The organism is Spongiimicrobium sp. 3-5 (assembly GCF_046557915.1).
Classification (GTDB): domain Bacteria; phylum Bacteroidota; class Bacteroidia; order Flavobacteriales; family Flavobacteriaceae; genus JBHEBG01.
On sequence record NZ_JBHEBG010000001.1, the window covers coordinates 1,320,664 to 1,436,006 of the forward strand.

Annotated in this window: 89 protein-coding genes and 1 tRNA gene (1 of these 90 running past the window's edge); 48 read left to right on the top strand and 42 right to left on the bottom strand. The window is 40.1% G+C overall.

Features of this window, described 5'->3' with window-relative positions:
- Window positions 1-165: 165 nt before the first annotated feature.
- Window positions 166-666 carry an RrF2 family transcriptional regulator gene (locus ACEQ81_RS05750; RefSeq protein ID WP_411029893.1) on the bottom strand — a complete coding sequence of 167 codons (501 nt, stop codon included), beginning with the start codon at window positions 664-666 and terminating at the stop codon, window positions 166-168.
- Between the two features lie 54 nt (window positions 667-720).
- On the opposite strand from ACEQ81_RS05750, the gene ACEQ81_RS05755 reads away from it, so the two are divergent.
- From ACEQ81_RS05755 to ACEQ81_RS05795, 9 genes are all read left to right on the top strand, one after another.
- On the top strand, window positions 721-1,239 hold the full coding sequence (locus ACEQ81_RS05755; protein ID WP_411029894.1) for a c-type cytochrome: 519 nt from the start codon (window positions 721-723) through the stop codon (window positions 1,237-1,239).
- A gap of 12 nt (window positions 1,240-1,251) precedes the next feature.
- Window positions 1,252-1,821 carry a fasciclin domain-containing protein gene (locus ACEQ81_RS05760; protein ID WP_411029895.1) on the top strand — a complete coding sequence of 190 codons (570 nt, stop codon included), beginning with the start codon at window positions 1,252-1,254 and terminating at the stop codon, window positions 1,819-1,821.
- A 22-nt stretch (window positions 1,822-1,843) separates the two neighbouring features.
- Window positions 1,844-3,799, top strand: a complete 1,956-nt coding sequence (gene nosZ / locus ACEQ81_RS05765; protein WP_411029896.1) for a Sec-dependent nitrous-oxide reductase — start codon at window positions 1,844-1,846, stop codon at window positions 3,797-3,799.
- Window positions 3,800-3,895: 96 nt separating this feature from the next.
- A complete protein-coding gene (locus ACEQ81_RS05770; protein ID WP_411029897.1) occupies window positions 3,896-4,495 on the top strand; it encodes a hypothetical protein in 600 nt (199 codons plus the stop codon).
- A gap of 4 nt (window positions 4,496-4,499) precedes the next feature.
- Entirely contained in the window at window positions 4,500-4,997 is a 498-nt protein-coding gene (locus tag ACEQ81_RS05775) for a nitrous oxide reductase accessory protein NosL (protein ID WP_411029898.1), read from the top strand.
- The gene (locus ACEQ81_RS05780; protein ID WP_411029899.1) at window positions 4,954-5,247 is read left to right on the top strand and encodes a cupin domain-containing protein; all 294 of its coding nucleotides are present in this window, start codon (window positions 4,954-4,956) and stop codon (window positions 5,245-5,247) included. Before ACEQ81_RS05775 ends, ACEQ81_RS05780 begins: the two co-directional genes overlap by 44 nt.
- A gap of 44 nt (window positions 5,248-5,291) precedes the next feature.
- Window positions 5,292-6,488 carry a nitrous oxide reductase family maturation protein NosD gene (locus tag ACEQ81_RS05785; protein ID WP_411029900.1) on the top strand — a complete coding sequence of 399 codons (1,197 nt, stop codon included), beginning with the start codon at window positions 5,292-5,294 and terminating at the stop codon, window positions 6,486-6,488.
- On the top strand, window positions 6,485-7,192 hold the full coding sequence (locus ACEQ81_RS05790; RefSeq protein WP_411029901.1) for an ABC transporter ATP-binding protein: 708 nt from the start codon (window positions 6,485-6,487) through the stop codon (window positions 7,190-7,192). Before ACEQ81_RS05785 ends, ACEQ81_RS05790 begins: the two co-directional genes overlap by 4 nt.
- A complete protein-coding gene (locus tag ACEQ81_RS05795; RefSeq protein WP_411029902.1) occupies window positions 7,185-7,967 on the top strand; it encodes an ABC transporter permease in 783 nt (260 codons plus the stop codon). The genes ACEQ81_RS05790 and ACEQ81_RS05795 overlap by 8 nt, the downstream gene beginning before the upstream one ends.
- Before the next feature lie 4 nt (window positions 7,968-7,971).
- Here ACEQ81_RS05795 and ACEQ81_RS05800 read toward each other — a convergent pair whose 3' ends face one another.
- The 11 genes from ACEQ81_RS05800 to ACEQ81_RS05850 all read right to left on the bottom strand — a co-directional run bounded on the left by ACEQ81_RS05800 (window position 7,972) and on the right by ACEQ81_RS05850 (window position 18,449).
- Complete coding sequence (locus ACEQ81_RS05800) at window positions 7,972-8,364, bottom strand: group III truncated hemoglobin (RefSeq protein WP_411029903.1); 393 nt, start codon at window positions 8,362-8,364, stop codon at window positions 7,972-7,974.
- Between the two features lie 4 nt (window positions 8,365-8,368).
- Window positions 8,369-9,070, bottom strand: a complete 702-nt coding sequence (deoD, locus tag ACEQ81_RS05805) for a purine-nucleoside phosphorylase (RefSeq protein WP_411029904.1) — start codon at window positions 9,068-9,070, stop codon at window positions 8,369-8,371.
- Window positions 9,071-9,072: 2 nt separating this feature from the next.
- Window positions 9,073-9,726, bottom strand: coding sequence for a deoxyribose-phosphate aldolase (gene deoC, locus ACEQ81_RS05810; RefSeq protein WP_411029905.1), 654 nt, complete (start codon window positions 9,724-9,726; stop codon window positions 9,073-9,075).
- A gap of 32 nt (window positions 9,727-9,758) precedes the next feature.
- Complete coding sequence (locus tag ACEQ81_RS05815) at window positions 9,759-10,460, bottom strand: sulfite exporter TauE/SafE family protein (protein ID WP_411029906.1); 702 nt, start codon at window positions 10,458-10,460, stop codon at window positions 9,759-9,761.
- Between the two features lies 1 nt (window position 10,461).
- Window positions 10,462-10,908, bottom strand: coding sequence for a FixH family protein (locus tag ACEQ81_RS05820; protein ID WP_411029907.1), 447 nt, complete (start codon window positions 10,906-10,908; stop codon window positions 10,462-10,464).
- A gap of 22 nt (window positions 10,909-10,930) precedes the next feature.
- Window positions 10,931-12,346 (bottom strand): cytochrome c oxidase accessory protein CcoG, encoded by a 1,416-nt coding sequence (gene ccoG / locus ACEQ81_RS05825; RefSeq protein WP_411029908.1) that lies wholly within the window; start codon window positions 12,344-12,346, stop codon window positions 10,931-10,933.
- 93 nt (window positions 12,347-12,439) lie between these two features.
- On the bottom strand, window positions 12,440-13,390 hold the full coding sequence (locus ACEQ81_RS05830) for a cbb3-type cytochrome c oxidase N-terminal domain-containing protein (protein ID WP_411029909.1): 951 nt from the start codon (window positions 13,388-13,390) through the stop codon (window positions 12,440-12,442).
- A complete protein-coding gene (locus tag ACEQ81_RS05835) occupies window positions 13,387-13,581 on the bottom strand; it encodes a CcoQ/FixQ family Cbb3-type cytochrome c oxidase assembly chaperone (RefSeq protein WP_411029910.1) in 195 nt (64 codons plus the stop codon). The genes ACEQ81_RS05830 and ACEQ81_RS05835 overlap by 4 nt, the downstream gene beginning before the upstream one ends.
- A gap of 3 nt (window positions 13,582-13,584) precedes the next feature.
- Window positions 13,585-15,786, bottom strand: coding sequence for a cytochrome-c oxidase, cbb3-type subunit I (gene ccoN, locus ACEQ81_RS05840; protein WP_411029911.1), 2,202 nt, complete (start codon window positions 15,784-15,786; stop codon window positions 13,585-13,587).
- A gap of 2 nt (window positions 15,787-15,788) precedes the next feature.
- Complete coding sequence (gene ccoS, locus ACEQ81_RS05845; protein WP_411029912.1) at window positions 15,789-16,004, bottom strand: cbb3-type cytochrome oxidase assembly protein CcoS; 216 nt, start codon at window positions 16,002-16,004, stop codon at window positions 15,789-15,791.
- Between the two features lie 69 nt (window positions 16,005-16,073).
- Window positions 16,074-18,449, bottom strand: coding sequence for a heavy metal translocating P-type ATPase (locus tag ACEQ81_RS05850; protein WP_411029913.1), 2,376 nt, complete (start codon window positions 18,447-18,449; stop codon window positions 16,074-16,076).
- 121 nt (window positions 18,450-18,570) lie between these two features.
- On the opposite strand from ACEQ81_RS05850, the gene ACEQ81_RS05855 reads away from it, so the two are divergent.
- Window positions 18,571-19,257 (top strand): Crp/Fnr family transcriptional regulator, encoded by a 687-nt coding sequence (locus ACEQ81_RS05855; RefSeq protein ID WP_411029914.1) that lies wholly within the window; start codon window positions 18,571-18,573, stop codon window positions 19,255-19,257.
- Between the two features lie 134 nt (window positions 19,258-19,391).
- Window positions 19,392-20,243 carry a universal stress protein gene (locus tag ACEQ81_RS05860; RefSeq protein ID WP_411029915.1) on the top strand — a complete coding sequence of 284 codons (852 nt, stop codon included), beginning with the start codon at window positions 19,392-19,394 and terminating at the stop codon, window positions 20,241-20,243.
- 13 nt (window positions 20,244-20,256) lie between these two features.
- Here the strand turns inward: ACEQ81_RS05860 and ACEQ81_RS05865 are convergent, their stop codons facing one another.
- Window positions 20,257-21,456, bottom strand: a complete 1,200-nt coding sequence (locus ACEQ81_RS05865; protein WP_411029916.1) for a hypothetical protein — start codon at window positions 21,454-21,456, stop codon at window positions 20,257-20,259.
- Between the two features lie 221 nt (window positions 21,457-21,677).
- Between ACEQ81_RS05865 and ACEQ81_RS05870 the strand changes: the two genes are divergently transcribed.
- Together ACEQ81_RS05870 and ACEQ81_RS05875 are read left to right on the top strand one after the other, a co-directional pair.
- Window positions 21,678-22,955, top strand: a complete 1,278-nt coding sequence (locus ACEQ81_RS05870; protein WP_411029917.1) for an NAD(P)/FAD-dependent oxidoreductase — start codon at window positions 21,678-21,680, stop codon at window positions 22,953-22,955.
- Between the two features lie 337 nt (window positions 22,956-23,292).
- Complete coding sequence (locus ACEQ81_RS05875; protein ID WP_411029918.1) at window positions 23,293-24,450, top strand: homogentisate 1,2-dioxygenase; 1,158 nt, start codon at window positions 23,293-23,295, stop codon at window positions 24,448-24,450.
- Between the two features lie 10 nt (window positions 24,451-24,460).
- Here ACEQ81_RS05875 and hutF read toward each other — a convergent pair whose 3' ends face one another.
- From hutF to hutH, 5 genes are read right to left on the bottom strand one after another with little or no spacing between them, the layout of a single operon-like run.
- Window positions 24,461-25,840 carry a formimidoylglutamate deiminase gene (hutF, locus tag ACEQ81_RS05880; RefSeq protein WP_411029919.1) on the bottom strand — a complete coding sequence of 460 codons (1,380 nt, stop codon included), beginning with the start codon at window positions 25,838-25,840 and terminating at the stop codon, window positions 24,461-24,463.
- Window positions 25,837-26,646 (bottom strand): N-formylglutamate amidohydrolase, encoded by an 810-nt coding sequence (locus ACEQ81_RS05885; protein WP_411029920.1) that lies wholly within the window; start codon window positions 26,644-26,646, stop codon window positions 25,837-25,839. Before ACEQ81_RS05885 ends, hutF begins: the two co-directional genes overlap by 4 nt.
- A 19-nt stretch (window positions 26,647-26,665) precedes the next feature.
- Window positions 26,666-28,687 (bottom strand): urocanate hydratase, encoded by a 2,022-nt coding sequence (locus ACEQ81_RS05890; protein ID WP_411029921.1) that lies wholly within the window; start codon window positions 28,685-28,687, stop codon window positions 26,666-26,668.
- A gap of 5 nt (window positions 28,688-28,692) precedes the next feature.
- Window positions 28,693-29,949: an imidazolonepropionase gene (gene hutI / locus ACEQ81_RS05895; RefSeq protein ID WP_411029922.1), complete on the bottom strand. Its 1,257-nt coding sequence runs from the start codon at window positions 29,947-29,949 to the stop codon at window positions 28,693-28,695.
- A gap of 4 nt (window positions 29,950-29,953) precedes the next feature.
- Window positions 29,954-31,531, bottom strand: coding sequence for a histidine ammonia-lyase (gene hutH / locus ACEQ81_RS05900; protein ID WP_411029923.1), 1,578 nt, complete (start codon window positions 31,529-31,531; stop codon window positions 29,954-29,956).
- 81 nt (window positions 31,532-31,612) lie between these two features.
- Here hutH and ACEQ81_RS05905 point away from each other — a divergent pair, with 81 nt between their 5' ends.
- Both ACEQ81_RS05905 and ACEQ81_RS05910 read left to right on the top strand, forming a co-directional pair.
- Entirely contained in the window at window positions 31,613-32,500 is an 888-nt protein-coding gene (locus ACEQ81_RS05905; RefSeq protein ID WP_411029924.1) for a LysR family transcriptional regulator, read from the top strand.
- Window positions 32,501-32,563: 63 nt separating this feature from the next.
- Window positions 32,564-33,118 (top strand): nitroreductase, encoded by a 555-nt coding sequence (locus ACEQ81_RS05910; RefSeq protein ID WP_411029925.1) that lies wholly within the window; start codon window positions 32,564-32,566, stop codon window positions 33,116-33,118.
- A gap of 4 nt (window positions 33,119-33,122) precedes the next feature.
- Here ACEQ81_RS05910 and ACEQ81_RS05915 read toward each other — a convergent pair whose 3' ends face one another.
- Window positions 33,123-33,638, bottom strand: a complete 516-nt coding sequence (locus ACEQ81_RS05915) for a DUF456 domain-containing protein (protein WP_411029926.1) — start codon at window positions 33,636-33,638, stop codon at window positions 33,123-33,125.
- 128 nt (window positions 33,639-33,766) lie between these two features.
- Here ACEQ81_RS05915 and ACEQ81_RS05920 point away from each other — a divergent pair, with 128 nt between their 5' ends.
- The 18 genes from ACEQ81_RS05920 to ACEQ81_RS06005 all read left to right on the top strand — a co-directional run bounded on the left by ACEQ81_RS05920 (window position 33,767) and on the right by ACEQ81_RS06005 (window position 48,696).
- Window positions 33,767-34,243 (top strand): hypothetical protein, encoded by a 477-nt coding sequence (locus ACEQ81_RS05920; protein WP_411029927.1) that lies wholly within the window; start codon window positions 33,767-33,769, stop codon window positions 34,241-34,243.
- A gap of 7 nt (window positions 34,244-34,250) precedes the next feature.
- Entirely contained in the window at window positions 34,251-34,808 is a 558-nt protein-coding gene (gene ruvC / locus ACEQ81_RS05925; RefSeq protein WP_411029928.1) for a crossover junction endodeoxyribonuclease RuvC, read from the top strand.
- A gap of 52 nt (window positions 34,809-34,860) precedes the next feature.
- Window positions 34,861-35,289 (top strand): four helix bundle protein, encoded by a 429-nt coding sequence (locus ACEQ81_RS05930; RefSeq protein WP_411029929.1) that lies wholly within the window; start codon window positions 34,861-34,863, stop codon window positions 35,287-35,289.
- A 92-nt stretch (window positions 35,290-35,381) separates the two neighbouring features.
- The gene (gene hemW / locus ACEQ81_RS05935; RefSeq protein ID WP_411029930.1) at window positions 35,382-36,518 is read left to right on the top strand and encodes a radical SAM family heme chaperone HemW; all 1,137 of its coding nucleotides are present in this window, start codon (window positions 35,382-35,384) and stop codon (window positions 36,516-36,518) included.
- Between the two features lie 31 nt (window positions 36,519-36,549).
- Window positions 36,550-37,302 carry a cyclase family protein gene (locus ACEQ81_RS05940; RefSeq protein WP_411029931.1) on the top strand — a complete coding sequence of 251 codons (753 nt, stop codon included), beginning with the start codon at window positions 36,550-36,552 and terminating at the stop codon, window positions 37,300-37,302.
- A complete protein-coding gene (locus tag ACEQ81_RS05945) occupies window positions 37,299-37,655 on the top strand; it encodes a DUF4260 domain-containing protein (protein WP_411029932.1) in 357 nt (118 codons plus the stop codon). The genes ACEQ81_RS05940 and ACEQ81_RS05945 overlap by 4 nt, the downstream gene beginning before the upstream one ends.
- Window positions 37,648-38,268, top strand: a complete 621-nt coding sequence (locus ACEQ81_RS05950; protein ID WP_411029933.1) for a DUF4230 domain-containing protein — start codon at window positions 37,648-37,650, stop codon at window positions 38,266-38,268. Before ACEQ81_RS05945 ends, ACEQ81_RS05950 begins: the two co-directional genes overlap by 8 nt.
- Before the next feature lie 8 nt (window positions 38,269-38,276).
- Entirely contained in the window at window positions 38,277-38,678 is a 402-nt protein-coding gene (locus ACEQ81_RS05955; protein ID WP_411029934.1) for a Dabb family protein, read from the top strand.
- A 13-nt stretch (window positions 38,679-38,691) separates the two neighbouring features.
- A complete protein-coding gene (locus ACEQ81_RS05960) occupies window positions 38,692-39,051 on the top strand; it encodes an MmcQ/YjbR family DNA-binding protein (protein WP_411029935.1) in 360 nt (119 codons plus the stop codon).
- A 48-nt stretch (window positions 39,052-39,099) separates the two neighbouring features.
- Complete coding sequence (locus tag ACEQ81_RS05965) at window positions 39,100-40,869, top strand: MutS-related protein (protein WP_411029936.1); 1,770 nt, start codon at window positions 39,100-39,102, stop codon at window positions 40,867-40,869.
- A gap of 10 nt (window positions 40,870-40,879) precedes the next feature.
- Window positions 40,880-41,881 (top strand): metal-dependent hydrolase, encoded by a 1,002-nt coding sequence (locus tag ACEQ81_RS05970; protein ID WP_411029937.1) that lies wholly within the window; start codon window positions 40,880-40,882, stop codon window positions 41,879-41,881.
- Window positions 41,882-41,946: 65 nt separating this feature from the next.
- Window positions 41,947-42,306, top strand: a complete 360-nt coding sequence (locus ACEQ81_RS05975) for a VOC family protein (RefSeq protein WP_411029938.1) — start codon at window positions 41,947-41,949, stop codon at window positions 42,304-42,306.
- Window positions 42,307-42,443: 137 nt separating this feature from the next.
- Window positions 42,444-42,845, top strand: a complete 402-nt coding sequence (locus ACEQ81_RS05980) for a response regulator (RefSeq protein WP_411029939.1) — start codon at window positions 42,444-42,446, stop codon at window positions 42,843-42,845.
- Between the two features lie 78 nt (window positions 42,846-42,923).
- Complete coding sequence (locus ACEQ81_RS05985) at window positions 42,924-43,466, top strand: heme NO-binding domain-containing protein (RefSeq protein WP_411029940.1); 543 nt, start codon at window positions 42,924-42,926, stop codon at window positions 43,464-43,466.
- Entirely contained in the window at window positions 43,459-45,057 is a 1,599-nt protein-coding gene (locus tag ACEQ81_RS05990; protein WP_411029941.1) for a PAS domain S-box protein, read from the top strand. Before ACEQ81_RS05985 ends, ACEQ81_RS05990 begins: the two co-directional genes overlap by 8 nt.
- The gene (locus ACEQ81_RS05995; protein ID WP_411029942.1) at window positions 45,054-45,377 is read left to right on the top strand and encodes an Hpt domain-containing protein; all 324 of its coding nucleotides are present in this window, start codon (window positions 45,054-45,056) and stop codon (window positions 45,375-45,377) included. The genes ACEQ81_RS05990 and ACEQ81_RS05995 overlap by 4 nt, the downstream gene beginning before the upstream one ends.
- 2 nt (window positions 45,378-45,379) lie before the next feature.
- Window positions 45,380-46,090: a LytR/AlgR family response regulator transcription factor gene (locus ACEQ81_RS06000; protein WP_411029943.1), complete on the top strand. Its 711-nt coding sequence runs from the start codon at window positions 45,380-45,382 to the stop codon at window positions 46,088-46,090.
- Window positions 46,091-46,206: 116 nt separating this feature from the next.
- Window positions 46,207-48,696, top strand: a complete 2,490-nt coding sequence (locus ACEQ81_RS06005) for a DUF4114 domain-containing protein (RefSeq protein WP_411029944.1) — start codon at window positions 46,207-46,209, stop codon at window positions 48,694-48,696.
- Between the two features lie 182 nt (window positions 48,697-48,878).
- Here the strand turns inward: ACEQ81_RS06005 and ACEQ81_RS06010 are convergent, their stop codons facing one another.
- Window positions 48,879-50,939, bottom strand: a complete 2,061-nt coding sequence (locus tag ACEQ81_RS06010; protein ID WP_411029945.1) for a tetratricopeptide repeat protein — start codon at window positions 50,937-50,939, stop codon at window positions 48,879-48,881.
- 211 nt (window positions 50,940-51,150) lie between these two features.
- Between ACEQ81_RS06010 and ACEQ81_RS06015 the strand changes: the two genes are divergently transcribed.
- Together ACEQ81_RS06015 and ACEQ81_RS06020 are read left to right on the top strand one after the other, a co-directional pair.
- On the top strand, window positions 51,151-52,386 hold the full coding sequence (locus tag ACEQ81_RS06015; protein ID WP_411029946.1) for an oligosaccharide flippase family protein: 1,236 nt from the start codon (window positions 51,151-51,153) through the stop codon (window positions 52,384-52,386).
- Window positions 52,387-52,524: 138 nt separating this feature from the next.
- On the top strand, window positions 52,525-53,760 hold the full coding sequence (locus ACEQ81_RS06020; protein WP_411029947.1) for a glycosyltransferase: 1,236 nt from the start codon (window positions 52,525-52,527) through the stop codon (window positions 53,758-53,760).
- 72 nt (window positions 53,761-53,832) lie between these two features.
- Here the strand turns inward: ACEQ81_RS06020 and ACEQ81_RS06025 are convergent, their stop codons facing one another.
- The 3 genes from ACEQ81_RS06025 to ACEQ81_RS06035 are packed head-to-tail and all read right to left on the bottom strand — an operon-like array spanning window position 53,833 to window position 59,674.
- Window positions 53,833-55,371: a glycoside hydrolase family 2 TIM barrel-domain containing protein gene (locus tag ACEQ81_RS06025; protein WP_411029948.1), complete on the bottom strand. Its 1,539-nt coding sequence runs from the start codon at window positions 55,369-55,371 to the stop codon at window positions 53,833-53,835.
- Window positions 55,364-56,587 carry a hypothetical protein gene (locus ACEQ81_RS06030; RefSeq protein ID WP_411029949.1) on the bottom strand — a complete coding sequence of 408 codons (1,224 nt, stop codon included), beginning with the start codon at window positions 56,585-56,587 and terminating at the stop codon, window positions 55,364-55,366. The genes ACEQ81_RS06025 and ACEQ81_RS06030 overlap by 8 nt, the downstream gene beginning before the upstream one ends.
- The gene (locus ACEQ81_RS06035; protein ID WP_411029950.1) at window positions 56,588-59,674 is read right to left on the bottom strand and encodes a hypothetical protein; all 3,087 of its coding nucleotides are present in this window, start codon (window positions 59,672-59,674) and stop codon (window positions 56,588-56,590) included.
- 222 nt (window positions 59,675-59,896) lie between these two features.
- Here ACEQ81_RS06035 and ACEQ81_RS06040 point away from each other — a divergent pair, with 222 nt between their 5' ends.
- Window positions 59,897-61,039, top strand: coding sequence for a response regulator (locus ACEQ81_RS06040; protein WP_411029951.1), 1,143 nt, complete (start codon window positions 59,897-59,899; stop codon window positions 61,037-61,039).
- A gap of 73 nt (window positions 61,040-61,112) precedes the next feature.
- On the opposite strand, the gene ACEQ81_RS06045 is transcribed toward ACEQ81_RS06040, so the two are convergent.
- The 5 genes from ACEQ81_RS06045 to ACEQ81_RS06065 all read right to left on the bottom strand — a co-directional run bounded on the left by ACEQ81_RS06045 (window position 61,113) and on the right by ACEQ81_RS06065 (window position 66,237).
- Entirely contained in the window at window positions 61,113-62,213 is a 1,101-nt protein-coding gene (locus ACEQ81_RS06045) for a DUF4407 domain-containing protein (RefSeq protein ID WP_411029952.1), read from the bottom strand.
- Window positions 62,214-62,332: 119 nt separating this feature from the next.
- A complete protein-coding gene (locus ACEQ81_RS06050; RefSeq protein ID WP_411029953.1) occupies window positions 62,333-62,881 on the bottom strand; it encodes a nuclear transport factor 2 family protein in 549 nt (182 codons plus the stop codon).
- An 11-nt stretch (window positions 62,882-62,892) separates the two neighbouring features.
- Window positions 62,893-64,287 (bottom strand): M56 family metallopeptidase, encoded by a 1,395-nt coding sequence (locus tag ACEQ81_RS06055; protein ID WP_411029954.1) that lies wholly within the window; start codon window positions 64,285-64,287, stop codon window positions 62,893-62,895.
- A 34-nt stretch (window positions 64,288-64,321) separates the two neighbouring features.
- Window positions 64,322-64,687, bottom strand: coding sequence for a BlaI/MecI/CopY family transcriptional regulator (locus tag ACEQ81_RS06060; RefSeq protein ID WP_411029955.1), 366 nt, complete (start codon window positions 64,685-64,687; stop codon window positions 64,322-64,324).
- Window positions 64,688-64,848: 161 nt separating this feature from the next.
- Window positions 64,849-66,237 (bottom strand): dipeptidase, encoded by a 1,389-nt coding sequence (locus ACEQ81_RS06065; protein WP_411029956.1) that lies wholly within the window; start codon window positions 66,235-66,237, stop codon window positions 64,849-64,851.
- Between the two features lie 346 nt (window positions 66,238-66,583).
- Here ACEQ81_RS06065 and ACEQ81_RS06070 point away from each other — a divergent pair.
- A tRNA-Leu gene (locus ACEQ81_RS06070) sits at window positions 66,584-66,665 on the top strand.
- A 432-nt stretch (window positions 66,666-67,097) separates the two neighbouring features.
- On the opposite strand, the gene ACEQ81_RS06075 is transcribed toward ACEQ81_RS06070, so the two are convergent.
- From ACEQ81_RS06075 to ACEQ81_RS06125, 11 genes are all read right to left on the bottom strand, one after another.
- Complete coding sequence (locus tag ACEQ81_RS06075; protein WP_411029957.1) at window positions 67,098-67,550, bottom strand: nuclear transport factor 2 family protein; 453 nt, start codon at window positions 67,548-67,550, stop codon at window positions 67,098-67,100.
- 331 nt (window positions 67,551-67,881) lie between these two features.
- On the bottom strand, window positions 67,882-70,440 hold the full coding sequence (locus tag ACEQ81_RS06080) for a hypothetical protein (RefSeq protein ID WP_411029958.1): 2,559 nt from the start codon (window positions 70,438-70,440) through the stop codon (window positions 67,882-67,884).
- A gap of 13 nt (window positions 70,441-70,453) precedes the next feature.
- Entirely contained in the window at window positions 70,454-72,400 is a 1,947-nt protein-coding gene (locus ACEQ81_RS06085; RefSeq protein ID WP_411029959.1) for a sialate O-acetylesterase, read from the bottom strand.
- A 62-nt stretch (window positions 72,401-72,462) separates the two neighbouring features.
- Window positions 72,463-75,435 carry a glycosyl hydrolase gene (locus ACEQ81_RS06090; RefSeq protein WP_411029960.1) on the bottom strand — a complete coding sequence of 991 codons (2,973 nt, stop codon included), beginning with the start codon at window positions 75,433-75,435 and terminating at the stop codon, window positions 72,463-72,465.
- 56 nt (window positions 75,436-75,491) lie between these two features.
- Window positions 75,492-77,024 (bottom strand): sulfatase, encoded by a 1,533-nt coding sequence (locus ACEQ81_RS06095; protein WP_411029961.1) that lies wholly within the window; start codon window positions 77,022-77,024, stop codon window positions 75,492-75,494.
- A gap of 65 nt (window positions 77,025-77,089) precedes the next feature.
- The gene (locus tag ACEQ81_RS06100) at window positions 77,090-77,419 is read right to left on the bottom strand and encodes an L-rhamnose mutarotase (protein WP_411029962.1); all 330 of its coding nucleotides are present in this window, start codon (window positions 77,417-77,419) and stop codon (window positions 77,090-77,092) included.
- A 19-nt stretch (window positions 77,420-77,438) separates the two neighbouring features.
- Window positions 77,439-80,444: a glycosyl hydrolase gene (locus tag ACEQ81_RS06105; protein WP_411029963.1), complete on the bottom strand. Its 3,006-nt coding sequence runs from the start codon at window positions 80,442-80,444 to the stop codon at window positions 77,439-77,441.
- Window positions 80,445-80,546: 102 nt separating this feature from the next.
- Window positions 80,547-81,980: a RagB/SusD family nutrient uptake outer membrane protein gene (locus tag ACEQ81_RS06110; RefSeq protein WP_411029964.1), complete on the bottom strand. Its 1,434-nt coding sequence runs from the start codon at window positions 81,978-81,980 to the stop codon at window positions 80,547-80,549.
- 21 nt (window positions 81,981-82,001) lie between these two features.
- Window positions 82,002-85,145 (bottom strand): SusC/RagA family TonB-linked outer membrane protein, encoded by a 3,144-nt coding sequence (locus ACEQ81_RS06115; RefSeq protein WP_411029965.1) that lies wholly within the window; start codon window positions 85,143-85,145, stop codon window positions 82,002-82,004.
- A 113-nt stretch (window positions 85,146-85,258) separates the two neighbouring features.
- Window positions 85,259-86,710, bottom strand: coding sequence for a hypothetical protein (locus ACEQ81_RS06120; RefSeq protein ID WP_411029966.1), 1,452 nt, complete (start codon window positions 86,708-86,710; stop codon window positions 85,259-85,261).
- 68 nt (window positions 86,711-86,778) lie between these two features.
- Window positions 86,779-88,023, bottom strand: a complete 1,245-nt coding sequence (locus ACEQ81_RS06125) for an MFS transporter (protein ID WP_411029967.1) — start codon at window positions 88,021-88,023, stop codon at window positions 86,779-86,781.
- Between the two features lie 97 nt (window positions 88,024-88,120).
- Here ACEQ81_RS06125 and ACEQ81_RS06130 point away from each other — a divergent pair, with 97 nt between their 5' ends.
- Complete coding sequence (locus ACEQ81_RS06130) at window positions 88,121-88,894, top strand: GntR family transcriptional regulator (protein WP_411029968.1); 774 nt, start codon at window positions 88,121-88,123, stop codon at window positions 88,892-88,894.
- A 225-nt stretch (window positions 88,895-89,119) separates the two neighbouring features.
- On the opposite strand, the gene ACEQ81_RS06135 is transcribed toward ACEQ81_RS06130, so the two are convergent.
- The gene (locus tag ACEQ81_RS06135) at window positions 89,120-90,160 is read right to left on the bottom strand and encodes a GntR family transcriptional regulator (protein WP_411029969.1); all 1,041 of its coding nucleotides are present in this window, start codon (window positions 90,158-90,160) and stop codon (window positions 89,120-89,122) included.
- 184 nt (window positions 90,161-90,344) lie between these two features.
- Here ACEQ81_RS06135 and ACEQ81_RS06140 point away from each other — a divergent pair, with 184 nt between their 5' ends.
- The 5 genes from ACEQ81_RS06140 (at window position 90,345) to ACEQ81_RS06160 (ending at window position 97,780) form a co-directional block, all read left to right on the top strand.
- The gene (locus ACEQ81_RS06140) at window positions 90,345-92,450 is read left to right on the top strand and encodes a bifunctional aldolase/short-chain dehydrogenase (protein WP_411029970.1); all 2,106 of its coding nucleotides are present in this window, start codon (window positions 90,345-90,347) and stop codon (window positions 92,448-92,450) included.
- Window positions 92,451-92,531: 81 nt separating this feature from the next.
- A complete protein-coding gene (locus ACEQ81_RS06145; protein ID WP_411029971.1) occupies window positions 92,532-93,812 on the top strand; it encodes a sugar isomerase in 1,281 nt (426 codons plus the stop codon).
- Window positions 93,813-93,822: 10 nt separating this feature from the next.
- Entirely contained in the window at window positions 93,823-95,193 is a 1,371-nt protein-coding gene (locus ACEQ81_RS06150) for an FGGY-family carbohydrate kinase (RefSeq protein ID WP_411029972.1), read from the top strand.
- A 13-nt stretch (window positions 95,194-95,206) separates the two neighbouring features.
- Window positions 95,207-96,358, top strand: coding sequence for an alpha-hydroxy-acid oxidizing protein (locus ACEQ81_RS06155; RefSeq protein ID WP_411029973.1), 1,152 nt, complete (start codon window positions 95,207-95,209; stop codon window positions 96,356-96,358).
- Window positions 96,359-96,370: 12 nt separating this feature from the next.
- Complete coding sequence (locus tag ACEQ81_RS06160) at window positions 96,371-97,780, top strand: hypothetical protein (RefSeq protein WP_411029974.1); 1,410 nt, start codon at window positions 96,371-96,373, stop codon at window positions 97,778-97,780.
- Window positions 97,781-98,078: 298 nt separating this feature from the next.
- Here ACEQ81_RS06160 and ACEQ81_RS06165 read toward each other — a convergent pair whose 3' ends face one another.
- A complete protein-coding gene (locus ACEQ81_RS06165) occupies window positions 98,079-99,563 on the bottom strand; it encodes a mannitol dehydrogenase family protein (protein WP_411029975.1) in 1,485 nt (494 codons plus the stop codon).
- Window positions 99,563-101,284 carry a purine-cytosine permease family protein gene (locus ACEQ81_RS06170; protein ID WP_411029976.1) on the bottom strand — a complete coding sequence of 574 codons (1,722 nt, stop codon included), beginning with the start codon at window positions 101,282-101,284 and terminating at the stop codon, window positions 99,563-99,565. Before ACEQ81_RS06170 ends, ACEQ81_RS06165 begins: the two co-directional genes overlap by 1 nt.
- A 738-nt stretch (window positions 101,285-102,022) precedes the next feature.
- On the opposite strand from ACEQ81_RS06170, the gene ACEQ81_RS06175 reads away from it, so the two are divergent.
- The 5 genes from ACEQ81_RS06175 to ACEQ81_RS06195 all read left to right on the top strand — a co-directional run.
- Entirely contained in the window at window positions 102,023-105,970 is a 3,948-nt protein-coding gene (locus ACEQ81_RS06175) for a response regulator (RefSeq protein ID WP_411029977.1), read from the top strand.
- A 375-nt stretch (window positions 105,971-106,345) separates the two neighbouring features.
- Window positions 106,346-109,558 (top strand): SusC/RagA family TonB-linked outer membrane protein, encoded by a 3,213-nt coding sequence (locus ACEQ81_RS06180; protein ID WP_411029978.1) that lies wholly within the window; start codon window positions 106,346-106,348, stop codon window positions 109,556-109,558.
- 27 nt (window positions 109,559-109,585) lie between these two features.
- Complete coding sequence (locus ACEQ81_RS06185; protein WP_411029979.1) at window positions 109,586-111,256, top strand: RagB/SusD family nutrient uptake outer membrane protein; 1,671 nt, start codon at window positions 109,586-109,588, stop codon at window positions 111,254-111,256.
- 165 nt (window positions 111,257-111,421) lie between these two features.
- Entirely contained in the window at window positions 111,422-112,831 is a 1,410-nt protein-coding gene (locus ACEQ81_RS06190) for a Gfo/Idh/MocA family protein (protein WP_411029980.1), read from the top strand.
- Window positions 112,832-112,915: 84 nt separating this feature from the next.
- A protein-coding gene (locus ACEQ81_RS06195; protein WP_411029981.1) for a VCBS repeat-containing protein crosses the window boundary here: on the top strand, window positions 112,916-115,343 show its 5' portion. The gene runs 992 nt beyond the window's last position; 2,428 of the gene's 3,420 nt are visible here — the first part of the coding sequence; it begins with the start codon at window positions 112,916-112,918; its stop codon lies beyond the right edge, outside the window.

Consider the following 115,343-nt stretch of genomic DNA (forward strand, 5'->3'; position numbering starts at 1 on the left):
GTTAAAAAAGATTGCCCTTTTTCCAATTCTGTAGACAAACTGTCTATGGTACGGGTTTCCAATTTTTCAACTAGTTCCTGCTTTTGTGCAAGTATTTGATAGATGGGCTGGGACCATATACTACAAGATTGACCTTAGAAACCGGTGTCTGTTTTGCTAAAATTGTCAGAGAGGTAAAAAAGATTGCCCTTTTTCCAATTCTGTAGACAAACTGTCTATGGTACGGGTTTCCAATTTTTCAACTAGTTCCTGTCTAGAAGCCGCTACCAGTGCATGCAATGGGCACGGTTTTTGCGCATTGCAATTTTCAAAACCCAGCAAGCAAGAAGTTATTCGGGCACCACCATCAATTACTTCTATGACGTTTATCAATGGTAGGTTCCTATTTGCCTCACTAAGATAAAACCCACCCTTAGGCCCCTTTGTTGAGGAAATTACACCTTGTCTGGCAAGCGCTTGTAAGAGTTTGGCAAGATAAGCAGGCGGCACATTAATAGGTTTGCCAATGTCCTTTACCTTTATTTTATTCTCGTAATCTGAATGGAGTGCCAACCATAGCACTGCTTTAATAGCATATTTTGAAGAAGTAGAAAGCATGGGCGCAAGGTACGAAATAAGTATAAAAAGATAAAAAGATAGTTTTATCTTAAATATGATATATGTCATGTTTTGAGAGGCTTACCCTTACTAAATTTGACCATAATTTCTAAACCACATCCAATGCATATCGGAATCAGATTCGTTAGCCTCTTGTCACTTTCACTTCTATTGAGTTGTGGGGGCAAGGAAGAAAAAAAAGAAGGATTTGTCATCAAATCCAAAAAAACGGAAGAAGTTTCAGCAAAAACTTCTGAAACACCATCAAATGTAGTTCCGGCGTCTAAACGGGTAGATCTTACCAACAAGGGCGTAGGGGCCGTTAAGGAGTTGAAATTGCCAGAAACCATAGACGAAACTATGGCAGCTACCGGGGCAGAACTTTTTAAAACAAATTGTACTGCATGCCACAGAACACATAAGAAGTTTATTGGCCCACCCCCTTTGGATATCCTAAAAAGACGTACCCCAGAATGGGTAATGAATATGATTTTGGATCCGGAGCTAATGGTAAAAGAAGATCCATTGGCCAAAGAACTTTTGGTAGAACACAACGGATCCCCTATGGCCAACCAGAGTCTTAATGAAGATGAGGCCCGTGCAATTCTGGAGTACTTCAGAACCATAAAAGCAGAAAATTAAAAACCACCTAATATGAAAACAATTGTGCGTTCGTTCTCTGTGCTATTGCTTGTGATCATGATCACAAGTTGTAAGACGGAGACAAAGCAAGCAGAACCCGTGTCCAATTCAGAAAATACCGTAGCCTCTAAAAAGCAGGGACAGGCGTTCGTAGAAGACGATGAGGCAAGACCCACCGTATTGCATATTGCAATTGGTTCACCAGATCATACCACCTTGGTAACTGCCGTTCAAACTGCAGAACTGGAAAATGCATTGGTAAACGCCGGCCCCTTAATGGTATTTGCACCTACCGATGAAGCTTTTGGGGCCCTTCCTGAAGGAACCGTGGAAGGTTTGCTGAAACCAGAGAACAGAAATGCTTTGGCAAATATTCTAAAGTACCATGTTACTCCGGGAAACTACTCGAAAGACTTTCTTAAAAAGTTCAAAAAATTAGGGCAATCCAATGGAGTAGACGTCTTGGTTTCTGTTAAGGGAGAGGATGTTTATATAGGAGATGCCAAAATTGTGGCTAGTGTTCCTGCCGGAAATGGTATCGTACACGTCATAGATAAAGTTTTATTACCACCATCAGAATAAATTCAAATAAAAAATCGAGACAATGAAAAAAATAATTAAATCTACCCTACTTATTGGCTTGGCATTGGTCTTGGCCAATTGTAACGGTGTTGACAAATCCAACAAAGGTGCAATTGCCTCCAATGTGGCCGAAAAAGTATATGTTGCCCCCGGAGAGCACGATGAATTCTATGCGTTCATTTCTGGAGGGTTTAGTGGCCAACTTTCTGTTTACGGACTTCCTTCCGGACGTTTGTTTAAAGTAATTCCCGTCTTTTCCCAAGATGCTGAAAAGGCTTATGGGTACAATGAGGAAACCAAGCCCATGTTGAACACTTCACATGGTTTTGTTCCTTGGGACGACTCCCACCATCCAGATATATCGCAGACCAATGGGGAACTAGACGGACGCTGGGTCTTTATCAACGGTAATAATACACCCAGAATTGCCAAGATAGACCTTACCACTTTTGAAACTACTGAAATTATAGAAGTACCCAATAGTGCTGGTAATCACAGTTCTTCTTTTGTGACCGAAAATACGGAATATGTTGTAGCGGGTACTAGGTTTTCTGTTCCAATTCCCCAGCGAGACATCTCAATAAAGGAATACAAAGGAAATTTTAAGGGATCCCTGTCCTTTATTAGTGTTGACCCCGAAGAAGGACATATGGATTTGGCTTTCCAGGTCCTTATGCCTGGGTTTGACTACGATTTAGCGCACCCTGGTAGGGGAGCCTCTCACGGATGGATGTTTTTCTCTACCTATAATTCTGAAGAGTCCCATACGCTTATGGAGGTGAATGCCTCTCAGAACGACAAGGATTTTATTGCTGCGGTAAACTGGAAAAAAGCAGAAGAGTATATTAAAGAAGGCAAGTTTAAAACCATGCCCGCCAATTATGCCCATAACGTTTATGATGAGAAGACCCATACTGCCACCTCTACCATGAAAAAAGAGGTTAGGGTGCTGGATGCCTCGGAGCTTCCCGGCTTGGTATATCTTTTGCCAACGCCAAAATCCCCTCACGGATGCGATGTTGACCCCACCGGAGAATATATTGTTGGAAACGGAAAACTTTCTGCGGATTTAACAGTACACTCCTTTAGTAAAATGTTGCAGGCCATAGAAAATAAAAAGTTTGATGGGGACGCTTATGGTATTCCAATCTTAAAGTTTGAAGATGTACTTGCCGGTTCTGTTGCCCAAGCTGGTCTTGGACCCTTACACACGGAATTTGATGCCAATGGATATGGGTATACCACATTTTTTATCTCCTCGGAAGTAGTAAAATGGAAGTTGGGTACCTGGGAGGTCATAGACCGCAAGCCCACCTATTATTCCGTGGGTCATATAATGATACCAGGCGGAAACTCTAGGAAACCCTTTGGTAAATATGCGGTAGCCATGAACAAGATTACCAAAGACCGTTATTTGCCTACAGGACCAGAGGTTACACAATCCGCACAGCTCTACGATATTACGGGAGAAAAGATGGAACTTTTACTCGATTTCCCCACTATTGGAGAACCCCATTATGCTGCAGGTATAGCTGCGGATATTGTAAAAGCCAATTCCAAAAAGATATTTAAGCTAGAGGAGAACAAACACAAATATGGAGTTCAGTCCGATGCCGGTGTACGAATAGAACGAAACGGCAAAGAGGTACATGTGTATATGACCATGATCCGAAGTCACTTTAACCCAGATAATATTGAAGGGATAAAAGTAGGCGATAAGGTATATTTCCACGTTACCAACCTAGAACAGGATTATGACGTACCTCATGGTATTAGTATGATAGGTGCCAACACTTCAGAATTGCTGATTATGCCCGGACAAACGGAAACTTTCGTTTGGGAGCCAAAACAAGTGGGTGTTTGGCCATTTTATTGTACAGATTTTTGCTCTGCCTTGCACCAAGAAATGCAAGGTTATGTGCGGGTATCCCCAGCATCCTCTGATTTGGACCTTTCTTGGTCCTTGGGAGAGGATTAAGGGAACCAATAGCGAAGAATATCTTAGTATCTATTTGCCTTGTAAAGCCGGGAGGTCATCTCCTCCCGGTTTTCTCTAAATCTCTCATTGTATATCATGAAAAAAAAGTCTAGAATTTTAATGCTGGTAGGCGCATTGTTGCCTTTGTTTCTCTTTGTGTTTCCGTTGTGGAACATTACCTTGGAAGCACCTCAATATCCCACACCCCTAGGGATGGATATTTATATCAATGATTTTGCCGATGCCAATCCGCACGACATTAAGAACATTAACTTAATGAACCACTATGTTGGGATGAAATACATTCCCGATGCCATCCCGGAATTTAAAATATTTCCGGCTGGGATTATAATCACCACCATTATCGGCCTTATTATTGCTTTCAAAGGCAACTATAAATGGTTTTTGGGTTGGTTTATTTTTATGGTATTGCTCAGTAGTGCCGGGATATACGATTTTTATCTGTGGGAGCACGATTATGGGCATAATCTTGATCCTAAGGCCATTATGAAGTTCACCAATCCCGATGGCTCTGTCATGGGATTTCAACCCCCACTGTTTGGATCCAAGGATATTCTAAATTTTAAAGCGCATTCCTACCCACAGTTGGGTGCTTATTTTCTTGGGTTGGGCATGGCCTTGCAGTTAGCCGCTTATTTTTTCGGCAAACGCGAAAACAAAAAAAATAAAGCCTAGAGCAATGAAAAACATAAAGGTAATCCAGACCATATTGTTCGTTATTATCATGCTACCCTTCAATTCTTGCAAAGTGGAAGCAGAGAAAATAGTTTATGGCGAGGATGGTTGCCATTTTTGTAGTATGACCGTTGTTGATAAAATCCATGGAGCCGAAATGGTGACCAAAAAAGGCAAGGTATTTAAGTTTGATGCAATGGAATGTTTAATTAACTTTAGCAAAGAGGTTAATCCGGAAGACGTTGCGCTTTATCTTACCAATCATTATAACGATCCGGAGGAACTTATTGATGCTACCAAAGCTACTTTTCTAATAAGTCAGGACCTTCCCAGCCCTATGGGAGCTTTTTTAACGGCTTTCGAGGATAAAAAGGATGCGGATGAGGTACACAAAGAAAAAGGGGGAGAGTTGTACTCTTGGGAAGAGCTTTTAATAAAATTAAAACCAGAATATAATAATGTATCAGATATCGGAGACTATAAACGACCTAAGTTACACTAAGCTACAGGTAAAAAAGCTGTTTCATAACGGACAGGCCGAAGTACTATGTATAAGTCTGGAAGAAGGAAACGAATTTCCGGAACATACCTCGCCCAGGGATGCTCTTTTGGTAATGTTGGATGGTGCGGTATCATTTCATATCAATGACACCGAGTTTGTATTGCAAAAGAACCAAACTTTTGATTTTCCTGCCAATGAACCACATTGGGTAAAGGCCCGTGCAGATGCCAAATTTCTGATCGTAAGATGAATTGCGCAAGAAACTGCTGCCTCCTGGTTGTGCAAGCACTTATAATGACATCGACACTAACAGCCAAAACTTTGGAAGTTTGTGGAGACTGCCAAGTAAGAACAATAAAAGAAGCTGTTGCCTTGGCAGAGGAAAGAGATACAGTGCTTATAAAAAAAGGCACCTATTACGAGTATAATATTCTAATAGATAAACCTCTGACCCTTTTGGGGCAAGGATACCCAGTTATAGACGGACAGTTAAAGGGAGAAATAATCAGGATAACTGCGGATAATGTAACCGTAGACGGACTGTTCCTTATAAATGTAGGCACTAGCTATACCGAAGATTATGCAGCTATAAGAGTAGTAAAAAGCGAGAACTTTTTAATACAAAACCTTGTTTTGGAGAAGTTGTTCTTTGGGATCTATCTGGAAAAATCTAACCATGGTAAGGTATTTCATAATAAGATTGTTGGCAATGCGGTACATGAACACAGTTCGGGAAATGGAATACAACTTTGGTATTCCCATAATATAGAAGTAGAAAATAACATAATTACCAAGGTTAGGGATGGTATTTATTTGGAGTTTGCAAACCACTGCAAAATAAAAAATAATACCAGTGCCAACAACCTCCGATATGGCCTGCATTTTATGTTTTCCAATGATGACCTCTACCAAGAAAATGTCTTTGAAAATAATGGAGCGGGGGTTGCCGTAATGTTTTCCAAAAGAATTAAAATGCTGAACAATACGTTTAGGAACAATTGGGGCACCGCTTCCTATGGTCTCTTGCTAAAGGAAATAAATGACGCGGAGATTCTTGGCAATACTTTTCATAAAAACACGGTAGGTATCAGTATTGAGGGTGCCAATAGGATTAACTATATCCACAACGATTTTTCTAACAATGGATGGGCCATAAAGGTTAGGGGTGCATGCTATGCAAATCAATTTACCAAAAACAATTTTCTACATAATTCATTTGATGTTGCCTACAATAGCAAATTAAACGATAATGGATTTGATCAGAACTATTGGAGCGAGTATACCGGTTACGATCTAAACGAAGATGGTTTAGGGGATGTGGCCTATCGTCCGGTGAAACTATTTTCTTATTTGGTAAATCAGACACCGGAGACCATTATTCTGATGCGGAGTCTGTTTATCAATATCATGGATTTTTCCGAAAAAGTATCGCCCATCTTTACGCCCGATAATCTGTTAGACCATCAACCCTTAATGCAACGTTTAGAATGATAACCATTAACAACTTACATAAACGATTTGGAAAGAATCAGGTGCTAAAAGGTGTTGACCTAGAGATAAAGGAGGGTGGTATTTTTGCTATTCTGGGTCCCAACGGATCTGGTAAGACCACTCTAATCAAATGCATCTTGGGAATGGCCCTACCCACCAAAGGCACAATTTTGGTGAAAGATCGTCCGGTGGCCAAACATTGGAAATATAGAAAAGAAATAGATTATTTGCCTCAAATAGCAAACTTTCCGGGAAATTTAAAAGTACGGGAGCTTATTGCAATGATAAAAGACCTTCGGGGTAGTACAGATGCGGATGAAGCCTTAATAAAGTCTTTTGATCTGGCTCCTTTTATGGACAAAAAATTGGGCAACCTTTCCGGAGGTACAAAACAAAAAGTAAATCTGGTGCTAACGTTTATGTTTAATAGCCCAATAATTATCCTAGATGAACCTACGGCAGGTTTAGACCCCATAGCCATGCTATTCTTAAAAGAATTGATAAATAAGGAAAGGGCAAGCGGAAAAACCGTATTGATAACCTCTCATATCATGAGTTTTGTAGAGGAAATTGCTGGTGAAATCGTGTTTCTTTTGGAAGGCAAAGTATACTTTAAAGGAGATATAGCTGCGCTAAAAGCAAAAACGGGTCAGAAGGATTTTGAACACGCAATAGCAACAATGTTAAAGGAGAATTATGCTTAAAATTTTAAAATATAGTTTTTACGATCTTATACGCAGTCGTTGGAGCTATGTATATCTTTTGTTTTACCTTTTATTGGGTGTGGTGCTTCTTTTTTTGAACAGTGATCTTTCCAAGGCGGTAATTACTTTAATGAATGTAATAATCATACTTGTACCACTTATAGGCACCATTTTTGGCGTAATGTACTATTACAATTCCAAGGAATTTACAGAACTATTGCTGGCACAACCCATAAAGCGGTCGTCTATCTTTTTGGGGCAATATCTAGGAGTTGCACTGTCTCTTTCCATGAGTTTGATCTTGGGTTTGGGGATTCCTTTTGTGGTTTATGGTCTTTTTGAATCGGATGCCATTTGGGATTTTTCCCTATTGCTGATTACGGGCACTTTTCTAACGCTGATCTTTACCGCACTGGCATTTAATATTGCCCTGTATAACGAAAATCGAATAAAGGGATTTAGTTATGCCATATTGTTATGGCTGTTTATGGCAGTTGTTTATGATGGATTGTTTTTGATGTCGCTTATCGTTTTTCAATCGTATCCCTTGGATACCTTTTCGGTAGGGGCTACGGTTTTTAATCCGATAGATCTCTCCAGGATATTGATTTTGCTTAAGTTGGATATTTCGGCTTTGTTGGGATACACCGGTGCGGTCTTTCAAAAATTCTTTGGTACGGGAACGGGAATACTCTTATCCGTATTGGCCCTATCCCTATGGTTCTTGCTTCCGGCCTACAACATTATGCGAAAGTCGAGCAAGAAAGATTTCTAGGGATTTATTCATTTCTATGTTCAAAAATCTTTAAGTATAACATGGTAGACATCTTTTGGGCGCGGTTTTTCGCTATCCAGGCAACATCGCCTTCAAAAAGTTCATCCAATGTCTCAAACCAAAGATTTAGCCATAAGCCAAAATGTTCTGATGTAATGCTTTGCTGCATCTTATCATCCACCATTTGATGCGCGCTTACCGGATTACCCTGATACTTTCTGTTGAGCAGCAATTGGGTCTCCCAAAAATCGGTAAGTAGCTCCAAATGCTCTTCCCAATCGGTAACAATGGTATTAAAGATAGGCCCTAGAACTTCATCGACCCTTACTTTGGTATAAAATGAAATGACAAGCAGGTTAATATCCGCTCTATTTTTTATTGTTATTTTTTTGTACATAGCGTTATTCCGAAATGTTTAGGGCAATGGCCACCATATCCTCAAAAGAAGTCTCGCGATCCTCAAAGGCAGTACGTTCTCCGGTTACCAATGAATCCGATATGGTTAAAATGGTAAGCGCTTTAACGTTGTTTTTTGCAGCGATGGTATAGAGGCCCGCCGTTTCCATTTCTACACATAGAACACCAAATTTGGCCCACAATTTATAGGTATCTGGATTATGCTCATAAAATTGGTCGGTAGAAAGCACGTTACCTGCAGTTATGCGGATTTGGTGAGTGTGGGCATACTGGGTTGCTTTCATAAACAGATCGAAACTGGCAGTAGGCGCGAAGCTCGCATTGGGAAAATCTAAATTGTTGAGCCCAGAATTTGTAGAGGCGGCCATAGCAATTACAATATCCCGAATCTTTACCTTTTTTTGATAAGATCCTGCACTACCTACGCGGATCAGGTTTTTTACATTATAGTCTTTAATTAATTCGTGGCAATAGATTAAGGTCGAAGGAATTCCCATACCGGTGCCCTGTACCGAAATACGCCTGCCATGGTACCAGCCGGTAAATCCCAACATGCCCCTAACATCATTATAGCAAAAAGCATCGGTTAAAAAACTTTCTGCAATCCATTTTGCCCTTAACGGATCGCCCGGTAACAATACGGTTTCCGCAATATCGCCCTTTTCGGCATTTATATGTACACTCATTTTTATAGGTTAAGTTCGGACAATACAATAGCTACTCCGGATGAGGTTCCAATTCTGTCAACACCCAAATCAATGTACCTCAAAGCGGTCTTAGCATCCTTTATACCTCCCGAGGCCTTTATACGCACATTGTTTCCTACAGTTTGCCGCATTAGTTCAATATCTTCAACGGTAGCACCACCAGATCCAAAACCGGTGGATGTTTTTATAAAATCGGCTTTTGCCTGGGTCACTAAACCACAGGCTTTTATCTTTTCTTCTTGTGTTAAATAACAAGTCTCAATAATCACCTTAAGGACTTGGTTGCCTACAACCGTTTTAATTGCCTTTAATTCATCCAAGACCAGATTAAATTTACCAGATTTAAGCCAACCCAAATTTATCACCATGTCTATTTCGTCCGCCCCATGCGCTATACAGATTTTGGCTTCACAGATTTTAGCCTTTGTACTTGTTGCTCCCAAAGGAAAGCCAATTACTGCAGCTATTTTTACTTGGGTGCCAACAAGTTGTTTTTTTACTAGGGGAAGATGACATCCGTTGACACAGACGGCATAGAAGTTATGTATTTTAGCTTCTTCGCAGAGTTGCACTATATCGGTGGTGCTTGCCACGGGTTTAAGCAAAGTATGATCTATATAATTGTTCAGCCGCATAATTCATGATAAGATAAGCCTAAATATTCTAATTAGTGGCATTCAATATCCGTACTGACCAATTCTATAACTGGTTCGGGAGAAATATATGGAATACCCAGTCCCAGCCCCCTAAGAATAAACAACAGACCAATAGCTACTACAAAAATGGGGATTAACTTTTGGATTTTACCCCTTCCCCAACCTTTTAGTGCACTGCTGAAATAGGCCACTCCGGTCATTAGGGGAATGGTGCCTATACCAAAGAGTACCATGTAGAGAGAACCTTGCCAAGGATTTCCCATAGCTGTAGCGCCTATTAGCGCCATATATACCAAGCCACATGGTAGAAAACCGTTTAAGAACCCTATAGTTAAAAAGGTATCTGGTGTTTTCTTTTGTAGCTCCTTTCCCAGTCTGTTCTTTAATTTGGAAATAATACCATAAATGGGTTTTGAAAAACTGTATCGATGCAACTTTTTATATGGTACAAGTACCAGCACAATCATTAATACACCAAGTACAATGGACAACTTTTGTTGCATTCCAAAGAGATACAACCCTTTGCCCAGCATGCCAAAAACAAGCCCCATAATGCTATATGCCAAGAGTCTCCCAAAATGGTAGATAAAAATCTGAAGCAATTTTTTGGTGTTCTTTGTATGGTCTACCGGTAGCATAAAGGCAATGGGCCCGCACATGCCAACGCAATGCAAACTTCCCATTAGACCCAATATAGCTGCCGATATCAACATTTTAATATGTTAAACTCTCTTTAAACAAATAGTTTTTACTTTTGTACTTCCAACTTATTTTAATGTCCCAGCGACCATCCAACAAACGTTCGTCAGGTATGAGCAAATGTGAATTGGATAGACTTATGGGTAAGTCAAAATCCAAGTGTTTATTGGATGGTCTGTAAAGGGACACTGTTCCTTCTATTTTTTGTTTTACCAGATCCTGGGGGAAATTAATTTGTAACCCCTCTGGCGTTTTTTTTATTTTTATTTTTGATTTTAACCTAAAGGCGTTGTTAGATGCGTCTATTTCTTTCTGATAACCAAGCTCTTCTTTGTAATATTCTTCCGTTACCAAATCGTGGTTAGCGCGGTAGTCCGTACTCATCCGAAGTACGAAAAACAGAATAAATCCAATGAACGCAATAAATGCCAGTACAATTCCTGTTCCCCAATTTATTTTCATATCGATGAATTTTTTGTCATTGCTATTTGTAACTTCTTGGGGCCAAAAAGGCCACTTTGGTCGTTTCTATGAGCTCGTCACCGCTATAGACGCCAATTTTAAGATTGTCCTTATCGCCTTTTAAAGCGGAATTGTTTATTGTGATGAACAATGTGCCCTCTGCTAATTCTTGGGCCGGAACTTTAAAATTTTCATGGGTCACCAATTCTATGTCTCCTTTATGGGACAACAGCTTAAAGCTAACATCATTTACGTCTGCGGTAGTTTTGTTCACCAGTTTATAGGTAAACACATTGCTAATAAGATTACCCTCTTTTCTTTCGTACAACTGTCCTGGTAATCTTAAGATATTGGCTTCTAAATCGTTCCGTAGAAAAAGCATGCCAACGAATACCCCTATTAAAATAGTCAATACCGCAGTATACCCCTTAAGCCTGGGAGTAAACTCAAACTTGGACTTTTTTTCAATATTATCCTCACTGGCATAGCGTATAAGTCCTTTAGGTAGGTTTACCTTCTCCATAATCGTATCGCATTCATCGATACAGGCGGTACAATTAACACATTCTAACTGTGTTCCATTACGTATGTCAATTCCTGTAGGGCATACGTTTACACATTGAAAGCAATCTATACAATCGCCATGGCCCAAAGCTTCGCGGTCTTCATTTTTTCGAAACTTTTTTCGTCCGTTTTCTCCTTCTCCCCTTTTGTGGTCATACGCCACTACAATAGATTTATTGTCCAATAAAACACCTTGCATTCTTCCATATGGGCAGGCGATTATACATACCTGCTCCCTAAACCATGCAAAAACAAAGTAAAACACCGCGGTAAAGATTAAAAGAGACACTAAGGTGCTAATATGTTGTAATGGCCCATCAACAATGTAGCGAATCAATCTATCGCTTCCGATTAAATAGGCCAAAAAGACGTTGGCTATTAGAAAAGAGATAATAAAAAAGATACTCCATTTAAGGGTTCGTTTCCTTATTTTCTTTCCGTTCCAAGGTTGCCTATCCAATTTAATCTGTGCCCCGCGATCACCATCTATCCAATACTCTATGCGTCTAAAGACCATTTCCAAAAAGATGGTCTGCGGGCACATCCATCCACAGAAAATACGTCCAAAGGCAACAGTAAACAGTGCTACAAAAATCACCCCAATGATCATGGAGATCACAAAAAGATGAAAGTCCTGGGGCCAGAACGGTAGGCCAAAAATATTGAAACGACGCTCCAGAACATTGAACATCAGAAACTGGTTACCATTTATTTTTACAAAGGGAGAGGCCAATAAAAATAGTAGCAACCCATAGCTGACCCATTTTCGGTATTCATAAAATTTGCCCACCGGCTTTTTTGGGAATACCCATGCCCTTTTACCCTCTTCATTGATGGTGCCTATTGAATCCCTAAAATTTTCATCTAACGCCATTGGATACTGTCATCAATTTTCTTTACTGGTTTTAACTATAAAACCTTTAATCCGTTAAGGAAGACCACACTTCTCAAATAGGGCCAGAATATTCTAGTTCAGTACTACCGAGGTAGTATCTGCCGGACTTTCTGGCGGTTCCTCTACTGGTGTTTCGGTTTGAGGGGCATTTTCATCTACCCAGATTTCCCCTTCTGCCGCTTTTGGGTTGGCGGCCGTTGTCCCCTGAAATTTTAACAGATAACTGGCTACTTGCGCAATTTCCAAGGGTTTAAGCGTTTGCTTCCATGAAATCATACCTTTTCCGTCTCTTCCTCCTTCGGAGATAGTATTGAAAACGTTTTTGATACCTCCGCCTAAAATCCAGTATTCATCTGTAAGGTTAGGGCCAATACCGCCACCTCCATCGGCCATATGGCAAACAACACAGCTCGCTGTAAAAATTTTCTCTCCGGCACTTAGATCCGAAGCTTCGGTAAGCAACTCTACAGTATTGGCATCTACCAAACCTTTTGCCGTTTTCTTATACTCTTCAATAGCTAGCTGGGCGGCAGCCACTTCCCTTTCATATTCAAGTTTTTGGTCATAGTCATTAAATATGTGAAAACGCACCAAATAGACGACCCCAAAAATTATGGTCGCATAGAACATATATACCCACCATGGCGGCAGTTTATTGTCTAATTCTTTAATACCGTCATAATTATGATCCAGGATAATCTCATGTTCTGCCTCCATGGGTTTGGAGCCCAACAGTTTCTTATACATTCTTTTACCCCATTTCCATTCCCATGGTTGAGATTTGGCGTTCAAATAACGTTCTTGGGCTTCTTCAGAAAGCGTCTGGAACATTACATTTTCTATGGCTTTCAGGATCAACTCAATCGCCACCAATATCATCAGTACCAAAAACAGGAACAGTTGGGTTATAGGGTACTCCACGATTGCCGGTTTTTCACCAGAATCTATAAAATATTCCATCAACCCAAAAACGAGAAAGAAGACTAAGGGGATACGGATCCACCAGGGTGACATATTTTTCATAACGAAGGTTCTTTATGTTGGTTATTATCATCAAATGGCAATTCACTTACTTCTTTGATATGCTCTTTACTGGCCGAAAAGACCCACCAAAAAAGCAGCGCGAAGAAGACAAAAAAGATCAGTAGGGATATCATTGGATAGGTTGCTATCCCCTCTATACTCTCCATATGGTTTTTTACAAATTTTAGCATAACCTATTGGTTTTTTGATATTAATTCTTCTGTTCCCTTTATTTTTATATCCGTACCCAAACGCTGTAGGTAGGCAATGAGTGCCACAATTTCCCTGTCCCTCATTTCCACAAAGGGCTGGCCATTGTCAGCTGCGTATTTCTTGTCTTCCTCATAGCCTTTGGCAAAGTCTGGATCGGAATAAAGGTTCTTTTCTATTTGTTGGGCCTGCTGGCCCATGGATGTTTGGGCATTGGCAATATCCTCTGGGGTATAGGGTACGCCCAAGGTTACCATGGCCTCCATTTTGGCAGTAATATTACTACGATCGTGTTCGTTTCTAACGAGCCATTGATAGGCGGGCATTATGGACCCGGATGAGGTGCTTTGGGGGTCGTACATATGGTTAAGGTGCCAATTGTCCGAGTATTTTCCGCCTATTCTATGCAAATCGGGACCTGTACGTTTACTACCCCATAGGAAAGGATGGTCGTATACAAACTCCCCAGCCTTGGAATACTCCCCATATCGTTCTACTTCACTACGGAAAGGCCGCACCATTTGTGAATGGCAACCTACACAACCCTCTCGTATATAGAGGTCCCTTCCTTCCAATTCCAGAGGGGTATATGGGGTTACGCTGGTTATGGTAGGGATATTGGATTTTACCAGGATTGTGGGTACAATTTGGATAATACCACCTATTAGGATAGCTACCGTTGCCAAAATGGTGAGCTGCACCGGTTTGCGTTCTAACCAGGTATGAAAAGTTTCTCCTGCAGTTCTTTTTCTAGATACGCGTGTTAGGGCAGCAGCTTCGGCCAATTCGTCCTCAACCTTACTGCCAGAACGTACTGTCTGCACCACGTTATACAGCATTACTATAAATCCTACAATGTACAAGCTGCCTCCAATGGCTCTCATCCAGTACATGGGAATGATTTCGTTTACGGTTTCCAAAAAGTTACCGTAGACCAGGGTTCCGTCCGGATTAAATTCTTTCCACATCAAGGCTTGCGCAAAGCCCGCAACATACATGGGCAGGGCATACAATATGATCCCTAGAGTACCTATCCAGAAATGGAAATTGGCCATGGGAGTAGAGTGCAGCCTTGTTTTAAACATTTTTGGTACCAACCAGTAAACCATACCGAAGGTGAGGAAACCGTTCCATGCCAAAGCGCCAACGTGTACGTGGGCAATAATCCAATCGCTAAAATGCGCAATGGCGTTTACATTTTTGAGCGATAGCATTGGTCCTTCAAAAGTGGCCATCCCGTATCCGGTAATCGCTACTACCATAAATTTTAGCACAGGACTGGTACGCACTTTGTCCCAAGCACCTCTAAGAGTAAGCAACCCGTTTATCATACCACCCCATGAAGGAGCTATCAGCATTATGGAAAAAGCAACACCTAAATTTTGGGCCCAATCTGGTAAGGAAGAATACAGTAAATGGTGAGGTCCTGCCCAGATATAGATGAATATCAACGACCAAAAGTGGACAATGGAAAGGCGATATGAATATACCGGTCTGTTTGCGGCTTTGGGCACAAAATAGTACATAAGACCCAAAAATGGCGTAGTTAAAAAGAAGGCCACCGCATTGTGACCATACCACCATTGTACCAAGGCATCTTGAACACCCGCGTAAACGGAATAACTTTTTAAGGCACTTACCGGTAGTTCTAGACTATTGAAAATATGGAGGACGGCTACAGTTACAAAAGTTGCCAAATAAAACCAGATGGCCACATATAAATGCCGCTGTCTTCTTTTGATCATAGTACCAATAAGATTCCAACCAAAGGCTACCCATACCAAGGCAATGGCCAAGTCAATGGGCCATTCCAATTCCGCGTATTCCTTAGACGTTGTGTATCCCAAGGGTAGCGTAATGGCGGCAGCTACAATAATGGCCTGCCAACCCCAAAAATTAAAATTGCTCAGCGCATCACTGAACATTCTGGCTTTTAATAATCGCTGGGTAGAATAATAGACTCCGGCAAAAATGGCATTGCCCACAAAGGCGAAGATCACCGCATTGGTATGGAGCGGTCTTAAACGACCAAAACTTAACCACGATATGCCGTCCGTTATGTTAGGGAATAAGAACATAAAGGCAAGCAAAAGCCCAACCAACATCCCTATAATTCCCCAGAACAAGGTGGCGTAGAGGAATTTCTTTACGATCTTATTGTCGTAATAAAACTGTTGTACTTCCATAATTACATTTTTTGACTTTTATTTAGTTGGATTGATTTCTCTACTTTCTTTTCATCGGTAGAAGACGGCTCTTTTACCAATTCGTCTTCGAACAACATCCGAACCGAAGGGGTATAGGAATCGTCATACTGTCCATTTTTAACTGAAAAAACGAACGCGATAAAAAAGATTATGGCTACTATTATACTGATGGTCAACAACATATAAATAACGCCCATACCTACCCGATTTTGGTTGTAAAAATATTCTTGTAAGGATTCTTAAAATATGACATATATCATCTTTTTTCATTTAAGTTTTCTTCCTATAAAATTGGTTGCCAAAGTGGTGAACGCCACAATACTTATAGAGCTCAAGGGCATTAAAATGGCTGCAATTACAGGTTCTAATTGCCCGGTTACGGCAAAATAGAGGCCAACCACATTATAAAGTAATGACAACACAAAACTTAGTTTAATTATTTGCATTGCTTTTTTAGAGGCCAATATGTATTGATATAACTGCGTAAATTTTGTGGCATCCAAAATTCCGTCACAGGCCGGTGAGAAAACATTAATGTTTTCGGAAATGGCGATGCCCACATTGCTTTGTGCCAAAGCACCTGCGTCGTTAAGGCCGTCCCCTACCATCAGCACTTTTTTATTTTCAGTTTGCAATGTTTTTATAAACTCTAGTTTGTCGTCTGGTTTTTGATCAAAATATAGCGGGGTAAGTTTAGGCAATAGCCGCTCCAAATTAGATTTTTCACCTGCATTATCACCAGAAAGCACGGCCAAATCCATTGTGTTTGCCATCGCTTTAAAGACTTGCGCAACTCCTTTGCGGTAACTATTGTGAAACACAAAACGGCCTTTGTAACAATCGTTGGCACTTACATGTACTTCTGTGTTCTGCTGATGATTTTCCTCCGGATTGCCTACAAAATTTGCGGACCCTATTTTTATTCGGTTTTCTTCTATAGTTCCTTCAATGCCTCTACCGGTATATTCCCCATAATCGTCCAGGGTAATGATGTTATGTTCCGAGAGCATTGCGTATAAGGTTCTGCTCAATGGATGATTAGATGCGCGTAGGGTATTCTTTAGCAGTGACTCTTCCTTAGGATCTAGCGCTACACCCTCGTAGCGTATTGCACTTTTTGTGGCCGTGGTTAGGGTTCCGGTCTTATCAAAAATGGCGGTGTCCACCGCAGCTAGTTGCTCTATGGTCTGGGTATCCTTAAGGTAAAATTTCTTCCGTCCAAAAATGCGAAGCAGGTTTCCGAGTGTAAATGGGGAAGCAAGGGCTATGGCACAGGGACAGGCAATGATAAGGACCGCGGTAAATACGTTAAGGGCCAAGCTAGGGTCGTATACCAACCAAAAGATTGTGGCAACCGTGGCTATGGTTAATACCGCAAGGGTAAAACGTTTTCCTATACTATCCGTTATTGTTTGGAACCTACTTGTTTTTTTGTTCTGAAAAACAGCGTTGCTCCACAATTGGGTTAGATAGCTTTGCGAAACCGATTTTAAGGCTTCCATTTCTACCGCACCGTTTAATTGTTTTCCACCAGCAAAAATACGCTCCCCGGATTCTTTGGTTACGGGTTCGGATTCGCCGGTGACAAAGCTATAATCTATTTGGGCCTTGCCCTTAATAAGAATTCCATCTACCGGGATAAGTTCTTCATTTCTAATGAGCAATCGATCCCCGGGGACAATATCGTACACTTGTACGGATGCTTCCTTTCCACTTTTGTTTATGCGGGTAATGGCGATGGGGAAATACGATTTGTAATCGCGTTCAAAAGAAAGAAAGGAGTAGGTCTTTTGTTGGAAAAATCGGCCTAATAGTAAAAAAAAGACCAAACCGGTAAGGCTATCGAAAAAGCCAGAACCCCAGTCCATGGCAATTTCCAAAGTACTTCTCAAAAAAAGAGTCAGGATACCCAGAGCTATGGGAACATCTATATTTAAAAGTTTAGAACGTAATCCTTTGAAGGCCGAAACAAAGTAGTCTTTGGCTGCAAAAAAAACAACGGGTAGGGAAAAAGTAAACATCAACCACCGAAAAAGAGTCTTGTATTGCTCTAGCCAATATTCCCCAACATCAAAATATTCCGGAAAGGAAAGAAACATTACGTTCCCAAAGGCAAAGCCTGCTACCCCCAATTTGTATATTAAGCTTCGATCTGTTGCTTTTTTGTCCGTGTCATAATCCTCTAACGAGATGTTTGGTTCATAACCAATTCTTGCAAGTAGGATAATCAATTCCTTTAGGGGTAATGTCTGTGGATTATAGGTAATCCTAACTTTCTTTTTTGGGAAATCTACCTGTGAACTGGTGACCGATCTGCTTAGCTTGTTCAGGTTCTCTAGAATCCAGATACAAGAGCTACAATGAATATGCGGGATGTAAAGATTTACAATTTGAACCCCATCTTGGTTAAAAGTTACTAATCTTTCAACAATAGTAGGATTATCGAGAAAATCGTACTTTCCTTTAATCGTTTTTGGAGTGGACCCAGCAGCCGATTGTAGGTCATAATAATAGGATAGGTCGTTACTCGAAAAAATTTCATAGACAGTTCTGCATCCATAACAACAGAAGTTTTTTTCATCGTATTGGACTGGCTTAGAGCTACAAGCGTCACCACAATGGTAACAATTAGTCGTATCCATAAACATTTGCTTACTACCTAAAGACAAAGATGTTCGTTAAGCTACTAATAAAATATGATATATATCAGGTTCTGTTTTTTTTTTACCTTGTAGCTTTGTCATAAGGGCAAAAGATATAACTATGGGTAGATGTGAAAACTGTATTATTCGCCAATTTAATGCCTTAAGGGCAATGAATAAGGAGGAACTGAAAAAGGTGTCCGACTCCAAAATCACCAAAATAGTTAAAAAAGGGGAGCCCATTTTTGAAGAGGGCGAACGGCTTAATGGAGTTTTTTGTATTAGGGAGGGAGTTTCCAAACTTTCCAAACTAAGTGCCAACGGTAGAGATCAGATTGTTAAATTGGCTACAAAAGGCGAGGTATTGGGCCAGCGTTCGGTAATTTCGGAAGAATTGGCCAATTTAAGCGCCGTTGCCGTAGATGATATGGAAGTTTGCTTTATTCCCAAGGAGGGTATAGTGCATACGCTTAATGCCAACCCCAATTTTACCTTGGAAGTACTTCGGCATATGGCCCATGATCTAAGAGAGGCCGACGATGTTATCGTAAACATGTCACAAAAGACCGTAAAACAGCGTATGGCCGAGGCTTTTTTGTACTTAAAGAACAACTTTGGCGAAGATCAGGACGGTTTTTTGAAACTTACACTGTCCAGAGAAGAATTGGCCAATGTTGTGGGCACGGCCACGGAATCTGCCATTCGCATTATTTCCGAATTTAAAAAGAAAGACCTGCTAAAAACATCGGGCAAACGTATAGGAATTGCCAATTCAAAAAAGCTAGAAGACTTGGTAGAAGGCTTTTAGGTACCATACCCATTAATCGTAATTTTTCGCTTTTAGCGCCTAAACCACGCTTGGTTCGTCCAAAACCTGACATAAGTCATTTTTTTCGCTTTAGCCTTCCGCTACTTTTATCGGTATAGTTTAAAGTAGCCCAAATGAAGAATATATTATTGCCCACAGACTTTTCCGACAATGCTAGGAATGCCATAAGGTATGCTATCAATTTATTCAAAGATGAAAAATGTGTTTTCCATTTACTAAATACCTATACACCTGTCATTGTCCATAGTCGTTTTATGGCTGCGAATCTAAAGGGGGGCATGGCAGAGGATACGGTACATCTTAGTTCTGAGGAAGGCTTGGAACATACCGTGGAAGAGATATTAAAAACACACAACTACCCCAACCACAGTTTTGAAACGGTTTCTTCCTTTAGTATTTTGGTTGATGAGGTTAAGGATATGGTAAAAACCCGTAATATAGATCTTGTGGTTACAGGTACCAAGGGTGCTTCAGGATTGGATGAGGTGTTTATGGGCACCAATACCATGCGAATCATAAATGGCGTAAAAACCTGTCCTGTTTTGGCCATACCACAGCATTATAGCTATGAGCAGCCTAAGGAAATAGCTTTTGTTACGGATTACAAGCGCAGTTTTGATGCCAGCACCGTTTTGCCCTTAATTTCCCTTGCATCTATGGCAAATGCTTCTATCCGTATTATGCACATTAACGAAGAAAGGGCCTTGGACAAAGTACAGGAATCCAATATGTATACATTAATGGAATACGTTTCCCCTCTTAACCATACCTTGCATTGGACGCCCAATTTTACTGGGAAGAGTACTACCATTAAATTGTTTTTAGACGAATTGGGGATAGATATGCTTACAATGATCAACTATAGGCACAGTTTTTTGGAAAAGCTGCTTCGCGAACCGGTGATAAAAAAAATAAGCTTTAACCTAGAGGTGCCATTTTTAGTAATACCCGATCCCGATTATTAATTGAAAACCAGTTTTAAAGGGCCGATTCAACAGTCCAAAATTTGTCTTCTGCCAGCACTTCTTTTTTCCTGAGAACATCGAAAGGGTCAAAGCCTAATCTTGCAAATAAGTACCATGTGCAGGAAGAAACAGCCGGGGTAAGGTCCGCGTGGTCCCACAAATCGGAAGAACCAAAAGTGCTGCCATGGTTTGAAGCATAAGGAACACCTTGGGAATAAGGAAACAAGGTACTGGCAATAAACGTTTTTTCAATCTCTTCCAATAGTCTATCGGCAGCATGGTCCATATTGGCATGCCGATAGGCCATGGCCATTTGGGAAGTGCCCTCTAGCCATACTACATCCTTGTCCTGATCAAAGCAATACCCATTTACTGCTTCTCCACTAACGGTGGCTATTTGTTTGGTGAGATATCTATCGGCATTGGACAAACTACTTGCAGGAAAATCATTGAAAATCTGATATCCCAAGGAATGCAAATCCAAGGCGTTGTTATAGGATGGGTTTTCTGGCCAGGCTACAATAATTTTTTCGTTGGCATCCCAACGTTGTTCTTTTAAATAATTCAATAAGTTCTTATGAAAATCATCGTATCCTTCAACTGCAATATATGTTGTAATGATACCTTCCGTAATTTTATGGATTTTACTGCCATCGGCGTTGTGGCCGCCATACAATCCGCCATCATCATCTTGCAGGGATCGCAACCAGTTTTCGAGTGCTACAATCAAAGTATCATATTCTTCATTTCCGGTAATTTTGCGATAATTGTGTAAGGCTATCAATAACCAGGCATTGTCCCCAATCCAAGTTCTACTGCCGTTCTCGCCATTTTTATTTCTGAATTGATAAAAGCCACCTGTACCATTCAGAAGTTCTACTTCAATACGGGTATTAAAAAAATCGAAAATGCGTTCTGCCTTACCATATTCCCCATTGGAAATAAATATCAAGGCTGCCAAGGAATTATCGTATAACGAGACAAAATTGCTGTTTTCCGTACTCTCCAAAAGCCCGTTTGACATTTGCATGTGCCGAAGCCAGTTCAGCGTTTTTAGAGTGGATTCCGAAATTTTATTTTCTTCAGCAGGAACACCTGCAATTTGCTCTGTCAGTACTTGATTCTCAGGGATAGAAGTAGAGGCACTATCTTCCTTGGAACAAGAAAGGAGTAGAAAAGCGAAGAATGATATAACCAGTAGCTTTATCCGCATAGACTATAATCTGGGTATGGTTTTATTGAAGTAAAATTATGGATGTTTAGATGAGGAAAGCGTATTTTACGACCATACGTAATTATGTTCGATAATCGATAAATATACTACGGGTCGTCCTAATTTTAGGGACTTCATCGGTGTACGGTATGCTGTGTTATTCTTTCCTTAATGTTTCTAAATACGGCTTAGGAATGCGTATTTTTGTATAAAATATACACATGAATTTTCCGGAGACCAAAAAACCTAGAATCGTAATCATTGGAGGCGGTTTTGCAGGGATATCCCTTGCCAAAAAGTTAAAAGATCTGGATATGCAATTGGTTATGATAGACAAGCGCAATTACCACACGTTTCAACCTTTGCTTTATCAGGTTTCTACCAGTGGTCTAGAGCCCGATTCTATTGCCTACCCCATTAGAAAAGTACTCCGAAATCTTGAGGATTTCCATTTTAGATGGGCAACCGTGGAAAGTATAGACCCAGTGGCACAAAAAGTTTTTACAGATAAAGGAAGCATTAATTTTGACTACTTGGTAATGGCAACGGGTACCCGGACCAACTTTTTTGGGAACAAAGCCATACAACAACATGCCATGCCCATGAAAACGGTGCCCCAAGCTTTGAACATTAGAAGTTTGATGCTACAGAATTTTGAAAAGGCAGACGACTCCCTTAATGAGGACGAAAGAATGGCTTTATTGAATTTTTGTATTGTGGGTGCCGGACCAACGGGAGTAGAGCTAGCAGGGGCATTTGCAGAACTTAAGAAAAATGTTTTCCCCAAGGATTATAGGCACCTTAACGTAGGAGAGATGCAGATTCACCTTTTTGAAGGTTCGGACAGGGTATTATCTCCAATGAGTAAAAAGGCATCCAAAAAGGCACATCAGTTTCTAAGACGATTGGGAGTTAATATACATCTAGGCACCATTGTTAAGGACTACGATGGAGAAGTACTGACCATGGATAGCGGGGAAACTATGAAAACCAAAAACTTTATATGGACGGCAGGTGTTACCGGAGCTTCCATTGACGGGTTTGAGGCCAATAAATTAATGGAAAGGCTTAATCGGTTTAAGGTAAACACTTTTAATCAGGTAGAGGGATATACCAATATCTTTGCCATTGGTGATATTGCCTATATGCAAACGCAGGCCTACCCCAAAGGACATCCACAGGTGGCCCAGCCCGCCATACAACAAGGGGAACATCTTGCCAAAAATTTGAAACACTTAGTTGATGGAAAACCCCTGGAACCTTTTAAATACTTTGATAAAGGCACTATGGCAACCATTGGTAGGAATAGGGCCGTCGCCGACATTAGTAAGTTGGAATTCGGAGGTTTTTTTGCATGGTTTATCTGGATGTTCGTACATCTAATGGCCTTGGTTGGTTTTAGAAACAAGGTCATTGTTTTTTTTAATTGGGCCTATAACTACATTAATTTTGACAAAGCCGCGCGTTTAATTGTTAGACCCTATAACCCAAAACCATAGTTTGGGAAAAGAATAGCACAAATAGAAAACCTTTGTTATATTTGCAACGTTGTGTTGTGTTCCAATTAATATTGGAACCGTGGTGTGGATATCGAACCCGATAATCGTCGGGAAAGATACCATCCAATGAAAGGCTTTCCTTATGGGAGGCTTTTTTTGTTATGAATTGTTCAAAAATAGTGCTGATTATCAGAAAACTATGCAACGCACGGCTTACTTCCTTCTAGATAATGTCCCAAAGAATAAAAAGCTATAGAGAAATCGTAATTCTTCCACGGGGCGAGGTCAAATACGGTAATTATCGTAATTTTAGAAGACGTTATTAAAGCAAGGTATTATGCCATTATATCACAAACTTGGGAACATTCCCCACAAAAGACATACTACATTTAAAAAGAAGGACGGCACATTACATTATGAGCAATTGTTCGGAACCATTGGTTTCGACGGTGTGTCCTCCTTAATGTATCATTTACATAGGCCTACCATGGTGAAAGAAGTAGGTAAAACAGTTGATGTATCGCCAAAAGCCGCGGTAGTACACAATATAAAATCCAGATTGTTGAAAGGATTTGAAGTAAGGCCAGAGGACGATTTCTTGGAGAGCAGGAAAACAGTACTTTTTAATGGTGACGTGCATGTTGGTTTGGCCGCCCCCAGAAAATCGATGACTGATTATTTTTATAAAAATGCCGATGCGGATGAGCTGCTCTTTGTACATAAGGGTACAGGGACCCTAAAAACTATACTGGGGGAAATCCCTTTTGAATATGGCGATTATATTTTGATCCCCAGGGGGATGATCTATCAAATAGAGTTTGACACCGAAGAGAATAGATTGTTGGTTACAGAATCTTATCACCCCATTTATACCCCAAAACGTTACCGAAACTGGTTTGGACAACATTTGGAGCATTCGCCCTTTTGCGAACGCGATTTTAAACTTCCCCAAAACCTACAGACCCATGATGCTATGGGCGAGTTTGTGATGAAAGTAAAAAAACAAGGACAATTACATCATATGGTTTATGCCTCCCATCCATTTGATGTTGTGGGTTGGGACGGATACAATTATCCGTATGCCTTTTCAATTCATGATTTTGAACCCATTACCGGAAGGGTGCACCAACCGCCACCGGTGCATCAGACTTTTGAGACAAGTACATTTGTTGTGTGCTCTTTCTGCCCTAGGTTGTATGATTATCATCCAGAGGCAATTCCGGCACCTTACAACCATTCCAATATAGATTCCGATGAGGTGCTTTATTATGTTGATGGGGATTTTATGAGTCGCAAAAGCATAGATCAGGGGTACATTTCCCTGCATCCGGCAGGTATTCCGCATGGCCCCCATCCGGGTACTTATGAAGCAAGTATCGGTAAGAGCAAAACCGAGGAACTGGCAGTAATGATAGATACTTTTAAGCCCTTACAGCTTACCCAAACGGCTTTGGATATAGACGACGGCACCTATTATCAATCATGGTTGGAGTAATTTAAGCCGGCTACCTGTTCTTTAAGGTCTCCATTGCCGATAAAAAGGTTTGTGTTATGGATACTTGTTGTTGGTGTACCCCAGCTCTGGTAATCAATTGTCCGTGTGAAATGGTGTTCAAATTTAAACTAGGATCTCCGGCATATACGATGGTAGAGGCAAGGTTCTCCATGGAAGAACTTGCAATTAAAGGTGCGGAAGCATCAATTACACAAGCGTTTAATGGTTGCCCGATCTTGAAGAAATCCGATGTAGTGTTGCCCATAGCTTTTCGGCCACTTAGGGTTGCCATTTCCAAGGCATGCATTCCACTGTCGCCATGAGTATGATAAGAATAGCTATTGCGATTATGGGAAGTTAACCGTTGCCCATAGTCTAATATTCGTAATTCCTCCACGGGACTTAGCCCAACATGACTGTCTGTGCCAATACTCCATTTTCCGCCATGCTCTTCGTATTTCCGTAATGGAAACAACCCATCCCCAAGGTTTCCTTCGGTACTTGGGCAAAGCACTACGTGCGTTTTGCTTTTGGCCAATCTGGCAATTTCGTCGTCGCTTAGATGTGTGGCATGTACCAGGTGAAATCTGTCGTTAAGACCTACGTTGTCCAATAACCATTGCACCGGCCTTTTACCCAAATATTCCATGGCATCGGCCACCTCTTTTTTCTGTTCCGAAACATGAATATGAAAGGGGAAGTCTTGTGGTCCGGATTTGGCAATTTCCACAATATCTAGAGGTTCTACCCCACGCATGGAATGTATACCCATAGCAATGTTAGCATGCGAATAATGTTTGCAAGCCGCTTTGCTTGCTTCCAAGAGCTTTAGATAGTCTTCAATGGTAGGGGAGATAAAACGTCTTTGTCTTTCGTTCGGTTCCAGTCCAAAACCGCCTTTTTGATAAAAAATGGGAACTAGGGTAATACCAAGGCCAACGGTTTTTGCCGCAGATATCAATCTGCTCCCCATTTCCGCCAAATTGGCGTAAGGTTTTCCATTTTTATCGTGGTGTACATAATGAAATTCGGCTACGTTGGTGTACCCATGTCTTGCCATTTCTGTGTAGAGCATAGTTGCCACGGCTTCCATCTGATCGGGGTCCAAGGAAAGCGCCAACTGGTACATGGCTTCGCGCCATCCCCAGAAATCATCTTGGGCAGCTTTGTTTTCATGTCTTTCCGCCAAGCCCGCCATAGCATATTGAAAGGCATGCGAATGTGCATTCTGAAAAGCAGGTAATGCATAACCACCAAGCACCTGTTGTGTTTGAATATTTGGGTCGAATGAAAAAATATCGGTCACGGTTCCGACGGTATTTACCGTAATCCCCATATTCGGCAGCCAGCCATTATTTTGTAGTATACCTTTGAACAGATAGGTTTTCATAAAGCGGTCTTCATGGTTTCGATAAGTGTTTCCATAGTGTGCTTAAGTACTTTTTGTACTTGTTTTGCACGCGTCTTGTTGTAAGTGATTTCATTGTCGTCCATATACAGTATTTTGTTCATTTCGAGCTGTAACGTATGGACATTCTCCTCAGGCTTTCCAAAATAACGGGTAATGTGTCCTCCTTTAAAAGGCGAATTATGACTTACCTTAAAATTCCCAGACCTCAATCCTTTGAGCGCTGTATTGATCAGCAATGGACTGGCAGTCTTTTCATCATTATTGCCCAATATCATATCTGGAAAAGGAGTTTCCTGAATGGTACTTACCCTATGGCGGATAGAGTGTGCATCCCAGAGAAGTACATGTCCAAATTGTTTCTTTCGCTCGGCCAGAAGAGCCATCAACTTGTCATAATAAGGGTTGTAATATGCTTTTAACCTGCGTGTCTTCTCTTCTTGGTCTGGTTCAAAACTAGAGGATTTGTAGATTTTGTTACCAAAAAAATCGGTTGTTGGGGTATTCGAGGTTATCAATCGTTGGTCGTTGTAGAGTGGAACACTTTTCGGGTCTCTATTAAGATCTATGACCCATCTACTAAGATTTGCCCTTATCAACGTAATGCCCAGGGAAGGGGCAAACTTATATAGCTTGTGCACATACCAATCCGTATCATCGAGGTGTTTGCGCATTCTTTTTTTGTAAAGACCCTTCACTTCTTTGGGAAAACCGGTGCCAGAATGCGGAACACTGATCACTATGGGCACCAAAGGTGACTTGGGCATTTTAATATTGAATACATCCATAGTTCCGCTACATTAAATTTTAATTAAATAGATTGTCCAACAGTCCATCCTCCACCAAATTGGGTAAGGTTACTTTTAGGTCGGGAGTTCTTTCCATTTCGCGTTTTATTGCAAATAAGGCTTCCTTATTTCTTGCCCAGCTTCTTCTAGATATACCATTATTAACATCATAGAACAACATGCTCTGTAAACGCCTCGAGGCTTCTTCCGAGCCATCGAGTACCATTCCGAATCCTCCATTGATCACTTCACCCCAACCTACACCACCGCCATTGTGGATAGATACCCAGGTAGCTCCTCTAAAACTATCGCCTATAACATTATGTATGGCCATGTCGGCAGTGAACTTGCTGCCGTCGTAGATGTTGCTGGTTTCCCTAAAGGGAGAATCCGTACCGCTAACATCGTGGTGATCGCGTCCTAGGACTACAGGGAAGGTAATCTCACCCGTATTTATGGCTTGATTAAATGCCTCCGCAATTTTTGCCCTGCCTTCGGCATCTGCATACAGTATTCTGGCTTGTGAACCTACTACTAATTTGTTGTTTTCTGCTTCTTCGATCCATGTGATATTGTCTTGCATTTGCTGTTGGATCTCTTCTGGGGCATCTTGCCTAATTTGTTTCATAACCGCTAGGGCGATAGCATCGGTCTTCTGAAGATCCTTTGGGTTGCCAGAGGTACAGACCCATCTGAACGGACCAAAGCCATAGTCAAAACACATCGGCCCTAAAATGTCTTGCACATAGGAAGGGTATTTAAAATCGATTTTATTCGCGGCCATAACATCAGCTCCGGCACGGGAAGCTTCTAGAAGAAAAGCATTGCCATAGTCAAAGAAATAAGTGCCTCTTTCCGTATGCTTGTTTATGGCTTCCGCTTGTCTTCGTAAGGATTTTTGCACGTGGTTCTTAAATGCTTCCGGGTTTTGGCTCATTAATCCGTTGGCTTCCTCAAAACTTAATCCAACCGGATAATACCCCCCGGACCAAGGGTTGTGCAGGGATGTTTGGTCGGACCCCAGATGAACAAACAGTTCTTCATCATAAAACTTTTCCCATACGTCTACCACATTTCCAAGAAAGGCAATAGAAACCACTTCATTTGCTTCTACGGCTCTTTTACAACGGGCAACAAGGGCATCCATATCATCCATCAACTCATCTACCCAACCTTGTTCGTGTCTTTTGTGGGCGGCGGCGGCGTTTACCTCGGCACAAACGGTGATACAACCGGCTATGTTTCCGGCCTTGGGCTGGGCACCGCTCATACCTCCCAGACCAGCGGTAAGGAATATCTTTCCGGCGGAAGACTCAGATTTCCCCAATACTTTTCTAAAAGCGTTCATTACCGTTATAGCTGTTCCATGAACAATGCCCTGAGGACCAATGTACATATAGGATCCGGCAGTCATTTGCCCGTACTGGGTTACGCCCAAAGCATTGTACTTTTCCCAATCGTCTGGTTTGGAATAATTGGGGATCATCATACCGTTGGTAACTACAACCCGTGGAGCTTCGGGTGATGATGGGAACAGTCCCATGGGATGACCAGAATAGATATGTAAGGTCTGTTCTTGGGTCATATTGGCCAGATATTGCATGGTGAGCAGGTATTGTGCCCAGTTTTGAAATACGGCACCGTTGCCCCCATAGGTAATTAATTCTTCGGGATGTTGCGCTACTTTTGGGTCCAGATTATTCTGTATCATCAGCATAATACAGGCCGCTTGATGCGACTTGGCCGGATATTCACCCACAGGTCTGGCGTACATTGCGTAATCTGGTTTAAAACGATGCATATAGATCCTACCGTATTCTTCCAATTCCGCGGCAAACTCCTGTGCCAATTCTTGGTGCCATTCTTTTGGAAAGTAGCGAAGGGCGTTACGAACGGCTAGTCTTTTTTCTTCCAAAGCAAGGATATCCTTTCGTTTAGGCGCACTGTTGGCGTTGTCGGGATATGGTTTCTTTTCCGGTAAATTGGCCGGAATGCCCTGTAATACTTGCGATTTAAAATCTAACTGCGTGGTACTTTCCATCTGTATTATGCTTTTTGTCCATTAAAAACCAAGTCTCCCTCTTTCCACACCATGCTGGGAATGAGCATCCCTTGCTGGTACAGAATTTCCTTGTAGTCGTGGGTGGGAAATATGGTAAGATCTGCCAAATGTCCAACCTCTAGGCTTCCCCTATCGGTTAGCTTTAATGCGGCAGCGGCCCTAGTGGTAATGCCCGCCAATATTTCTAAGTTGGTCAGTTTTTCAAAAGTTCCGAACACTGTGGCCTGCATCAATAAATTACCCATAGGTGCAGAACCAGGGTTCCAATCGCTTGCAATGGCCAATGTCCCACCGGCATCCAGAATTTTTCGGCCTGGTGTATAGTTGCAGCCCAAGCCCATGGATGCCCCAGGTAATGCGGTGGCTATTACATTACTGCTTGCCAAAAGATTAATTTCCTTTTCGGTGCTTGCCTCCAAATGATCGGCGCTGATTGCACCGATTTCCACAGCTATTTCACTACCTCCGGTAGAAAATTGATCTGCATGTACCGTTATGTCGAATCCCATGGATACCGCTTTTTCAAAATAGGGGCGAATTACTTCTTGGGAAAAAGCACTTTCCTCAATAAAAGCGTCTACGCGGTTGGTCAATTGCTCTTCTTTTAGTTTGGGAAAAAGTGATGTGGCTATTTCTGATAAGTATTCTTCTGCGGTACCGTTATAATCTTTTGGAAACATATGTGCCGCCAAACAGGTGGGTATTAGGCTTGCAGGGATGTTTTTATCCGCAGTTTTAATGGCGCGTAGCATTTTCAGTTCTTCATCAACGGAAAGACCATAACCACTTTTAACCTCTATAGTAGTGACCCCATGCCGAAGATGTCTGTTGGCCCGGGCAACTATACCTGTTGTAAGTTGCTCTTTACTGGCTTTTCTGGTCTGGGTTACCGTGTCCCAAATACCACCACCCGCTTTGGCAATTTCCAAATAAGACTTTCCGGCATTTCGCATGGCATAGTCGTTGGCCCTAGATCCGCCAAAGCAGATATGGGTATGGGTGTCTATAAAACCGGGTAAACAAACCACATCACCCGTCAACGTTACCAATTCTGCATTCAATGTTTTGGCTTGTGACATCAGGTCCGTGAACCTTCCTGTAGCATATATAACATTGTCCTCTACCAAAACGCCGCCATCTTCAATAATTAGGAGTTCTTCATCTTGCAAAGCGCCCCTAAGGGGCAATCCGGTCATGGGGAGTAGTTGTTTAAAAGGACCTATTAGTTTGATTTTTTTCATAGTATCAATATACTTCAAATTCGTGTGAAAAAGGCGTGCTTAGGGAGAGTTCTTCCTTGGCTAAGGTCTCGCTGATAACTTGTAGGATGGTTCCTTGTTTTATCATTTGAAGCCCTAGTTCAATATCGTCAGAAAAGACGCGATCTTTATCCGCAAAACTTACTTTACTCCTAACTTTTTGATGCACCATATCTAGAAGTATCCCAGATTTTAAAGGCTTTCTAAATTCAAAGGCCTGGGAGGCCGTCAACAATTCTATGGCCAATATTTTTTCAACATTTTCAATTACCTGAAGCGCTTTTCTGCCGCCGATGGATCCCATGCTTACGTGGTCTTCCTGTCCTAAAGAGGTTGGGATACTATCTGCACTGGAAGGAAAACACAATCCCTTATTTTCACTTGCGAGAGCGGCGGTTGTGTATTGCAAAATCATGTATCCCGAGTTGATACCTGTATCTTCCATAAGCAGTTTTGGCACTCCGGGGCTATTACCTTCAAGGGCCAGATAAATTCGGCGGTCAGAGATATTCCCTATTTCCGAGGCAGCCAAGCAGGCATAATCCAAGGCCATGGCCAAGGGTTGTCCGTGAAAACTGCCCCCACTTATAGTAAGTTCCTCATTTATGATAATGGGGTTGTCAGTAACAGAATTAAGTTCAATTTCTAGCAATTCCTTTAGATGCAACCACGCATTTCTAGAAGCGCCGTGTACTTGCGGAATACACCGCAGCGAGTAGGGGTCTTGCACACGTTCGCAATCTACATGGTCTTCCATGATTTCGGAGCCCTTTAAGAGCGATTTTACCCTAGAGGCCACATGTACATTGCCTTTAAAGGGCCTTAACGCATGTAGTTCATCATAAAAGGGTTTTATAGAACCCTGGAGGCCTTCGATCATCATGGCACCAATGATATCTGCCTGATTAAGGCAACTTTGTAGTTTATCAACCACCTTAACTGCATGGGCAGCAATAAATTGGGTGCCGTTTATAAGTGCCAGTCCTTCTTTGGGACCCAGCTCCAAGGTACCAAGCCCTGTTTTATTAAAAAACTCCTCTGTAGTTATGGTTTCACCCTTATAATTTACTTTTCCCAAACCAATAAGCGGAAGAAACAGATGGGAAAGAGGTGCCAGATCTCCCGAAGCTCCTACAGAACCTTGCGAGGGAACAACGGGAATGGCATCGTTGGTAATATGCCATAAAATACGGTCCAAAGTGGTTTCCGCTATCCCGGAATGTCCTTTGGAAAGCGAATGCACCTTAAGAATCAACATCAACTTTGCTATTTCGCTGGCTATGGGCTCGCCAACGCCAACGCTATGACTCTTTAAGATGTTGGTCTGTAGTATTTTTGTTTCGGCCTTGGAAATCTTTGTGGTACATAATGGTCCAAAACCCGTATTTATGCCGTAGACGGCTTCGCCCTGCTCTACAATGTTCTCTACAATTTGCCTGTTGGCCCTTATATTTTTTCTGGCCTCTCCGGATATTTCTCCTTGGACTTCTCCTCTACAAATTGCCAAGGCAATCCCTGCGGTAAGGTAATGTTCGCCAAATAAAAAATTCTTTGATATATCCATGCTGAAAACAGTTTTAACAATATAAAATTATTGATTAAGTTTGATAATTAAAAATACCATCTAAATCAATAATCAATAACTATGAGTTATCAATTGGAACTTCGACATTTTAATTATTTTTTGGCGGTGGCAGAAGAATTACATTACAGAAAAGCGGCGGAAAAGCTATTTATTTCCCAGCCGGGACTAAGCCGGCAAATAAAACAAATGGAAGAAATTTTGGGGACACAACTCTTTATCAGAAATAAAAAGAAAGTGAGCCTTACCGCGGCAGGGGAATATCTGAAGGGTGAAATTGAGTTTATTCAAAATCATTTAGAGCTTACCAAAAAAAATTTAAAACTTATCGATGAAGGCAATTCTGGGGAAATAAGAATAGGGTTTTTGGGGTCTGCCATGCAAAATGTTGTCCCTAAGTTGTTGGTAGAACTCAAAAATGGTTTTCCCGGCATTAAAACTAGCTTGGAAGAATTGTCTAACAATTCGCAAGTGAGCGCCATTGCCAAAGATCGTTTGGATATTGGTTTTGTTAGGTTGGAGAGGGTTCCCAAAGGAATAAATATCCAAAAGGTTTTTGAAGATACTTTTTCTTTGGTGCTTCCTATGGAACATCCTTTGGATACCGATAATTTTAGGGGTATGCGCCAGTTGATAAGTGAAGATTTCATTTTGTTTTCCCAAGATTACAGTCCGCTGTATTATGATACCGTTATGAGCATTTGCGAAAACGCCGGTTTTTCCCCCAATGTTTCCCATAAATCCGTTCATGCGCAAACTATTTTTAAATTGGTGGAGAACAAGTTGGGCGTTGCTATTGTTCCTACATCACTGCAGTATGGTTTTCAGATGGACGTAAAATTTATCGAATTAAAAAAAATACCTCAGAAAGCTGTACTCGCGGTAATCTGGAAAGAAGATAACAGAAACCCTGCTTTGGAACACTGTATAGATTTGTTGTTAAAAAGCTAACTATTGCACACAATGTTTTATCATTTCAATGACTTAACTTTGAAATTCTTTTAAAGGAGTGGTATGATTTTCGAATTAGTAAAGAACAGGCGTTCTGTATTTCCGGCACAATACAATGATAAACCCATAGCCAAGGCCGATATTGAGAAGATTTTGGAGGCGGCCACTTGGGCACCCACGCACAAAAAAACAGAACCTTGGCGGTTTAAAGTGTTACAGGGCGAGGCCAAAACCAAACTAGGACTGTTTCTGTCCTTAAAATATATGGACAACGAACCCAAGCCTAAGGAGTTCAAAGTCAAAAAATTGATGGAGAACCCAAAGAAGGCCGGCGCCATAATCGCTATATGTATGCAAAGGGATCCTTTGGAAAGCATACCGGAATGGGAAGAGATTGCCTCCGTGGCCATGGCGGTCCAAAACATGTGGCTCTGTTGTACCCAAATGGGTATTGGTTGTTATTGGAGTTCACCAAGTTTGATAAAGTATATGGATGATTTTTTTGCTTTGGCGAAGGGCGAAAAATGTCTGGGATTCTTTTACATGGGTTATTATGATGACAAGATTCCGGCAGTATCCAGATCAGCAATTGAAGAAAAAGTGGTTTGGTTAGAGTAGGGCGCTAATCGAAGAATGGAAAAAGTGCCCCTTTGTACTCCCAAGCCTTTGAAATAAAAAGCCCTAGGTAAACAACGGTTACCACAAACTTTAAAAAAGTACCGGTAAGAAAACCAATAAAGGATCCAAATGCGGCCTTTAAGGCCGTCTTATTGTCGGCCTTGTTGATCAGTTCTCCTACCAGGGCGCCTATAAAAGGCCATACAATAATGCCTAGAATCCCAAGAATAGGAAAAATTAGCGCCACTACCAGTCCAATGGTGGTGCCAAACATACCCGCTTTACTACCACCAAATTTTTTGGTGCCCATAGCCGGAATAATGTAATCCAAAGCAACCACAATTAAAGCTACAGCCAAGGTAATTCCCAATACAAACCAGTCGTCTGGTATTGCTTTTGTAAGATAAAGAAGTAGCAGCCCTACCCAACTTATTGGAGGCCCTGGAAGCACGGGAAGAAAGCTTCCCAAGATCCCTATGATCATTAAGAGAAGTCCAATAATAAGAAGTGTAATATCCATTCGTTTGTTTTCTGTTTGACGAAGATAGGACAGATTTGTTACAACCCTTTTAGGTTATACCGATAAAGTACGGCATCCAATTTAAATTGTTTAAAAAATCGTAATTTCCCGCAAAGAATTTTACGCTCATGCGGAAGTTGTGCGCTTTAGGGTTGTTATGTCTTTTCTCCTCGTGCGATTGGTTGGCCTCTAAAGAAGTAAAGACCAAGAAGTTGGTGAGTAAAGAAATGCAGAGCATCAATTGGAACGATGTGGATCAATATCCTTTATTCCTAGACTGTGATGAGACTGCTTCAAAAGAAGGGCAACGTGCGTGTTTTGAAAACACCTTGTTGACGCACTTTTCCATGGCCTTGCAAGATTTTGAATTTATTTTTGACGAAGAGTTCCAAGGTACCGCTTACGTGGATTTTTTAGTGGATAATGACGGTACCCTTAAAATGTTGAAAATAGAAAAACACGATTCCATAGATACGCAAATGCCAGAATTTGATGGCATTATTGCCCGAAGTCTTAAAAGTTTGCCACGGGTAGAACCAGCATTGAAAAGGGGAATCCCCGTAAGTGCCAAATTTCGCATACCCATAGTACTTACAACCAATTGAATATATTTTGACGAACGAAAAAATAATATTAGGGATAGATCCTGGTACCTCCATTATGGGTTTTGGTATTATCAAAGTAGTGGATAAGAAGATGACCTTTATCCAAATGAATGAGTTGGTCCTTAAAAAGTACAATGACCCCTACACCAAACTTAAACTTATATTTGATCGTACCCTAGAGCTTATAGAGACTTATCATCCTGATGAGATAGCTATAGAAGCCCCGTTTTATGGCAAAAATGTACAGTCTATGCTAAAGTTGGGCCGTGCCCAAGGTGTGGCGATGGCTGCTGGCCTTTCAAGACAAATACCAATAACGGAATATTTACCGAAAAAAATAAAAATGGCCATAACAGGGAACGGTAATGCCAGTAAAGAACAGGTTGCCAAAATGCTCCAAAGCGTATTGGCATTAAAATCGCTCCCCAAAAATTTGGACAGTACCGATGGCCTTGCCGCCGCCGTATGTCATTTTTATAACGAAGGTCGTGTAGAGGTAGGAAAATCCTATTCGGGCTGGGAAGCCTTTGTGAAACAAAATTCTGGCAAGATCGATAAGCAATGAACAATAAGCAATTATCAATGAGCAATTAGCAATAAACAATTATCAATTATCAATGAACGATGTGCTTTGCATGTTGGCCGTTAAGAATATCAAATTAAATAACCTACTTATTTTACTGAAAATGAAAGATAATCCTTTATCTAAAAAGTCGTATGCCTTTGCTTTAGAAATCGTTAAAATTTATAAGGAAGTGACTTTTAGGGAAAAAGAATTTGTGTTGTCAAAACAATTGTTGAAGGCAGGAACCTCTATCGGGGCAAACATATCTGAAGCAAACGGGGCTATTTCTAAAGCCGATTTTTCTTCCAAGATATCCATTGCGTATAAAGAAAGTCTTGAAACTAAGTATTGGCTAAACTTATTGAGGGATGCTGATTATATTCCTTCTGTCAAAGCCAACGGATTATTGGGTTTGGCCGATGAATTATCCAAAATTATGTTTTCGATATTAAAAACAACTAGGATCAATATAACGAATTAAGTGTTTAATCTTGCTAACTGCTAACTGCTAACTGCTAACTGCTAACTGCTAACTGCTAACTGCTAACTGCTAACTGCTAACTGCTAACTGAAATGAGCGGAATATACATCCATATCCCTTTTTGTAAACAGGCCTGCCATTACTGTGATTTCCATTTCTCTACAAGTATGGGAAAAAAGGAGTCCATGCTTTTAGCACTTCATAAGGAACTGGAGTTACGGAAGGGCGAATTTGAAAGTGAAGAAGTAGGCACCATTTATTTTGGTGGAGGTACGCCATCGGTTTTGAGCAGTACGGAAATAACCGGACTCATAGAAACGGTATACGTCAATTATAAGGTTACTGAAAATCCGGAGATTACCTTAGAGGCCAATCCGGATGATTTATCGATAAAAAAAATAAGGGAATTGGCAGCCTCCCCAATAAACCGTTTAAGCATTGGTATACAATCGTTTTTTGACGAAGACCTAAAGTTTATGAATCGCGCCCATTCTGCTGAACAAGCCAGCGCGTGCTTATCCGAGGTAGGATCACATTTTAAAAATATTTCTATTGATCTTATTTATGGACTACCGGACATGAGCCATGAGCGATGGGAACGGAATATAGAAAAGGCACTTGCCTACGGAATACCTCATATCTCTAGTTATGCCCTTACTGTAGAACCAAAAACGGCACTAGCAAATTTTATAGACAAGGGCCTTGTAGCTCCCTTAGATGATGGTGTTGCCGAAGAGCACTACGCCACACTTACTGGGTTGTTAGATGAGGCAGGGTATGTCTGTTATGAGATCTCAAATTTTGGCAAACCGGGATATTTCTCCCAGAACAACACGGCCTATTGGCTAGGGAAAAAGTACCTAGGTATTGGGCCGTCCGCACATTCGTATAATGGAAAGAGCAGAAGCTGGAATCTAAGCAACAATCCAAAATATATTAAAGCAATCAGCAATAACGAACTCCCCATGGAAACCGAAGTGCTATCCAAAAGGGATCGTTATAACGAGTATGTAATGACAGGCTTAAGGACTATTTGGGGGGTCTCCATACCCAAAATTAGATCTGAATTTGGTGAAAAATATCACGATTATTTGTTGCATCAGGCAGAAGCGAATTTAAAAAAAGGCCTTCTTTTCATGCAAAAGGACACCTTGGTAGTTTCAAAAAAAGGCAAGTTTTTAAGCGATGGAATTGCAAGTGACCTGTTTATGCTTAAATTAGAAGAGTAATTTTTATTTAGCAGTAATCCATAGTATCGATTTGATTTCGACCATAAATTATAATAACAAAGACTATAATATAGACCTGTCTAGACCCTTGGATATTTCAATACCACTTAGGGGAGATGGTTCTAATGTAAATGCTTGGTATGTAGACCCTCCTAGAATAGCGCCTCATAAAGCTGAAGGTTTTTTGGGGAAGGTGTCCGAAGGGGCGTCTACCAATTTCAATGACATCTATTTTAATCCTCATGCCCACGGCACGCATACGGAGTGCATAGGCCACATCACCAAAGAATTCCACTCTGTCAATGACCTACTCAGTTCTTTTTTCTTTTTTGCCCAGGTGATTACTATTGCCCCTGAAAAGTATCAAGAAGATTTTGTGATCTCTCGCAAACAGTTACAATATGCCATGGGAGATAAAAAACCGCAGGCCTTGGTTATAAGGACCCTGCCCAATTTTAATGAAAAAAAGACAAGGCAATATTCGCACACAAATCCGCCCTATCTATTGGAGCAGGCGGCAAAGTTTTTGGCTGAACAGGGCGTAGAGCATTTACTGATAGACCTACCGTCTGTAGATCGCGAAAAGGACAGTGGAGCTTTATTGGCACATAAAGCATTTTGGGATTTTGATGGTCCACGAAGGATGCATGCAACCATTACAGAGTTTGTTTTTATAGATAATTCTATTGTTGACGGGGACTATTTTTTAAATCTGCAGGTAGCGCCCTTTGAAAACGATGCTAGCCCTAGTAGACCCGTACTTTATAATATTCTAGAAGTATGAAACAATTGTTGAGGATAGAAGAACTGTTTATGTTTGGACTAGGCATTTATCTTTTTGGACTATTGCCATTTCAATGGTGGTGGTTTTTGGTATTAATACTTACCCCGGACATTGGTGCCGTGGGATACCTGTTTAATAATCGGGTAGGGGCATTTAGCTATAACCTATTTCATCATAAAGGCATAGCAATTTTAATCTACCTATTGGGAACCTATCTTTCATTACCTTTAGGTCAGTTACTAGGTGTTATATTGTTTTCGCATGCTTCTTTGGATAGGATCTTCGGATACGGTTTAAAATATAAAAAGGGATTTAAGTATACACATTTGGGGGAAATTGGCAATAATGGATAGTATATTGGAAGCTTTTCTGGGCCTCATCTTGGGGGCAATACTTATGTTCTGGATGTTTTCCTTTTTTCGGAAGAAAAAAAGCAAGGAATTAACGGAACATCAATCTATTGTATTGCTGGATAAAATTAGGAGCGTTTGCAAACTGGTTTCCGTTGAAGGGGATTTTGCAGAGATTTATAAATACGAAAACACTAAGGAACGCTTTATGAGTTTAGTAAGTAGCAAAAAGAAAGCGTTGATCGTAATAAATGCCAAAGCTCATATAGGCTATGACCTTAAAAAGGTAAAAATGCATGCGGACAATGCCCGAAAAAAAATTGTACTTACAAATTTTCCCGAACCTGAAGTACTGTCCATAGAACCCGAGCTTCAATTTTACGATATAAAAAATGGGCTCTTCAATGCTTTTTCACCCGATGACCTAACGGCTCTAAACTTGGAAGCCAAGCAACATATAAAAGAAAAAATACCCAATAGTGGCCTTATGGATACCGCGAAGCGCGAAGTATTGGAAGCAATATTACTTATCGAAAGTATTGCAGAGACCATAGGTTGGAAATTGGATTATAGCGCTTTGGAAATACCTCTTAAACAAGAACAACTAAAAAAATAATATTTTATATGAAAAAATACATCTGTACATTATTACTTTTGGCATTTGCCATTACAACCTATGCACAAGTCGAGAATACTATGAAAACATTTGATCCTTCCTTTGCCCATACCGTTTATTTTTGGTTTAAAAACCCTGATAATGAAGCGGATAGAGCCAGATTTGAGAAATCACTTCAACAGTTTTTAGATAATTCCAAGTTTGCCAAGACCGATTTTATCGGAAAACCGCCAAAAGCAAGTAGAGATGTGGTGGATGGCTCGTTTACCTACTCCCTGATCGTTACGTTCGAATCTGCAGCAGCCCAAGAAGGCTATCAAAAAGAAGAACCCCATCTATTGTTCATTGAAGAGTGCAAAGACCTTTGGGAAAAGGTCATTGTATATGATTCACAGGGGATAGCGCAATAATATCTTTGAGTGTATGAATATAGAGGAGTTTAGGAATTTTTGTATTTCGAAAAAGGGGGTCACCGAAGAATTCCCGTTCGATGAAAATACCCTGGTCTTTAAAGTGATGGGGAAAATGTTTGCTCTTACAGCATTGGAGCGTCTTCCGCCCCAAGCCAATTTAAAGTGCGATCCAGAACGTGCCATAACCTTGCGAGAAACCTATGATGGTAATATAATACCTGGTTATCATATGAGCAAGGTGCATTGGAATACCATTTTACTAGAGCATTTGGCCCCAGAACTGATTATGGAACTGATAGATCATTCCTATGAGCTGGTAATTTCCAAATTCACCAAAAAATTAAAGGCAGAGTACGATACTTTGGTCTAGGGTTAGAAGCTATATCTTTAACGTTTAATAAATTTTGGAACAGTTCCAATGGAAGACCCAATTTCTTTTTATACCAAACAAATAAGTCTACATCAAGAAGAATTGGCTAAGGTAAAAAAGCAGCTTTTAGTTTATAGTGTTTTGCGGATTTTGGTGTTTTTGTTAGCCATTCTAGGAGTTTATTTTGTGTTTGCAAGTGTTAAGATGCTATTGGGCGTAGTATTGATTACCGCTGTCCTTTTTGTTTTTCTGGTATCCAAATATACAGACCTTCAATACCGACGTAACAAAATGTTGGCGCTATTAAAAATAAACGAAACAGAAATAGAGGTGCTTAAGCGCAATTTTCATGAGCTTCCGACCGGAGAGGAATTTAAGGATCCCAAACATAGTTTCAGTCAGGATATAGATTTATTCGGAAGAGGATCTTTTTATCAATATGTAAATCGAACCAGTTTGGTGCAGGGCAGTAGGGTTTTTGCCAAATTGTTGACGGCAAATTCGGTAAATGGCATTATTGAAAAACAGCAAGCCATAGCGGAACTTTCCAAAATGCCCGAATGGCGGCAAGAATTCAGTGCCATAGCAACGTTGGTACAAGCAGAGACCCCTACCCATGTAATTGTAAAATGGTTTAAGACATATAGTTGTTTTGTGCCTAAGATCATGGGCTGGTTACCCTTTGTGTTTTCGGGTATTTCAATCACCCTTTTTACAGTTTACTTTCTGGATGGTATTTCGGGGTGGATCCTTTTTTACTGGTTCCTTTTGGGACTTGGGATTACTGGCGGATTTCTTGCTAGGATTAACAAATTATCAGAAGCAACGGGTAAAGTTCAAAGTACTTTTCGTCAATATCAGAGATTAATTCTAGAAATAGAACAACAAGGGTTTTCGGCGCAACTGCTAAAGGAAGAACAAGGGCAAATCTTAAGCGGTACCGAAAAGTCATCTACGGTACTAAAGCAGTTTTCGGATATTTTAGGTGCCTTGGATCAGCGCAACAATATGCTTTTCGGCTTTTTGGGCAATGGATTTTTATTATGGGACCTAGTACAATCATATAGAATTGAAAAATGGATCTTAAAAAATGGAACCAAGGTTGAACAGTGGTTTGATACCATTGCTTTTTTTGATGCCTACAACAGCTTAGGGAATTTTGGTTTTAACCATCCCACCTATTCATTCCCGATTTTATCAAAGGAAAGTACGGTTCTCAAAGCCAAAGATGCAGGGCATCCTTTATTGGATCCTGCACAAGGGGTCTTGAACGATGTACATATTGATAAAGAGAATTTTCTAATTATTACGGGTGCAAATATGGCGGGTAAGAGTACTTTTTTACGAACGGTGTCCTTACAAATAGTCATGGCCAATATGGGGCTTCCAGTGCACGCGTCGGTTATGGAATATTCACCTATTAAACTGATTACCAGTATGCGAACCTCTGATTCCCTAACGGATGATGAATCGTACTTTTTTTCGGAGTTGAAGAGGTTAAAATTCATAGTTGATGAAATTGAAAAAGACAACTATTTTATTGTGCTCGATGAAATCCTGAAAGGAACCAACAGTACGGACAAAGCGATCGGGTCCAAAAAATTTGTGGAAAAATTAGTGGTTTCAAAGTCTACAGGGATAATAGCTACCCACGATCTTAGCTTATGTGAGGTGGCAAAACAGATACCCCAAGTGGAAAATTATTTTTTTGATGCAGAAATAATCGATGACGAGCTGCATTTTGATTATAAATTTAAAAAAGGCATTTGCAAAAATATGAACGCTTCCTTTCTGCTTAAAAAAATGGAAATAGTATAACCGACCAAATATGGATTCGTTAACACAAATTGTATTGGGTGCTGCCGTTGGGGAGGCAGTTTTAGGAAAAAAGGTAGGGAACAAAGCTATGCTTTATGGTGCCATTGCCGGTACCATTCCCGATTTGGATATTTTTGTAGGTTACTTTGCCGATACCGTAACCACAATAGAGCAGCACAGGGGCTTTAGCCACTCTATACTCTTTAGTATACTTTGTGCACCGGTCTTTGGATTTTTGATATCGAAAATAGAACAAAAAAGTGCAGCGACCTGGAAAGACTGGGCCTCTTTAATGTTCTGGGGGTTGTTTACCCATCCCATTTTAGATGTTTTTACTACTTGGGGTACACAACTGTTCTGGCCCTTTAAGATACGGTTGGCATTTCAGAATATTTTTGTCATAGACCCACTTTATACCTTGCCGTTCTTAGTGTTTTTGGTGCTTGCGATGCGGAGAAAAAGAACGGACCCCAAACGTAGAAAATGGAACAATCTTGGCTTAATTGTTAGCAGTACATATTTATTGCTGACCTTAGTGCTAAAAGCAGTTACTTATCAAAAGTTCAAACAAAATTTGGAAGAACAACAAATAGCGTATACTGAAATTGCTACCAGGCCCACACCTTTTAACTCGCTGCTCTGGACCGCAAATGTGGATACCCAAGATGCCTACCTAATTGGGGATTATTCATTTTTTGATTCCAAACCCATTGCCTTTAGGTCATATCCAAAAAACCATGAACTGCTTGGTAGTTTAAGGGAAAAAGATAAGATAAAACGAATGATCAACATTGCGGAAGGATGGTTTACCATTTCCAATGATAAGGAACAGCTTTATTTTAATGATCTTAGGTTTGGTTTGATTAGTCTAGATCCGGAGGAGACACAGTTTGTGTTTAGTTATAAAATTCTTTTGGAAAAAGGAGCGGTTACCATGGAAGAGACCGAAAAGTTTGATACGGAAGGGCAAAAGTTACTCTCAGAGCTTTGGAAACGTATACTTGGAAACTAGTTCCATACAGTACCTCTGGACGTTGGTCAAATTCTTATATTTACCCGTTTAAAGCAATACTGATTATGCTAGGATTACGCACTGCAATTTATATGGTATCGGATATGGAAAAAGCCAAAACATGGTATTCCGAGGCCTTTGGGCAACAACCCTATTTTGAGGACCCTTTTTATATTGGGTTCAATATAGGGGGTTATGAACTGGGATTGAGGCCTGAAAAATCTAGCAATGAAAAGCCCGAAAGTGTACTTGCCTATTGGGGCGTTACCCAAATACAAAAGGAATACGATCGTCTACTAGGAATGGGCGCAACTTCGCACGAAGTTCCTGCCAATGTAGGAGGGGAATTAATGGTTGCAACGGTAAAAGACCCTTGGGGCAATATTTTGGGGTTGATCTACAATCCCTATTTTAAGCTTGTATAGAAGTACCTAAGGTTTTGCAAAAACAAAGACCGAAGGAAAAGTACCATTCGTCTACACTTAATTTCCATTCGTCTACACTTCACTTTTTTTTAATCCGTAATTTTAGAAGTTTACAACTTACCTTAACTTAAACCGCTATGGACGTATTATTTATTGAGGACGATACTATAGAGACTATGAAATTACAAAGAACGGTCTCCAAACTGCAGTTAAAACATCGTATCACCGAAACTAAGAATGGAGAGGAAGCATTGGAGGTATTAAAATCGGGCGCCAAACTCCCGGATATCATTCTGTTGGATCTAAATATGCCCAGGATGAGCGGTATTGAATTTCTTAAGGTCCTTAAGGCCGATGAGACTTTTAAATACTTACCCACCATTGTATTGACAACATCTGAAAATAGGGCCGATTTGTTGGAGTGCTACCGAATTGGAATTGCTGGCTACGTTATAAAGCCTTTAAAATATGAGGATTATGAAGAAAAACTGAAAAAGGTTTTTCAGTATTGGGAAGTAAATGAGCTAGTAAAAGCATAGCAAAAATCCTCATTTCACAACAATATTTTCCAACAAGGTACTAAAATTCCTACTTTAGGCCTATAAACCAAGTAGTACATGAAGGGAATAGTTTTCACAGAGTTTATGGACATGGTAGAATCTAACTTTGGGTTAGAAGTGGTCGATACCATAATTGAGGACTCGCAATTACAATCAGAAGGTATTTATACTTCGGTAGGTACATATGATTTTAATGAAATGGTAAGCCTTATTACCAATCTCAGTAACCAAGTAAAGGTGCCTGTGGACGACCTTGTTTATACTTTTGGACTATTTCTTTTCACAAGTTTGGGCAAAGCACACCCAGAGGTTATTCAGAGTTATACATCACCCATAAACCTCTTATATTCCATAGAAGATCATATACATGTACATGTAAAGAAACTCTATCCGGATGCTGAACTTCCCACGTTCAAAATTTTGGAAAAAACAGATACTTCCATTTCCATGATCTATACTTCCTCTAGAGGTTTGTATAGATTGGCCCATGGATTGATGCAAAAAGCGTTCGAACACTTTAATGGAAGCGCGGAGATTACCTATGAACTACTGAAGGAAGATGGTACCGAAGTAAAATTTGATATTGTCCAAAATGGATAGCAAAGAGGTTTTACTTCTAAAAAAAGCTCTGGACCGTCAAAAAAAGGCAAGGGCCATGGCCGAAAAAATATTGGAGGAAAAATCCAAGGAGCTATACGATACCGCACATCATCTTAAGGAAGCCAATAGCAGACTAGAGAACCTGCTAAGTGAAAAGACCTCGGAATTGGATGGTGTTTTCATCAATATCATTGATCCTTATGTGGTAATGGATTTGCAGTTCAACGTTATTAATATGAATGTGTCCGCTAAGAATTTCCTAGGCTATGACCACACCAAAGAACCAATAAACTTAGAGAACCTTGTGGCCAAGGAATATATACAATATACTGTAGAGTCTTTTGCTTCGCTTTTGAAAGTAGGGACTCTTAAAAATTATAGAGCCAAGATCATTGTTAAGGATGGATCAGAAAAATACGTGCAGATCAACAGTAGCTTAATTTACGATCAAAATGGAAAACCTATAGCCGCCCAAGGAATTATTCGCGATACTACTCAAGAAACGGAAATAAAACATTTGTTGGCCGAGCAAAAAAAACAGTTGGATATAATCATAGAGAATTCCCCCCTTAGTATTGTACTAACCGTAGACGGAGAAATAGAAAAGGCGAATAAGACCTTCATAGATTTATTGGGATATTCAGAGGCAGAACTAAAAAAACTTAGTGTAAAAGATATTTCCTCTCCCGAAGACATAGAGACTTCTGCCAATTTAATGGCCCAGATGAACAAAGGGGAGTTAGATAGCTTTTCGGTAGTTAAAAGGTACCTCAGAAAAAACGGCACCAGCCTTTTGGCAAAAACTTCGGTCAACGCCATAAAAAGTGAGGAAGGAAAATTGGAATATCAGGTGGCGATGATTGAGGATATTACCGATCAAAGAAATCTCGAAATACAAAAAGAAAGGCTTTTGAAAGAGTTAGAGACCAGTAACCAGGGGCTACAAGAGTACGCACATATTGTATCGCACGATCTTAAATCTCCCCTAAGAAGCCTGAGTGCATTGGCTACCTGGATGACTGAGGATTATAAGGAGGTACTAGACGATAATGGTTTATATAACCTTAGTATGATGCACGAGAAGATAGAAGCCATGGACAGACTAATCGATGGGGTGCTCAAATATTCTAGTATTACCAGTGAAACCTTAGAAAACAAGAAAGTGGATATAAACGAGGTGGTACAACATATTAGAGAAATCATCTTTATACCGGAACATGTCAATATTGTTATTATGAATACCCTGCCCACTATTAAGGCAGATCGTACCCAAATGCATCAATTGTTTCAAAATTTGATCAGTAATGCAGTGGTGAATATAGAGAAGAAAGAAGGTCTGGTAGAAGTAAGCAGTAAAGAGAAGGACCAATGTTGGGAGTTTCAAATCAAAGATAACGGTATAGGGATCGCAAAGGAATATCACGAAAAAATCTTTAAAATATTCCAATCTATTGGAGACGGAGAACGGTCTACCGGTATAGGCCTTTCCATCGTAAAGAAAATCATAGACCTATATCAAGGCAAAATATGGTTGAATTCAACGCAAGGTAAGGGCACTACCTTTCATTTTACCATTAAAAAACAACTATGAGGCAAGAACGCCCCAATATAGATTATATAAAGGAACTGGCAGGAGATGATGAAGCTTTTGAAAAAAAATTCATCACTATCTTACAAGAAGAATTTCCTTTGGAGAAGGAAGAGTATTTGGACAACGTTAAGCATAAAAGGCCAAGGGCCGCAGCATTAAACGTACATAAATTAAAGCATAAATTCAATGTGCTTGGTCTGGCCAAAGGATATGGCCTGGCAGTAGCGTACGAGGAAGACCTAAGAAATGGCGATATGGCCCTACATGCACATTTTCTAAAGGTTTTAGAAACCATAGAAGCTTATATTAAAACCATTTGACCATGAATTGTATTATTGTAGACGACGAGGCGGCCGCTAGGGCCATTGTGGCACAACTATGTTCTAAAGTTCCCGATTTGGACGTTATTGAGGAGTTTCCAAGTGCCATAGACGCTATAAAATTCTTAAATCAACATACCGTAGATGTTATTTTTTTGGATATACATATGCCAGGCTTCACGGGTTTCGACTTTGTACAGACCTTAAAAAATCCACCAAAGATTGTATTGACCACCTCAGACAAGGATTTCGCGATAGCTGCTTATGAATATGAAGCCATAGTAGATTACTTGGTGAAGCCCCTTGGTTGGGAACGTTTTGAAAAGTCTTTGCAAAAAGTAAAAAATGCCTTGGCCAAGCAGCCTTTAGCTCAAGAAGGGGCCCTAACGGAAACAGCGGGGGCAGGAGAACTCTATATCAATATAGATCGCAGATTGATTAAACTAAACTTAAACCAGATACTATTAATAGAGGCCCAAGGAGATTATATAAACGTTAAAACAGAAAAAGAGACCTATAGAGTACATTCTACCCTTAAAAAAATCAAGGAAAAATTACCCGATAATACCTTTTTGCAAATACACAGATCCTTCATTATAAATTTTACCAAAATAATTGATATTGAGGATAATAGCGTGCTTATTGAGAAAAATGTAATACCAATAAGTAGATCTAATCGCCCAGAATTGATGAGAAGATTAAATCTGTTATAATTTAGGGCTATACTTCCTTTAATTCTACCTACAGTAACCTTCCATTCACCGAAGCAACCACCAATTCTCAATAGTAAGTAAGGATATTTGTTCCATAATCATTAATCCTACTTATTATGAAACGAGTGTTACTTACCTTTTTTACAATGATCAGCATGGCAATGTGCTTTGCCCAAAATTATAGTTTTTTGGGAGATTATACCTCTGACGGTACTCCGCTTTATTTGACCGAACCCGATGTGGTTGCTTATGAGACCCTGCAAAGCATAGACAATGCACTACCAGAGAGTTACCCGGTACCAACGTATAATCCGCAATATATTACTTCCGGATACGATACGGATATAATTTTGGACGACAAGGCCGATGTATGGGTAACTTTTGTGGCAGAAGGTGCCGGATATAAAAACGTACTTGGTTTTTACACCTATGATATTAACGACCCGGCACCGGCGAAACCCGATGCTAAGGATATTACCATTATTTTCCCCAATGTTTCTGCCAAGGGCAGTGGAGGAAGTTTGTACGCTGGTGATAAGGTAAAAATAGGAACTTTTGAAGCAGGTACCGGAATCGGATGGGTACTTTTGGCCAACGGATGGAAAGGTCGGGTTACCGCTGGTTTGTGGCAATTGTATTCCAATACTGACTATAACCCCGAGGCAGACGAAAGTTTAAGGTACCATAATGTATTGTTGAACGATACGGAAAACGAAAGAATTATTTTAGGGTTTGAAGATATAAGAAGAGATTATGGAAGTTGCGATAACGACTTTAATGATGCACTGTTCTATATTACGGCCAATCCGTACGAGGCTATACGAACTACCAATTACAACGAGATTACGGACCATTCCGATGTAAGTTCTGGTAATGACGGAGGGCTAGAAAGTAATGGGGATTTAGCCAGTTTAATAGCAAAAAGGAACTTTGACCGCAACAAGACGGGAAATTTTAAGAATACTCTTAAAACACAGAAAGATTACAGTAAAAAGACCTACAAATCCCTGAATGCGAAATCTGGCAGATTGGATGCCTATTTCCCTGAGAGTGCTATGCACGGTACCGAAACCACATATATATCTAGCCCAGAAGACCTTTTGGCCATTACCAATGCCAAGAATATTTTTTCGATAGATTATTATGAAGGCCAGAAAAGGGTTTCTGCCGCTTTGGCTACTGAGACTAAAAATGGGGTTTATAACCACACCAAAACCATTTGCGACCGCCTAAACGATTCCAAATTGATGGATGTTCGTATGGTAACCTTACAGGGTCATCAATTGGTATATTCCAAATTAAAGCGCTCCAAAGGGGAAATAGAGTATGCCCTTACCTTTTCCGTTAAGGAAGAGGGTGGTGTAAACCGGCTGTACAGCCTATGGAATTTAGACGAATATCCCTCTGGTGATTACCTAAATTTTCAGGTATGGGGAAGTAGCATGGGGCAAGTGACCACTATAGTCAATAACATATTGAATACCCTAAGTAGTGAAAAAGTGCTGAAGACACATAAAGCAGAAAACGTGCTACCCACGGTATTTATAAAAAGCGGATATTACAGCCAAGGAAAATTACATTTGAATATCATAAACAAGTCTAACGCTACCTGGCTTCGAGTAGATGGCAATTATAAGGCCACTGAACAAGATGATATTGTAAACCTAAATACAACAGTCGGACTAAGCGGCACTTGGGAAGAAGAAGTTGTAATGGATACGGATCACTTGTTCGATATTGGGCTTTCCATCACCGCCGAGAATTCGTATCAACACGATGCAATCTATTTAGCTGATGGTCCTTGGGGAATAGATTATAACACCAACGTAGATGCTGTGGCCAATTTTAGAATTTTTCCACAGGAAGATTCCAAGAGGTCACCCAATGGTTACAAAGTAGAGCGTGGTATTAGCGCTTCGGGAGAGGTAAAGGAAACCATTAATGTGTTCCGAAATCTTTTGGCGGGGGATTTGCAATTGACTGCAACGGACTATAACTTCCTGCGATTCAATATAGAGAACGACAGAGCTATTGAAGTAAGCTTGGTTACCGATGCTTCCGACAAATGGGAAGAAAGATTAAGATATACCGTAGAGGCCAATGAAGAGGAAGAGCTTGTTCAAATAGCCTTTGAAGATTTTAAGGATCATAGCGGAAATACCGCCAAATTTAACAAAATAAGGACGATAGTATTTTCTGTGCAAAGCAATTATCAAGATTATGTCCCCTTTACGTTAAAGATAGATGCTATGGCCTTAACGGCCGAGTTGTTAGATGCAGCTCCGCAGAATGAAGAGATTGAAATCGATGATATGGCGTCTGAAAATTTGGCACCTTTGACAGTGGAGCAGAGCTATGGATTAAAGAGCTATCCTAACCCGTTTACGGCTTATACTGTGGTTACCTTTCCAGCAGCGACCAGGGAAGTAGGTTTTACCGTGAGCAATTTAAACGGGCAGGTAGTTTACCAGCAAACAATGGCTACGATGTCAGATCAGAGATCTGTACGGTATGAGCCAAAGGATCTGCCCAATGGCATATACCTTTATACCGTTATTGATGCCCTAAATGGTAAAACATATCAGGGGAAATTGATAAAGAAATAAGAAATGATATTGTAAAGATTAAAACCCTCTAATTATAGAGGGTTTTTCTTTTATCCCCATTGGCGATTTCATCATGGAAGTCTTAGGTGGTTTAGTCCCACATTTCACCGGAAATGAGTTAAGATTTTTTCTGAACTTCATATTTAGGCATGGATTAAACGAATCGGGAATTTTTACTACTGCTATCGGGTTAACTTGGCATAAAATATTGGCTCTTTGGTAAACAACCACTTCAGTTTAAATCCAATTTCTGTGAATTCAAACCCGGAAGCTGTTGCCGAGGCAATATTGCTATATTTTCCATACAAGCTACCGACCAAACGCTTGGAAAACTGCTGCATTAAGCTAGCCTCAGCTCTAAAAATAGTAGTCTTTGGGTCCTTTTCTACTTTTTGATAACCGGTAGCTGCACTGGCTATATAGGAGGTTTTTTCCCAAATCTTACCACGTAAATCGCCAAAAACCTCTACCGCCCTATAGTCTTCTGGACTAAAATAAATGGTGGGTACCTGATCTGCAAACCCAATGTACTGGTAATTTAAACCCATCTTTAAGGCCGGTTTACGAAGTATATTGTAGTAAAGGGAGGTAAATAACAAATTGCGACTGTTGTTATCTGTCTGTTCTGTGCGCATTAGTTGCGTATACCACCCCAAATTAAAATTGGTGGCCAAATTGTAATTAAGCCCGTAATGATTCATTACAATTTCGCGTTCAATAAGATCGGCATTAAAGTTTTGCACTTCGCGTTGATAGCCCAATTCTAGATTTTGAAGTCGGTAGGGCTGTGTCTTTAACCGAATATCCAATACAGGTTGTGTATACATTTCCTCAACAAACCGTGCATTGTTTAAGCCGAAAACCGTTTTTAAATGAACTCTTGGGGCCAGTTTGTATTCAATGCCTGCAATTACTACATGGGCATCTGCCTTATTATTGGTTACCGTATTTTCTGTTGTACGGTATTGATAAGATAGGGTAGTCCTAAATTTGGCGGAGAAAGGAACGTCAACAGTGGTAATGGAATACAAAGCAACATTATTGCCGTTGTCAAAGGTGTAGGCAGCATGCTCCTCTATACTAGGATTATATTGTGCATTTAATTTCTCCAAAAACCCAAGGGCATCCTGTTGGTTGTTGTAGACCTCCAGGGTCTTAAAAGCTGCCTTGTAGGCAGGAACGATCCGGTCCAAAGCAAAAAGCGCATTGGCTTGTCCCAAATTACCATCAAAAGAGGTACTATCCCTTGCAAGAATGGTATGGTAATGGGCTAGGCTATTCTTAAAATTGGCAGTATACATCCCAAAAGTGGCTTTTAAGGCCAAAAGCCAACTGAGGCCTTCATAAGAGTCATCCAGAGCAGCAATTGCCAACCTTGCACGTTTAAATTTTCGGTTCCATATCAGTGCCTGCACGTAACGTTCATTGGTGCGTTCCCTAAGCTCTGGGGAAGTGCCGGCATGTATTCTATCCATACTTAATGTTGCCGTTGCCAGTGCATTTTTGTCCTTCTCCATAATGTGTTCTGCCAAGGCAATACCATTTAAAGCGGTGATGGTGTCATTGGTAGCGGCGGCATACCGTTGGTAGATAGCTTTGGCACTTTTTATATCTTTAGTAATCAAATACATGTTGGCAAGGTTCAACAAGGTATCCTTGTCCTCCGGAAAGTCGTTAAAAATAAGTTGAAACAACTTCTTGGCCGCCGTATAATCTTGAGCGGCAATAAGTTCACTGGCCTTCCCCAACAGCGTATATTTTCTAGACGTTTTGGCACTAGCGTTGCCAGGTTGTAAGGTAAGGGCCTTATCCACCCATTGCAGTGCCTTGTCATACTCCCTTAAATTGCTAAACGTATTGGCATACCCCAAAACTGCTTCAAAACTCTCCGGATATGCTTCAACAAGTTTCTTGTACAAGGGTCTTGCTTCTATATACCGCCCTGCCCAAAGGAAAGACTCGTTATAGTTGATTTGTATTTCAAAATCCGCCGGATATTGTTGTAGCATGGAAGCAAAATGTTTATTGGCTTTAATGGGTTCGCCACTTAGGCCAACTGCCCTTCCATAACAAATCTGAGCTGTTTTGTTGTTTGGGTCCGTGTTTAAGTATTCTAGAAAAAAGGTTTCTGCCTTTTCAAATTTGCCTGTTTCCAATAGCTCAAAACCAGGTTCCATGCTTTGCTGTGCCGTTGCAAAAAATGTCGCAAAAAGAAATATTAAGAGTAAATGGTTATAATTCATTAAAACGGTAGGATTAGTACTACAAATAGATAACGCCTAAGCCACCTATTTATTAGTGTGATATTGGTTTTATAAAGGTAATCTGCTGTTTTTCAAACTGGAAGTCTGTTTTTGCCCGTTCGTCTACAGCAAATTGCCATCCATCTATAAGCAACGATCTAAAGCACATTATACACTGATATTTGCGTAACCAAATAAGAAATACTTAACCATGATAGCATTTAGAACATTTCGTCAGAGCCTGTCCCCAGAGCAATTGTTTATGGGCAGTGTGCTCTTGGTTAACGGGGGTAACTACCTGTACAACCTCCTACTTGGAAGATTATTAGGACCTGCTGCCTTTGCGGATGCTGCCCTTTTGGTAACCTTGTTGTTGGTACTTTCCTTTTTAGGGATGACATTCCAATTGGCAACGGCCAAGTTTGCAGTCCTATTTGAAGATCGGGAATGGGAGGTTTTTAAAGATAAAATGTACAAGTATGCCTGTGCTTTTGGCATTCTGGTGGGGGCGGCATTAGTTTTTTTTGCCCATGACCTACAAAGCTTGTTCCGTACAGAAAGCACTTGGATGTTCATTGTTTTTGGGATTGGAATACCATTGTATTTTATAATGAGTGTAAATCGTGGAACGTTCCAAGGTTTACAACAATTTGGAAAACTATCGCTAACCTATCAAACCGAGATGTGGAGTAGGTTGTTGATAACACTGGGACTATTATTGTTTGTTCCCCTTAAACCAGCTTTTTTGATTGCGCTGGGGATTGCCTTGTCCTTTTTGTTTGGACTGATTCCCTCGAGTTTTAAGAGCATATCCTTTTTAGGCGGTGGAACTCTCCATTCCGAAAACAAAAAAAGGGTTACCAATTTTATAATACTTACGGCTTGTTATGAACTTACGCAAATCATTATTAATAATAGCGATACCCTTTTGGTAAAACACTATTTTGATTCCCTAGATGCCGGTCTTTATGCCTCTCTGGCCCTCATTGGTCGTGTGGTATACTTTGTAGCTTGGATGTTTGTAATGTTATTGTTGCCAGCAGTAGTACAAAAACAAAAAGATGGAGAACCAACAACGCCGATACTTTTTAGGTATGTGGGATATATTGGCATGTTATCCTTCACTATCGTATGTGCTTGTTATCTATTCCCCGAACTCATAATAGAACTTATGTTCGGTGAGGCCTATATTTCTATGGCCGGTTTGCTATGGCAGTATGCCCTAGCTACCTCTCTATTCGCAATTGCAAACATATTTGCCTACTACTTTTTGTCTTTAGACCAGTACTTTCCTGTATTACTGTCCGCTTTATTGGGGATGTCACAAATAGTGTTGATCATATATTTTCATACCAGCTTAGAAATGGTGGTACAAGTACAGATTATCGCTATGGTAGCCTTATTGGTTGCCCAACTGATTTATTTTGCACAGCGAAATATTAAATAACCCAAATACCTTCGTCTAAATGGGGTTTCCATTCGTCTAAAGTAATTTGCTACTGGTCTAAGAACAGCCATTTTAGGAAATGTTTTAAAAGATATTTGTATCAGAATTTAACCCATTATCAATTTTAAACTTAACCTTATGAAATTAGCAATTGTAACGGCATACCCGCCAAGTAAAGTAACCCTTACCGAATACGGATATCATTTGGTAAAACATTTTAGACTTCAAAAGGAAGTAAGCGAAATAGTACTGATTACCGACATAACAGAAGGTGAAAAGGATTTGATTTTTGAAGAAGTTGGTTGCAAGATTACCGTAAAATCGTGCTGGAGTTTTAATAGTTATACCAACTTGTTTCGGATCAACAAGGTTATTTCGGAAACACGGCCCGATGCAGTTTTGTTCAACCTTCAGTTTTTAAAGTTTGGGGATAAAAAAATACCGGCAGCGCTTGGACTGCTTTTACCCATGATCTGCAAACTAAAAAAGATTCCTACCATTTCTCTATTACATAACATTTTGGAACAAGTAGATTTGGACAATGCAGGCATAACTAAGAACAAGTTATTACAAAAGGCATACAATTTTATTGGAACAACCTTAACCAAATTTATATTGACTTCGGATATTGTAGCCGTTACCATTAGCAAATACGTAACAATTTTAGAGGAAAAGTATAAAGCGAAGAATATTGCGTTAGTGCCCCACGGTTCTTTTGAAACGCCTCCAGAGCCAGATTACAGCTTACCCATTGGACCAAGACAGGTAATGGCCTTTGGAAAGTTTGGTACTTATAAAAAAGTGGAGATACTTATTGAAGCTGTTGAACAAATAAGAAAAAGGAATAGGGAGCCTATAGAAATTGTAATTGCTGGTACGGATAGTCCCAACACCCCGGGATATCTAGAAGCAATGAAAACTAAATACAGCCATGTAGAAAACCTTCGTTTTACGGGTTATGTGGCAGAAGAGGACGTTCCTAAGATTTTTGGAGACAGTGCTGTGGTAGTATTCCCGTATACCTCTACCACCGGAAGTTCTGGAGTCTTGCACCAAGCAGGTAGCTATGGCAAAGCAGTAGCCCTGCCAGATTTGGGAGATCTAAGCGTACTGGTAAAGGAAGAAGGTTATAGGGGAGAGTTTTTTAACCCAAAAAATACAACATCCTTAGCCAATGCCATAGAAACGATCCTTACGAACGATGGGTATAGAAGGCAACTTGGTAAAACCAACTATGATGCCGCATGCTCCCTACCCATGTCAGCGATTACCCAAATGTATTTGGATTTTTTTAAAGCGATTAAGATTAAAAAATCCAAAACTCCCTCTACGGAAATACTGTCAAAACAAATACCTGTGGAATTGGAAGTATAAAATATTGTTTAGGTTAAGTGTAAAGAGGAGTGGCCTGGTTAGTCGCTCCTTTTTTTGTTTCCTAGATGGTTGTTAACGTCTGTTTCTAAGGTAAACATAGGCCGGTTTTTTGTTGCCGGCTTCGTCTACAATGCCATAATAAGCTTGTGGTTGCTTGCGCCAGGGCAACGTGCCTACCACCGAGGCAGGTATTTTGTTAAAGTCGTATAATGTCCATGAGAGGTAGGGAACATTTTCCGCTTTAAGCAGTGCTTGCATTTCCTTATAGTAAAGGGCTTGGGTGTCTTTAGAGCCTTTAAACAAATTCCAAAACCCGCTATAAGAAGACTTACCATATTCTTGAAGCATCAAAGGTTTGTCCGGTGCTTTTTGCTGTAGTAGGGAATAAGCTTCCTTAAAATCACCAACATCTTCATAGTAATGAAAGGAAACAAAATCTAACTGTTTGGCCAATAAGTTAGCTACCTCCGGATTAGACCATCCAATGGTGATAGCATGGTTTTGATCCCACACACGTATATTGGCGACCATTTGATTTAACCAAGCCAAGACCTTATGTTTTCCGCGCGATTCAAAATCCAGGTCGGGCTCATTTTTAATGTCCCAGGCCAATATCGCGTCGTGGTTTTTAAAGGTAGAAACAATGGCTTCTGCATGCCTGTGCGTCAGTGTCCAATCGGAAATGGAATAATTACCATAAAAGTCGAACAATGTAATCACAACTTTTAATTGGTTTTGGGTTGCCAGATCTAACACTGTTCTTAACTTATTCAATTTCTCTGGTAGTACCTTGGCTTTTCCAAAGTCTTCATATTGTATAAATATTCTGATGGTGTTCAAACCCATTTCGGACATAAGTTTAAAATCCATATCAATGGTCGTAGCATCGAAATGAACTCCGAACATATCCCAGGGACTGTCCTTTGGGTAATAATTTATGCCCTTTATAGCACTAACGGTTTTTGGTTTTTGATTGTTTTGTTTTGTTACTTTTTTGTGCGATTGCTTTTGCTTCTGTATTTCCACCAAATGTCGTATGCGCCAAAAACCATCCTCCAAGAGCATCATTACCCTATAAGAAGTAGTGTCTTTTAGGCTCAATATTACTTGTCCGTTCGCCAGCACTTCCTGATATGATATGACATCACGATCGGTAAAAGTTACCATAGTACCATCCTGACTATAAAACTTAAGCTCAGGATTATGTTCTATAGTGGTACCCTTAATGGTAGTTTCATTACTTTGGTTCAATGTCAGAGAGCGCTTAAGTTTAACCTGGGCACTATCTGTATAATAGTCAGAAATACCTTTAGGGTCGTTATACCTAAATGCCATATTCCTAACGTACCAAGCATTGCGATAGTCTTTTTCAATTTCATGAAGTGTATGCTGTTCCATAGGTCGGCCTTCATAGTCGTCTATGTTCCATGCTACTTTGGGAACATAAACCTCGTCCATCACTTCTTCCAAATGCAACATGGAAGAACGATCCGCTCCTGTGTTGAGATAGGAGAACACTGCACTTATTCCAAATAGAATTAATGCATTGATCGCCAGAAATGACAAAATTAAAATGGCCCGATAGCTATTTTTATTTAGGTCCCTAATCATTGAGGTATATGTTTTGCTCTTTTTGTAAACCCATGGCATGTACTACAGCGAGGCATGTCCCGGTAATTTGGGATTCTTGCGCCAGTGAAAATGTTCCGATACCTTTTTTGGATGTCGTAGTTTTAGTAGTTAGCAAGCGCTGGTTTTGATCATACAGGCTAAGCTTTATAGTTATACCATCTGGTATCAACTGGCTCATAAAGCTTTTTAGGGGGCCTACCTGCAGGCGCCTCTGTTTTTTCAAAAACTGGATTTCATAATCCAAGATCGCAGGCTTAAAGATTATGTTTAGATTATTGCTCTCCGCGGCACCCACTACATAGGCTGTTACATGCCAATTTTCTTTTTGGGAAGGGTGTAACATCTTTGCCGTGGCAATACCGTTTAGTGTACTGCCCATGGTTTGGAGTTTTGCCCCCTCAGAATTCTCAATAGCAAAGTAAACAAGTGTACCGTCGCTGACCGTATTTTCGAATTGATCTTTAATAATTGATGAGGTAAAGTTGATAATTTGATTACCGTCCGCATAATTGTGTACCCTCTGATAGTCTATTTCAAAATTTATCGGGTTTGATGGAAATACGGTTGTTGTAAATTCTTTGGAACTATAAGATTTATAAGTGGAGTTTATTAATATTCTGCCGGCTTTTTGGGTAGAATAAATGTTCTTCCAGGCTATCATGTCTTGTACTCCAATGGTTTCGGTAAGCACGTTATTTTCAAATTGATGGTTGATGGTAATAGCAGCGCCGTTTGGCAAGGGATTGTCGTATTTATCCGTAGGAGCATTTACGAACATAGAGAAGTCCGTTTCTCCTGCAATGATACTGGGAGGCCCTAAATAGGACTCCATATTAACAGGCTGCCTTTCATCAAATTTAAAGTTGATCTGTCCGCTGCTCAGTATCTCTCCGCCAACAATCAGTTTCCAATGGCACGGGCCTGCTTTTTGAGCATAATTCGTCGGTATTTTAAATTGACGACCATTGGCTTTTGTCGGAGCTAAAACGGAAGTTCCGTAGGCGTTTTTAATTATTAAATAAGATGGGCCAACACTTTCTATATCAAAAACCAAATCTACATTTTCACCTACATCAAAATGAGTTGTCTGGGTAAGAAGCGTGGCATCGTTCTTAGCTGGGTTTTTTGTTATCCGCTCTGGCGAACATGCCAGGATTAGGATTAGGAATAGGGATATGTAAAGGAGATGTTTCATTTACTTTGGGTTTCCTATATAGCTGTTTATTTCGAATTTCAACGCATCAAACCCTTCACCTTCAAATTGTTGCGTAAGATGTCTTAAGTGTGTGTTATTCCTTTTTGGAAAGTACTTTTGCGCCAAATCTGCATTAGGAACACCGTTTACATAACAATTTTCCAGACTTTTGTTTATGATCTTTAGGGTAGAGATGTTCTTTGGCTCATATAAAAAATGCTGCTTCCTCTGCACCCTAATCCCATTTTCCAAAAATTGGTGGTCTACCCATAATAACACATTGTCATTGTCGTAATAAGAAATCAGTATTTGCGGTATGGTAACCTCTTCAACTCCTGTATTTAACAATACCCCCGTTATTTCGGTTTTGGAACGGGTTATGTTTTGTAGGGAAACAGATTTATAAAGATCGGTATTGGCGACGTTGCCGGCACATTGTAGGTTAAATTTAGTGGGTTGCTCTTCCAACTTAACCGGCGTAAACTGGTCCGGGTCAAATGTGGACGGAATGGTGTCTGCTGTTTTAGACCATGCTATTCCTTCAAAATCTATCCTAAAAGATGTGGTTTCCTTTGGTAATAGTTTATGTTTTATGTGATACTTGGCACTGAATTTTGCCAATGCCACGTCGTTGTCGTTATAAAGTGTAGCATTGATGACTACATCTGCTGGCACATTGTCTATATTTTGTATTTCACCTACAATGGCATAACGGGAGTCAAATTTTATCAATTTGGCAGAAAGTACCTGCAGAACAGGTTGTTGTAACACGTCCTCGTGATGGGTCTGCTGTGTGGTAACCCTACGTCGACCATGGTTGTAAAACGTTGTACTGTTAGCGGAGAACAACTGATCTGGTGGCAGATCGGTATCAAAATCAGAAGGAATTATAAACCATTCGCCTTCTTTTTTAATGAGCTTGTGGTTTTCGGATTTTTTTATTTGCTCCAGTGGGGTAACCCAATCCGCAGCGGTTTTTGCTTTGGCCATGTTTTGCGATATCTGGGTAGTTTCTACGCCCAGGGAATTTAGTTTTGCATAAGAGCTTAAAATACCATCAGTAACCGAAACTTGCATCATGTACTGGGATAAAGACAATCCACTATCTGGGTCTAGATAGGAATATGCCCTTTCAAATTCTTTGAAATCCAGTGCGTCGTAATATGCTTTCAGTACATTTTCTGGACTTCTTTGAGCTGTATTTTTAAGATAGAACTGATAGATACCAAATGAGAGGCAACCCAAAATTAAAACGGCCCATATGTGGTTTATAGCGATCAATCTGTTAGAAAACCCATTGTATTCCAGTTTATGGTCCATATAAGCTGGCTGTGGTACAATTTTAGATTTTAGCGCCCTTATCCAGAGCAATTGTATGTTGATTATAAATGCAATGATTATAGTTAATAGGGGAATAATTCCCCACATCAATTTTAAAGATACCGCCACATCTTCCTTGGGAATGGTGGCAGGGAGAGGAGGTACGTTAAGTTTTTCCCAAACCATTATGCCATTCTCTAATTGTTGCAACCGTTGCCAGCCACAGAAATAGAGTATGGGATCATAAAATTTGTCGTTGGAAAAGATATATTTCAAATTGTATTTCTCTGGAACCGTTAAAAACTGTTGTAAAGACCCGATACCCTGGATGCCCCTAAATTTGGAGTTTTCCAAGCGCTCAATGGCTCTTGTAGTAAGTTCTGGCAATCTTCTTGCGGAATGGTAATTACCATCAACGGTGGTAGCATTGGTCTGCGTAGAGAGCCAAGCCATTTGATCTCCAAACCCCAAAGGAAGATACCGCCATTGATCGTGCTGGTCCTGATTTAGAAAGTTGACAATGGGCAACATCTTAATTTTTGCAGGTTGTGATGGCCTAAAATAACCTAGGCTGAGGGTAAAAATCACCATAAATAATAATCCCCCGGTGAGGCTACCTCCGAGGATACGATGATAAACAGCACCAAAACGCTTTTTAAGTTTGGTTTTTAGATCGCCCTCGACCAATCGATATGTAAATTCCCCGAACATAGGCAAGGCCATGATGGTGGCCCATAATGTAAATCGATCTAGGGTCAAAATATTAAATGCCGTCTCTCCCAATATTTTAATGGGAAGGGAAGTAGTACCTCCAGACCCAAGCAGGGTAAGCATGCTAAAGGATAACCCGTAGAACAAATAGCGTTTACTAAAAAACCTGTAAAAAATATAAGGCATTAAAAAAAGAAGTATTCCCCAAGGAACAACAAAAAAAACCAATCCTGAAGAGGTCACTTCCAAGAAATTATCTCTAGAACCATGTGGAATGGGTACTTGCGTAATAGGGTTTACCTTAGAGTTTATCCAATAGGGAAGAATACAAACGACGATAAGAACCAAGGAGAGTAGTCCAAATGTGGTAATTCTACCAAAAAGCTGCTTAAAAGACTTAAAAAAGACTTTGAAAGTCACCTCTTTTATGGTCTTTACCTTTTCTTTGGCAGTGTCCATTATTGCCATGCCAATTAAGGGAAATATAAAAAATACCATACCAAAAATGGGTGTAACATGGTGAGAAGTAACTGTTACAGCAATAAGGGATAATGAACTGATCAGATAGCGAAGCCTCCCTGTTTTAATCCAAAGATATATCTCGGGCATGGTGTGTAGCAGTACCGATAATCCCAGAATGCTGGGCAATTGACCAAAAATATGCAAGGTTTCTATAAAGGTAGATGAGAAGACCGCCAACAAAGCCGTATAACCGGCTACCGTTCTATTTCCGGTCATAAGAAGGCCAAACCGATACATTCCTGTAATAAATAAGATTATGGCCAAAATGGCTACCGTAAAAAGGCCAAACTTAAGTCCACCAACAAAAGAAATTAGTGCCATTAGCTGGTGCACCAGTGGTGGGTAGGCCTGCACCGTGAAGCCTGTGTACCACCTATAATCCCAGGGTTCGAACCAACTGTTTGCATAATGATCTGCAAAGAATAGATGAATGAGGGCATCGTAAGTGTATTCTAACGTAAAGAAAATAGCAGAGCCATGGAACGCCACGCCCATTATTAGGGCCAAAACTAGTAGTGTATTGGTTTTCTGCATCTTAGGGTATGTAAGAAAATATAACAAAATAAAGTTATATATATTGTGGGATTTGAGCATTATTGCCTGTCTATGGGTTTTTACCATTCGTCTACAGTAAATGGTAAATCGACTTTTCCTACAAAAAAAAGATGGCTATCAACTATATATTTGCTTCATAAATCCATAGTAACCAAATGGATTACAACAAAAACAACATTAGTATAACTTAAATCTTAACCTATGAAAGTTTTAACCATTGATGATCAACAACTCATATTGTTATCAGTAGAAAAGAGACTGGCTGCCCAAGGGTACGAAGTACAAATGGCCGATTGTGGCCAAACGGGAATTGAATTGTTCAATAGTTTCCGCCCAGATCTTGTAATTGTGGATATTAACATGCCAGATATGTCTGGCTTAGAAGTGGTAAAGCATATACGAATCACGGAGAACTCACAAACTCCTATAATGGTAATGTCTGGTAATACCAACGAAAAAGTCATTGTAGATGGTTTTGATCTAGGTATTAATGACTATATGAAAAAACCGGTGAGTCTTAACGAATTGGAGGCTAGAGTGAAACGAATCTTGGGAAATAATACCAGTTCTAAAACCAAAACAGCCGAGGACAGTAATCAAATGCTTCAAAAACATTGTGTAGGGGTGGTAATACCATGTTATAATGAAGCCGATCGTTTGTCTGCGGATATTTTCAGGGATTTTGCCAACAAAAACCTAGGTTATCACCTTTGTTTTGTAAATGATGGTAGCACGGACAATACGTTAGAGGTTTTAGAGGAGCTGCGAAAAGGCAATGAAGATATTATTAGTATTTATAACTGCGAGCAAAACGGTGGTAAGGCCGAAGCGGTTAGGCAGGGTGTACTTCATTTATCCCAAGATCCTCAGTTAGATTATATTGGTTATTTGGATGCCGATCTTTCAACAGATTTTCGCGATTTTGATGAGTTGGTACAGACTATCGAAGATTCTAATTTTAAAATTGTAAGCGGATCCAGGATTAGTAGAATGGGGGCAAACATAACCAAAGAATCTGCACGTAAAGTGATTAGCATGACCATTAATTTGATCATCCGTAAAATATTGGGAATGCCCTTTAGGGATACTCAGTGTGGGGCAAAGATCATGGACCGTAAAATTGCTAGCACCATGTTCCAGAAAAAATTCATTACCCGTTGGTTGTTCGATGTTGAGATATTTATGCGCATGCGCAAGTATTATGGGAAAAGGAACGTACAAGAACTAATTTGTGAGCAACCCTTAAAAAGATGGATACATGCTGACGGGTCAAAACTTTCTATGAAAGATTCCGTAAAGATTGTGGGGCAATTGGCCAAAATTGCATTGCATTACAACGCTTAAAACTGTTCATTGCTTATTAAATAATGTTGTAAAAAGACCGGCGCTTCTGCAGGTCTTTTTTGGCAGATGAGTACTACAAACTTTTTATCTGCAAATCATGGAATGTATCTGCCTGAAGTTTCAAAAGTTCCTCCGCTTTCAATTTTTTATAAGCGTATACCGCCTCTTCCTCCGCTATTTCACCATAGATTTTTTCGTTCAAGGAGGTATCTGTGGCCAGAATCTGTTCTCGTTGCAACACTTTTTGGGTTACCCAGGTTTCTACCGCACTCTCCTCATCTTCCAATTTTAAATCGTACGGTCCCTTCGGAGCCAATAGTTTGGCTACAATCGGTGCGGTTTCAATAGCCAGGAACAGCAGAAATATAAAGAATGAAGGGAACCAGGGTAGCTCCCCCAAAGCATTTATTCTCGCCATTAACCCATCAAACCCATCAATAATCGGTTGCGAATCATTAACTGCTGTGCTGTATTCAGAATTTAAACTGGTAATCTGCCCTTCCAAGGTGGCTATCTTTAGTGCATTGGACTGCTTAAGCTGTTGTAGTTCTGCCAATGCCGCATCGTGCTTTTCCCGTTTTTCTTTATAGACAGGTCCTTTCCCCAATAAGAGCGTGCCTTTTCTGCCTTCCGCTTCCGCTATGTACGTATCGTATAGGGCATTGGTTTCTGCCTCTTTAACCGTTATTTCTTTTTTTAAGGCCGCAATGTCTTGGTTAATACCTTCCAGAGTGGGTGTATATTGCGTAGCTATTTGCTGTTTGTTGGCCAAGGTAAGGGCATTCTTTTGCTCCAAAAGGACTTGATTTATCTCTTTTTCGAAGATTTTCATTTCCAAAGGTTTGGAGATGACCACGGCAATGATAATGGCCAATACTATTCTTGGTGCCGCTTGGATAAGTTCGTTTTTAAAACTGTTCCTTTTTTTAATGGTAGAAACAATAAAACGGTCTAAATTAAAAATCAAGAGCCCCCAAATTAACCCAAAGAAAACCGCTGTGTAAACATTGTCGAAAACGGTAAAAAGAGCATAGCTGGCCGCAATAAATGCCATTACAGCGGTAAAAAACACCGTAGCGCCAATCCCGGCATATTTATTACGTTCCCCTTTGGAACAAGTTTTTAGGATATCGGTATCCGCGCCAGAACAGGCGATAAAAAAGTTTTGTATCATAACAGTGTTCTAAATTGATTGATAGAATATTAGAACGCGATTCCTAATCATTTGTTACAAAAAAGCGATGAAACTTGGCGTGGAGGTATCAATTTTATGATTTTATTCTGATTTTATATCTAATCTACGGTTACGGGCGTTATACTATCGTAGAACCAAGGGGTGTGTTGGTTGGTTACCGCTACCCACTCCCAATCTTTATTGGTTTTGTGCGCAGTAAGGGTCATAAGTCCTATCTCCCTAAATGTAGTATCGGCCGGTTTTTCGCGTTTATACCAAAACATTTTCCATGAATAGTAAGCAAGGGCATTGCGGTTGTCTAGTATCCTTACTCGCGGTTCACCTGCCTCATAATAATAATCCAGGGAATCGTTTCCTATAAGCATGTTATGAAAGTTGGCTACATGTTCTTTGCCTTCAAAATAGTAGCCTTGGGAATTTATCCATGTGGCATTGTCTGCGAATTGATCCATGGCCAGTTTGATATCCCTTTTTATCATCGCCTTTTCCCTTATCGCTATCATTTGAACAAGGCTGAGTGAATCGGACATTATAGAAGTGTCGTGCTTATGCTCCCCTTCCTTTTTTTTACAGGATATTGAGCAAAGGATCAATACCATTAAAAACCTAGCCGCAGTTTTCCGGGCATTTATTTCTGGTAAAAACATAGTAATATCGCTTAGTCTTCGATTAAAATAACATCTGTGGATAACCGTACAACCGGCTTTGTTCCGTCCGAATGTTCAGCAATTAACCCAATGTCGTCCGATTTCTTAAGCAGTGCAATGGCCTTTCTAGTGGTTATCTTATTGCCATTGTAATAGAAGATTGCATCTTGTTTTGCCATTTCCTTGGCAAATTCTAAAGGCGATTTTGGCGGCGGTGGTGGCGGAAATTCAGTTATGTCATCAGGTTTAACCAATTGCTCCGATCCCGAAACTTCATCCGGTTGGATAGTTGCTTCAACTTCTACCGAGGCAGGATACGGAGGTGGTGAGGGTGGCACAGGAGGCGCAATTACCGGAAAAGGTTCTGCCTGTTTTTTTTGTTCATAACTCATTAGGCCATAGATGTATTCCAACCGTTGTAAATCCTTGTTTTTCCAGTTTTTCTCCCCTTCCGGTTGTGCCAAAAGCCTGCGTACCGTTTGGTTGTATTCGGCTACCATTTCGGGGGAAGCCCCTTCTTGAAAGTTTTGAAAATCCGTGGTTTGAATTTCTTCCAGCTCAGCGTAAATAATTTCCCTGCTGCTAAAACTGTAAAGCAATACGGCAACTAAAGGGGCTAGGAAAATGATCTTGATCCTAAAGGATCTTGGAGATGTTTTTGTTTTCATGACTGTAAATCGTTTTTTGATTGATGAATAATTTATGGCGTTGGCCATGCTGATGGGTATCTGTTGAGGTACTGCGACGTTTGATGAGAACGCTAGCAAAATATGTTGATAGTAAGAGGTAGGCACACCACTGTTTATTACAGCGTTGTCCGCCAAAAACTCGTGGTTAAGCTTTATGGCATGTTTTATATAGTATAGAAGCGGGTTAAACCAGAAAAGTACCAGACAACACTCTACAATTAAGACATCTATGGAGTGTTTTTGTTTTGCATGTGTTGCCTCGTGTAATAACACCTCTTTTGGAATCTGACCGGTTTCATATTTTTCCTTATTGAGAAAAACATAATTGAAAAAAGTGTGCGGTACTATCGTTTCACGCAGCAAAACATTGGTAATATTCCTTTTTTTATGTTTGGGATTGTATTTTATGCGATGTGAAATACGATATAAGTTCTTTGCAAATCGGAAACCAAAACTTAGTGCACCGATACCGTAGAGCATCCATAAAATCGAAACAACGTTAATGGGTTGGTTAGGTTCTTTTATTACGTTATTTCCTTCCGTAAAGGGTACAATCCACTCGGTTGCATCAGCGGTGGATAGCGGAGCGTGTTGGGTAAAAGTAATCAATGGTATGGCAAGGGATAGTACAAGAATACCCAGCAAATAATACCGTTTAAAGTGGTGCCGGTTACCCTGCTCCAAGAACAGTTTATAGAACAGGTAAAGAACGGTCATGCAAGCGCTAGATTTAAGAAGATACTCCAACATCTTATTTCTTTTTAAGTTCGTTGTCTATGAGCGACTTTAAATCTTCTAATTCCTCTTTGCTAAGGTTGGTTTCTTTTGTAAAAAAAGAGGCAAATTGGGAAGCACTGTCGTTAAAAAAATCTTTGATGAGCAAGTTAACATGCTGGGAGAAATAGTCTTTCTTTTTTACCAAAGGGTAATACTCCCTAGATCTGCCGAAACTTTTATAAGCTATAAAACCCTTATCCGTCATACGCTTTAATAACGTGGCCACAGTAGTGGTGGCGGGCTTGGGTTCTGGATAGCTCGCTAACAAATCTTTCATAAAAGCCTTCTTATGCTTCCATAATATGTTCATTAGCTCTTCCTCCGATTTTGATAGTTTCATTACGCTACATGATTAAAATTAGCTCTACAAACATAGAACAATTATTTTAATTCTACAAACGTAGAGTAAATTTTATTGGACTTTTATGGCCATAACCCTCGTGTTGGGGTTTTGACTAAGTGTTTTCTAAAGTGTTTAATGAAGTCTTATATGTTTGTTAGTCAGGATTTTAGTTCTGAAAAGTACTTATAAAAATAGGGAATAGTCTCTATGCCCTTTAAGTAGTTCCAAACTCCAAAATGTTCATTGGGGGAGTGTATGGCGTCGCTATCCAGACCAAAACCCATAAGGATGGTCTTGCTTTTTAACTCTTTTTCAAAAAGCGAAACAATGGGAATGCTGCCGCCCCCACGTTGGGGAACAGGGGTTTTTCCAAAAGTGGTCTCATAAGCCTTTGCAGCCGCCCTATATCCAATGTTATCAATAGGGGTTACGTAACCTTGTCCTCCATGGTGCGGTGTTATTTTTACGGTTACTCCTTCAGGGGCAATACTCTTAAAATGTGAGCTGAAAAGTTGGGTAATTTCTTCCCAATCCTGATTTGGTACCAAACGCATGGAAATTTTGGCATAGGCCTTACTTGCGATCACTGTTTTGGCGCCTTCCCCTATATAACCTCCCCATATACCATTAACATCCAGGGTAGGTCTAATGGAATTACGTTCATTGGTGGTATAACCGGTTTCTCCATAAACGGCCGAAATATTCAAGGTTTCCTTGTACGCTTCCAGATTAAAAGGCGCCTTTGCCATTTCTTGGCGTTCTTCTTGCGATAACTCTTCTACCTTATCATAAAAACCAGGGATGGTAATATGGTTGTTTTCGTCATGCAAAGCGGCTATCATTTTGGTCAATACATTGATTGGGTTGGCCACGGCTCCGCCATACAATCCTGAATGTAAGTCTCTATTGGGTCCGGTTACCTCTACTTCAACATAACTTAGTCCTCTTAATCCGGTAGTGATAGAGGGTATGTCGTTTGCTATCATTCCGGTATCGGAAATCAATATTATGTCGTTTGCCAAACGGTCTTTATGTTCAGCTACAAATTGTGCTAGGTTTTTACTGCCTACTTCCTCTTCTCCTTCGATCATAAATTTTACGTTACAGGGCAACTGATCGTTTTTCACCATATATTCCAGGGCCTTTACATGCATATACATCTGACCTTTGTCATCACAGGCACCCCGGGCAAAAATAGCTCCTTCCGGATGTAGTTTTGTTTTTTTTATCACCGGTTCAAAAGGGGGTGAATCCCATAGGTCCAAGGGGTCTGGAGGTTGCACGTCATAGTGTCCGTAGACCAGTACCGTTGGTAGGTTTGGGTCTATTATCTTTTCTCCATATACAATAGGATACCCCTCTGTATCTATAACTTCTACTATATCGCAGCCGGCGTTGGATAGGGCCTTCTCCACCGCCGTGGCAGTGTTTAGTACGTCTTGGGAGTATGCTGTATCAGCACTGATGGAAGGAATTTTTAGGAGTTCCACTAATTCGTTTAAAAAGCGTTCCTTATGCTCTTTTATATAGTTGTTTGGCGTCTGCATTGAAAAGTGTTTATGTAAATCCAAAATTACGAAATGAGAACAATCTTATGTAATATCCCGGTACCAATTATTCGCTAAGCATCAGATTGATGAAGCAAAGTACAGATGTTGTTGATTTTAACCATAGCGAATCGCAATCCCTACGGTTTCTTATTAATTTGAAGAACTTTTTGATAGGGAAGCATTTTAAAATTGAAATTTTGCTTTATATTTGCATCCCGTAATTCTAGATAGCATTTCTAGAACACGGAGCAAACGTGGTAGTCCCAATAGCTATCGGGAGGAAGGCATGTTAGATTTAGGATAGGACATAGTGGGATAAAAGCCCATAAAATTGAAAAAAAATGCAGGCGTGGTGGAATTGGTAGACACGCTAGACTTAGGATCTAGTGCCGCAAGGTGTGAGAGTTCGAGTCTCTCCGCCTGTACAAAGGGAAAAACCGACTTTTAGGAGTCGGTTTTTTTTTGCATAGATGCGAAATTAGCAGCACATATTTGTTAAAAACATACAAATTGAGTCGATTTATGTCAAATAGAACAACTATTGCGTACCTATATTCAACTTTTTATTAAAATCGCTTGGCCAAAGGTCTAGTGACATTATTCCTTCTTTTGTACTTTGCCCATGAGTTTTATAGATGATATCATTTATTAAGTATGAACTTTGTGAAAGTTCCGAAGTACCACCATCTGAAGTAAACCGTAACCGGTTTTTGAAAGTCTAGATTAAGGTGGGATTGTTTGTTCCGGGTTGGCATGAAGTACAAATCCCTAAAAACGTTCATTTTAATGGACTAAGCCTTTTCATAGGAGGTTGTGTTGTAGTACGTTTTTTCTGTTCCAATCCGACTTCAGAATGTTTAATGTTCTTCTGAGTCATTAAATTGCCATAGCACATTTACAAGTTGCCATTTCCCGTTGAGTTTTACAATGTGCATATAATCAATCCAATCATCTGCAATTAATTTTACCGAAGCCACCCTGTCAAAGACATCAAGAATAATTATTTCTTTTTTTGGGTTTTCAGGAAATTTGTCCTCGTCCTGATTATAAGTTTCTGCGAGTAAAATCATAGCATCAGTAAAAGTTTCCCGCAAATATTCCTTACCAGTTTTTTTATTCGTCCAAAAAGTCCTTTTAACCATTCTTGGATGAGCTGCGCGTTCAAACTGTTCAGGCTTTACATTATGTTGAGATTCGATATAATCCAATGCAACTTGTTTAATGTTTAAGGAGTCCTGCTGGGTTTGCCCCTGAACACAAAAAGTTAAAACGAAAAATAAGGACATCGTAAGGATAATCGATTGTTTCATAATTGATTTTTAAAGTGGCTTTTTTTAATGCACTACAACCATAGGATATAGTTATCACCTAATATAGAGATATATTAGGTAATGATCATATGCAACTTATACGATTTCTTGATTACGATTTTTAAGGTCTCATAAAACTACTGTTTTACAATACTACTTTATAAAACCACTAGACTTATTCTCAGAGTGTCCCATTCATGGTCTCTTTTAGCATTATCGAAAAATCATTATGCTAAACCAATCTTTTTCTTTAAAAAATTTTACAAAGATATTTGAAATAGAAAATCCAGTGCATCCATCTATAAAAAGTAGCGGTTTAGCATTGCTTGAATTATTCCCAAGAAACAACGAGTTCCCCGGTAATATTCCTTACTACGTAATTAAAGCCTGTGGAAGCTTCTCCTTTTTCAAAATTTATCTGCCCTTCACGCCATGGATAATGGGCATTGTTATAAAAGAAAATATTTTTATCGCCGATGCGCTGATTCGGATACACCCTTACAGTGGCATTCTTCAGCCCAGTAATTTTAAGCCTGCGAGTAATGCCAAGTTGCCCTGTGGTCATTTCTTTACAAGATACCACCCCGTCTTCCTGCTCCACAAAAACACGGCATTCACGATGCCATGCCGGGGGAAAGGTAAAGTTAGCGTGCCCGTTTTCGAGTTTAGTGTCATACCCAAGTAGTAAAGGTGCGCCTTGTGGAAATTTGAAGGCTTGCTCCACTGTGGTATCAGGGTTATAACCAGAAAAGAAAAAGCCATTATCGTTTCTGGCAATACATAGCATGGGGTCTTTTATTTTGGGCGATTCCTTTTTTATCTGGAAAGATATACCGAAGCGAGCCATAAGGTCACGAACCATTTTTGGCCCCGTAAAATACACGGTCGGGTCATCGGGCTTCAATAGACGTCCCCCATCAAAATGAGAGGAATTCGTTCCCCTGAGGTAGGCCAATTTTCCGCCATTCCAATCGGGGTTGGTACGTGTCCACATAACATCTCGAGACATATTACCTTGCTCCATTCTGGCCAATACTTCGGTAAACGGGTCGGTAAGTTTGTCAACTTTGGTACGGATGCCTCCTCCTGAAAAAAGGGCGGAATGTTTTATTTTTTTCGGATAGGGCCTATTCAAATTATCTTGACTATACGTTCTATCGATAACAAATTCACCTTCCAAGGGCAATACGTTTTGCAAATTCAGCATTTGTAAAAACTCAGGTCCTGCTTGATCCGCTGGACCATAGAAAATCACTTTTCCACCTTTTTTAAGATAATCTATCCAAAATTTTTCCAAGTTGCTTTCCGCGTCCGGGACGATAGACAGCAAAACCGATTCTTGAAATAACCTAGGATTCTTTAGCCCGATTTCGATTAGATTGGTGGAAGTAATCACCGTATTTAATGGCAGCCCGCTATTAATGCTTTGGCGTATGAACCAATCCCCATAATAAATTTCTGGTAGGCGATCTTGTCGGTCTTTGGCCCAATCATGATATTCGTCGAAGGGATATACCCATACCAAGGGGCCAGGTGAGGTAGGCGAATCTGAACGGGCATCGAGTATGTACGGGATCACTTCATTGGGGACCTTATCGGGCATATTGCCGAAGGAGTCGTCTATGGTCAAAAAATTCAAATGGGTGGGCAACCCAACCTTCCCCTGATTATCGATTCGCGCCAGGGCCATCGGCAGATATATATCATGGGGTTCGCGCCCATAGCGGTCCAGCCAAGGGCTGTTTTGCCACCACGGATCGTGCGTATAGTAACGAAAGAGATATCTATTATCGGGAATGTCCGCGATCCTTGACATATACCCCATTAGCTCTAGTCCAAAGTCACCATCCAAGGCAGCCCATGGCGAGTTCGGTGGAGGTAAAAGATTAAACCCGCCATGGTAGATAGCCCGCAAATCTACCCCATCTTTGGCAAGGTCTACCCCTGTAGCAATATTGGTCCCCCGGGTCTCAATACGAAAATTGGGGCATTCCGCCCTGAACAAATGCCAAAAATCAAGTATCTTGTTCTTCGTCTCCGACAACTTAGAAGTCTTAAATCCCGTTCCCGTAAAAATGGTTCCTGTAGCTGACCAGGGCTCCATACCGAAACCAAAACCATTGCTCAACCACAGATAGTCAAAATCGAGATCGGCCAAAAAATGTTGGCTTTGTCGTCCGAAAAATGTACCGAAAGGGGTATTGTTGGGAATGCCTTCTGGAAAACCCGCATAGGCTTCAGAATCTGCATTTAGCGTGGAATAAGAGGAAACAAAGGATTTTTCTCCCATGGCAGCTCCTTGAACAATTTCAGGATGCTTTTCATATTTAAACGGAGACTTTGCGAATTCAGGTCCAGGATCAAAAGTGGCCCCGATTCGAATCGGTTTGTGGGTAAGATTCTTCCCAACCTCCTTTAACGTACTTACGATTTCCTTTAGATCGCCAAAGGTAAAATCCGGTGCATCGTCACGATAAACATAGGCACGTTCGTGCATCGATAGGTTCTTTGGGCCAGACCCCACTTCATGTTCGGTATTAGGGTTCCCGATATATTTGGCCCATTCCAAGCGCTGATCCATTTCACCTTTGTAATCCAAGATCTCGGACCCATCCGCCGTCCACAACATTATGGATATGGTATCGGAATGTTTCAACAAGGAAGCCCATTGCGAATACATTGTATAAGCCACTTCCCGATAATATCTTTTATTTTTCCTCTTGAACGGTTTCAAGGACGCCTCCAAAGTAATATTGTTGAATCTTTTAATTCCGGAATCATCGGGAAGTCCACTTAGAACATCAGGGGTAGGAGAGGAATTATTAACACACCCTATTAGCAAGGATATGAGAGAGATAGGCAAAAACAAGTGCTTTATAAATGCTTTCATAAATGATTTGATTTTAGTGTTCAATTAAAAAAGGGGCCATAGGCAGCCCTTCGGGGCCATATATAAAACATACCGGATTATCGTTCCATGCATATCGAGCCTTTACAGGATTTACCACCTTTTCAGAGGTTAAATAGATTTTATGATTGTGAATTACCGCCTTGGCGGCCATAAATTTTCCATCGGTTCCGGCCAATTCAAAACCACAGGGATTATCCATGGGTTTTGATGTCAACTGACCACTTTCTGTATTTAAATGTATTATCACGGTATCTCCTACTATCTCATGGGATACATATCTGGGGCCATCGGATTCAATATCTTTTCCATATACTTTAGAAAGTGCTTGAAGTGCCAATCGATACCCATAATCTTGCTTATTGGCTGGGTGAACATCGAATGGATCACCAATATCATAAGAAACCACCATTGTTGTATTCGGCAGGGAAAGTGCTTCCATCTGCGCTAGCCGCAAAGGCGCCCTGGCCACTGACTGTCTATCCTGTTCCCAGTGGGGTTGATAATTTGACAATTGCACAAAAAGGAAGGGTGCATCCGGTTGTTCCCACCTTTTTCTCCATCCATTGATCAAGGCAGGAAAGGCCTTTTTATAAAAGTCTGGTCGGCCCATATCCGAACTTCCTTGATTCCATATAAAACCTCTAATTGTATAGGGTAGCAAAGGTGCAACCATACCATTGAAAAGATAAGTAGGTCTCTCCGCATTGGTTTCTCCAGGAGGTAAAACCGATTCCTCTGGATTTAAGACCCACCAATTATTCAAAAGATTGATTTTGGAAGTACTATCACTACTTTTTAAGAAAAATCTTGTACCCTCAACTTGTGGCACGCCCCAAGGCTGAGCGAGGCGAATCAGCACAACGTTTTCACCCACCCGCAACACTTTGGATGAAAATTCCAGCTCACTTTTTTTGGGGTACAAAGTATATCCTATTTCGATGCCATTTATGTAGATATGCGCCTGTCTATTAAGGTAGCCCAGCGTTATGCGCCAATCAACATTATCTGTAATGTTCGGCAGTACTATTACTTTCTTTAACCAAATCCAGTTTTTTAAACTATCGCCCGATTCGGTAATTTGGGTTATTGACTTCCAAGATAGGCCACTTTGGTCAGAGCTTGAAAAGACTTTTGCCTTTTCCAATTCGGAATAACTGATTTGATTTCTTCGCGCGATATGTTTGGACCATTCTGCATTCATTTTAGAACGCCAACTTTTTTGGCCAAAATGAGGCGGTAGGGGAGTTTGAGGAATTATGTGGTCAAATGATTGTAAGGATTCCCTATCCATCCAAGGGGCAATGGCGGTGCCCCCCCAGGAGCTGTGTATGATTCCAATAGGGATATTTAGTCTCTTTTGGAGCTCTTTTGCAAAAAACCAAGCGGTAGCGGAAAACTTGGGCAAGGTGTTCACCGTTGGTAATTCCCAACTTCCCAGCTCCAGATCATCCATTTCGACCGGAGAGGCCAATTTGGGAACATTGAACATACGTATTTTTGGAAAATCTAAATCCTTGATCTCATTTTCATAATTTGTAATCTGGGAGTAAGGGATCCAAGGCCAACCCCCAAGGGCATGTTCCATATTGGATTGACCAGAGGCAAACCAGACTTCACCTATCATCACGTCATATAATACAATGGTTTCGGATGTAGAACGAATATTCATTTTATATGGGCCGCCGGCCTCCATGGACGGTATTTTTAATGACCACTTTCCATGTTTATCTGCAGTAGTCTTAACCAGGTTGGCTTTAATTAAAACTGATATTGCCTCGCCAGGCTCTGCAAATCCCCAAACCGGAATATCGATATCCCTTTGCAACACCATATGATCTGTAAAAATTTGAGCAGGTCTCAACTGGGCATGAACATTACAAATACATGCAAGTATCACCCAAATTGGAATAATGAATGCTGTATTATTAAGGGGTTTCATTTTGCTGGTGATAAATATTTCAATCTCTATTATTTCTTCATTGTAGCATACTATTGCTATAATCAGTATACTGCATGGCTTTGTAGTGTTACAGGGCCTAAAAGGCCCGATTTCTTCAAAGGGAGATCACCCCAAGAAACCACGTTTTTATTGGCTTTAGCAATATTTGTCTCGGTATATTTTTCTCCTGTTATGGCATCACCCGTCAATCTGTTCGACCAAGTATTGGCAACCTCAACCTTGATTGTATTTCTACCATCTCTTAATGCATCACTAACTTCGAAACGATGCGGATTGGTCCAAGTTATTCCTAAAGGGACATCGTTCAACCACACCTCGGCGATTTCAGAAACTTCACCTAGATCTAAATAGATCTTTTTTCCATCAGCCATTTTATTGAAATCAAAAGATTTTCGGTATGTAGCCGTGCCAGAAAAATAACGAATACCATCTTCCTTGGCATCCGTCCAAGAAATTAATTCATCGAACACACTTTTGGTTGGTGCCCCCCAATTTTCAGGAAAACTTAGTTGCCACGCTCCTTCTAAGCTAACTATCTGAGTTAAATCGGTCACTTTTTGCGAACCCTCTTCCATTCGCAATTCTAACGGGCCACTGTCTAAAAAAATAGTACCATCAGTGGTATATTCAAACCTAGGAAGAGACTTTTTTGATGGTATAATTTCATTGTATGTTGGGTCTGACACACCGTCTTTAAAGACAACAAAATAAGAACCGTACGGAGGTAAACTCAAGGGGATTTTAGTCACCTTCCCAGTTTGATAATAAATACCAATGGGTAAAATGGCTCCGGTTTCCGGATGCCATAACTCTGGTATCTTCGCTCGTTGGCGAAAAGTACAATTTCTGGAAATCCATTTGTTGGTAGTGTTTCTAATAAAATAAAAATCCAAATCATACTTTTGGTAATGTATGTAATCCAAAGGCGCAATTCTTTGGTCTACATCATTATCCACATAATCAAAATCTGGAGGAATGCCCTGTAACCTGAGAACGTCCAATGGAGAATGATTGGAATCTATTTTTCCTTTTTGAAGACCACCTTCCTTGTTTTGCTTTACCCACAAATCATTGGCCAAAGAATCAACAATTTCTAGATTAGTGGTATTGCTCAATCCCAAAACACTTGTCGGTTTTTCACCAACTATTATCGCCCCCATTTTTGATAACTCACTGAGCTTTTTCAGTGTTCTAGGACTCAGGCCTTCTTCTGAAACATACATTACGTTATACGTAGAAACCCCGGGTAATAATAGTTTCCCATTCTCCACAGTAAGGTCATTCAACAGCACTTCTGTATTGATTACCTCATAATCGTACCCTTTGCCCACTGCAAATGGGGTGTTTTTGGGAGTGACCAGATTGGGAATTTCCTCTCCGTAATACCAAAGAACGTCTGCCACAAAATCGGTATTCTGTAATACGGAAGATACCCGCGCCAAATAATCATTGAAGGGCTTTACCTTTGACCACCATACTCTTTTATCATTATAGTGTGTGCCTGCAAAATAGGCTATTCCCGGAACGCCATATTCTGATGGATTGTGCGTAAAACCATGAATGACCAATTTATTCATACCCTCCGCGAAAGCCCTATCTGCAAATGGCTTTAAGTTGATAGGAGCTTCCTGCCAATCCCAGTAGCTGGTAAAAGCCTCCTGTTCCACGATTCCTTTTTTATAAATGTGGGAAGCCGCCGCTATTTCTTTTACCAGCCAGACCATATCCACACTATCTTTATTTAAGAAGGGGCGTTCATACCAAAATTCTCCCCTAGGGATATCCAATGCTCCCAAAGCCTTCAATGTTTCTACAGGTATATGATGCATATGGCCTGGCCCCCCCGCCTCTGAACTAATTTTTAAACCATATCGATTACAAATTTCCTTGGCCTTCCCATAATGGTTTTTGATCATCATATTGGAAAAGGTCTCGGCATAGTCATGATTAAACTTATGCAGTAATAGGGAATCAAAAACTTTCGGGACAAAAAGACTGGGTAAGAATTTATGAACATCATAGCCATTGACTTTCTTAAAGGCGGCCGGAAAAGATGGAGTCCAAGCAAATTCCTTGGCTTCATAGCTGGCCAAGTACAGATATTTCAGTGCCGAATCGCCCAAGTCATTTACAAGCGGTTTCAAACGGTCCACAAAATACTCTAAATGCATTTGAGTGGCCGTAGAATCAAAATGGTCTATTATTGGCCCCTTAGCATTTCCACTTGGAACAATCAGCTGTTCGCCTGAATTTGAACTTATGAATCGGTAAATGTCCCATTTGCCCGTGTTCGGTCTCCAGTCAAGAATCTCGTTTTTCGGATTGAAATATTGGGTGACATTAACAATTGAAGTAGTGTCTGAAAGATCTTGCATTTCAGACGGTACCGCAATAACGGAAACTTCCTCGTGGTATACAGGCTTTCCATTTTTGGCGTAATCTATAATTCTAGCGTTACCGTGCCGATCTGGAGTAATAGTGGGAAATGGAAGGGCTGTTTTGTTTTGCTCCCCGGCGGTTATCCGCTTTTTAGAATAATAGATGGTTTTTGCGGCGTGTTGGGCCGTCACCCAACTCCCGCCTGCGTTCCAACTGCTCGATAAGCTCAATCCTACTTCCAAACCAAGGCGGCCTGCCTCTTTCAAAGCAAATCCTATGGCATTTACCGACTCTTCTTGCATAAAACCAGGTCCTGCCGGTATCATTTTGTTTGGATTACCAATTGGCCGTACCCCAATATCAAAAATATCAACCCCTCCAAGACCTGCCTTTTTGATTTCCATTAGTTCAGTGCGCATTCTAACGGTATCAACATGACCATTAAGCCACCACCAATACACTTTTGGCCGTGAGATTATCCCAGGTTTCTGGAATTCAGTTTTGAGGGAAGCATAAGAAATGTTAGGGCCATGCTCTCCTAAATCTTCATGGCAAGAAAGCAAAGCCATGAAGAGGGTAGTTGTTACTGTAAATAAGCAAAGGTTTACCCCTTTTCTAAAGTCTTTATTTTTCATTATTCTTTGATGTACTTAATTATCATTACTCAAGCAAAAAGCGTATGGCAAAGTCATTACCCCAAAACATCTATTGCAAATGCATCATTGGTCTCCTTAGCCCACTTTTTTAAGTTCTTTCGACATTGTTGTCGAATATGTTGCAGTGTGGGTTCTGAAATCAAATTCTGCAGCTCGCCCGAGTCTCGACCGATATTGAAAAGTTGTTCTTCTCCCGTACTGTATATATTATATTTAAAAGCCCCCATTCTAACCATTCTGCCCTTGCGGGTCTTGTCCTTTACAAAATCGGCAAGCTCCACCACCGTGTAATCTCGCCACTTGGAAGTTCTATTTTCTATCAAAGGTTTCATACTTCTTCCTGTAAACCTTACTGAGGTTTCAATACCTGCGTAATCTAGCATTGTGGGTAAAATATCAATCTGGGATACTGCATGATCCTTATCTATCAGCCCCTTTTCCTCCATTCCAGGCCAAAAAACAATCATTGGCACTTTGGCAGCTTCTTCGTAAAAACTCAACTTTGCAGCCCATTTATGGGCGGCCGCACCGTCTCCATGATCAGAAGTAAAAATTATCAAGGTATTTTCCCAATATCCATAGGTTTTTAAGGCTTCAAGTACCTTTCCTATTTCGATATCTACCCTTTCCGTTAACCGGTGATAGGCGTTTAAATAACCTTTCCATGCCATATCATCAAATTCTCTGTTGGCCAGTTTGGTTTCTACGCCGTATTCATCGTGGTTCTTTCGCTTCTCCGAAATAAAATCGGGTTCGTCTTTAGAAATGGCATGATTATGTGGTAGCGGCGGCAGTGGTGAAATACTCATCGGATGTGTTCCGATAACATCAGGTAATTTATGCTTGAAACCATAATGTCTGATTTCCAATAATGAATCTTGGGGCGACACCCAACCGTCTTTTCTTGGATAAAAACAAATATCATGAGGATTGTGATAACTGACCGAAAGAAAGAGGGGCTTTTCCTTCTTGTAGGCTTTCAAGTAATCAACTACGGCAGTAGTCAAGGGCGGATCTGTTTCCGAACCGAGAAACCATCTTTTTTCTTCAGGGTTCCAAAAAGGCAAAAGATCAAAGCCTTTTATTTCTTTGTTTCTTACGCTAGATTGTTGCGGATAGCTTTCTGGAAGATGCCATTTGCCCGCCCAAACGGTTTGATAACCAGCGGAACGGAAAAGCTCCCCAGAGTTAACAACATTGTCCTTAATGCTTTGTCCATTCCACTCTACCCCGGTTTGGTGTGGCATCAAACCGGTAATGATGCTACTACGGGCAGGGCCACAAACCGGGGAAGTGCAATACGATTCGGAAAACATTACGCCATTAGCGGCTAGCTCATCCATAGCAGGTGTTTTTACATAGGGATTACCCGCAGCACTCAGCATATTTGCATGCTGTTGATCGGTAAAAATCAGCACAACATTCGGTCTATTTTTAACTTCAGCAACGTTATCTTGCCCAAGAATTTTAGCGATAGGGAATGTGAACACTACTGCGATAAAGAAAATTGCCCTTAACGGCACCAAATACTTCGTGATGGTATAAAAAATATTAAAGAAATGAATCATAATTTGAGTTTGAATTTGTGAGCCTACAATGAACAACCAATCTGTTGACTTGATTACCCTCAATTTTACTGGGCCAACCAAAAGACGTTCACTAAAACAGATGTTCTTGGGGAATTATCAACGTTTACTTCCATGCAATCTGCCATAAAATCCCACCATTTTTTGACAATGGGATTAGAACTTAAATTTGCTTTACCATGGCTGGCCAGCAGCTTTTGATAGGCAAAAAGAACGTTGGTTTCCCGATCAAAGAAAATAGCATAATCCAAGATACCAGCCTCTTCTTTGAGCACTACCTTTAACTCCTCCCAAATTTCATCGTGTCTTTGTTTATAGATATCCTCAAAACCAGGCTTTAATTTCATTTTAAAACTTCTAATTACTATATCTTCCATAATGAGGTGGGTAATCTGTCTATTCAATGGGTTTTATAATCATTAGACGTACCGGCCCAAATAAGCCGGAATCCAATAATGGAACTTCTTTCCAAGGAACTTGCGTTTTATTCAGTCCTTCTATATTTGTTGTTTTTACGTTGGTATGGGTAAAACGCTTACCGGTTATCGCATCTCCCGTTAAACGGTTTGACCAGGTATTGGCAATCTTTATCTCCAATAAGTTGTTTCCTGGCTTTATGACATCCGTCACATCCAACCGATAAGGTTTGGCCCAGACAATGCCCAAGTTTTTTCCATTCAACCATACCTCCCCAACATTGGAAAGATTCCCTAAATCCAAATAAATTCTCTGGTTTTTAGTGCTATTTGAATGAATATCATATTGAAACGTCTTCACGTACTTCGCAATTCCTGAAAAGTATTTGATGCCCTCGTTCTGTGCTTTGGTCCAAGAAACAAGTTTTGGAAAAATAACCCTACGGGGAGCCTCTTGCCCTTCCGGAAAGTATACTTCCCAAGCTCCGTTTATAGGTTCGGTTTTTACAAAATTGGAAATGGTTCTCTCTTCCGTTCCGTTCTGTAGGCTTACCTTTTGGTTTTCGAGAAAGAATGTTCCGTAAGCAGTATATTGAACTAAAGGAGGGTTTAGCAGACCCGACTCAATACTTCTGTAGGCAGCTGGAATCTTTTTTTCAGAAAAAACAACAAATACGCTGCCGTAAGGGGGAAGGGTCAAGGGCAGACTTATATATTGTTTCTGTTGTTCGTATATAGATACAGGCTGTGTTTCTCCTGTTACCGGGTCCCATAATTCTGGTGTTTTCCCCGTTTGTCTAAATTTCGATTGTCTAGAAACCCATCGATCAGTGGTATTCCGAACCAAGTAATAATCTGTTGTTCCCTTCTGGTAATGAATATAATCCAGGGTTGAGAATTCTGCATCAGGATATTGAAAATCTGGAGGAACGTTCATATTCTCCAGCATTTCTGTCGGTGTAATGCCAGAAAGCACTTTTCCCTTAATAGCTGTCGGATTCTTTGTTGATTCTTTCACATTGAACCAAAGCTTATCTACATCTTTGAGCGACACCTTAACCTTTGATAATTTCTCGCGAACAGTTACTCCATTTGGTTTTTCAGATATGATTTTTGCTCCCTTGGAAGTCAACGCTTTTAGTTTCAAGAGTACTTCAGGGTCTATTTCCTCTTCATTTTCCAAGATTAAAAGGCTAAATTTCGCGCCAGTCGGTAATACTAGCTGATCGTTTTGTAGGGTAATCTGTTTTAGTATTTCGGTATTTATTACTTCGTAATCATAGCCGGGCCCAACCATAAAACGACCATTCTTGTGCCCTGTAAAGTTGGGGGCTGCATCTCCGTAGTAATAAAGCACATCAGCAAAAAAATCGGCTTTTTGAAGTATGTTGGAGATTCGCGCCAAATAGGTGTTAAATGGTTTGATCATTGGCCACCATATTCGTTTGTCATTATAATGGGTGCCTGCATGATATACGATTCCGGGATTCCCAAACCCTCTGGGGTTATGGCTACTACCATGTACTACTACCTTGTTCATACCTTCGCAAAAGGCCCTATCTCCCGAAGGTTTCATTTCAAAAGGCCCTTCTTGCCACATTTGGAAAGAAGTAAAAGCTTCTTCCTCAACAATGCCCCGACCATAAATATGTGAAGCCGAAGCCGATTCCTTTACCATTCTTAAAATGTCGACCCCATCACTATTAAATCGATTATGATTGATCCAAAATTCCCCTCTAGGAAGATCCATAACCCCTAAAGACTTTAAGGGTTCAACTGGCACATTATGCAATGGAAAACCGGGACCACCTGATTCGGAATTTATTAAAAGTCCGTTCTCATGACATATTTGGCGTGCTTTCTTGTAGAAGTTATTGATCATTAATTCTGAAAGAGTAAACTGAAAATCTTTTTTGATTTTAGCAGTTACATCAGTGGAAAAAAGGTTTTTTTCAAAAAGAGCAGGAATGTACGGGTATATTTCATACCCATTCAATCGTTCAAATTCTTGAGGCAAAAGCTCTGTCCACACATTACCTAAAGCTTCGTAACTCGCCAGATATAAACTCTTAAGAGCCGATTTTTCCAAATCTGGACCTATGGTTTTTTTTAATCGATCTATAATGTAATTGAAGTGAAACTCAGTAGCATTACCATCAAAATGATCTATTATGGGACCTGCGGAATTTTTACTCGGAATTTTCAACTGCTCTCCTGAATTTGAACATATATATCGATAAATATCATAAGTGCCTTCTTGGTCCCAGTTCAAAGTTTCGGTCTTAGAATCAAAGTATTGGGTTACATCTATACCCTTTGAAATTGATTTATTAGACTGCCCCGTAGGTATTGCAATTACTGCTATTTCTGCATAGAATACGGGCTTTCCGTTGGCGGTACGCTCGATGTCCACATTTTCATTTTCTCCTTCAAGAACTATTTTTCCCTCTTTTTTAAATCGCACCTGTTTCGGAAAAGGCAGTTTTTGTTTTCCCCGTTTAAATGGTGTTTTTGAAAAGTAGATAGATTTTGCCGCATACTCAGGTGTTATCCAGGCTCCACCAGCGTTCCAACTGCTAGCCATATTAAGACCCACCTCCATATTCAGTTCAGCGGCTTGATCTAGGGCAACCTCTACGGCGCGAAGAAAATCAGCTCCCATGAAGGTTATTTCGCCAGTGGGTATAACGGTATCGGATTTCTTTTTCCCTATCTCAAAAATATCAAAACCCGACAACCCTGCATTTTTCATGGAAATAATCTCTTCCCTTATTCTTACGGTATCAATATTCCCATTTAACCACCACCAATAAGTCTTTGGCCATGCTTCCATGGGCGGATTTTTAAATTCTGCTTTTAGAAGCTCATAATTTCCTTTGTCCTGTGCTTGACAGTTTTGAGGAATGCCAATTATAAACAGACAGATCAGCCCAACTAATATTATGGTATTCTTTCTCATCGGATTTATGTGTTCGGATTCAATCATACACTTTTAATTGTGAAATTTACCAGTGTCTGCGTTTGAGTAAATACCCAATCCTAAAAATAAAGGATCGGGCATTCCTACAACTAAACTCAAACAACTAACTTAATACCCCGGATTTTGTTTCAAGTTGGGGTCAATATCTATTTCCCTTTGAGGCAATGGCATTAACAACTCTTCTTGTGTTACGGAAAAACTTGCACCTATTGATTGAAAATACGAATTGAGTACTTCAATAGTCCTCCCTGTTCGGGCCAAATCAAACCACCGTTGCCCTTCACTAAGGAATTCCACTCGGCGTTCCTGTTCCAAGGTAAGCGCAAACTCTTCCTTGGATAGTCCGCTTATAGGGCCCAATCCAGCACGATTTCTAGTAGCGTTAATAAAGGGGTAAGCCTCATCTGTTCTATCGGACTCATTCAAGGCCTCTGCGTACATCAGTAAAACATCCGCATAACGAAGGGGTATAAAATTAATGCCTCCATCCCCTTGAAGTCCAACTGTGAAATCAACAAATTTTAGGCCGTATTGTAATTGTTCATAAGTGCCATCTAACAAAAGTAGGGAATCCTTAATAGACAGCTCCCTTCTCAAATCACCGTCTTCATAACTATTCCTTACATCCAAAGTAGGTACGATACGACCTGAACCATTCATATTATTAGGAAAAATTGCTGCATTGAAACTGGGTGGGGTAAACAGACTTGAAAAATCATTACCCTCACCAATGTTTCCTGAAATATACTTTATCTCAAAAATGGATTCTGGCAATTCGTCATTAGCATTTGTAAATATACTTGCATAGTCGTCCTGAAGGTTATACATCCCAGAATCGATTACAGATTTTAGGGTGCTCAAGGCCTCTGGGTATTGCTTTTGGGTAAGGTAAACCTTCCCTAAAAGTGCCTCTGATGCCCCCGCCGAAGCTCTAGATTTACTAAGTTCTATACCCTGAAGTAAGGCTTGGGCCTGTTGTAAATCGGAAACGATCAAACCATAAATTTCAGATATAGGCCTTCGGGTCATATCAAATGTGGAAATTTCATCGGGACTATTGAAAACCACTTCTACCAAGGGTAGGTCTCCAAAAAGGCGTACAAGGTTGAAATAGCTAAAAGCCCTTAAAAAATAAGACTCCCCTTGGTATTGCTTTTTGATCGATTCACTAATTTCTATGCCATCAATCCTTTCTAAAATTGTATTGCATCGAACGATTGTCTTAAAACTCCCGTTCCATACCTGATCTACAAAGGTGTTTGGTGCAGTAATTCTCATTTCATCGCATTCGAATTCGGAAGATGTCGGGGAGGTCCATTGAATATAAGCGTTATCTGTAGTAAGCTCAGTTAAATCCAACAAAGGGGCATTATAAATATTTTGAAGTTCTGAGTAATTACCGATCATAGCAGTCTCAAAATCGGCCTCTGTTTTATAAAAAGAAGCTTCATTGGCTAGGTATTCTGGCTCAAGCTCAAGAAAATCAGAGCAAGAACTCAAAGCAGTCAGCAACACTATTGAAATTAATTTGTATGTTTTCATGATTTCTACTTTTTTGATGGGTTAGAAAGATAATTTGAGCCCTGTGGTTATAGTGCGAGCCAATGGATAGGTAAAGTAATCGATTCCGGAACTTGCAATATTACTTCCTGAAGTACTTGCTTCAGGGTCATACCCTGGATAATCCGTAAAAGTGTACAAATTGGCCACATTAACATATAGGGCTAGTTGGGTGAAACCTAACTTATGAACGACATCGGTTGGGAAATTATAAGAAAGATTCACATTTCTTATGCGTGTAAAAGAAGAGTCGAACAAAAAGTGCGAGCTTGTTCCAAAAGCGTTGGCATAGTTACTTCGAATGGCCCTTGGTTGAAACCCGTTACCAGGTTGCGTCTCAGAGACCCATCGCCCAAGGGAGATATCTGCTATTTGATTTTGGACTCCAGCACTGTTAAGTACTGCTGAAGCACCTTGGAAGTAAGTAGATGCACCTTGTGAACCTACTAATGAAATGCCCAAACTAAGATTTTTATAGGAAAATTGATTATCAAAACCCCAAGTGAAATCAGGAAAGGGGCTGCCCACGATCTTACGGTCTTCGCTATCGATCTTGCCGTCCTCGTTCACATCCTCAAAGCGAAGATCTCCTGGTTGTGTTCTAGGATTGTACAACGCCGCACCTTCTACTTCTGCTTCATTGGCAAATACACCAATGGCATTTAACATATAAAAACTAGAAATCGGCTCCCCAACTTCGGTTATTTGAAAGGCATTATTCGAAATCCGTCCATTTTCGGTTGCCAATTTCAACACTTTGTTTTTATTAGCGCTAAGTGTTGCATTACTACTCCAAGTAAAATCACCTGCCTTAACATTAATGGTTTGTAAGCCGAACTCAAGGCCTTTGTTCTCAATATCACCAATGTTCTGGGTAGCACTCTGAAAACCAGTAGCTGAAGGGAGTTGAACAGCTAAAAGAAGATCTGTTTTTAAATCCTTATAGGCATCTATTGTTAAGGAAATACGGTCATTGAACAACCCTAGGTCCAAACCAAAATTGGTCTGCTTCGATTTTTCCCAAGTTAGATTGTCATTTGACAGGGTGCTTGGCACCAAGCCAGCTACTTGGTTGCCATTGACCACGTAATTGGATTGGCCCAATAAACCGATATGGTTGTAGTTGCCAATTTGATTGTTACCTGAAACCCCATAGCTAGCACGTAATTTTAAATTGCTGATGAAATCTACAGTTTCCATAAAACGCTCTTCTGAAATGTTATACCCTACAGAAAAGGATGGAAATGTGCCCCATTTGTTGTTGCTGCCAAAACGTGAGCTGCCATCTGAACGCACTGTTGCGGTAAACAAGTATTTGCTATCGAAAGAGTAATTGATACGACCCATGAACGAAAGCAATGACCATTCTGAAATAATCTGATTACCAGAATTTACAATTCCTGCTGAAATATAAGGTACATTTTCAGTTGGAAAATCAGATGCTCCAGCAGAAACTCTATCAAATCTATCCTTTTGAACAGAAAATCCCCCTAAGAGGTTCAAACGGTGCTTCTCGTTAAAAATTTTACTGTAGTTCAGTGTATTTTCATTCAACCAATTAATCGAATTGGTTCTGGTTGTCCCTGCATTCGCTGGGAAATTCAAGTTCGTGAAATTGGGAATTTTTGATGACCTCCAAATATCAATCTGCCCAGCGGTGTAGTTTAATCCTATACTGGTCTTGAAGGTAAGTCCATCAAGTAATTGATATTCCAAATAATTGTTCCACAACACATTGGCGGTTCTTCGATTATCCGAAAAGCCACTTAACAGGTTAATTGGATTCGCCAACCACCCTAAACCATCGGAAACATCAGCTTGATCAAAAAATGGCTGCCCTGTTTCGTCATAAATGGGAATAGTCGGTGAGGCTGAAAGTACGGCCATGATAAGTCCCCCTGTTCCATAATGTCCCTCTGTATTTGGAAAATTACCATAACTATAAGAACCATTTAATGAAGTTCCTATTTTAAGTCTTTCGGAAATATTAGAATCTATATTTGTCCTTAGATTAAATCGTTTAAAGCTTGATGTTTTTACGATTCCATCTTGATCAAAATAACCACCTGCAATAAAAAAACGTGTTTTCTCGTTTCCAGCGTTAAACGAAAGTTGGTAATTGCGAACAGGGGCAGACCTATAAATAACATCCTGCCAATCTGTGTTTGTTGTTATGGAAGATGGATTTCGAAATTCTGGTCTAACACGCCTTGAACCGGCTCTCAAGTCGTTAGGGTCGCTGGCTAACCCGCCTGCAAAGACATGGGCGTTGTCACGACCTTCAGCTACGTATTCTGCGTACTGCTGACTGTTCAATAGATCAAGTTTATTAGACACAGATTGCATGCCCAAAGAAATTTCTGCACTGATCTCTGACTTTCCTGCTTCACCTCTTTTGGTGGTGATAATGACTACTCCATTAGCGCCTCTTGAACCGTAAATTGCCGTTGCAGAGGCATCCTTTAGGATCTCAATGGACTCAATATCAGACGGATTGATCGAAGTTAAGGGGTTTATACGTTCTTGGGTATTACTTGCAATTCCATCTGAAGAATATAAATTACTTCCGTATGACCTAAAATCGGAATTACCTCCACTACTAATTGGAAAACCATCTACAACATATAAAGGCTGGTTTCCTCCGGTGATAGAGCTCATTCCCCGAACCAAAATGTTGACGTTGCCTCCTGGCGCACCAGAGGTCTGTGAAATTTGGACCCCAGCTACCTTACCTTGTAACATCTGATCAAAACTTGCAATTGAAGGTTGCTCAACATCACTCATATCCACACGGGCAATAGAACCTGTGAGATCTTTCTTTCTTTGGGTACCATAACCAACTACCACAACCTCATCTAGCTGGCTCACATCTTCTTCCAATGTTATATTACCCAAATCAGTCCCGGCAACCGAGACTTGCTTGGTCACAAAACCTAGATACGAGAAAACAAGTACAGCATTTGACGAGGCTGTTTCAATGGAAAAATTTCCGTCAAAATCCGTAACGACGCCGTTAGACGTATTCTCCTCTACAATATTGACCCCGGGTATAGGAGCGCCGCTTGCATCGACCACCTTACCTGTTACCTTCATTTGCAATATATCTACCGATGTGTCACTAAATGGGACACTCGCAATCATGCTCATTGAAGAGCATATTACAAATACAAAGGACAAGAGAAGGCGTTTCACCATCTCTTTCCTAACATTTAAACATTTCAAATAATTCATAATTAAGTGATTTAAAAAATTGAGTTGATTTATTCTTGTTTGATAGTTACCGATTCTATGTTCAAGTAGTTCGCAATTTTTTCTAAGCTTTCAGCATGATGACCTATACCTAAGGCAAAATGATGTGTAGGCCCCTCTTTCATCCAGCGATATAAAAAGGTTTTTACGTCTGGTTTAAACCTACCCCTGGTATTAGTGTTTCCCGTAGGAGGTATAGGACCCTTGATGGATTCTCCTTCTGCTATGATAAATTTGAATTTACCGTCAAATGTTGAATTGATTGACAACATTGTGATAGGCCCTTGCTTGATTTTAAATTCTACACCAGCCCCATGGCCTGGCTTTCCGTGGTATTTCTTCAAACTTCTCAGCACAGGTTTGCCATCGGCAATAGATATGTTGTGCGGGCCATCATGACCGACCAATACAAAATCTTCTAGAAAATCTACAGGGTGAAACTCTGCAAAGCTTCCGCCAATACCCAGACGATCCATGATCAGCATTGCGATGAGAGTTTTCATATCCGATTCGCCACACATAGGAAACCCATTAGAGGTAAGGATCGAATTACCCACAATAAGATTGCTCATTAACTTTCTGAGTTCGCTATCCACTGGTCCATCATAATAATAAGCCAACCCATCTAGCTGTTTTTCCTTTACAAATCGGTCTAAAGCCACGCTGACCTTTGCCGCTACCTGTAAATCAGTATCATTAAGTTTTAGCGATATGGGGTCGGATACTGGATCAGGAGTATCAAAGAAATCCAAGATCACTTTTTCTTTGGCTTTAACCTCTTCCTCTGTGACCAAGTCATACCAAAACATAATCTCATTGGCTTCGCATTCAACCACATGACTGCCAAAAGTCGAGGTTAACATGGTGGCATCAGTATGCATATCCAACATGGCGTTCAACGGGTGCCCCAAATGACCTAATTGGGCATTCTTAAGATCATGCAATACTTTGGCTATACGACAATATTCATCTATCAATACTTCTGCTTCAGGATCATCATGAAGCGTCCCAATAATCATGTCGGGAACTTTTTTTCCCATTCTCACCGCCACACCAGCAAATTCAGGAACTGCACAAATATCATCGTTCACCAATTGCATATAGGTAGAAGCTTGGGAATAATCCAGAGCTTTTCTTGGCTGTAAGGCCACCATTACGATGGGAATGGATAGTGTTTTTACAATTATCCCAAAAGTTCCGGAAGTTGCATATGTAAGCATGTTGCAGAAAATAAGGTCCAAATTGGCAGCTTGTATTTCCTTTATCTTTTCATATGCCTTTTTTGGATTGTCGATCATTCCAAAGTCAACTATAATTGCTTCTTTGTCCGAAAACTTCTCTAGAAAAGTTTCATGCTTTTGCATCAGTTCGTCCAATAATCCGTCAAATTGGTTCCAGTACATATCATACCCTACGCCAAAAACACCAATTCGCTGGGGCTCATTTTTAACATTTAATGTCATCTATTAATTTTTTTAATAACGCGTAAATTATAATTCTTAACGCACTAAGATTGATTAGCAAAAAAAATTTAAATCTCGGGAATACTCCGTAAAAGCGAGATTTTTGGCATTAGTATTAAGAATAACAAAAATGAAACTCCATACATAAGCCCAGAATATACCCACATGGGGTCATACGAATAATTCGCTATGATTTTACCCATTAATGGATTTACCAATACAGCGGACAATGCCCCGGCAGTGCCTGAAAAGCCCACTACGGTTGAAGTTATGTTCTTTCCAAAAGTGTCGCTAATAGCAGTTATATAGTTAGTGATCCAAAGACCATGGGCAAAGAATACAACCACCATGATGCCAATAACCCACTCCTCTGAAGGAACATATTTAACAAATAACGCAGGTAAAGTCAAAAATGCGGCGATGCCCATTACCAGTTTTCTAGCCCAATTTAGGCTCCCTGTTCTTTTTAAAATCCTGTCCGAAAAATAACCTCCCAGTATATTTGAAAAACCCAATGCCAAAAATGGGATCCAAAATAGTTCACCAATTTTTACGATATCTACGCCCCTCGCATCGCTCAGGTATTTTGGTATCCAAAACATATAAAAGTAAAAAATGGGGTCTAAAAGAAAACGAACAAGGACAAACACCCACACTTCCTTAATTTTCAAAACTTTCATCAGTCCTTTCCCTGTTTCACTCCAAGTTTTTCTTTGAACATGGCGCTGAGGACTCTTTGTTATTCTTTGTTTCTTGGAAAGCAAAAGCCAAACAATAACCCATAAGATTCCAAAAATGCCCGTAATCAAGAATACACCACGCCAACCAGTTATCCCCATTAAATAAACACATAGCGGGGGCGCCACCACGGCCCCCAGGGCAGAACCACCAATGGCAATACCATTGGCCAATGCCTGCTTTTTCTTTGGTACCCATTCCACCACTGCCCTAATTGCCCCAGGAAATGCCCCTCCTTCTCCTAGTCCTAGAAAAAATCGAAAAACTCCAAAGTAAAATACACTATTGGCAATACTGTGCAAAGAAGTGGCCAAGGACCAAATACCTACCGAAAAAGCCAGCCCCCATCTACTGCCAAAACGATCTATTAAAATACCCCCCACCGTGAACATAATAGCATAACTGATCAAAAATCCCGTATTTATAAAACCATAGTCCGTATCTGAAATGGGGAAATCTTCCTTAATTTTAATGATTGAAACAGATAGTATTTGGCGGTCCAAGAAACTTAATGCAGTTGCCAAGAACACCATAAAAACAATAATCCATGGAAGATATCTGTGATACTTTTTCATCTTAACGCACTAAGTTAATTTAAAACAAATATAACTTAATTTTGTCAACATGCAAATTTATGCGCTATATTAGTGTTAAAGTCGCAATTTCATAATTATGAAGAGGGATATTCCAAAATATAAAGTAATTAGTGAAGAAATAATTCAGAAAATAGAATCGGGTGAATTTCAACCAGGTGATAAAGTCCCGTCTGAAAATGAATTGATTGAAATGTACTGCGTTAGCAACACTACCGCAAGGAAGAGCCTTTTGGAGGTTGAGTTACAAGGTTGGGCTAAGAGAATAAAAGGAAAGGGTACGTTTGTTTTAAACCGTTCTGAGGATAGACATTTAACTCGAGTTCTTGGACCTTTCCATGCTGTTAAAGAAAGCTTCAATGACAATTTGATAAGGGAGGGGTTTACACCAAAAAATATTGTTTTGGAAAAAACCATTTTAGAGGATGGAATCTCATCAAACATTAACAATCATCATTATATTATAAAAGGTCCGGTATTAAAAATACACCGACTTAGATATGCTGACGAAGTTTTATTAAAAGATGAAACAAGATATATTTCACTTACACTTTGTCCGAAAATCAACATGTATGATTTGGATAATCGCTCCCTAATTTCAATGTATGAAAATATATACAATATAAAACTAAAAAACGTGGAGAGGACATTGGGTAATACCATTCTTACATCTTTTGATCCCAAAAATTATTTTGAGAATGAAATTCCAATGGCTGTGTTTGTTTTAGATGGCGCTATCTTTAGTGATGATGGCGAAATCGTAGAAATGGAGCAATCGTATTATAGGGGTGATAAATATAAATTCAGTATTATAGCGAAGCCGCAATTTTCTGGGGAGAAACACAAAAGTTAGTATTTTACCTCAAATATCAACAAAGTAAAAAGCCCAAAATTGCATTCTGCATTTCTACCCAATGGCCCCATTTTAAATTAAGTGCCGTTAAACAATCGAAGCAGTACAAAAAACAGGATAACGGCGCATCCAAAAAGGCGCAGATTGCATATAAGTAACCGAAAAGTTTGCTAACGGACCACACGAAAAAAAAGACATCATTTGTTTAGAGATCGGCTAATGGATTTAAATTGAATCTCTATCGATAAAATTAAACGGGTTTTTAACTTTCCCCTTTTCTTTATCCAAAATCATTCGTGCGGCGGTTTCGCCCATGACCTTGAAATCCGTTGAAATACAGGTAATACCCAACAATTCCTTTAATGGCGTATCATTATAGGATATCACGCCAATATCCTTTCCTAACTTAAATTCTTTGTCTCGTATTTGATTGACAAGATTCACTAAATCAGACTCTCCAATGGTTATAAAAAGATCGCCTTTTTTTAGAACCATATCATCATAAATCTCGGCCAAAATTTCAAAATCAAGCGAGTGGTTTACGCAAAACTTCCGAAATCCATGCAAGATTCTTTTTGGATACGGATAAACAGAATTTTCAGGATATGTCAGTATCAACTTCTCGTATTTTGAAATCTTTGCAAGGCCTTCTTGCAAGGCATTATATATATCATTTTCAAAATCTTGATAGATCTCTATTAACACCCCATCCACCTTGGGCATAGGATTATCCATGATAATTAATTTTTCCTTAGGTATTCTTTTTACAGCTTTTACAACTTCATCGGTAAAACTGACATGCATAAGTTTGTCCGTCTTAAAATGAGGCATAACAATGTAATAGTCATATGCTCCTTTATTTTTTTCTAAAAGGTTCAAGAACAAATCTTCATCGCAATGGTAGATATGAAGATCTGTATGTGAATTGCCACCAATACTATTGACAAAGGAATTATAAACCCTCATTTTATAAGAACTCAGTTTGTTGATCAAAAAAAGAATATTGACTTTTGAAATCAATTTTGTCCTGGTAATGTAATATCCCTTTCCTCTAATCGATGTAATTATCTGTCGTTTCTTTAGAATATTGTATGCTTTTTCAACCGTATCCCTAGAAAGTAAAAACTCTTCACTAAACATGTTTATTGATGGAATTTTATCGCCCATTTCAAGATTTCCTACTGAAATATTATGAATGATTGCGTCTACAATCTGCCTATATTTAGGTATTCTTGAGTTCTCATCGATTTTTATATGCTTGAACATTTCCATGACAACGTATCTTAAAATTCTTCTAAATTACTTGCTAATTAAACAAATAAAAAGAATTAAACGATCACTATTCCGAAACTACTTTGATTATTTCTTAATCTTGAATAAAACGGTACAGTACAGGACAGAAAGTTTTGTCGCGTAATTTATTTTTGCCACAAATACGATAACCATACTAATGAAAAATAGATCACTACAATTTAAATTTGTGGACTACCTCTGGGATGATACTACCGCAAAAACTATAGAGAATGATGAAGTTGCACTTTTTCTATATCGATCAAATATTTTAGGTGCCGATCTCCGGATTACGAATTATGGCGGAGGAAATACGAGTTGCAAAACCATTGAAAAAGACCCACTTACCAATCAAGAAATGGAGGTCATGTGGATTAAAGGTTCAGGGGGAGATATTGGCACTTTAACCAAGGCCGGAATTGCAGGTTTATATACCGAAAGGCTTCGAAACCTTAAAAATGTTTATGGTGGTCTGGCCGATGAAGATCGTATGGTGGGCCTCTTTAATCATTGTATTTATGATCTGGATAGTAAAGCACCTTCAATAGATACTCCCTTACACGGATTACTCCCGTTTAAACATATCGATCATTTACACCCGGATGCACTTATCGCGGTAGCGGCTGCGAAGGACAGCAAAAAAGTGACCAAGGAAATCTGGGGCGATACCATGGGTTGGGTACCTTGGCAAAGACCAGGTTTTGACTTGGGATTGCAATTGGAGAAATGCTTAAATGACAATCCTGGTATTCGAGGAATAGTTTTAGGCAGCCACGGGCTTTTTACGTGGGGAGATACATCATACGAATGTTATATGAACAGTCTTGAGGTCATAGAAATGGCTTCTGAGTTCATAGAAAATAAAATAAAGGAAAATGGTAGCGTATTCGGGGGGCAAAAAATAGAAAGTCTTCCCAAGGAGGAGCGTCTAGAAAAAGCTGCTCAACTTATGCCCATGCTACGAGGGTTATGTTCTTCGGAAAAAAGAATGATCGGTCATTTTACCGATAGCGATGTGGTACTGGAATATATAAACAGTAACGATTTGGAACGATTGGCGCCTATGGGCACATCGTGTCCCGATCACTTTTTAAGAACTAAGATTCAGCCCCTAGTACTTCAATTGGATACCAGGGAAGACCTTACAGATACAGAAGCAATCCTTAACAAATTGAAGCCCGCCTTCGAGGAATACAGAAAAGAGTATCAAGCATACTATGACCAGCATAAACGCGCAAATAGCCCCGCTGTAAGAGATGCCAATCCTGTAATTATTATTTATCCAGGTGTGGGCATGTTCAGTTTTGCAAAAAATAAGCAGACCACCCGTGTGGCCAATGAATTTTACGTCAACGCTATTAATGTTATGCGAGGTGCAGAGGCTATTACCGAATATACTTCACTACCAAGACAAGAGGCGTTCGATATCGAATACTGGTTGTTGGAAGAAGCAAAATTACAGCGCATGCCAAAGGAAAAACCCTTGTCTAGAAAAATAGCATTAGTTACAGGGGCAGGCGGAGGTATCGGTAAGGCTATTGCCGATAAATTGGCCGAGGAAGGCGCCAATGTCATATTGACCGATATTGCCGAAGATAGGCTCAAGGAAGGTTTGGAAACCTATACGAGAGATATGGCGAGTTATGCTATATGCGATGTAACAAAAAGTGGTTCCATTGCCGAAGCCTACAAAAAAGCCTGTTTAGAATTCGGTGGCGTCGATATCGTAGTGCACAGCGCCGGTTTGGCGATTTCAAAACCACTTGAAGAGACCACTGAAGAGGACTGGGATCTTCTCCAAAACGTATTGGTAAAAGGGCAATTTGAGCTTGCAAAACTGGCGGTCAGCATCATGCGTAAGCAAGGTTTGGGTGGCGACTTTATTAGTATTGCAAGTAAGAACGGATTGGTCTCAGGCCCCAATAACGTGGGGTATGGAACCTCTAAGGCCGCCCAGCAGCACATGGCCCGCTTATTGGCCGCAGAGTTAGGTGGTGATAAAATACGTGTGAATATTGTAAACCCTGATGGTGTCATTGTTGGAAGTAAAATTTGGGAAGGCGATTGGGCCGAAGGTCGTGCCAAAGCTTATGGAATTGAAGTTGATGAGCTTCCGGCATTTTATGCAAAACGTAATCTCTTGAATGAAATTATTTATCCTGAAGATATTGCCAATGGGGTCTTTGCCTGTGTGGGCATTTTAGATAAGACTACAGGAAATATCATCAATGTTGATGGTGGAATGCCCAACGCTTTTGTAAGGTAGGTTGTTTGAGTTAGTTTTTTTAACTTCCATGAGCTTCTTTGTTCATGGAAGTTTAGTTTACCATAAATAAATAGAACCTATATGAGATTAAACAAAAATCAGCTTGACAATATAAATAAAAAGGACATTTCGGAGCATAATAGGTGTTTCGATTTTTTAGCAAATACTATTTCACAAAATGGTCAAAACGTTAATACCCTTATTAAAAAACTTCAGGACTTTCAGGTAGCGATACCCAGTTGGGCCTTAGGTGCTGGAGGTACTCGATTTGGGCGTTTTAAATTTCAAGGTGAACCTTCAAATCTGGAGCAAAAAATAGAAGATATTGGAATATTGCATACCCTTACTCAAACCGCTGGTGCAATATCATTACACATACCTTGGGATGTTCCAAAAGACTATAACGCCATCAAAGATCTAGCAAACTCTTATGATATCGTCTTCGATGCGGTAAACTCCAACACTTTTCAAGACCAAAAAAAAGGCAAAGAGAGCTATAAGTTTGGTTCGTTGAGCAATACCAGCAAGGTTATTCGTGAGCAGGCCGTAGAACATAATATTGAAGTAATAAAAATCGGAGATAAACTAGGTTCTAAAAGTTTAACCGTTTGGCTAGCGGATGGAGCGAATTTTCCGGGGCAGAGTAATTTTCAGACTGCGTTGCAACATACACAGGATAGTTTGAAGGATATTTATAAAACACTTCCCGAAGATTGGAAACTGTTTATCGAGTACAAACCTTACGAACCCAATTTTTACAGCACAGTCATACAAGATTGGGGTACTTCCTTTATGCTTGCCAATGAATGTGGAGCGAAAGCCTATTCTTTGGTTGACCTAGGGCACCATCTACCAAACACCAACATCGAACAAATTGTTTCGATCCTAATGTTAAAAGGAAAATTGGGTGGTTTTCATTTCAATGATAGTAAGTATGGTGATGACGATTTAACAGTTGGGAGTGTAAAGCCTTATGCCTTGTTTCTTATTTTCAACGCCTTGGTCTATGGAATGGAAAACAATCCACAGAACCCTTACCCTGCATGGATGATTGATGCCAGTCATAATATCAAAGACCCCTTGGAGGACTTAATACAATCTCTGGAAGCAATACAAGAGGCCTATGCGAAAGCACTGTTGGTTGACCAAAAATTATTGACTGAGGCACAACAAAATCATGATGTCGTAAAATGTCAAGAGATTATTCAAGATGCCTATCGCACGGATGTTAGGCCACTTCTCGAAAAAGCAAGATTAAATCGAGGTGGAGCGGTAAACCCCATTAAAACATATCGCTCTTTAAAAATTAGAGAAAATTTAATTAAGGAAAGAGGGGCAGATTCGGTAGCATCCGGACTATAATTGCATAGCAATGAAAACCAAGGTAATCGCTGTATTTGATATTGGCAGGACGAACAAAAAATTTTTCCTTTTTGATTCGAACTTTCAAGAGGTGTATCGCGAATATATTCGTTTTGATGAAATTACAGATGAGGACGGGTATCCTACCGAAAACCTGGAAGCCCTGGAAAACTGGGTAAAGGAAGTTTTTGACAAAATGTTTAATTCCCCGGAATATGAGATAGTGTCTTTGAATTTTTCGTGCTACGGGGCAAGTTTGGTTCATATTGACGAAAATGGGAAAGTACTTACGCCTCTTTACAATTACATGAAGCCTTTAAAAGATGAGGTTTATGATACCTTCTATGATATATACGGACCTGAGAATGAACTTTCTAGAACAACAGGATCCCCCAAATTGGGCATGCTAAATACTGGCATGCATCTGTACTGGCTCAAATATGGCAGGCCAAATGTATTTAAAAAAATAAAGTATTCACTGCACCTTCCGCAATATCTCAGTTATCTATTCACTGGAATTCCGGTAAGTGAATTCACAAGCATTGGTTGCCACACTATCCTTTGGGATTATGGGAAAAAAGACTATCATGCATGGGTGTATCGAGAGGAAATTCATGAAAAATTGCCCCCTATTGCTTCTTCCAGAGAAACAATTCCCATAAATTATAAGGGTAAAATCATTAAAATCGGTTCCGGCATTCATGACAGTTCCTCTGCGTTATTCCCTTATATCCGAAGTATTACTAAACCATTTTTATTGGTCTCTACGGGTACTTGGAGTATCTCTATCAACCCTTTCAACAAAGAAATGCTTTCATTGAAGGATATGGAGAATGGCTCTCTTTTCAATATGCGAATAGATGGAAGCCCGGTAAGAGTTTCTACATTGTTTCTTGGAAACGAATATAAGCTTCAAGTAAAGGCTCTGTCCAAACACTTTAATGTTGGTAATGACTACCACAAAACGGTAAAATTTGATCAGGGTACCTTTTTTGAAATCAACAAAGCTTTCGTGCACATGTTCAAATGGTCAAGTATTGCTTCCGAAGATATGCCCGAAGAGACCACAATACCGTATGATAAATTCGAACATGCGTATCATCAGTTGCTATTGGAATTGGTTCTATTGCAAGAGAAAAGGATAAGGTCTGCCATTGGTAATACAAAAATCGAGCGGCTTTATGTTGATGGAGGGTTTAGTGATAATGAGGTCTATATTCAATTACTCTCTCAACACTTAAAGAACATGAAACTCAGTACCACAGATTCTTCATTAGGGTCGGCTTTGGGTGCCGCAATTGTCATTTCAGATGTTGCTTTAACACCCAAATTCTTAAAGAAAAACTACGCTTTAAAAAAACATAAATCTTTAATTCTTTAGTACACTCTTTTACATGGCCACGAAATTCAATTCCGCATATCCCTCCATGGACGATTTGAGAAACAAAGCCATGCGGCGTATACCTAAATTCGCTTTTGAATATTTAGATGGTGGGTGTAATGAAGACGTAAGTATTTCTCGAAATACCTCGGAGATACGAGAGGTGCAACTGCAGCCCAGGTATCTGAGGAATTACGGTGTTAGCTCCACGAAAACCTCCATTTTAGGCATCAAATACGATGCTCCTTTCGGTATCGCACCTGTTGGCCTTCAAGGTTTGATGTGGCCCAATTCTCCTGAGATTTTGGCAAAGGCGGCTTTTGCGCACAACATTCCATTTGTACTTAGCACGGTTACCACCATGGATATTGAGCGTGCTAGCGAATTGACCGAAGGCAATGCCTGGTTTCAATTATACAATCCTATGGAGGATGCGTTACGCGACGATATTATCAATCGCGCAGAGGTCACGGGGTGTCCCGTTCTGGTATTGCTATGTGATGTACCTACCTTTGGCTATAGACCTAGGGATATACGAAATGGCTTGGCATTGCCTCCTAAAATGTCCCTCACTAATATTTTACAAATCATAGGCAAACCAACTTGGGCCTTAAATACCTTAAAACATGGTCAACCCACTTTTGAAACCTTAAAACCTTACACACCTGAAGGGCTTAATTTAAAACAGTTAGGTCAGTTCATGGACAAGACTTTCTCAGGTCGCTTGAACGAAGAGCGCATAAAACCAATTCGTGATAAATGGAAAGGAAAATTAGTGCTTAAAGGAGTTGCATCTGAACAAGATACCCAAGATGCCATACGCATGGGTTTTGACGGTATTATCGTTTCCAACCATGGGGGCAGACAATTAGATGCCGCGCAGTCCACCATAAATTCCCTTTCGGAAATCACTGCTAAATATAGTGACCAAATAGAGATCATGATGGATAGTGGCCTTCGATCAGGACCAGATATTGCAAGAGCCATGGCAAGTGGTGCCAAGTTTACCTTTATGGGAAGGTCTTTTCTGTATGGTTGTGGAGCGCTAGGCAATCAAGGTGGAGACCACACCATATCGATGTTAAAAACACAGTTCAAACAGGTTATGGACCAATTGTGCTGCGAGCGTGTAGAAGATTTGCCAAAACATCTCATCACTAATTAAACCCAATTTAAAATGAGTCAATATAACATTGAGGAGGAAATCGCCGGCGGGGAGTTTGAAAGGGAGCCGGTTCCCCAATCTAAATTAAAAGGTTGGAAAAGCTTTTTAGGCATGTATGCTGGTGAGCATGCTGCAGGCACCGAATTTATGATAGGTCCCTTGTTCCTAACTGCAGGTGTAAGCGCCTTCGACCTGATTGTTGGTCTCTTATTGGGAAATCTTTTGGCTGTATTAAGTTGGCGGTTTCTGACGGCAAAAATCGCCGTTGAAAATCGATTGACGCTTTATTACCACTTGGAGAAAATATGTGGGAAAGAATTAGTGATAGGATACAATTTAGCTAACGGAATTTTATTCTGTTTCCTTGCTGGCGCTATGATAACGGTTTCGGCTACTGCAGTCGGGATTCCTTTTGATATGGAAATGCCAAAATTGACCGATACTATGCCGAATGGGGCCACTTGGGTCATTATTGTCATTATCATCGGGGCGGTAATTTCATTGATTGCATCCAAAGGATATGACACCGTATCCAAAGCGGCCAATTGGATGTCTCCCGTTATTGTACTCGCATTTGTTGCCTGTGGCATCGTTGCGTTAAACCAATTAGGGGTTAAAAGCTTTTCAGATTTCTGGAACATTTGGGGAGAAGGGTCCAAACCCTTTCCCGGACAAATGAAATATACTTTTTGGCATGTGGTCATTTGGTCATGGTTTGCCAACGCGGCTATGCATATCGGCATGTCTGACCTTTCTGTTTTCCGGTTTGCAAAAAAAGCAAGTTCCGGTTGGACTTCCGCTGCCGGAATGTACGTTGGCCATTACATGGCATGGATAGCAGCTGCCTTGTTGTATGCAGTCTACGTCAAATCGCCTGAGGCTCAAGCATTTTTATCTAGTGGGGAAGCTCCGCCAGTAGCACCTGGACCGTTAGCAAATAATGCAATAGGTCTCTTCGGAATTATCGCCGTGGTTTTGGCAGGATGGACAACAGCTAACCCAACCATCTACAGAGCGGGATTAGCGTTTCAGGCTGTCATGCCAAAGTTGTCTACCTTTTGGGTTACTATTCTGGCCGGAACCTTCGCAACGATTGCTGGTCTTTTTCCTGCATTCGCAATGAAGTTATTGGGATTTGTGGCTCTGTACGGATTTATTCTCGCCCCTTTTGGTGCAATCATCGTATTTGAGCATTTTTACCATAAACAAGCCGGAATAATTAAAAATTATGCTGAAGTAGCAAATATCAAATTTAATAAGTCGGTATTCTTCGCATGGGCCATAAGCTTTGGGTTGTTCTATTTTATATCGCTACAGTTTGATGTATTCCTTTCGTTTGTGACTTTACCGGCGTGGTTGCTTTGTGGGGTTCTGTTTTTGGTTTTTAGTAAGATGTGGCAAAAAAGCACAACGGTACTCTAACCAAGAGGTTAAGCTAATTTTATTCTTAAATAATATGTGCTTGGATAAAGAAATCAACTCGATATACCACTTAGAATTATAATTTAGGTCTTAAGCGAATTTATATTCAAAGCAATCCATTTATTGCTTTGGTGGAACCAAAAAGACAAAACGATCTATAGGCACCCTATTTTGAAAAAAATGCGTAACAATTTATGGCATATTTCAAACCACGCAATACTAGAAATTTAAATGTCTTTGTTCAGCCTTATAGTGTTCCAAAATTGCACGAACTTTGGGGATATCAGAAATGCAGCCTTCAAAGCAGTTCTAGCATATGTTTCTTGATATCGGGATCTTTATAGATTTTTTGGACCATATCGGTGTATAACATAGCAAATCGTTCATTTTTAGCAAGATTACCAAAAAGGGATTGCTGTCTAACAAACGCCAAGGGGTCCGTTTGGGTCTGCTTGGCCGCTCGGTGGAGCTCATCGTCCATGACATCTATGATTTCGATGGATTGCAGGTTTTTATCGACCCCTTTATCACTGTAATAACACCAAGTTGCTATCACTAAGGTCGCATATTGAATGCTTCCGTCCTGGGCCAAATTTTCCTCTAAAGTGGAAATCAAAAATTTGGGTAACTTGGCAGAACTCTCGGAACATATTCGGCTAACACTATCCTTTATGTTGGGGTTGGCAAAGCGCTCTTGCAAACTGTCTTTATATTGTTTTAAATTAATGCCCTTAATTTCGCCCAATATGGGTGTGGCTTCTTCATCCATAAAGGCTCTCAAGAAGGTAACAAAAGTTTGGTCTCCCATACAGGCATTCACGGTTTGATGCCCGTGAATAGCACCCAATATACCCAGCACAGAATGGCCTGCGTTCAGCAATCGGAGTTTCATTTTTTCATAAGGTTTCACGTCTGGTACGAATTGTACACCTACCTCTTCAAATTTGGGTCGTCCATTTGAAAATTTATCCTCTATAACCCATTGTACGAAAGGTTCACAGATTACAGGCCATTCATCTATTAATCCGAAGGTTTCCTCTAAGTAGTCAATATCTGCTTGGTTTGTAACTGGAGTTATCCTATCAACCATACTATTGGGAAAGCAAACTTCCTTTTCAACCCAATTGGCCAAAGCGGAATCTTGTCGCTTGGCAAATGACAGCAACATATTCCGCGTAACATCGCCATTGTGCTGAATGTTATCGCAAGACATAACGGTAAATGCTGCTAAACCTGCATCACGGCGCTTTTTTAGAGCAGCGGTTAAAAACCCGTATATGGTCCTTGGTTGGTCAGGATGTTTTAACTCGTGCCGGATGTCCGGATTTTCAAAGTCAAATTCTCCCGTTGATGAATTAAAATTGTAGCCACCTTCGGTAATGGTAAGGGAGACAATTTTGGTAGACGGGTGGGCCATGAGATCTATAGCGGCACTTGGATTATTCACCCCTAATAAGAAATCGTTAATCGAGCCGATGATCTGCGGTTCTATCTTTCCATCCGGGTGTTTTACAATAAGCGCATACAAACCGTCTTGCTTCTTTAGAACGTCATGTATTTTTTTGTCGCCCTCTCGTAACCCTATTCCGCGGATACCCCATTCCGAAGCCTCAAAATTTTCAAGAAGTTTATGAGTATAAAAAGCCTGGTGGGCACGATGAAATCCACCGACACCAATATGGACCATTCCTGCCGTTATTTCATCTCGATCGTAAACCGGACAGGAAATACGGTCAGAAATATGGACCAAATTCTTTTGGTTAAGTGCAACAATGTTTTCCATTATATTGCAGTAATTCTTTGTTTTCCACGTTTAAGTACCCAGTAGGCCGTAACGAAATACAGTAGGGTACAGATAAATGCATATCGATAAAATATTTCGCGGTTTTCCACATAAATTGTTTCATTTGAACTTCCGAACATGACGATAAAGGCAAGTACCAAGGTAATTAGTAATGTAATAATCGATATCGTTCTCAGTATCTTGGAGAAAAGGGAGTTATCTTTTATACGTCCTGGCTCCAATAGGGCTTTTTGTTCTTGATAAGCTGCGATGTTTTCATTGCGGATTTCCTCCAGCTTCTCTTCCTCCGGATATTGTTTCTTGGCACCATAACGCGCGGCCAAGAAGGTATATACAAGGATGGTAAAAATCCATGTGGGAATAAATAGGTAAAAGAAGGACATCACATTAAGTGCATTCAGCCCAAACCCAAATAACAGCCCCAACACCCATGAGGCTATGGCCGGGGTACTAAATGTCAATTGACGATAGGACGACCAATAGCGGGTATAACCTATTCGGGGAAAGATCTGATGTTCGGCAAATACGATCCCGCCGACGGGAACAACCAATAGGCCGGCATAGGTAAGCAGCGGAAGAATCTGCGAAAACACAAAGGGGAAACAAGCAATTGCAATGGTTACCAAACCGACGGTGAGCGTAGTTTTCTTCCTAGAGTGGTTGTAGAAGATGGCCTGCGCAGCCAAACCTGCCCTATAAAGGTTAGTGATGGCGGTGGTCCAGCCGGCCACGATAACGATGACAAATCCAGACCAACCTAAAGCATAATAGGCAACATCTCCGGGGTCAAGTTCTACTATGGATTTTCCTAAAATCACTGCTGCTCCGGCGCCCATGATACCTGCGGCGATCCAAGCGACATAATGACCAAACATCATTCCGGTACTTGTGGCCAAACCGTAAATTTTCTTTTTCGCGAAACGTAACAGTGCCATATCGATCAGGCCGAAATGTGTAATGGTATTTGCGGCCCAAGCAAAACCGATCACCTCGATCAATCCAATACCGGGCTCTCCGTTACTATCGATTCCGGTCCATATGGATTGATTCCCTAAGGCTATAAAATCGTTCCAACCGCTTGGTAAAGTCTTTTCCAAAACTGCTACAGACAAGGCGGGTAAAAGCACCATTGCCCCGCTGGCAAACATTACAAACAACCAGGGAGCGCAGATACCAGAAAATTCGGAAACTGCATTAAAACCGTATATTGCTATGGATACCACCACTATTCCCACTCCAAAAACAATCAAAATGAACCAAAAATTGGTCGGATACCAGTTCAGTTGGGCAGGGATATCAAATGCAAAACGAACCGCTGTAGCCGATACTGTAACCATAGCCGCGGAAATTACTGAAAAAATGATGACATTGGCCCAATTGTAGAGTTTGGTCATGGAATCGCCCGCAATCTTATTGAGATAGGTATATAAACTTAGTCGGGTATCCACCGCAATGGGAGAAGTAATGAGCGTCCAACTAAGAACTGCTAAAACATTCCCGATCAATAGTCCCAATAGAATATCCATTGTTTTTGCACCCAATGCTACAAACGTTGCCCCAATAACAAACTCGGTAGCGGCCACATGCTCAGCAGCATATAATCCCGCAAAATGAGTCCAATCATGTAATTTATGTTTGGAAATCGGTAGTTGCTCTTCGTCTAAGTTTTCAAACTGTTTATAATCTTTGGTTGTATTCATTTTCAGGTTGGTGCTAGAAATTGGATTCTTGCGAATGGTTTATTGGTGCGTTTCACTTGTTAGAATAAAAGATTCGGTTCGGTGCACTTATGTTTGGGAATACACTAAATGATTCTGGCTATATTTAAAAACAGTACAATGTAAGACTTTTTCAATATTATCCATAGTTGTATAATACGGCCAGTTAATGGAACCAAGGAAGAAAAAGAGAACGCCTCATAAAATGTTCGTTTTATAGGAACGACCTTGATAAAGTGGGCCTGCTCTTACCTTTTCTGATTTAGACCGATACAAAAGAGAGAGCATGTCAATAGTGAGATGGTTATGTATTGATATTATCAATTGTATAGAATATTGACAAAGTTTCGACTTCTATTAACTGTTTTTCAACCTCATCAATCTTAGAGTTACCTAATTTACCAAATTTGAAAATGCGTATAAAATCTGAGGAGATTCGATTTTCTTATATTAGAAAAATGCCATTCAATTGTTTTGATAATTATACGAGCTGTTGAGTTCATGTTTTTAGGAATCGACTTCAATTAGTTGACCGAGAGTTTAAAAGGCCTCCTTATAAGAGGTGAATATTGAGTATCTTTAAAAGAGTAAACCCATTTATGGTATCCGTTTTTCAAAAGATTGTTAATGGAGTACAAGCTAAAATAGATTGAGACCATGTCGAATTTATGTTGTTGTCTAAAGCGCATTTTCAAGCTTGGATACGGAAGGAAAAAAGTTGTGTCAGGACTTCACTTAACGATTTCCTTCATTTTTTTGTGCACTTTATCACAAGCACAAAACCTTAATTTTCAAAAGTATGGCGTAGGGGAAGGTTTAAGCAGTAATACGGTCTTTTCGACTATCGAGGATAAGGACGGTTTTATCTGGATATCAACCGAAGAAGGTGTGGATCGTTTTGATGGATTAAATTTCAGACACTACAATTTGCCAAGTTTATACGAATACCGAACGGTCAATGATGTTGAATACTACTTAAAAATAGATTCCAACAATGAGATTTGGTTGTTGACACTTGGAGGCCTTTTGTACCATTACAATCCAAGCAAAGATGAGTTCGTACTGTTCCTGATGCTCAAAGATCAATCAGACCAGGCCTTTCTCACCTTCCACATAGATCATAATAATCATTTATGGTTTGGTATGGAAGATGGCGTATTGGTATTGGATCCGGATAGCGTATTGTTCCATAGAATTCCAATAGTGAAACACACCACCTCATCTATAATACAAGATGATAAACTAAGGTATTACCTAGGAACCAACAACGGAGTAGTAGTGCTAGACAGTAATCAAAACTTTCTATATAATCTATTGGATGTCAGCTCATCGGAAGAGATAGGATTAAAAGATTCGGAAATAAGTTCTCTTTTTGTTGATGAAGAGAATGACCGACTTTGGATCGGGTCAAGAAAGTTGGGATTATGCGTCTTTAACCTTGTTAATTTTGATTTTATCAGGCCAAAAGGATTACAAAGTTTTAAAGGCCTTAAGATTAGTAGTTTTGAACGATTCTCAAAAGAGGAAGTAATTATTGGTGTTGATGGGGAAGGTCTACTTATTTGGAATCTAAATCAACAAAAAGTAATACAAAAAATAAGTGACCAAGACATTGGGCCAAGTGCTTTAAGCTCTAGATCTGTTCAACAGGTTTTTCGTAATAGTACTGGTGTGTTTTTTGTGTCGACATGGCGTGGTGGGTTAAATGTATATAGTCCAAGCAACTTAAATTTTTCATCTATTAAACACTTTCCCAACACAAAAAAATCGCTACGCAACGATGTTGTAATGATGCTGTTTGAAATATCTCCGGATGTTATTGGATTTGGGACAGATAAGGGCATTAGTGTATGGGACAAAAAAGAAGATAATTGGCAACACCTAGAAATTGAGCATAGTGGTGCAGAGCATATGTCCAATTCCAGGTCCATAGCTGTTGATCAAAGGAATAACTTATGGGCAACCTCTTATACCGATTCGTTAGTATTATTTCAAAGTACAAAAGGTGGTGATTATACCAGCACCAAGAATTTCCCCTTGGACTTAAGTTTAAATAGATTTAACAAGGTATTTGCAAGTAGTAACGATCTAATTTGGTTTAGTGATGATGACAAGAAACGGATTACTTGTTATTCGCTTATCACGCAAAAGGTTAGGCACTACCCCTTTGCTTTTGGTAATGTACAGACGATGTTGGATTTATCGACTGAACAACTTGCCCTTGGCACATCTTCCGGGCTTGTGGTTTTCAATACGGACAAAGGAATTGCGGAAGAATTGGATATTATTAACACTACTAGGTTGAAGACCACCATGATTTCAAGTATGGTGCTGGATATGAACAAACAATTATGGGTCGGTACTCGATATGAAGGCCTTTTTATCATCAATTTTTTCAAAAATACCGTGGTTAGGCTTACATCGGAAAATGGGCTACTGTCAAATCGAATTTTTGCACTCACCGTTGATAAAGGAAATGTTTGGGCCAGTACATCAAAAGGAATTTCAAGAGTTGATGGAAAAAACAACATTAGTAATTTCACCGAATCTGATGGATTGATCTCTGTTGATTTTAATTATAACGCTGCTTTTAAAGATACTGATGGCCAGTTGTATTTTGGGACAAACGACGGAGTGATTACCTTTAATCCGGATGAAATTCATCCTGTAACATCAGATAAATCCTTGGCTTTTAATGAATTCTACTTGAATCATAAACGTGTTTTGGATGGAGATAACTCACCGCTTGATAAATCTTTGAACGATACTGAGCTGATTGAGTTGAGACATAATCAAAATTCATTTTCCATTGGTTTCACCAGTATTGATTTTTTACATTCCGATCAAGGCAATTTTCAATGGAAACTTGAAAATTTTGATGAAGAATGGATATCCGATCAAAGCACATCCAGGGCAAGTTACACCAATTTGAATCCGGGGTCATATACATTCAAACTAAGAATGGTAGGAAACAAGGAGGATATGATGGGTAAGGAAAAGCAAGTTGAATTGATCATACATCCTCCATTCTGGAAAACAGCTTGGGCCTATTTGATTTATTTTGTAATTGTAATATTGCTACTGACACTGATAATCTATTCCAACGGTTTGAGAATTAAGTCGGAACACTCCAAAGAAAAGCTGCATTATCTGGTCAACATTGCCCATGAGATTAAAACTCCACTTATGTTGATCAAGGCACCATTAACCGATCTGCGGAACAATAACAAAATGGATGCCTCTTTACAACAAGGTATTGATATAGCGCTAAAAAATGCGGAAAAGGTACATCAACAAATGATGCAGTTTTTAGACTTTAGACATTTCGGGTTGCGAAAAAAGACTCAAGTTCTTTATCCAATAGATTTAGTTCGATTCATACAGGACAAAGTGTTTGCCTTTAAAATCTTAGCGGACAAAAAGAACATTGATATTTCTTTAGATTCTGATACTACCCACTTTATGATCAATGCCGATGAGAAGATTTTCGATAAAATAATCGGCAACCTACTGTCCAATGCTATTAAATATACCCTGCATAATGGGAAAGTATCGGTGAAGCTTGCCACTAAGAAAAAATGCAAAATCTCGATAAAAGATTCTGGAATTGGCATCGTACATTCCCAAAAGCGAAAGATATTTCAACTTTTTTACAGGGCCCCCAACGCAAAAAAATCTGGAAGTTTAGGCACAGGTGTAGGATTGGTCCTTGCAAGCGATCTGGCTAAATTAGTGGGTGGAAAAGTGTTCCTTGAAGAATCTTCCCCTAAAGGCTCTACTTTTTCATTTACTTTTCCTTATGAACATCCTATTATTCTGGGACATTCGGACAAAGGCACTGAAACTGTTGAAGGGTTACAGGAAAATGAACATCAAGTTACTGCTAATCCAAAAGTACTTTTGGTAGATGATAATGAGGATTTACTGAATTTTAGCAAAAGTAAATTGAGTGCCAGATTTAGGGTAGATACAGCTTCCAATGGATACACCGCGCTTGAAGTCATAAAGAAAAACAGACCCGATATAGTAGTTTGCGATATTGTTATGCCTAAAATGAACGGACTTCAGTTATGCATGAGCTTGAAGAAAAATATTGAAACATGTCATATCCCTGTTATTCTATTGACAGGTCTAGAGGCCAAGGAAAATGTCTTACAAGGCCTAGAAAGCGGTGCAGATGACTATATAGTTAAGCCTTACGATTTCGAATTGCTTTTTAGCAAAATGGAAGGTTTGTTGCAGAACAGATTGGTATTAAAAAATAAGTTTTTGATTCATGAAGAAGAAAAAATCGAGTTTTCAAACGAACTTGATGATAATTTCATGAAAGAACTCACTCAATTTGTTGAAGAAAACATCAGTGATGTGACATTTTCCATAAAAGATATGTGCGAGGCCATGGGTATGAGCAGGACGTCCTTTTATCATAAACTGAAATCATTGATAGACATCTCTCCCAATGAGTTTATAAGAACTATACGGTTGAAAAAAGGCAGATCCATGCTGTTGACCAACAATTACAATGTGAGTGAGGTAGCTTATAATGTAGGTTTTTCGGACGCAAAATATTTTGGAACCTTGTTTAAAAAATACTTCGGGAAGAGCCCCTCGGTCTTTCTCTCTGAAAAAAGAAACGAAACAATTCAAGTTTCTGATCAAGACTTTTAAGTCGATGTAGCCTTTTTTATATTTCTAATCCGAATATGGTCCAAGTTCCTTGGCTTTCCGCCATGGACTCCGCTACAACTGATGTACTTATTTACCGGTACTTCAAGCGGTTTAACCATTATATCGTTTGAATTTCACTGTTTTGCACATATAAAATCAAGACCTAAAAATAAAAAAGGCCAAGGATGTTTTACCTAAATGCATATTGATAGTATTTCTACCACATAAAACTATTTGCCGACCCCATCCATTTAGTGCACACATATCTTCACCACTTGAAAACTGTACATCCTTGATTTATTGGATCTACCTATCCTTTATTGATTTCAGAAATGGGCAGTTTATTATGTACAAACTAACTAAATACTATTGATTATGAGTCTAAAAATTAATTGTCATTGGTTAAAACCTAAAAGGAATGTAAGTTGCTTTAAAATTAGGTTTTTCTCAATATTGATTTGCCTTGGAGTCCATTGGACCATGGCAAGTGCTGAAACAAAATTCGAAGTAAACAAAATCGTACAGTCTACAGTGACAGGTACTATTACCGATGCTTCAGGTGCTCCGTTACCTGGTGTAAACATCTTGGTGAAAGGAACCACAAATGGAACCCAGACGGATTTTGATGGTAATTACAGCATTGTGGCCGCTGAAAATGCCGTGTTAGTGTTTAGCTATATTGGCTTTTCTACACAGGAAATTCCTGTCAATGGACAATCGGTCATCAATGCTGCTCTTGAGGAAGATGCGAGCCAGTTGGATGAGGTTGTAGTAACAGGTTATACCACACAATCCAAAACAACGGTAACTGGCGCCATGTCCCAAGTTGATGTAGAAGAAGCCTTGGCGGTACCGATTCAAAATGCAGGACAAGCATTACAAGGAAGGGCATCCGGGGTTACCGTAGTAGGTGGAGGGCAACCTGGTAGTACGCCCTTGATAAGGATCAGGGGCTTAGGGACCACCAACAATAATGGCCCCTTGATAATCATTGATGGGGTACAGACAACCGATGGTAGTATTTTAAGTCAGATAAACCCTAATGATATTCAAGCTATAAACATTCTAAAAGATGGTTCGGCGGCTATCTATGGAGCAAGAGCTTCCAACGGTGTGGTCATTGTTACAACAAAGTCAGGGACAAGAGATGAAAAACCGAAATTAAGTTTTAATTCATATATAGGTTTTCAACAATTGGCAAAATCCCAAGACGTTCTCAACGCCCAACAATTGGGTGAGGTACTGTTCGAAAGTTTCATCAATGATGGTGTTGCCCCCACACATCCTCAATATGGTAGTGGCGCAACGCCTGTAATTCCAGAATTTATAAGGGGAAGCGATGCTCAGCCTTATGATGAGATTAACAACAAAATTACTAGGTCAGCTGATACGGATTGGTTAGATGAAATATTTCAAACCGCACTTATCCAAAATTACGATGTATCGATTCGTGGAGGTAACCAAAAAAGCAGGTATTTGATGTCAGTAGGATACCAGAATGTGGAAGGCATACAGATTCACACCGGTTTTGAACGTTTGACTACAAGGTTAAATGCAGAATTTGATATTACAGATAATATTAGAGTTGGAGAGCATCTTAATATAGGCTTTACTGATCAGTTAGAACAAAATCAATTCGGTAACGCATTACGCATGCCTCCACTGGTCCCCGTGTTTGATGAAGGAGGAAACTTTGGTGGCGGAGGTCCATCTACAGCTGCCGGGCTCAGTAATGTGAGTAATCCAGTAGCAGAATTAACTAGAGGTAGAGACAACTTTGACCGTAGATTCCGAATTTTTGGTGATGTATATACCGAGATTACAATTCTTGATGACTTTAAATTCAAATCTACCTATGGTTTTACCATTAATGATCGTTTGGATAACGATATTTCAAGAGCCAACCCAGAAGCACCAGAACCTAAAACCAATGCCTTGACTGAATTAAACAGTAGGGCAACTTCTTGGGTATGGAGCAATACACTGAGATGGGACAAAATAATTGGAAATCATAATTTTCAGATTTTAGGAGGTATAGAAGCTGTGAGCGATGAATTTAGGGTTAACGAAACACGGGTTCAGAATTTTCTTTTAGAAGATACTGATTTCTTTGTCCTAGGAGCTGGTACAGGTACCCCATCAATTATTGATAGTCGTCTTGAAAACAGTACGTTGTTTTCATATTTATTCAATCTAAATTACTCGTTTAAAGATCGTTATTTAGCATCTTTTTCATTAAGACGTGATAAGACATCTAGGTTTTCTGATGGAAACAACACAGGAGTTTTTCCTTCTATTAGTCTAGGATGGGCCATTAGCGACGAGAACTTCTTTAGAGAGGATGGTCTTCTTTCCTTTCTTAAATTAAGGGCCTCTTACGGCGAACTGGGAAATCAAGACGTTCCAGTACCCAACCCTAATGTTAATATCCTTGAAGCACAACAAGAAATAGGGTTTTATCCAATAAATGGCGGTTCCGTAGCAACAGGGGCCGTGCTATCTGCTTTAGGAACTCCAGATTTGCAATGGGAAACATCTCAACAGTTGAATGTTGGTGTAGATGTTAGATTCTTTGATAATGCCCTCGGTTTTTCCTTGGATTATTTTAATAACACCACTCGGGACATGATTATTCAAAGCCCTTTGCCTTCAACAGCTATTGACGCTTCGGCACCTTTCATAAATGGAGGGGAAGTAAATAACAAGGGAGTGGATATTACACTTAATTATACGAACGCCAATCAAGAATCTGTTCTTAAATGGGATGTTGGTATAAACTTTTCAGCCTATAAAAATGAGCTAGTAAAGGTAAACGGTGACAATCCAAATGCGTTTATTAATGGAAGTACGTTCCGATCAGGAGTAATTACAAGAAGTTCTAATGGCTTGCCTATATCGCATTTCTTTGGACGTGATGTTGTGGGGATTTTTCAAAATGCAGCCGAAGTATCAGCTGCGCCCGATCAGGGTTTTGCAACGCCAGAAGACGGTGTTGGAAGATTCCGCTATAGGGATGTGGATAACAACGGAACCATTAATGATGATGACCGTGCAGTTCTTGGAGATCCACACCCTGATTTTACCTATGGCATAAATGCGAATTTATCATACAAAAAATTCTTCCTTACGCTTTTCCTTCAAGGTGTTCAAGGTAACGAAGTTTATAATTTCTCTAAAATTGAAAGTGATTTTCCAACCTTCTTAAATAGTAACCGTAGCACACGTGTAGTAGATTCATGGAGACCAGATAATCCCAACGCTATTTTACCTGCCTTAAGCACCAGTATTAAAAACAACGAGTCACAGCCAAATTCATATTTTGTGGAAGATGGATCATACTTACGTTTGAGAAACCTTCAGATCGGGTATGATTTTGAAGCTTCATTCTTGGGGCTGTCCAGTGCAAGGTTGTATATACAGGGAACAAATTTGTTTACGATTACAAATTATTTAGGAGCAGATCCTGAAATTGGTAATACAGTAGGAGATGAACCAAATTCACCTTCTGCAGACCTTACTATAGGCGTGGATAACGGAAACTTCCCACAACCAAGATCATACATTTTAGGTCTTAACGTTACTTTCTAATGATTACAATTATTAATACATAATACTATGAAAAAATTATTGATACTATTATTGGCAGGACTTGTAGTGTATGCCTGCTCAGACGATTTTACCGAGATTGCCCCTAAGGGTAGTCTTAATTCAGAGGCTTTAGCCAATGAACAAGGGGTAGATTTGCTTTTAATTGGCACATATTCTATGCTTGACGGATTTAGGTTTGGTCTTAACAATGACTTTTTATCCAGTGGGGACAATTGGTGGTTCGACGTTGTTTCCGACGATGCACATAAAGGAGCTACCAATGGCGATCAGAACGAACTTTATCTTTTAGAGCATTATGATTGGGCAACCAACAACCCTTATATTAGGGATGAATGGATTGCTCCTTTTGCTGGTGTAAACCGTGCCAATGCGGTAATAGAACAGGCGGCGGCCATAGAAGATGCAGATTTGACCAGACAAGTTGCAGAAGCAAGATTTCTTCGGGCACATTTTAATTTTGAATTACAGCGTACCTTTAGAAATATTCCTTTTCTTACCGAAGAAGATCTAAGTGACCCCAATAAACCAAATCCAGGCCCTATTTGGGATAAAATCGAAGAAGATTTTCAAGCAGCTATAGCAGAATTACCTCTTATAAAAAGTGATGTTGGTAGAGCAGATCAATGGGTCGCAAAGGCATACTTGGGTAAGGTACTTTTATACCAAGGTAAATTTACCGAAGCAGCTACAGTTTTACAGGATGTAATCAATAATGGGCCTTACGCGTTAAATCCCGAATTCGTGGATAATTTTACAGTTGCTGGTGAAAATGGTCCAGAAGCTGTCTTTAGTATTCAATTTTTAAATGATGGAGGTGATTCTTTTAATGGAAACCGGGGAGGAGCATTAAATCATCCTGGTGGTGGACCATTAGGTACTTGCTGTGGCTTTTATCAACCCTCGCAGGATCTGGTGAATTCCTACCAGACAGATGGCAATGGACTACCATTGCTAGATACTTGGAACCAAACCGATGTTACTAACGACCAAGGAATTGAGTCCGATGAGCCGTTTACTGTTCACAGTGGTCCGTTAGATCCAAGATTAGATTATACCGTTGGTCGCCGTGATATTGATTTTAATGGTTTTGGACGGAATCCAGGATTTACTTGGGTCCGTGTCCAAGCCGCCGGGGGGCCATACCTTGCCGCTAAAAACACGTATCGCGCTCAAGAACCCGATGCGCGTTCTACAGGAGGTGCCTGGGGTCAGGATCGCTCTGGTATCAATTACAATATTATCAGATATGCAGACGTATTATTAATGGCAGCAGAAGCTTTGGTGGAGATCAATGATCTTGATACCGCCCTAGATTACGTAAACCGTATTAGGAACCGCGCCAAAAATTCTACTCAGGTACCCACTGTTGATGGTGTGCCCCCCACCAATTACCAAGTGGAACCTTATCTCAGTTTTCCGGATCAAGACTTCGCAAAAAAAGCGGTACGTTTTGAGCGTAGATTGGAGTTGGCTATGGAAGGACATCGTTATTTTGATTTGGTACGATGGGGTGTTTTAGAGCAGACTATAAACACATATTTCCCCAATGAAGAACGAACGATTCCTGGAATTGACCTGGGAATCCCTGCTCAACCCAGACACAACGTTTTTCCCATTCCGCTTGAGGCAATTGACTTAAGTAATGGTGTATTAACGCAAAATCCAGAGTGGCAATAGACAAAACTACAGGATAAATCATTAATTTTTTAACCAAAGGGTAAGCCAAAAAAAGGATTACCCTTTGGTTCCTATGACCACCTGTAATGTCAGAACTATTACCTTTAACAGGTTCAGCTTAAAAAAGGTCTAAATCAAACGGTATAATATAGAATCCTATCATTTATGAAAAATTCAAAATCTAATCAAAGACGCTCTTTCATTAAAAAATTATCGGGTACCACTTTGCTTGCGAGTACTGCTCCTGGATTATTGTTAGGAAATAATTCATTGAAACCGTATCAAATTCTTAGTAAGGATAAAAAAACGTATGCTGTCAACGATCTAATTCAAATTGCTACTATTGGTATGGGCATCCAAGGATTCAATGATACCCGCGCTGCACTTGCAGTACCGGGCGTAAAACTGGTAGCTGTTTGTGATTTATACGACGGAAGGTTAAAAAGTGCCAAAGAAGTCTTTGGTAAGGACGTGATTACTACCAAAGACTATAAAAAAATATTGGATAGGGACGATATTGATGCTGTCATTATAGCTACGCCAGATCATTGGCATGATAGAATATCCATGGATGCCATGGATAAAGGGAAAGCGGTCTATTGTGAAAAACCCATGGTGCATAATATTGAAGAAGGTTGGGCCGTAATCGAAAATCAAAGAAAAAACAAAAAAGTATTTCAAGTAGGTAGTCAAAGAGTAAGTTCATTAGCTTATCTAAAAGCTAAAGAGCTTTATGAGCAAGGAGCTATTGGGCAACTCATATTGGCCGAAACTTGGAATGATCGCCAATCCAACCTTGGTGCATGGAATTATTCCATTCCTTTGGATGCTTCGGAAAAAACTATAGATTGGAAGCGTTTTTTGGGAGATGCTCCAAAAACAGATTATGATCCTATCAAATTTTTTAGATGGCGAAACTTTAGGGATTATGGCACAGGTGTGGCCGGTGATCTTTTTGTACATCTTTTTTCAGGGATTCACTATATCATAAGTTCCGAAGGGCCTAATCGAATTTACACTACAGGAGGTTTACGGTATTGGAAAGATGGCAGGGACGTACCGGACGTGATGATAGGTTGTTATGATTTCCCCAAAAGTGCCAACCATCCTGCATTCAATATGCAGGTAAGAGTTAATTTTATAGATGGTAATGGTGGTGGTGGAAGAATACGTTTGGTTGGTTCAGAAGGTGTAATGTCCGTTGGAGATTCTGGAGTGCGGGTTACCAGAAGTAAAGTGTCCGATCAACCCGGTTATGACGGTTGGGATTCCTTTGATACGTTTGATAAAGCCAATCGTGATGAATTTGAAAAATGGTATAAGAACAAGTACCCATCACCACCTCCCTCGGTAAAAGAAAAAGGAGAACTGGAGTTTAGGGTTGGTGATGGATATAGCGATCATGTAAATCACTTTGAAAACTTCTTCCATTCTATACGGACAGATAGTAAAGTAACCGAAGATGCAGTTTTTGGATTCAGGGCCGCTGCGGCAGCCCTATCCGCTAACAAAAGTTATTTTGAACAAAAAATTATCCACTGGGATCCTAAAGCAATGAAGTTTGCTCAGAAGTAGAAAACCCGTACAGATCCATATGTGCACTATTAGTACCCAATATTTGATTTTATATAATGAGTGTAGGTTAAACCTTATTGAAAAATGATAGGTTCCCATAGAAATATATGGCCCTTTTTGGCAGTATTTATGCTCTTGACAGGCTGTGCTAAGCAAGACCCGTTGACAGATGGGAAGAGGTTTAGGCTGTTGGGAAGCGAATCTTCGGGTATCGAGTTTGTGAATCAACTCACCGAAAGTGATACCTTGAATTATTTTACCTACCAATACATGTATATGGGCGGGGGGGTTGCCGTGGGAGACCTGAACAACGACGGACTATCTGATGTTTTTTTTACGGGGAACATGGTTGACAATAAGCTCTACCTAAACAAAGGGGACCTGAAATTTGAAGATATCTCGGCAGCCGCAGGGGTCAAGGGGGATTCTAGATGGTATACAGGAGTAAGCTTTGTAGATATTGATGCGGATGGGCATTTAGACATATATCTTAGCGTATCCGGAAAAAGTGGCGACAAAAGGAATCAGTTGTTCGTTAACAACGGAGATTTGACCTTCACTGAAAAGGCTTCGGAGTTTGGGATAGATGATGGTGGTCAATCCATTCAATCTTCTTTTTTTGATTATGACCATGATGGGGATTTGGACCTATTTGTAATCAATTATCCAATTACAGATTTTAAAACCCCGAATACCGTCTATAGAATGATGATGAACGATGCCAGCGAGGAAAAAAGTGATCATTTTTATAGAAACGATGGTGATGGCCATTTTACCGATGCGACCAAGGAAACTGGGCTACTGAATTTTGGACTCTCGGTAAGCAGCAGTATCGGGGATTTTAACCAAGATGGGTGGGATGATATCTATGTTTCCAATGACTTCAGTACTCCTGATTACCTCTATTTAAACAATGGGGACGGGACCTTTACGGATAGATTGAGAGAAACGACGAAGCAGACCTCATTTTATGGTATGGGTACCGATGCCGAAGATTTTAATAATGATGGCCTGCTTGATCTGTTTCAGGTAGACATGGCGTCTGAAGATAATCGACGATCAAAGGCCAATATGGCAAGTATGGACATAGGCTTGTTTTGGAGTACGGTAAACCATGGATTTCACTATCAATACATGTACAATAGCTTTCAGTTGAATCAAGGTTTAAACGAAAATGGATTGCCGGTTTTTAGCAATGTAAATTGGATGTCAGATGTGGCGGCCACAGATTGGAGCTGGGCACCACTTGCTGCGGATTTTGACAATGACGGTTGGAAGGACCTTTTTATTACCAATGGCACACGTCGTGAAATTAATAATAAAGATTACTTCAATGGGCTTAAAAATAGCAAAACAAAAGCTAAAGCTGGTTCATTGATGGAACAAGTGGAGAGTATGCCCTCTGAGAAAATAGACAATTATGTTTTTAGAAACATGGATGGATTGGGTTTTGAAAAAGCTAATATGGATTGGGGCCTTTCCTTTGAGGGTTTTTCGAATGGTACGGCCTATGGAGATTTGGATAATGACGGTGATTTGGATTTGGTCATTAACAATATCGACGACAAAAGCGTAATTTTTGAAAACCGTACTTCCCAGTTGGGGCAAGCGCATTATTTAAAAGTGGTTTTAGAGACAAATGAACCCAATCTTCATGGAGTTGGGGCGAAAGTATCGGTGGTTGCAGGAGAAAAACGGCAATACCTTCATTTAAACCCTAGCAAAGGTTTCCAATCCTATGTAGAGCCGGTATTGCATTTTGGTTTAGGTGAAAAGGAAAAGGTTGATTCTCTAATTGTGGACTGGACAGATGGAACTAGGGAAGTGATGCTGGATTTGGGCGTCAATCAAAGAGTTGTATTTAATAAGGGTAACCATAAGTTGAGTAAAAGAAATGAAACGAGGCGCACATCATTATTTTCCACTAGCACCGAGTTACTTGATTCTGTATTCTGGCATAGCGAAAACCACTATAATGATTTTGCTGATCAAATCTTACTTCCACATAAACTTTCAAATTTGGGACCCGCTCTTGCCACTGGTGATGTAAACGGGGATGAATTGGAAGATATCTATGTTGGCAATGGTGCGGGTTTTCCGGGTGCACTGTATCTGCAACAACAAGATGGCAGGTTCTCGTTAGCTAGCGGACCTTGGGAAAAGGATGCCGATTATGAAGATATAGGTGCTGTGTTTTTTGATGCAAACAATGATGGCCATGTCGATTTGTATGTAGTAAGTGGCGGGAATGATTTCCGTAATGATGAAATGTATCAGGACAGACTTTATCTAAATCAAAATGGGAACTTTATCAAGTCCAATGGTTTCATCCCTAAAATAACCGGAAGCGGGTCAAGGGTAATTCCAAGTGACATCGACAATGATGGGGATATTGACCTATTTGTTGGAGGAAGATTATCCCCGCAAAATTATCCGCACCCAGGCAGGAGTTATTTACTGGTAAATCAAACGGCTCAAGGCGAGTTTATATTTGAGGACAAAACGAAGGAGT

Excerpts from the sequence above, each read along its gene's own strand:
- ACEQ81_RS06110 (WP_411029964.1), bottom strand. The coding sequence starts at position 81,980 with ATGAAAACATACAAATTAATTTCAATAGTGTTGCTGACTGCTTTGAGT.
- hemW (WP_411029930.1), top strand. The coding sequence starts at position 35,382 with ATGAGCGGAATATACATCCATATCCCTTTTTGTAAACAGGCCTGCCAT.
- ACEQ81_RS06190 (WP_411029980.1), top strand. The coding sequence starts at position 111,422 with ATGAAAAATTCAAAATCTAATCAAAGACGCTCTTTCATTAAAAAATTA.
- ACEQ81_RS06140 (WP_411029970.1), top strand. The coding sequence starts at position 90,345 with ATGAAAAATAGATCACTACAATTTAAATTTGTGGACTACCTCTGGGAT.
- ACEQ81_RS06015 (WP_411029946.1), top strand. The coding sequence starts at position 51,151 with ATGATAGCATTTAGAACATTTCGTCAGAGCCTGTCCCCAGAGCAATTG.
- ACEQ81_RS05820 (WP_411029907.1), bottom strand. The coding sequence starts at position 10,908 with ATGAAAATAAATTGGGGAACAGGAATTGTACTGGCATTTATTGCGTTC.
- hutH (WP_411029923.1), bottom strand. The coding sequence starts at position 31,531 with ATGGATATATCAAAGAATTTTTTATTTGGCGAACATTACCTTACCGCA.
- ACEQ81_RS06005 (WP_411029944.1), top strand. The coding sequence starts at position 46,207 with ATGAAACGAGTGTTACTTACCTTTTTTACAATGATCAGCATGGCAATG.
- ccoS (WP_411029912.1), bottom strand. The coding sequence starts at position 16,004 with ATGGGCGTTATTTATATGTTGTTGACCATCAGTATAATAGTAGCCATA.
- deoC (WP_411029905.1), bottom strand. The coding sequence starts at position 9,726 with ATGCGGCTGAACAATTATATAGATCATACTTTGCTTAAACCCGTGGCA.
- ACEQ81_RS06060 (WP_411029955.1), bottom strand. The coding sequence starts at position 64,687 with ATGAAACTATCAAAATCGGAGGAAGAGCTAATGAACATATTATGGAAG.
- nosZ (WP_411029896.1), top strand. The coding sequence starts at position 1,844 with ATGAAAAAAATAATTAAATCTACCCTACTTATTGGCTTGGCATTGGTC.
- ACEQ81_RS05855 (WP_411029914.1), top strand. The coding sequence starts at position 18,571 with ATGGGTAGATGTGAAAACTGTATTATTCGCCAATTTAATGCCTTAAGG.
- hutF (WP_411029919.1), bottom strand. The coding sequence starts at position 25,840 with ATGAAAACCTATCTGTTCAAAGGTATACTACAAAATAATGGCTGGCTG.
- ACEQ81_RS06185 (WP_411029979.1), top strand. The coding sequence starts at position 109,586 with ATGAAAAAATTATTGATACTATTATTGGCAGGACTTGTAGTGTATGCC.
- ACEQ81_RS05970 (WP_411029937.1), top strand. The coding sequence starts at position 40,880 with ATGGATTCGTTAACACAAATTGTATTGGGTGCTGCCGTTGGGGAGGCA.
- ACEQ81_RS06150 (WP_411029972.1), top strand. The coding sequence starts at position 93,823 with ATGAAAACCAAGGTAATCGCTGTATTTGATATTGGCAGGACGAACAAA.
- ACEQ81_RS06135 (WP_411029969.1), bottom strand. The coding sequence starts at position 90,160 with ATGTTCAAGCATATAAAAATCGATGAGAACTCAAGAATACCTAAATAT.
- ACEQ81_RS06040 (WP_411029951.1), top strand. The coding sequence starts at position 59,897 with ATGAAAGTTTTAACCATTGATGATCAACAACTCATATTGTTATCAGTA.
- ACEQ81_RS05815 (WP_411029906.1), bottom strand. The coding sequence starts at position 10,460 with ATGTTGATATCGGCAGCTATATTGGGTCTAATGGGAAGTTTGCATTGC.
- ACEQ81_RS05885 (WP_411029920.1), bottom strand. The coding sequence starts at position 26,646 with ATGGATGTATTCAATATTAAAATGCCCAAGTCACCTTTGGTGCCCATA.
- ACEQ81_RS05975 (WP_411029938.1), top strand. The coding sequence starts at position 41,947 with ATGCTAGGATTACGCACTGCAATTTATATGGTATCGGATATGGAAAAA.
- ACEQ81_RS06045 (WP_411029952.1), bottom strand. The coding sequence starts at position 62,213 with ATGATACAAAACTTTTTTATCGCCTGTTCTGGCGCGGATACCGATATC.
- ACEQ81_RS05905 (WP_411029924.1), top strand. The coding sequence starts at position 31,613 with ATGAGTTATCAATTGGAACTTCGACATTTTAATTATTTTTTGGCGGTG.
- ACEQ81_RS06075 (WP_411029957.1), bottom strand. The coding sequence starts at position 67,550 with ATGAAACAATCGATTATCCTTACGATGTCCTTATTTTTCGTTTTAACT.
- ACEQ81_RS05960 (WP_411029935.1), top strand. The coding sequence starts at position 38,692 with ATGAATATAGAGGAGTTTAGGAATTTTTGTATTTCGAAAAAGGGGGTC.
- ACEQ81_RS06105 (WP_411029963.1), bottom strand. The coding sequence starts at position 80,444 with ATGATTGAATCCGAACACATAAATCCGATGAGAAAGAATACCATAATA.
- ACEQ81_RS05860 (WP_411029915.1), top strand. The coding sequence starts at position 19,392 with ATGAAGAATATATTATTGCCCACAGACTTTTCCGACAATGCTAGGAAT.
- ACEQ81_RS05955 (WP_411029934.1), top strand. The coding sequence starts at position 38,277 with ATGAAAAAATACATCTGTACATTATTACTTTTGGCATTTGCCATTACA.
- ACEQ81_RS05785 (WP_411029900.1), top strand. The coding sequence starts at position 5,292 with ATGACATCGACACTAACAGCCAAAACTTTGGAAGTTTGTGGAGACTGC.
- ACEQ81_RS06160 (WP_411029974.1), top strand. The coding sequence starts at position 96,371 with ATGAGTCAATATAACATTGAGGAGGAAATCGCCGGCGGGGAGTTTGAA.
- ACEQ81_RS05985 (WP_411029940.1), top strand. The coding sequence starts at position 42,924 with ATGAAGGGAATAGTTTTCACAGAGTTTATGGACATGGTAGAATCTAAC.
- ACEQ81_RS06170 (WP_411029976.1), bottom strand. The coding sequence starts at position 101,284 with ATGAATACAACCAAAGATTATAAACAGTTTGAAAACTTAGACGAAGAG.
- ACEQ81_RS06130 (WP_411029968.1), top strand. The coding sequence starts at position 88,121 with ATGAAGAGGGATATTCCAAAATATAAAGTAATTAGTGAAGAAATAATT.
- ACEQ81_RS05790 (WP_411029901.1), top strand. The coding sequence starts at position 6,485 with ATGATAACCATTAACAACTTACATAAACGATTTGGAAAGAATCAGGTG.
- ACEQ81_RS05755 (WP_411029894.1), top strand. The coding sequence starts at position 721 with ATGCATATCGGAATCAGATTCGTTAGCCTCTTGTCACTTTCACTTCTA.
- ACEQ81_RS06020 (WP_411029947.1), top strand. The coding sequence starts at position 52,525 with ATGAAATTAGCAATTGTAACGGCATACCCGCCAAGTAAAGTAACCCTT.
- ACEQ81_RS06120 (WP_411029966.1), bottom strand. The coding sequence starts at position 86,710 with ATGACATTAAATGTTAAAAATGAGCCCCAGCGAATTGGTGTTTTTGGC.
- ACEQ81_RS06085 (WP_411029959.1), bottom strand. The coding sequence starts at position 72,400 with ATGAAACCCCTTAATAATACAGCATTCATTATTCCAATTTGGGTGATA.
- ACEQ81_RS06035 (WP_411029950.1), bottom strand. The coding sequence starts at position 59,674 with ATGCAGAAAACCAATACACTACTAGTTTTGGCCCTAATAATGGGCGTG.
- ACEQ81_RS06080 (WP_411029958.1), bottom strand. The coding sequence starts at position 70,440 with ATGAAAGCATTTATAAAGCACTTGTTTTTGCCTATCTCTCTCATATCC.
- ACEQ81_RS05835 (WP_411029910.1), bottom strand. The coding sequence starts at position 13,581 with ATGCTAAAATTTGTAAAAAACCATATGGAGAGTATAGAGGGGATAGCA.
- ACEQ81_RS05770 (WP_411029897.1), top strand. The coding sequence starts at position 3,896 with ATGAAAAAAAAGTCTAGAATTTTAATGCTGGTAGGCGCATTGTTGCCT.
- ACEQ81_RS05870 (WP_411029917.1), top strand. The coding sequence starts at position 21,678 with ATGAATTTTCCGGAGACCAAAAAACCTAGAATCGTAATCATTGGAGGC.
- ACEQ81_RS05760 (WP_411029895.1), top strand. The coding sequence starts at position 1,252 with ATGAAAACAATTGTGCGTTCGTTCTCTGTGCTATTGCTTGTGATCATG.
- ccoN (WP_411029911.1), bottom strand. The coding sequence starts at position 15,786 with ATGGAAGTACAACAGTTTTATTACGACAATAAGATCGTAAAGAAATTC.
- ACEQ81_RS06000 (WP_411029943.1), top strand. The coding sequence starts at position 45,380 with ATGAATTGTATTATTGTAGACGACGAGGCGGCCGCTAGGGCCATTGTG.
- ACEQ81_RS05890 (WP_411029921.1), bottom strand. The coding sequence starts at position 28,687 with ATGGAAAGTACCACGCAGTTAGATTTTAAATCGCAAGTATTACAGGGC.
- ACEQ81_RS06025 (WP_411029948.1), bottom strand. The coding sequence starts at position 55,371 with ATGATTAGGGACCTAAATAAAAATAGCTATCGGGCCATTTTAATTTTG.
- ACEQ81_RS05865 (WP_411029916.1), bottom strand. The coding sequence starts at position 21,456 with ATGCGGATAAAGCTACTGGTTATATCATTCTTCGCTTTTCTACTCCTT.
- ACEQ81_RS06145 (WP_411029971.1), top strand. The coding sequence starts at position 92,532 with ATGAGATTAAACAAAAATCAGCTTGACAATATAAATAAAAAGGACATT.
- ACEQ81_RS06100 (WP_411029962.1), bottom strand. The coding sequence starts at position 77,419 with ATGGAAGATATAGTAATTAGAAGTTTTAAAATGAAATTAAAGCCTGGT.
- ACEQ81_RS06090 (WP_411029960.1), bottom strand. The coding sequence starts at position 75,435 with ATGAAAAATAAAGACTTTAGAAAAGGGGTAAACCTTTGCTTATTTACA.
- ACEQ81_RS06050 (WP_411029953.1), bottom strand. The coding sequence starts at position 62,881 with ATGTTTTTACCAGAAATAAATGCCCGGAAAACTGCGGCTAGGTTTTTA.
- ACEQ81_RS05830 (WP_411029909.1), bottom strand. The coding sequence starts at position 13,390 with ATGAAAAATATGTCACCCTGGTGGATCCGTATCCCCTTAGTCTTCTTT.
- deoD (WP_411029904.1), bottom strand. The coding sequence starts at position 9,070 with ATGAGTGTACATATAAATGCCGAAAAGGGCGATATTGCGGAAACCGTA.
- ACEQ81_RS06065 (WP_411029956.1), bottom strand. The coding sequence starts at position 66,237 with ATGCAGACGCCAAACAACTATATAAAAGAGCATAAGGAACGCTTTTTA.
- ACEQ81_RS06155 (WP_411029973.1), top strand. The coding sequence starts at position 95,207 with ATGGCCACGAAATTCAATTCCGCATATCCCTCCATGGACGATTTGAGA.
- ACEQ81_RS06125 (WP_411029967.1), bottom strand. The coding sequence starts at position 88,023 with ATGAAAAAGTATCACAGATATCTTCCATGGATTATTGTTTTTATGGTG.
- ACEQ81_RS06180 (WP_411029978.1), top strand. The coding sequence starts at position 106,346 with ATGAGTCTAAAAATTAATTGTCATTGGTTAAAACCTAAAAGGAATGTA.
- ACEQ81_RS05965 (WP_411029936.1), top strand. The coding sequence starts at position 39,100 with ATGGAAGACCCAATTTCTTTTTATACCAAACAAATAAGTCTACATCAA.
- ACEQ81_RS05930 (WP_411029929.1), top strand. The coding sequence starts at position 34,861 with ATGAACGATGTGCTTTGCATGTTGGCCGTTAAGAATATCAAATTAAAT.
- ACEQ81_RS06115 (WP_411029965.1), bottom strand. The coding sequence starts at position 85,145 with ATGAGCATGATTGCGAGTGTCCCATTTAGTGACACATCGGTAGATATA.
- ACEQ81_RS05800 (WP_411029903.1), bottom strand. The coding sequence starts at position 8,364 with ATGTACAAAAAAATAACAATAAAAAATAGAGCGGATATTAACCTGCTT.
- hutI (WP_411029922.1), bottom strand. The coding sequence starts at position 29,949 with ATGAAAAAAATCAAACTAATAGGTCCTTTTAAACAACTACTCCCCATG.
- ACEQ81_RS05775 (WP_411029898.1), top strand. The coding sequence starts at position 4,500 with ATGAAAAACATAAAGGTAATCCAGACCATATTGTTCGTTATTATCATG.
- ACEQ81_RS05920 (WP_411029927.1), top strand. The coding sequence starts at position 33,767 with ATGCGGAAGTTGTGCGCTTTAGGGTTGTTATGTCTTTTCTCCTCGTGC.
- ACEQ81_RS05995 (WP_411029942.1), top strand. The coding sequence starts at position 45,054 with ATGAGGCAAGAACGCCCCAATATAGATTATATAAAGGAACTGGCAGGA.
- ACEQ81_RS05850 (WP_411029913.1), bottom strand. The coding sequence starts at position 18,449 with ATGGATACGACTAATTGTTACCATTGTGGTGACGCTTGTAGCTCTAAG.
- ACEQ81_RS05980 (WP_411029939.1), top strand. The coding sequence starts at position 42,444 with ATGGACGTATTATTTATTGAGGACGATACTATAGAGACTATGAAATTA.
- ACEQ81_RS06010 (WP_411029945.1), bottom strand. The coding sequence starts at position 50,939 with ATGAATTATAACCATTTACTCTTAATATTTCTTTTTGCGACATTTTTT.
- ACEQ81_RS05750 (WP_411029893.1), bottom strand. The coding sequence starts at position 666 with ATGACATATATCATATTTAAGATAAAACTATCTTTTTATCTTTTTATA.
- ACEQ81_RS06055 (WP_411029954.1), bottom strand. The coding sequence starts at position 64,287 with ATGACCGTTCTTTACCTGTTCTATAAACTGTTCTTGGAGCAGGGTAAC.
- ACEQ81_RS05945 (WP_411029932.1), top strand. The coding sequence starts at position 37,299 with ATGAAACAATTGTTGAGGATAGAAGAACTGTTTATGTTTGGACTAGGC.
- ACEQ81_RS05915 (WP_411029926.1), bottom strand. The coding sequence starts at position 33,638 with ATGGATATTACACTTCTTATTATTGGACTTCTCTTAATGATCATAGGG.
- ccoG (WP_411029908.1), bottom strand. The coding sequence starts at position 12,346 with ATGGCGTTAGATGAAAATTTTAGGGATTCAATAGGCACCATCAATGAA.
- ACEQ81_RS05780 (WP_411029899.1), top strand. The coding sequence starts at position 4,954 with ATGTATCAGATATCGGAGACTATAAACGACCTAAGTTACACTAAGCTA.
- ACEQ81_RS05910 (WP_411029925.1), top strand. The coding sequence starts at position 32,564 with ATGATTTTCGAATTAGTAAAGAACAGGCGTTCTGTATTTCCGGCACAA.
- ACEQ81_RS05795 (WP_411029902.1), top strand. The coding sequence starts at position 7,185 with ATGCTTAAAATTTTAAAATATAGTTTTTACGATCTTATACGCAGTCGT.
- ACEQ81_RS06095 (WP_411029961.1), bottom strand. The coding sequence starts at position 77,024 with ATGATTCATTTCTTTAATATTTTTTATACCATCACGAAGTATTTGGTG.
- ACEQ81_RS06165 (WP_411029975.1), bottom strand. The coding sequence starts at position 99,563 with ATGGAAAACATTGTTGCACTTAACCAAAAGAATTTGGTCCATATTTCT.
- ACEQ81_RS06030 (WP_411029949.1), bottom strand. The coding sequence starts at position 56,587 with ATGAAACATCTCCTTTACATATCCCTATTCCTAATCCTAATCCTGGCA.
- ACEQ81_RS05990 (WP_411029941.1), top strand. The coding sequence starts at position 43,459 with ATGGATAGCAAAGAGGTTTTACTTCTAAAAAAAGCTCTGGACCGTCAA.
- ACEQ81_RS05875 (WP_411029918.1), top strand. The coding sequence starts at position 23,293 with ATGCCATTATATCACAAACTTGGGAACATTCCCCACAAAAGACATACT.
- ACEQ81_RS05950 (WP_411029933.1), top strand. The coding sequence starts at position 37,648 with ATGGATAGTATATTGGAAGCTTTTCTGGGCCTCATCTTGGGGGCAATA.